This window comes from Billgrantia aerodenitrificans (assembly GCF_021404405.1).
In the GTDB taxonomy this organism is placed as follows: domain Bacteria; phylum Pseudomonadota; class Gammaproteobacteria; order Pseudomonadales; family Halomonadaceae; genus Halomonas; species Halomonas aerodenitrificans.
In genome coordinates, this window is sequence record NZ_JABFTV010000002.1 from 1 (window position 1) to 115,343 (window position 115,343).

The 115,343-nt window shown below is 60.0% G+C and carries 99 protein-coding genes and 4 pseudogenes (1 of these 103 running past the window's edge); 56 read left to right on the plus strand and 47 right to left on the minus strand.

Features of this window, described 5'->3' with window-relative positions; all coding sequences use genetic code 11:
* Positions 1-176 precede the first annotated feature (176 nt).
* Positions 177-536, plus strand: coding sequence for an XRE family transcriptional regulator (locus HOP59_RS03350; protein WP_234252798.1), 360 nt, complete (start codon positions 177-179; stop codon positions 534-536).
* A gap of 29 nt (positions 537-565) precedes the next feature.
* On the opposite strand, the gene HOP59_RS03355 is transcribed toward HOP59_RS03350, so the two are convergent.
* The 4 genes and pseudogenes from HOP59_RS03355 to HOP59_RS03370 form a co-directional block, all read right to left on the minus strand.
* Entirely contained in the window at positions 566-790 is a 225-nt protein-coding gene (locus HOP59_RS03355) for a hypothetical protein (RefSeq protein WP_234252799.1), read from the minus strand.
* 2,154 nt (positions 791-2,944) lie between these two features.
* Positions 2,945-3,250: a hypothetical protein gene (locus HOP59_RS03360; RefSeq protein WP_234252800.1), complete on the minus strand. Its 306-nt coding sequence runs from the start codon at positions 3,248-3,250 to the stop codon at positions 2,945-2,947.
* 280 nt (positions 3,251-3,530) lie between these two features.
* Positions 3,531-4,106 (minus strand): conjugative transfer protein MobI(A/C), encoded by a 576-nt coding sequence (gene mobI / locus HOP59_RS03365; protein ID WP_234252801.1) that lies wholly within the window; start codon positions 4,104-4,106, stop codon positions 3,531-3,533.
* Positions 4,107-4,840: 734 nt separating this feature from the next.
* Positions 4,841-5,138, minus strand: a pseudogene (locus tag HOP59_RS03370) (transposase); the annotation flags it as partial.
* Positions 5,139-5,158: 20 nt separating this feature from the next.
* Here HOP59_RS03370 and HOP59_RS23715 point away from each other — a divergent pair.
* Complete coding sequence (locus HOP59_RS23715; protein WP_479688657.1) at positions 5,159-6,142, plus strand: recombinase family protein; 984 nt, start codon at positions 5,159-5,161, stop codon at positions 6,140-6,142.
* Between the two features lie 450 nt (positions 6,143-6,592).
* Positions 6,593-6,853, plus strand: coding sequence for a hypothetical protein (locus HOP59_RS03380; RefSeq protein WP_234252802.1), 261 nt, complete (start codon positions 6,593-6,595; stop codon positions 6,851-6,853).
* Positions 6,854-7,067: 214 nt separating this feature from the next.
* Here the strand turns inward: HOP59_RS03380 and serA are convergent, their stop codons facing one another.
* Positions 7,068-8,303, minus strand: coding sequence for a phosphoglycerate dehydrogenase (gene serA / locus HOP59_RS03385; protein WP_234253192.1), 1,236 nt, complete (start codon positions 8,301-8,303; stop codon positions 7,068-7,070).
* A gap of 319 nt (positions 8,304-8,622) precedes the next feature.
* Between serA and acnA the strand changes: the two genes are divergently transcribed.
* From acnA to otnC, 11 genes are all read left to right on the plus strand, one after another.
* Positions 8,623-11,256 carry an aconitate hydratase AcnA gene (acnA, locus tag HOP59_RS03390; RefSeq protein WP_234252803.1) on the plus strand — a complete coding sequence of 878 codons (2,634 nt, stop codon included), beginning with the start codon at positions 8,623-8,625 and terminating at the stop codon, positions 11,254-11,256.
* A gap of 7 nt (positions 11,257-11,263) precedes the next feature.
* Positions 11,264-12,034, plus strand: a complete 771-nt coding sequence (locus HOP59_RS03395; RefSeq protein ID WP_234252804.1) for a transporter substrate-binding domain-containing protein — start codon at positions 11,264-11,266, stop codon at positions 12,032-12,034.
* 25 nt (positions 12,035-12,059) lie between these two features.
* A complete protein-coding gene (locus HOP59_RS03400) occupies positions 12,060-13,127 on the plus strand; it encodes an AbrB family transcriptional regulator (RefSeq protein ID WP_234252805.1) in 1,068 nt (355 codons plus the stop codon).
* A 279-nt stretch (positions 13,128-13,406) separates the two neighbouring features.
* Positions 13,407-14,060 carry an aspartate/glutamate racemase family protein gene (locus tag HOP59_RS03405; RefSeq protein ID WP_234252806.1) on the plus strand — a complete coding sequence of 218 codons (654 nt, stop codon included), beginning with the start codon at positions 13,407-13,409 and terminating at the stop codon, positions 14,058-14,060.
* Positions 14,061-14,122: 62 nt separating this feature from the next.
* The gene (locus HOP59_RS03410; protein ID WP_234252807.1) at positions 14,123-15,190 is read left to right on the plus strand and encodes an isocitrate/isopropylmalate dehydrogenase family protein; all 1,068 of its coding nucleotides are present in this window, start codon (positions 14,123-14,125) and stop codon (positions 15,188-15,190) included.
* Between the two features lie 56 nt (positions 15,191-15,246).
* Positions 15,247-16,221: a Bug family tripartite tricarboxylate transporter substrate binding protein gene (locus HOP59_RS03415; RefSeq protein WP_234252808.1), complete on the plus strand. Its 975-nt coding sequence runs from the start codon at positions 15,247-15,249 to the stop codon at positions 16,219-16,221.
* Between the two features lie 19 nt (positions 16,222-16,240).
* Positions 16,241-16,798 (plus strand): tripartite tricarboxylate transporter TctB family protein, encoded by a 558-nt coding sequence (locus tag HOP59_RS03420; RefSeq protein ID WP_234252809.1) that lies wholly within the window; start codon positions 16,241-16,243, stop codon positions 16,796-16,798.
* A gap of 37 nt (positions 16,799-16,835) precedes the next feature.
* Positions 16,836-18,359 carry a tripartite tricarboxylate transporter permease gene (locus tag HOP59_RS03425; RefSeq protein WP_234252810.1) on the plus strand — a complete coding sequence of 508 codons (1,524 nt, stop codon included), beginning with the start codon at positions 16,836-16,838 and terminating at the stop codon, positions 18,357-18,359.
* Between the two features lie 133 nt (positions 18,360-18,492).
* Positions 18,493-19,410, plus strand: a complete 918-nt coding sequence (locus tag HOP59_RS03430) for a GntR family transcriptional regulator (RefSeq protein ID WP_234252811.1) — start codon at positions 18,493-18,495, stop codon at positions 19,408-19,410.
* 206 nt (positions 19,411-19,616) lie between these two features.
* Complete coding sequence (gene otnK / locus HOP59_RS03435; RefSeq protein WP_234252812.1) at positions 19,617-20,933, plus strand: 3-oxo-tetronate kinase; 1,317 nt, start codon at positions 19,617-19,619, stop codon at positions 20,931-20,933.
* Entirely contained in the window at positions 20,930-21,589 is a 660-nt protein-coding gene (gene otnC, locus HOP59_RS03440) for a 3-oxo-tetronate 4-phosphate decarboxylase (RefSeq protein WP_234252813.1), read from the plus strand. The genes otnK and otnC overlap by 4 nt, the downstream gene beginning before the upstream one ends.
* Positions 21,590-21,776: 187 nt before the next feature.
* Here the strand turns inward: otnC and HOP59_RS03445 are convergent.
* Positions 21,777-22,060 (minus strand): annotated as a pseudogene (locus HOP59_RS03445) (adenine nucleotide alpha hydrolase family protein); the annotation flags it as partial.
* Between the two features lie 16 nt (positions 22,061-22,076).
* Positions 22,077-22,976: a LysR family transcriptional regulator gene (locus tag HOP59_RS03450; RefSeq protein WP_234252814.1), complete on the minus strand. Its 900-nt coding sequence runs from the start codon at positions 22,974-22,976 to the stop codon at positions 22,077-22,079.
* Positions 22,977-23,117: 141 nt separating this feature from the next.
* Between HOP59_RS03450 and HOP59_RS03455 the strand changes: the two genes are divergently transcribed.
* From HOP59_RS03455 to pyk, 6 genes are all read left to right on the plus strand, one after another.
* Positions 23,118-24,179: a tartrate dehydrogenase gene (locus HOP59_RS03455; protein WP_234252815.1), complete on the plus strand. Its 1,062-nt coding sequence runs from the start codon at positions 23,118-23,120 to the stop codon at positions 24,177-24,179.
* A 32-nt stretch (positions 24,180-24,211) separates the two neighbouring features.
* Positions 24,212-25,486: a glycerate kinase gene (locus tag HOP59_RS03460; protein WP_338073319.1), complete on the plus strand. Its 1,275-nt coding sequence runs from the start codon at positions 24,212-24,214 to the stop codon at positions 25,484-25,486.
* A 54-nt stretch (positions 25,487-25,540) separates the two neighbouring features.
* Positions 25,541-26,515, plus strand: coding sequence for a TAXI family TRAP transporter solute-binding subunit (locus HOP59_RS03465; RefSeq protein WP_234252816.1), 975 nt, complete (start codon positions 25,541-25,543; stop codon positions 26,513-26,515).
* Between the two features lie 85 nt (positions 26,516-26,600).
* Positions 26,601-28,763, plus strand: a complete 2,163-nt coding sequence (locus HOP59_RS03470; protein WP_234252817.1) for a TRAP transporter permease — start codon at positions 26,601-26,603, stop codon at positions 28,761-28,763.
* Positions 28,764-28,807: 44 nt separating this feature from the next.
* The gene (eno, locus tag HOP59_RS03475; protein ID WP_234252818.1) at positions 28,808-30,076 is read left to right on the plus strand and encodes a phosphopyruvate hydratase; all 1,269 of its coding nucleotides are present in this window, start codon (positions 28,808-28,810) and stop codon (positions 30,074-30,076) included.
* A gap of 38 nt (positions 30,077-30,114) precedes the next feature.
* On the plus strand, positions 30,115-31,575 hold the full coding sequence (pyk, locus tag HOP59_RS03480) for a pyruvate kinase (RefSeq protein ID WP_234252819.1): 1,461 nt from the start codon (positions 30,115-30,117) through the stop codon (positions 31,573-31,575).
* Positions 31,576-31,598: 23 nt separating this feature from the next.
* Here pyk and HOP59_RS23670 read toward each other — a convergent pair whose 3' ends face one another.
* From HOP59_RS23670 to ttdA, 4 genes are all read right to left on the minus strand, one after another.
* On the minus strand, positions 31,599-31,781 hold the full coding sequence (locus HOP59_RS23670) for an integrase core domain-containing protein (protein ID WP_422676027.1): 183 nt from the start codon (positions 31,779-31,781) through the stop codon (positions 31,599-31,601).
* A gap of 356 nt (positions 31,782-32,137) precedes the next feature.
* Positions 32,138-32,407: a DUF1153 domain-containing protein gene (locus tag HOP59_RS03485; protein ID WP_234252820.1), complete on the minus strand. Its 270-nt coding sequence runs from the start codon at positions 32,405-32,407 to the stop codon at positions 32,138-32,140.
* Positions 32,408-32,633: 226 nt separating this feature from the next.
* Positions 32,634-33,242: a L(+)-tartrate dehydratase subunit beta gene (ttdB, locus tag HOP59_RS03490; protein WP_234252821.1), complete on the minus strand. Its 609-nt coding sequence runs from the start codon at positions 33,240-33,242 to the stop codon at positions 32,634-32,636.
* Entirely contained in the window at positions 33,239-34,138 is a 900-nt protein-coding gene (gene ttdA, locus HOP59_RS03495; protein WP_234252822.1) for a L(+)-tartrate dehydratase subunit alpha, read from the minus strand. The genes ttdB and ttdA overlap by 4 nt, the downstream gene beginning before the upstream one ends.
* A 206-nt stretch (positions 34,139-34,344) precedes the next feature.
* Here ttdA and HOP59_RS23675 point away from each other — a divergent pair, with 206 nt between their 5' ends.
* Positions 34,345-34,545: a LysR family transcriptional regulator gene (locus HOP59_RS23675; protein ID WP_422675866.1), complete on the plus strand. Its 201-nt coding sequence runs from the start codon at positions 34,345-34,347 to the stop codon at positions 34,543-34,545.
* Positions 34,546-34,774: 229 nt separating this feature from the next.
* A pseudogene (gene eno, locus HOP59_RS03500) lies at positions 34,775-35,139 on the plus strand (phosphopyruvate hydratase); the annotation flags it as partial.
* 168 nt (positions 35,140-35,307) lie between these two features.
* On the opposite strand, the gene HOP59_RS03505 reads toward eno (HOP59_RS03500), so the two are convergent.
* From HOP59_RS03505 to HOP59_RS03530, 6 genes are all read right to left on the minus strand, one after another.
* On the minus strand, positions 35,308-36,606 hold the full coding sequence (locus tag HOP59_RS03505; protein WP_234252823.1) for a TRAP transporter large permease: 1,299 nt from the start codon (positions 36,604-36,606) through the stop codon (positions 35,308-35,310).
* Between the two features lie 54 nt (positions 36,607-36,660).
* Positions 36,661-37,167, minus strand: coding sequence for a TRAP transporter small permease (locus HOP59_RS03510; RefSeq protein WP_234252824.1), 507 nt, complete (start codon positions 37,165-37,167; stop codon positions 36,661-36,663).
* An 80-nt stretch (positions 37,168-37,247) separates the two neighbouring features.
* Positions 37,248-38,276 (minus strand): TRAP transporter substrate-binding protein DctP, encoded by a 1,029-nt coding sequence (dctP, locus tag HOP59_RS03515; RefSeq protein ID WP_234252825.1) that lies wholly within the window; start codon positions 38,274-38,276, stop codon positions 37,248-37,250.
* Positions 38,277-38,502: 226 nt separating this feature from the next.
* Positions 38,503-40,008, minus strand: coding sequence for an aldehyde dehydrogenase (locus HOP59_RS03520; RefSeq protein ID WP_234252826.1), 1,506 nt, complete (start codon positions 40,006-40,008; stop codon positions 38,503-38,505).
* A 25-nt stretch (positions 40,009-40,033) separates the two neighbouring features.
* On the minus strand, positions 40,034-41,362 hold the full coding sequence (locus tag HOP59_RS03525; protein ID WP_234252827.1) for an NAD(P)/FAD-dependent oxidoreductase: 1,329 nt from the start codon (positions 41,360-41,362) through the stop codon (positions 40,034-40,036).
* A gap of 24 nt (positions 41,363-41,386) precedes the next feature.
* The gene (locus tag HOP59_RS03530; protein WP_234252828.1) at positions 41,387-42,277 is read right to left on the minus strand and encodes a dihydrodipicolinate synthase family protein; all 891 of its coding nucleotides are present in this window, start codon (positions 42,275-42,277) and stop codon (positions 41,387-41,389) included.
* Positions 42,278-42,644: 367 nt separating this feature from the next.
* On the opposite strand from HOP59_RS03530, the gene HOP59_RS03535 reads away from it, so the two are divergent.
* Both HOP59_RS03535 and HOP59_RS03540 read left to right on the plus strand, forming a co-directional pair.
* Positions 42,645-43,619: a LysR substrate-binding domain-containing protein gene (locus HOP59_RS03535; RefSeq protein ID WP_234252829.1), complete on the plus strand. Its 975-nt coding sequence runs from the start codon at positions 42,645-42,647 to the stop codon at positions 43,617-43,619.
* A 4-nt stretch (positions 43,620-43,623) separates the two neighbouring features.
* Positions 43,624-43,767: a hypothetical protein gene (locus HOP59_RS03540; protein WP_234252830.1), complete on the plus strand. Its 144-nt coding sequence runs from the start codon at positions 43,624-43,626 to the stop codon at positions 43,765-43,767.
* A gap of 24 nt (positions 43,768-43,791) precedes the next feature.
* On the opposite strand, the gene HOP59_RS03545 is transcribed toward HOP59_RS03540, so the two are convergent.
* The 3 genes from HOP59_RS03545 to HOP59_RS03555 form a co-directional block, all read right to left on the minus strand.
* Positions 43,792-44,055 carry a cupin domain-containing protein gene (locus tag HOP59_RS03545; protein ID WP_234252831.1) on the minus strand — a complete coding sequence of 88 codons (264 nt, stop codon included), beginning with the start codon at positions 44,053-44,055 and terminating at the stop codon, positions 43,792-43,794.
* A gap of 264 nt (positions 44,056-44,319) precedes the next feature.
* The gene (locus tag HOP59_RS03550) at positions 44,320-45,489 is read right to left on the minus strand and encodes an isovaleryl-CoA dehydrogenase (RefSeq protein ID WP_234252832.1); all 1,170 of its coding nucleotides are present in this window, start codon (positions 45,487-45,489) and stop codon (positions 44,320-44,322) included.
* 108 nt (positions 45,490-45,597) lie between these two features.
* Complete coding sequence (locus HOP59_RS03555; RefSeq protein ID WP_234252833.1) at positions 45,598-49,131, minus strand: indolepyruvate ferredoxin oxidoreductase family protein; 3,534 nt, start codon at positions 49,129-49,131, stop codon at positions 45,598-45,600.
* A gap of 148 nt (positions 49,132-49,279) precedes the next feature.
* Between HOP59_RS03555 and HOP59_RS03560 the strand changes: the two genes are divergently transcribed.
* From HOP59_RS03560 to HOP59_RS03595, 8 genes and pseudogenes are all read left to right on the plus strand, one after another.
* A complete protein-coding gene (locus tag HOP59_RS03560) occupies positions 49,280-50,167 on the plus strand; it encodes a LysR family transcriptional regulator (protein ID WP_234252834.1) in 888 nt (295 codons plus the stop codon).
* Between the two features lie 40 nt (positions 50,168-50,207).
* Entirely contained in the window at positions 50,208-51,110 is a 903-nt protein-coding gene (locus HOP59_RS03565; protein WP_234252835.1) for a LysR family transcriptional regulator, read from the plus strand.
* Between the two features lie 196 nt (positions 51,111-51,306).
* On the plus strand, positions 51,307-53,274 hold the full coding sequence (locus tag HOP59_RS03570; RefSeq protein ID WP_234252836.1) for an aconitase family protein: 1,968 nt from the start codon (positions 51,307-51,309) through the stop codon (positions 53,272-53,274).
* A 54-nt stretch (positions 53,275-53,328) separates the two neighbouring features.
* Entirely contained in the window at positions 53,329-54,327 is a 999-nt protein-coding gene (locus HOP59_RS03575; RefSeq protein WP_234252837.1) for a TRAP transporter substrate-binding protein, read from the plus strand.
* Positions 54,328-54,390: 63 nt separating this feature from the next.
* Positions 54,391-54,894, plus strand: coding sequence for a TRAP transporter small permease (locus HOP59_RS03580; protein WP_234252838.1), 504 nt, complete (start codon positions 54,391-54,393; stop codon positions 54,892-54,894).
* Positions 54,891-56,198 (plus strand): TRAP transporter large permease, encoded by a 1,308-nt coding sequence (locus HOP59_RS03585; RefSeq protein WP_234252839.1) that lies wholly within the window; start codon positions 54,891-54,893, stop codon positions 56,196-56,198. Before HOP59_RS03580 ends, HOP59_RS03585 begins: the two co-directional genes overlap by 4 nt.
* Positions 56,199-56,223: 25 nt before the next feature.
* Positions 56,224-56,916 carry an RraA family protein gene (locus tag HOP59_RS03590; protein WP_234252840.1) on the plus strand — a complete coding sequence of 231 codons (693 nt, stop codon included), beginning with the start codon at positions 56,224-56,226 and terminating at the stop codon, positions 56,914-56,916.
* 324 nt (positions 56,917-57,240) lie between these two features.
* A pseudogene (locus HOP59_RS03595) lies at positions 57,241-57,459 on the plus strand (class II aldolase/adducin family protein); the annotation flags it as partial.
* A gap of 23 nt (positions 57,460-57,482) precedes the next feature.
* Here HOP59_RS03595 and HOP59_RS03600 read toward each other — a convergent pair.
* Genes HOP59_RS03600 through galB form a run of 4 tightly spaced genes read right to left on the minus strand, consistent with a single transcriptional unit; the run spans position 57,483 to position 60,916 of the window.
* Positions 57,483-58,385, minus strand: a complete 903-nt coding sequence (locus HOP59_RS03600; RefSeq protein ID WP_234252841.1) for a DUF1932 domain-containing protein — start codon at positions 58,383-58,385, stop codon at positions 57,483-57,485.
* Positions 58,382-59,464, minus strand: a complete 1,083-nt coding sequence (locus HOP59_RS03605) for a 4-oxalomesaconate tautomerase (RefSeq protein ID WP_234252842.1) — start codon at positions 59,462-59,464, stop codon at positions 58,382-58,384. The genes HOP59_RS03600 and HOP59_RS03605 overlap by 4 nt, the downstream gene beginning before the upstream one ends.
* 4 nt (positions 59,465-59,468) lie before the next feature.
* The gene (locus HOP59_RS03610; protein WP_234252843.1) at positions 59,469-60,182 is read right to left on the minus strand and encodes a 4-carboxy-4-hydroxy-2-oxoadipate aldolase/oxaloacetate decarboxylase; all 714 of its coding nucleotides are present in this window, start codon (positions 60,180-60,182) and stop codon (positions 59,469-59,471) included.
* Positions 60,179-60,916: a 4-oxalmesaconate hydratase gene (galB, locus tag HOP59_RS03615; RefSeq protein WP_234252844.1), complete on the minus strand. Its 738-nt coding sequence runs from the start codon at positions 60,914-60,916 to the stop codon at positions 60,179-60,181. The genes HOP59_RS03610 and galB overlap by 4 nt, the downstream gene beginning before the upstream one ends.
* Positions 60,917-61,066: 150 nt before the next feature.
* On the opposite strand from galB, the gene HOP59_RS03620 reads away from it, so the two are divergent.
* Positions 61,067-62,302, plus strand: a complete 1,236-nt coding sequence (locus HOP59_RS03620; RefSeq protein WP_234252845.1) for a LysR family transcriptional regulator — start codon at positions 61,067-61,069, stop codon at positions 62,300-62,302.
* On the opposite strand, the gene HOP59_RS03625 is transcribed toward HOP59_RS03620, so the two are convergent.
* The 11 genes from HOP59_RS03625 to HOP59_RS03675 all read right to left on the minus strand — a co-directional run bounded on the left by HOP59_RS03625 (position 62,297) and on the right by HOP59_RS03675 (position 75,810).
* Entirely contained in the window at positions 62,297-63,058 is a 762-nt protein-coding gene (locus tag HOP59_RS03625) for a sulfite exporter TauE/SafE family protein (protein WP_234252846.1), read from the minus strand. The genes HOP59_RS03620 and HOP59_RS03625 overlap by 6 nt on opposite strands.
* Positions 63,059-63,133: 75 nt before the next feature.
* A complete protein-coding gene (locus tag HOP59_RS03630; RefSeq protein WP_234252847.1) occupies positions 63,134-65,119 on the minus strand; it encodes a tripartite tricarboxylate transporter permease in 1,986 nt (661 codons plus the stop codon).
* Between the two features lie 63 nt (positions 65,120-65,182).
* Positions 65,183-66,268 (minus strand): Bug family tripartite tricarboxylate transporter substrate binding protein, encoded by a 1,086-nt coding sequence (locus tag HOP59_RS03635; RefSeq protein ID WP_234252848.1) that lies wholly within the window; start codon positions 66,266-66,268, stop codon positions 65,183-65,185.
* Positions 66,269-66,398: 130 nt separating this feature from the next.
* Positions 66,399-67,475: an ABC transporter substrate-binding protein gene (locus HOP59_RS03640; RefSeq protein WP_234252849.1), complete on the minus strand. Its 1,077-nt coding sequence runs from the start codon at positions 67,473-67,475 to the stop codon at positions 66,399-66,401.
* The gene (locus HOP59_RS03645; protein WP_234252850.1) at positions 67,472-68,881 is read right to left on the minus strand and encodes a sensor histidine kinase; all 1,410 of its coding nucleotides are present in this window, start codon (positions 68,879-68,881) and stop codon (positions 67,472-67,474) included. Before HOP59_RS03645 ends, HOP59_RS03640 begins: the two co-directional genes overlap by 4 nt.
* A 4-nt stretch (positions 68,882-68,885) precedes the next feature.
* Positions 68,886-69,557: a response regulator transcription factor gene (locus tag HOP59_RS03650; RefSeq protein WP_234252851.1), complete on the minus strand. Its 672-nt coding sequence runs from the start codon at positions 69,555-69,557 to the stop codon at positions 68,886-68,888.
* 241 nt (positions 69,558-69,798) lie between these two features.
* Complete coding sequence (locus tag HOP59_RS03655; protein WP_234252852.1) at positions 69,799-70,998, minus strand: DcaP family trimeric outer membrane transporter; 1,200 nt, start codon at positions 70,996-70,998, stop codon at positions 69,799-69,801.
* A gap of 269 nt (positions 70,999-71,267) precedes the next feature.
* Positions 71,268-72,155 carry an amidohydrolase family protein gene (locus HOP59_RS03660; RefSeq protein ID WP_234252853.1) on the minus strand — a complete coding sequence of 296 codons (888 nt, stop codon included), beginning with the start codon at positions 72,153-72,155 and terminating at the stop codon, positions 71,268-71,270.
* Between the two features lie 65 nt (positions 72,156-72,220).
* The gene (locus tag HOP59_RS03665) at positions 72,221-74,185 is read right to left on the minus strand and encodes a TRAP transporter permease (RefSeq protein WP_234252854.1); all 1,965 of its coding nucleotides are present in this window, start codon (positions 74,183-74,185) and stop codon (positions 72,221-72,223) included.
* An 18-nt stretch (positions 74,186-74,203) separates the two neighbouring features.
* A complete protein-coding gene (locus HOP59_RS03670) occupies positions 74,204-75,139 on the minus strand; it encodes a TAXI family TRAP transporter solute-binding subunit (RefSeq protein WP_234252855.1) in 936 nt (311 codons plus the stop codon).
* A 41-nt stretch (positions 75,140-75,180) separates the two neighbouring features.
* On the minus strand, positions 75,181-75,810 hold the full coding sequence (locus HOP59_RS03675; RefSeq protein ID WP_234252856.1) for a TetR/AcrR family transcriptional regulator: 630 nt from the start codon (positions 75,808-75,810) through the stop codon (positions 75,181-75,183).
* Between the two features lie 1,026 nt (positions 75,811-76,836).
* Here HOP59_RS03675 and HOP59_RS03680 point away from each other — a divergent pair.
* Entirely contained in the window at positions 76,837-77,079 is a 243-nt protein-coding gene (locus HOP59_RS03680; RefSeq protein WP_234252857.1) for a hypothetical protein, read from the plus strand.
* On the opposite strand, the gene HOP59_RS03685 is transcribed toward HOP59_RS03680, so the two are convergent.
* From HOP59_RS03685 to HOP59_RS03710, 6 genes are all read right to left on the minus strand, one after another.
* Positions 77,076-78,806 (minus strand): ExeM/NucH family extracellular endonuclease, encoded by a 1,731-nt coding sequence (locus HOP59_RS03685; protein WP_234252858.1) that lies wholly within the window; start codon positions 78,804-78,806, stop codon positions 77,076-77,078. The genes HOP59_RS03680 and HOP59_RS03685 overlap by 4 nt on opposite strands.
* Before the next feature lie 51 nt (positions 78,807-78,857).
* Positions 78,858-79,196, minus strand: coding sequence for an AzlD domain-containing protein (locus HOP59_RS03690; protein ID WP_010629535.1), 339 nt, complete (start codon positions 79,194-79,196; stop codon positions 78,858-78,860).
* Positions 79,189-79,935: an AzlC family ABC transporter permease gene (locus HOP59_RS03695; RefSeq protein ID WP_234252859.1), complete on the minus strand. Its 747-nt coding sequence runs from the start codon at positions 79,933-79,935 to the stop codon at positions 79,189-79,191. The genes HOP59_RS03690 and HOP59_RS03695 overlap by 8 nt, the downstream gene beginning before the upstream one ends.
* Positions 79,932-80,459: a helix-turn-helix domain-containing protein gene (locus tag HOP59_RS03700; protein ID WP_234253194.1), complete on the minus strand. Its 528-nt coding sequence runs from the start codon at positions 80,457-80,459 to the stop codon at positions 79,932-79,934. Before HOP59_RS03700 ends, HOP59_RS03695 begins: the two co-directional genes overlap by 4 nt.
* Positions 80,460-80,634: 175 nt before the next feature.
* Positions 80,635-82,323 carry a methyl-accepting chemotaxis protein gene (locus HOP59_RS03705; RefSeq protein WP_234252860.1) on the minus strand — a complete coding sequence of 563 codons (1,689 nt, stop codon included), beginning with the start codon at positions 82,321-82,323 and terminating at the stop codon, positions 80,635-80,637.
* An 85-nt stretch (positions 82,324-82,408) separates the two neighbouring features.
* Positions 82,409-83,851, minus strand: a complete 1,443-nt coding sequence (locus HOP59_RS03710; protein WP_234252861.1) for a uracil-xanthine permease family protein — start codon at positions 83,849-83,851, stop codon at positions 82,409-82,411.
* A 294-nt stretch (positions 83,852-84,145) separates the two neighbouring features.
* Here HOP59_RS03710 and HOP59_RS03715 point away from each other — a divergent pair, with 294 nt between their 5' ends.
* The 3 genes from HOP59_RS03715 to HOP59_RS03725 are packed head-to-tail and all read left to right on the plus strand — an operon-like array spanning position 84,146 to position 89,635.
* The gene (locus HOP59_RS03715; RefSeq protein WP_234252862.1) at positions 84,146-86,038 is read left to right on the plus strand and encodes a site-specific DNA-methyltransferase; all 1,893 of its coding nucleotides are present in this window, start codon (positions 84,146-84,148) and stop codon (positions 86,036-86,038) included.
* On the plus strand, positions 86,038-86,742 hold the full coding sequence (locus tag HOP59_RS03720) for a hypothetical protein (protein ID WP_234252863.1): 705 nt from the start codon (positions 86,038-86,040) through the stop codon (positions 86,740-86,742). Before HOP59_RS03715 ends, HOP59_RS03720 begins: the two co-directional genes overlap by 1 nt.
* On the plus strand, positions 86,726-89,635 hold the full coding sequence (locus tag HOP59_RS03725) for a type III restriction-modification system endonuclease (RefSeq protein ID WP_234252864.1): 2,910 nt from the start codon (positions 86,726-86,728) through the stop codon (positions 89,633-89,635). Before HOP59_RS03720 ends, HOP59_RS03725 begins: the two co-directional genes overlap by 17 nt.
* 78 nt (positions 89,636-89,713) lie before the next feature.
* On the opposite strand, the gene HOP59_RS03730 is transcribed toward HOP59_RS03725, so the two are convergent.
* Positions 89,714-90,205, minus strand: coding sequence for a YciE/YciF ferroxidase family protein (locus tag HOP59_RS03730; protein WP_234252865.1), 492 nt, complete (start codon positions 90,203-90,205; stop codon positions 89,714-89,716).
* 227 nt (positions 90,206-90,432) lie between these two features.
* Here HOP59_RS03730 and HOP59_RS03735 point away from each other — a divergent pair, with 227 nt between their 5' ends.
* A complete protein-coding gene (locus HOP59_RS03735; protein WP_234252866.1) occupies positions 90,433-91,923 on the plus strand; it encodes an FAD-dependent oxidoreductase in 1,491 nt (496 codons plus the stop codon).
* Between the two features lie 36 nt (positions 91,924-91,959).
* Here the strand turns inward: HOP59_RS03735 and HOP59_RS03740 are convergent, their stop codons facing one another.
* Positions 91,960-92,760, minus strand: a complete 801-nt coding sequence (locus HOP59_RS03740; protein ID WP_234252867.1) for a cytochrome c oxidase assembly protein — start codon at positions 92,758-92,760, stop codon at positions 91,960-91,962.
* 3 nt (positions 92,761-92,763) lie between these two features.
* On the minus strand, positions 92,764-93,231 hold the full coding sequence (locus tag HOP59_RS03745; protein WP_234252868.1) for a DUF2243 domain-containing protein: 468 nt from the start codon (positions 93,229-93,231) through the stop codon (positions 92,764-92,766).
* 196 nt (positions 93,232-93,427) lie between these two features.
* Here HOP59_RS03745 and HOP59_RS03750 point away from each other — a divergent pair, with 196 nt between their 5' ends.
* A complete protein-coding gene (locus HOP59_RS03750; RefSeq protein WP_234252869.1) occupies positions 93,428-93,994 on the plus strand; it encodes an NnrU family protein in 567 nt (188 codons plus the stop codon).
* Positions 93,995-94,017: 23 nt separating this feature from the next.
* On the opposite strand, the gene HOP59_RS03755 is transcribed toward HOP59_RS03750, so the two are convergent.
* Positions 94,018-94,461, minus strand: coding sequence for a YybH family protein (locus tag HOP59_RS03755; protein ID WP_010629524.1), 444 nt, complete (start codon positions 94,459-94,461; stop codon positions 94,018-94,020).
* A 218-nt stretch (positions 94,462-94,679) separates the two neighbouring features.
* On the opposite strand from HOP59_RS03755, the gene HOP59_RS03760 reads away from it, so the two are divergent.
* From HOP59_RS03760 to uxuA, 17 genes are all read left to right on the plus strand, one after another.
* On the plus strand, positions 94,680-95,759 hold the full coding sequence (locus tag HOP59_RS03760; RefSeq protein WP_010629523.1) for an NAD(P)-dependent alcohol dehydrogenase: 1,080 nt from the start codon (positions 94,680-94,682) through the stop codon (positions 95,757-95,759).
* A 168-nt stretch (positions 95,760-95,927) separates the two neighbouring features.
* Positions 95,928-97,043, plus strand: coding sequence for a substrate-binding domain-containing protein (locus HOP59_RS03765; RefSeq protein ID WP_234252870.1), 1,116 nt, complete (start codon positions 95,928-95,930; stop codon positions 97,041-97,043).
* Positions 97,044-97,271: 228 nt separating this feature from the next.
* Positions 97,272-98,438 carry an ABC transporter ATP-binding protein gene (locus HOP59_RS03770; RefSeq protein ID WP_234252871.1) on the plus strand — a complete coding sequence of 389 codons (1,167 nt, stop codon included), beginning with the start codon at positions 97,272-97,274 and terminating at the stop codon, positions 98,436-98,438.
* Positions 98,431-99,318 (plus strand): ABC transporter permease, encoded by an 888-nt coding sequence (locus HOP59_RS03775; RefSeq protein WP_010629520.1) that lies wholly within the window; start codon positions 98,431-98,433, stop codon positions 99,316-99,318. Before HOP59_RS03770 ends, HOP59_RS03775 begins: the two co-directional genes overlap by 8 nt.
* Positions 99,315-100,121, plus strand: a complete 807-nt coding sequence (locus tag HOP59_RS03780; protein WP_234252872.1) for an ABC transporter permease — start codon at positions 99,315-99,317, stop codon at positions 100,119-100,121. Before HOP59_RS03775 ends, HOP59_RS03780 begins: the two co-directional genes overlap by 4 nt.
* Positions 100,122-100,329: 208 nt before the next feature.
* Entirely contained in the window at positions 100,330-101,064 is a 735-nt protein-coding gene (locus tag HOP59_RS03785) for a GntR family transcriptional regulator (RefSeq protein WP_234252873.1), read from the plus strand.
* A 109-nt stretch (positions 101,065-101,173) separates the two neighbouring features.
* Positions 101,174-102,133: a C4-dicarboxylate TRAP transporter substrate-binding protein gene (locus HOP59_RS03790; protein ID WP_234252874.1), complete on the plus strand. Its 960-nt coding sequence runs from the start codon at positions 101,174-101,176 to the stop codon at positions 102,131-102,133.
* A gap of 98 nt (positions 102,134-102,231) precedes the next feature.
* Entirely contained in the window at positions 102,232-102,723 is a 492-nt protein-coding gene (locus tag HOP59_RS03795; protein WP_181515530.1) for a TRAP transporter small permease, read from the plus strand.
* Positions 102,720-104,009, plus strand: coding sequence for a TRAP transporter large permease (locus HOP59_RS03800; RefSeq protein WP_234252875.1), 1,290 nt, complete (start codon positions 102,720-102,722; stop codon positions 104,007-104,009). The genes HOP59_RS03795 and HOP59_RS03800 overlap by 4 nt, the downstream gene beginning before the upstream one ends.
* A 31-nt stretch (positions 104,010-104,040) precedes the next feature.
* Positions 104,041-105,462 (plus strand): glucuronate isomerase, encoded by a 1,422-nt coding sequence (uxaC, locus tag HOP59_RS03805; protein ID WP_234252876.1) that lies wholly within the window; start codon positions 104,041-104,043, stop codon positions 105,460-105,462.
* A gap of 65 nt (positions 105,463-105,527) precedes the next feature.
* Positions 105,528-106,739 carry a D-mannonate dehydratase ManD gene (gene manD / locus HOP59_RS03810; protein ID WP_234252877.1) on the plus strand — a complete coding sequence of 404 codons (1,212 nt, stop codon included), beginning with the start codon at positions 105,528-105,530 and terminating at the stop codon, positions 106,737-106,739.
* A gap of 13 nt (positions 106,740-106,752) precedes the next feature.
* Entirely contained in the window at positions 106,753-107,784 is a 1,032-nt protein-coding gene (locus tag HOP59_RS03815; protein WP_234252878.1) for a zinc-binding alcohol dehydrogenase family protein, read from the plus strand.
* 97 nt (positions 107,785-107,881) lie between these two features.
* On the plus strand, positions 107,882-108,850 hold the full coding sequence (locus HOP59_RS03820; RefSeq protein ID WP_234238473.1) for a TRAP transporter substrate-binding protein: 969 nt from the start codon (positions 107,882-107,884) through the stop codon (positions 108,848-108,850).
* Between the two features lie 65 nt (positions 108,851-108,915).
* Positions 108,916-109,530, plus strand: a complete 615-nt coding sequence (locus tag HOP59_RS03825) for a TRAP transporter small permease (RefSeq protein WP_234252879.1) — start codon at positions 108,916-108,918, stop codon at positions 109,528-109,530.
* Positions 109,521-110,804 carry a TRAP transporter large permease gene (locus HOP59_RS03830; protein WP_010629509.1) on the plus strand — a complete coding sequence of 428 codons (1,284 nt, stop codon included), beginning with the start codon at positions 109,521-109,523 and terminating at the stop codon, positions 110,802-110,804. Before HOP59_RS03825 ends, HOP59_RS03830 begins: the two co-directional genes overlap by 10 nt.
* The gene (locus tag HOP59_RS03835) at positions 110,801-112,276 is read left to right on the plus strand and encodes a mannitol dehydrogenase family protein (protein ID WP_234252880.1); all 1,476 of its coding nucleotides are present in this window, start codon (positions 110,801-110,803) and stop codon (positions 112,274-112,276) included. The genes HOP59_RS03830 and HOP59_RS03835 overlap by 4 nt, the downstream gene beginning before the upstream one ends.
* A 16-nt stretch (positions 112,277-112,292) precedes the next feature.
* Positions 112,293-113,471, plus strand: coding sequence for a mannonate dehydratase (gene uxuA, locus HOP59_RS03840; protein WP_234252881.1), 1,179 nt, complete (start codon positions 112,293-112,295; stop codon positions 113,469-113,471).
* A gap of 33 nt (positions 113,472-113,504) precedes the next feature.
* On the opposite strand, the gene HOP59_RS03845 is transcribed toward uxuA, so the two are convergent.
* Both HOP59_RS03845 and HOP59_RS03850 read right to left on the minus strand, forming a co-directional pair.
* On the minus strand, positions 113,505-114,518 hold the full coding sequence (locus HOP59_RS03845; protein WP_234252882.1) for a sugar kinase: 1,014 nt from the start codon (positions 114,516-114,518) through the stop codon (positions 113,505-113,507).
* Between the two features lie 82 nt (positions 114,519-114,600).
* On the minus strand, positions 114,601-115,343 hold the 3' portion of the coding sequence (locus tag HOP59_RS03850) for a LacI family DNA-binding transcriptional regulator (RefSeq protein WP_234252883.1). Its footprint extends 283 nt past the window's final position; only the last 743 of its 1,026 coding nucleotides appear in the window; its start codon lies beyond the right edge, outside the window; it ends in the stop codon at positions 114,601-114,603.

The window sequence follows — 115,343 nt, forward strand, 5'->3', positions numbered from 1 at the left end:
CCAGAGGGTAGAATCGGTCATGGCGTATCCACTCGTGTTGATTGAGATCTTGGTCGTGATCAATCAACAGGATACGCCACCCTTCCTACCTCCTCCCATACACCAGAAGTCACCATAGCTCTTAACGAAAACGCACCATGTATATTGTTTTACACAAATGGCAAATCAGGTGACTCATGAGCGTCGAGCTGCAGGATCTGATCGAGCCAGATGGCTATATCGTGCCAGATGCACTTGTCAACGAGCTCCACATCACCAAGAAGGAGTTCGCACTCGCAATCGGACTCCGACAGGACGCGATCATCCGTAAGGGTCGCCGGCAATCGGTGGCAACGCAGCAACGGTTGCGACAGGCGGTGGAGATCCTCACACGAATCGAGCCGTGGGCCGGTACCCTCAGCGTGGCCTGGTCCTGGTACCGCTCCTATCCGATCGCCCCGCTGGGCGGCCTGACAGCGGAAGAGCTGGTCTCCCATGGCCGGGCCAATGAGGTGAGCGATTACCTGTCCCATATCGCCGAAGTTGGGTATGCGTGAGCCCAAACTTTCATTACCTTGGCCTGGTTTTAGGCACGCATGCTCAGATCCTGGTGCGACCACAGGCAGTTCAGCGGTGCCTGGGTGGACAAGACCTGGTGATCAGCTGCTGGACCAGCTGAGTCTCGTGGCGGCTTTCCGGCCAGGTGAGCCTCCTGCAGCATCCCAACGTCGGCCTGCGGGTTGTAGCCCTGCATCAGCTGCACCCGCTCATGCGTGATCGCAGGTTCAAGCCAGCAGGCATAGTGGCTCATGCAGTCCCACTGCAACGTGAGTACCCGATATTCGCCGAACGCGGCCAGCGCTTAGGTATCCAAACGGATAGCCTTATCGTTGATCCTCACGCCCCGGCGCTCTCCGGCAAAGACCGGCTTTGCACTCTCTGGCCAAGTTACCGTCCGCACCCCAAACCGGACAACCTTCACTGACGCTGACAACGGATCAACTGCTACGGCTATTGCTTTGAGAGCCCGTGGTCGCAAGTTCCTACCCGTCGCTCGTAGTCGTGCCAGACGTCAGTAGTGCAGCAACTTAGATCTCCGTCAGCTAGAGACGGTATGTTCATGTGACAAGGAAGGTGGTCTACTCGGTATACAACAACCGCCTTCACCTTGGTGATGGAGGCACCACAAGAGGAGGCCCGCAAAGGTGTCCGAGCCGGTTGAGGCAATCCGTCACCAAGGATTCATGCGCTCCTTGGTGACGGAGAGGGGTCAGTACCTGCTGAGGCGGCTAGTCACATTGATAATCTCCAACCCAGGCGCTAGCTCGCAGTCATAGTTGGTCGCTTTACGCTGAGGCCCGCTAAAGCTGTCGCTCGTCGAAATAACTGTGAATCTCGAGTTCAGACTTGGGGCGTAGCGGCTACCATTCGACATCTCCAGGCTTCGCCTGAACGTCGCCACACGCTCTGCAAAGGGGGTTGCACCTGTCATTGCCATCACTTGGTATACGTCGGCACTGTACTCGTCGACCAAGAACGAGGCGAAAGGCCCGGTGTTGGATTCGCGCATCAACGCGTCGACCTGCCCCTTGCACGTATGGAGCAAGGCAATTAGCTCTGCATCACTTGCCGCACCCAGCGATCGCGCCACCTCCCAAGCATACGCCTCCCGTTCTTCCATTTCGCGTCGGACTTCCTCAGCGATCGCATCCTTTTCCGCCTGTGTGAGTTCAGGAGGAGCGGGTCGTGCCGGGGGGGAACCTCGGCACATCCTGCGAGCTGTGTGATCAGTAGTGCTGTTGCTACGCCCATCATTAGACGCATTGGTGATGCCCTCGAAAAGGTCGATCCTAATCTTCATGTCTCGGCATATTGCCTCTCGCACTAGTTATTGCTCCAGCGCGAGCCACGCATTCTCACACATCACTGACCTGATGCCACGATTGGTGCGTTGCATCGACTTCAGTCCAAAGTCCAGCGCCCCGAGACGCCCAGATGACTAATGTCTCAACGACCCAGCGCGAATCGTTGGGCCGGGTCATCAGTACGCCACAAAGGGGGACTGGATCGGTGCGGACCTACCTAATAGATCCAGTGTCGACAGTACGCCGCGACTGACCTGCGATCCGGCTAGTCAGCTGTTGAGGGTCGAGCGGCAGCCCAACCCCAACCTCTTTCCCCGGCCAGGTAATGATCGGCCCACACTCACCAGGCGAGCCATTACACGAGCCCCTCGGCCTACACCTGGTCGACGTCGGGTCGACAGCATGAGTGCGTCACCCTAAGCCTGACTTGCTCTCTGACTCGGTCGGAACGGGACGATGGCAGCGCACCCCTGACGGGAACAGACACCGATAAGGACCCTGACCGGCGCATCAACCCCGCAGACTCAGCAGGCCAGCGCCGATCACAGCGAGGCTATCAGTTTCCACCTGGAAACTGCCGCCAGGGATCCGTAACAGCAGGAGCAGGCGCAAGACCGGCAACCCGCGAGTGTTACAACAGCGACCCCTGGGCCTCCGTCGGCTCACAACAAGGGGGCAGGGCGGGACCGAGCTTACGTCGGCAATCGACAGGTATCACGGGGCGACAAGGCCAGAACCAGGCAGCAGCTGCACGTCTCCAAGCGGTACCCGCTACACCAACCCCCGTCAGGAGGCCGTAGCGTGGCCTAAGCGGCGATTTTGGCCCCGAATGACTTCAGGGGCGAAGAATGGGTGAAGTCAAGCCTGGGGCCGGAAATATTGCCACTGATGGTGGTGACAGGCAGGGATCAGCGATGTCGAGAGTTTGATGTGGACAGCCGTTGCCACCGACAGGTCAGCGCCCTCTGGCGCTTCGCGCCCCCGAATCTGCCCGAATGAAACACCAGCGGGTACCGGCAGGTTGAGCAGGGTTGACTAGGCAGGTTTGGGTGAGACGGGTGGAGCAAGGCGAGGATCTGGCAGACCCCGCCTTACTCACGTTACCGGTGCTTGCGCTTCAGGATGGTGATGACAGCTGCAACAGCCAGGCTGGTCAGAGCGAGTCCGCCTGTCACGACAGTTGCAAGCTTGGCCGTGGCTGAGGCAGCGAACAGCAGATGACCCAGAAGGAAGCTGACGCACCCAAACATGGCAGACAGCATCATCCAGAACTTGGCGTAGCGGGCGCCCGAATTTTGGAGCTCCGTCTCATCGACCACCAGGCCACCTGACGTTTCGCTCCACCGAAGAGGTGTGAACATTTCGATCATCGCCTCGATCGGCGAGTAGGCATCTTGGTTCATCATTCATCCTCCTTGTCTTCATGGCCGCCTGCTGCCGGGCTGCCGGTATTCCGATGCTGACGACTCATGGATCGGAGGTGGTGACTCGGGTCGCAGTGGAACTCATCTCAGGTGGAACTCATCTCTCGCAATGCCCGACTCTTCAAACCCCAGCGTCTTATAAGCCTTCGCGAAGAGTCGTGACATCGGGACGCTGTTTCTGGTGACTTGCGATCTGGCATCCAAGGTCTCTCGATGTCGTGGCATATGCCTAGAGTAACCCATGCGCATGAAGATCAAAGTGCTACCCATCCTGATCTGTTGCTGCGTCCTCTGTCCTCAACTCGCGCTCCCTTTGTGAGAGCATGTGGTCGTATCCCAGGAAGGGAGCTGTCATGGATTTGAGATGTTCGCTACACCTCCTGATCTTCTCGAACTCGTCCTCCGCTTTGGCGATGGCTTCAAACTCCCACTCCTTTGCTTTCGAGAACCTTGAGGCTGGCATCCGGTACGACTTACCTTCTGGCGCCTTGAGGCCTACGTGTTTCGGGCTGAGGTTCTTGCCACGCCCCACGCTGAAGTACCACTGGATGGTAATGGTCCAGTTCTGCTCAATGATCCTGACGCCGTAGCCACCAAACTCCTTGGGGACCCCCTCGCCGTTGCGGTACCTGTGGTGGACCTCCCAGTATGCGCTTGCCACAGACAGGGCCCTTGCGTGGAGATCCCGTTTGGCCTGCTTCCGCCCCAGATGCATGAGTGTTCGGGCATCAACGTCTCCAAGAGCCGAGGTGTCTCGGATGATATCCCATAAGAACTGGTCCGAGAGACGCTCATCCTCAAATTTCTCCCTTCGCTTGCTTAGTCCTGCTGCTGCCATATGTACCCCTCCGGTTCGCATAACTATCTACACGAACAGACCCCCGTTGGTTCGTATAGAGCTGCCTGACGTAGGCACCCGGGGGTCTGTTCGTGTAGTAGACGAATCATCCCCCCTAATTTCTGTGTTATACCTAGCCTAACCCCCTGAAAATCGGAATTAGCGAACTGCAGAGGGGGTCTGTTCGAGTAGTAGACGAACAGACCAGGTATCGCCGTTCATTACACGAACAGACCCGGCGGAATACGGATGAGTCGACGAAAAAAGAGCAGGATTCGGAACAGCCCCCATGGTAGCGGTGCTAACGAACAGCCAGGGGGGTCTGTTCATGTAGTAGACGAACAGACCCTGGGTCGCAGTTCGATATACGAATTGGCTGGGGGGTGAAGTCATCAGCACAGACCCGAGATCACTGAGGCAGGGCAGGGTTGGAATCAAGCACGCGTAGCCGGGATTTTTCGCACCCAAGGGTCGAGAGAGGGAAAAGTACGGAAAAGTACACTCAGTGTACTTTTTCCGTAGCATGTGGATGCTCTCAGAGCGAATCCTCGTTTTGTGTTACAGGAAAGAAACGATAAAGGTGCATTGCAAGTCCCCGCAAGTGCGTTAAAAGTACACTGAGCGTACTTTTCGAGCTCAGTTGTTAAGTTTAATGGTCTTGGGCGAGCTCCTAGGTGCTGTTCATCCCAGGCAGCGCCAAGCGCTCCACCAGTCGGCGGCCGATGCCCCAGGAGATCGGCTACTTGCTCGCCGTCCAGGAACTTGACGTTACTGACGACCAGCTCCAGCTTCTGGAAGTACTTGATCCTCCTCCGTCGCTTCTGGGCGCTCCGGAGCAGCTTGAAGACCATCGCCAGGGTCGTCGCCCGGGAAGCCGCAGTTCCGGCTGCGCTTGGTCCGTAATCGGACCGTGACGATGGTCGACTCGATCGGGTTGGTGGTGCGGATATTCATTCGATGCTCTGCTGGATAGTCGTAGAACGCCAGCAGCTCGTCCCGATCCTTTGCCAGGCACGCCATCGCCTTGGGGTACCATTGACAGGGCACGGGGTGTGGGATTCCGGTCGCTGACCGAGAATATCGATACCACCACGCCGGGCGGGCGGCTGATCTTCCACGTGTTCGGTGCCTTGGGGCAGTTCGAGCGCGACCTGATTCGGGATCGCACCAAGGCGGGGCTGGCCGCTGCCGCCGCCCGTGGGCGCAAGGGGGGGCGCAAGCCCGTGGTCACCGACGATAAGCTGAAGAGGGCAAGGGATCACCTGGACAATGGGCTGAACGTCCGCGAGGCCGCCGCACGGATCAAGGTCAGCAAGACAGCCCTCTACGCCGCCTTGAAGGCCAACATTACCCGCTTCCCCAACTCACTGAAAAAAGGCGAGCCGATGTTCATAAACCTCCCCCCAAGCAATGACGAATTGTCTGTAAAAATCCTCGCATATGAAGTCGCTAGAATCTTCCATTATTCAAGCTACCCAAGAAGGGCTTATGACGTTTTATTTACTGAGGGCAATGAGAACGAAGTGGTCGGCGAGCTTCAAATAAGGATTCCGACGCTTTCGCCAGGGAAATTAAGGGATGATGCTATCCATCAACACAATAAACTTATTGCAGGCCCATCATACGAAGGGGCGCCCCGCACTTCTTATCATCTCGTAACACCAGCCATCGCAAGCCTAGAACTTCCAAAAAGACTTCAAAGAAAGGGGTTTTTAGGGATGCTAGTATATTGCCTGGCAAAAATGCACACCACGCGATATATTGTGGTAACAGGCGTTGGAGATGAAAGTTTTGAGGAGTATTTAATAAAAAGCAATTTATGGCAAGAGGACGATGAGGACCATAATTCATACCTCCTTCCATTGTTTTATGTCTCATCGAAAAAATATATTTCAAAGCAAGAGCATAAGTACGAAGAATCTTGGCGCATGATTGACGAAATTATCTCCAATGCCGCCGACCCCGATTACATACTTATCAAAACTGAAAGCGGCGATGGGGCACGAAAAACAACCACTTTGCCTGTAAGAAAATAAAAAGCGATCCTCTGTCACTTCATCTCAAAATGTTCGTGAGGACGGTGGAGTCTATCAGCATAGATGACACATGAAAGGGGCCTGCTTTTTAAAGTCCTGCTGCCCGTGGCACCGGGGCCCGCTGCCGTGTGCTGACCGCCCCATCAACTTACTATTAGCACAAGGCCCGAACCAGCCTGACCGCACGCCACCCCGAGTCCAGCGCGATCGGCTGGCAGTCTGCTGAAATCCAGCGCGTCTGGAGTCGCCATTCATTGCAAGGGTAGTATCCAGCGCGGGGTCTGATGACGGCAGAAGCGCAGAGGTGGACGTGAGGGGTTTTCTTCTGCGGGACTGAAGCCTGCAGGTGAATTTCTAAGCATTACTGAATAGTCTCTGTCCGACTGGTAATGCCTGCCATGTGCCATCATTCTGTAAAGATCATAGAGTTGTCTGCTGAGGAGAGGCGTCATGGCGAAGCAAGACGAGCAGGACGTGTCGATTGACGGCAAAGACGTAAGTGGCGACCCTCTCGTTAGCCATGATCAGCCTCTCGAGAAGCTGCGTGGCTCGGTATACGAATACGATCAGCCGTATGATCCGGTGGGCACCGAGGATTGGGCAGTTCTTGAGGTATCGCATGAACCATGGACGCTTGCGGTCTGGAGGGCGGCAGGAGAATTGTTTCAGGGTATTGAGCAGCAACAAATCGCTGGATGCACAAGGAAGTAAAAGGACTGGGCTGGAGGCGCCCTGTCGATGTCATGCAAGAAAACCCTCAGCAAGTATTGGATAGGCCGAATAGAGCATGGAATAAGTTCATAACCCGTAAGCCCATGGTTACAGGTTAAACCGGCCTTCATCATCGATGATCGCTTAAACTAGTGTCCACCAATGCTGGGTAAGATCAGGCAACAAGGCTGGCCCCTTGCATTAAAAGGTGGATTTAGCAGGGAAACAGCTCTCGCGCCCGCAGCGTATGTCGGATCTGGCCAAGAGCCTGCTTCGCCTCAGTGCTATAGCGCTTGTCTGAGTCGATCACCACGTAGCCTACCTTGTCATTGGTCTGCAGATACTGACCGGCGATGTTGATCTCGTACTCGGCGAGTACCCGGTTAATTTCGGAGAGAACCCCGGGCACGTTGCCGTGGATGTGCAACAGGCGGTGCTTGCCGGGATGGGGCGGCAGCTGCACCTCGGGAAAGTTGACCGCCATCAGGGTGGAGCCGTTGTCCGAGTAGGTGATCAGCCGTTCGGAGACTTCAATACCGATGTTCTCCTGGGCCTCCAACGTGGAGGCCCCGATATGCGGGGTAAGGATGACGTTGGAAAGGCCGCGCAGAGGGCTCTCGAAGACTTCGTCGTTGCCCTTGGGCTCCACTGGGAAGACGTCTATGGCCGCTCCATTCAGCTTGCCAGCCTTGATGGCCTCAGCCAGGGCCTCGATCACCACCACCTTGCCGCGGGACGCATTGATCAGGATGCTCCCATCCTTCATCAAGTCGATCTGGCGGGCACCAATCATCCACTGGGTGGAAGGCAGCTCCGGCACGTGCAGGCTGACTACGTCGGCGCGGGCCAGAAGCTCCTCAAGGCTGGCCACCTGGCGGGCATTGCCCATGCCCAGTTTGGCCACCACGTCATAGAAGATGACGTTGAAGCCTAGCGATTCGGCCAGCACCGAGAGCTGAGAGCCGATGTTGCCGTAGCCGACGATACCCAGTGTCTTGCCACGAGCCTCATGGGAACGCTTGGCGCTCTTCAGCCAGCCGCCCTCGTGAGCACGAGCGTTCTTCTCCGGAATGCCGCGCAGCAGCATGATGGCCTCGCCCAGTACCAACTCTGCCACTGAGCGGGTGTTAGAGTAGGGGGCGTTGAACACTGGGATGCCGTGCGCCAGCGCCGCGTCGAGGTCGACCTGATTGGTACCGATGCAGAAACAGCCCACGGCGTTGAGCTTCTCGGCGGCGGCGAACACGCGCTCGGTGAGCTGGGTCCGCGAGCGGATGCCAAGGAAGTGAACATCGCGGAGTTTGTCGATCAGCGCCGCCTCGTCCAGGGAACCGGGCAGCGTCTCGATGTTGGTGTAGCCGGCGTTGCGCAGGTTATCCAGGGCGCTCTGGTGGACCCCCTCCAGCAGCATGATCTTGATGGCGCTCTTGCTCAGTGATGTTTCTTGCATGGCATGCATTGGAAGGGTCTCTTCGATAACCAGGGATGCGAATGTCGCGGAGGGAAGCGAGCCCTTATTTTGTTCTTGTGTGATTAAAAATACAATACTGGAAATGAGAGACAGACTTAGTTTGGATTGACTGCGGGTGCTTGTCTGGCGCAGGCGGTAGGTGGAGGGTGCTGGAGTCGTCGGATTAGACTAAAGGCGAAGTGTACGTATTTTTGAGATCAATTGCATTTTTGATCATTAAAATGCAATGATGGTTCGTCACCCAGCAGCCAGAGATAGGGAATCCTCTTGGCAGACCTCATCATTGCGCGGTGTTTTCATGAAAATTTCCAGCATCTTGAACCAACAACTGCCGGGCCGGCTGAGCTTCCATGGGCAGGACTACGCCTTCGTCGATCTTCCTGGCCTTTTCGGAGCTCGGCTGCGGGAGCTGCCGATGGTGCTGCGCCTGCTGCTCGAAAATGTCGTACGTCATGGTCAGGGCGAGGAGCGTGAGCGGTCGGTTGAGGCGATTTTCGACTGGCTGGGCAGTGGCACCAGCCAGGACGAGATCGCCTTCCAGCCGGGACGGGTGCTGATGCACGACACCACCAGCACCCCGGCCCTGGTGGATATTGCCGCCATGCGCGATGCGGTGGCCGAGGCGGGTGGCGACCCCGCGGCCCTGACGCCCTGCCTGCCGGTGGATGTCTCGGTGGATCACTCCCTGGCAGTGGAGGTCTTCGCCACCGGCTCCGCCGCGGAAGAAAATTTGCAGCATGAGATGCGCCGCAACCGCGAGAGATATCGCTTCCTGCGCTGGGCGTCCGGCGCCCTCGAAGGCGTGCGGATCCATCCACCGGGCACAGGTATCATGCATACCGTCAATCTTGAGCAGCTGGCCACGGTGGTAATCACCGAGACTCGTGAGGGTGAGGCGTGGCTGGTGCCGGATGTCATGCTTGGCACCGACAGTCATACCCCGATGATCAACGGCATCGGTGTGCTGGGCTGGGGCGTGGGTGGGCTCGAGGCCGAGACGGTGATGTTCGGCATGCCGACCATGCTGCGTATTCCCGAGGTGATCGGGGTGCGTCTGGTGGGGGCGCTGGCCCCAGAGGCTCAGGCGACCGATCTGGCGCTGGTAGTGACCAAGCGCCTGCGTGAGTTGGATGTCACCGGCAAGTTCGTCGAATTCTTCGGCCCCGGGGTAAGCTCGCTCACCGCTGGTGACCGAGCCGTCGTCGCCAATATGGCGCCTGAGTACGGGGCTACCACCGGCTTCTTCGCCGTCGACGATCAGACACTGCGCTACTTGCGTGAGACAGGGCGTTCGTCCGAGGCGGTGGCACAGGTCGAGACCTACTGCCGAGCGGCCGGCCTATGGTTCGACCCTCAGGCGAGGCCCACCTACACCGCATCGATAGAGATCGACCTTAGCGCCATCGGAGTTCAGGTCGCCGGCCCCACTCGGCCACAAGATCTGCACGCCTATGGGGAAGTGCCGCGGGTATTGGATGAGTTGGACTTCACCCCGGCGCAAGCCTCGGACCTGCCGCGCCATCCGGTGGCCATTGCGGCCATCACTAGTTGTACCAACACCAGTGATCCACGGCTAATCATCACGGCCGGTTTGCTGGCGCGTAACGCCAGGCGCCATGGTCTGGCGCCGCCAGCATGGGTAAAAACATCGCTGGCCCCGGGATCCCCGGCGGCAGCCACCTACCTGAAACGGGCCGGGCTGCTGGAAGACTTGGCAGCGGTGGGCTTCGATATCGTCGGCTATGGCTGCACCACCTGCATTGGCAACCCTGGGCCGCTCACCCGCGAGATAGCCGAGGCCCAGGCGGCGGGCACCTGCAGAGCCGTGGCGATTCTCTCGGGCAATCGCAACTTCCCCGGCCGAGTGCACCCGGAGTTGGATCTAGGCTTCATCATGTCGCCGGCCTTGGTGGTGGCCTTCGGCTTGGTTGGCAATGCCGAGCATGATCTGCAACGCCAGCCGTTGGGACGAGGCAACGATGGCGCCAACGTTTATCTACGTGATCTCTGGCCTTCGCGGGAGGAAGTCGATGCCGCCGTTGCTGGGGCCCTGGACGCCGCTGACTTTGCAGCTGACTTCCAACGGGCGAGCCGCAACATGGTCTGGGAGGCCCTGGATGCGCCGCAGACCGCCCGCTTTCCATGGGACGAAAACTCCACGGCGCTGCGCCGGCCGCCCTTCGCTTCTGTCGCGGAAGGCAGTCAGCTTGGCCACTACACCGCTTATCCGCTGCTGGTGCTCGGTGACGATGTGACCACCGACCATATCTCGCCTGCCAGCGCCATTCCCCCCGACAGCCTGGTGGCCGATTTCCTGGTGGCACGCGGCGAACGCCGAGATGACTTGAACGTCTTCGCCTCGCGGCGTGGCAACTGGGAGGTCATGGTCCGCGCCGCCTTCCATAACAAGAGCCTGAACAATCGGCTGGCGCCCGGCGCCCCTGTTGCCCACACGCAGCATGTGCCCAGCGGCGAGGTGATCCCGATCTTGGATGCCGCCGAGCGCTACCGGGCGGCGGGGGAATCCGTGGTAGTGGTGGCCGGTGAGCGTTATGGAATGGGCTCTTCGCGGGATTGGGCGGCCAAGGGGCAGCGCCTCCTGGGGGTTCGCGCCGTGCTGGCGGTGAGCTTCGAGCGCATCCATCGCTCGAACCTGATCGGCATGGGCATTCTGCCGCTGGCGATGCCTCAGGGGATGAGCGCAGCGAGCCTGGCGATCGGCACGGGCGATCGGCTCGAGATCGAAGCCGAGGCGGGCCGGCTCGTGCCGAGAGCGGAAATACCCGTGACGGTGTGGCGCGCCTCCGGAGAGTCGGAGCGGTTTCTCGCCACGGTGCAGGTCGAGACCCAGGCCGAGATAGCGCTGCTCGAGGCGGGGGGCGTAATTCCCTCGATTCTCCGGCAGACCCTAAACGGGACGACAGAGGAATAAGTACCGCATGAAAGCAACGGATGAAGTGCGTCGGGCCATGGCCCCGCAAGGGGTGCTGAGAACGACCATCAACCTGGGGAACCCGATTCTGGCCGGTCGGCACCCGGAGGCCACCCGACCCCCGGAGGCCACCCGACCCCCGGAGGCCACCCGACCCCATGGCATCTCTGTGGACCTGGCTGCGTTGATTGCCGAACGGCTCGGCGTCGAACTCGAAATGCAGGTCTTCGAATCGGCGGGCCAGGCGGTGGCCGCGGTCGACGCGGGCCGGGCGGACATGGGCTTCTTCGCCCGGGATCCCGAGCGTGGGCGGGGCATCGACTTCACATCCCCCTATGTGCTGATCGAGGGCTGCTATCTGGTGCGCGAGGCCTCGCCCATCATTGACATGGCGGAGGTCGACCGGTCGGATAACCGAATCGTGGTAGGCAAGGGAAGTGCCTATGACCTGTTCCTCAGTCGTGCCATTCAGCAGGCCGAACTTGTGCGATCGCCAACCTCACCGGCAGTTGTGGCCTACTTCCTTGAGCACGAACTGGAAGTTGCAGCCGGCGTCAAGCAACAGCTCGAAGCTGGCATTGAAGAGTACGGGGGTATGAGGCTTCTGCCGGGGCGTTTCATGACGATCGAGCAGGCCATGGGGGTACCGAAGGGGCGCGACCCGGTGGCGAGGGAATTCCTCGCGGCTTTCATAGAGGAGGTGAAGGCCGAGGGCATAGTGGCAGAGCTGATGTCGCGCCACGGCATTGAGGGCGCCACTGTGGCTCCGAAGGCGTGAGGTCTATTCTGCTCGGGTGCTCGCCATGTCGATGACTCGTGAGCACCGCCTCGGGTTGCTGAGGTCGCTGATGGCGGGCGCTGCAGGCGGGGGCTTGCTGGATCTTATCGGGATGCCGCTGGCCTGGCTGGTGGGCCCCATCCTCGGCAACCTGTTACTGCTCGCCGGCGGTCATGCGGTCTGGATACCCGGCCCCTTGCGCGCCTTTAGCCTCGGAGTGATCGGGCTGGTGATGGGTGGCATGGTGACGCCCGACCTGATGGATCGTCTGATGCAGTGGCATCTTTCGGTCTTGATCCTGGTCGCAGGCGTTACTGTCTCGACGCTACTAGTGGCTCGCTGGTATCGCCGCTGCGGGTTCGATGCGCCCAGCGCCTGGCTCTCCGCTATGCCGGGGGGCATGGCGGCTATGGTGGCGATCGCCGATAGTGCCGGTGGAAACCTGCAACGGGTCTCGATCTCCCAGTCGCTGCGTGTGCTGACCGTCATCTGCGTGCTGCCGCCACTATTCGTCCTCTTCGGTCGTGGGGGAGAAGGCACGGTGGTAACGGTGATAGAGGGTGGTGGGTTCAGCAATGCCTGGATGTTGTTGATGATCCCGCTGCTGGTGCCGTTGGGCATCCGCCTGGGGATCAGTGCGGCGCCCTTACTGATGCCGCTGATGTTCTCGGCTGCCTTGAGCGCCACGGACCTGGCGCGATTCGAGGTGCCGGCCTGGACCATGAATCTGGCGCTACTGTGCCTGGGGTGCTCGATCGGCGCGAAATTCGGTGTCTTCTCGCTGAAGACGCTCGTTGCCAATGCTCGTATCACCCTGGTGGCTACCCTCATGGCGATCGGCATCCTGGCCGTGTTCGCCGAGATGATCCATCAGACAACGGGGGTAGGACGAGAGGTGGCGCTGTTAGCCCTGGCCCCCGGTGGGATGGCGGAAATGTCGGCTCTGGCGGTCGTACTGGGCCTGGACCCCCTGTTCGTTGCCTTCCATCAGTTGCTGAGGGTCATCGGGCTGATGGTGTTGGCACCCTACATTTCGCGACGCATGACGATGGCCAAGCCCGCTTCCAAGGAAAAAAGGGGTCGTGAGCGGTGAAGGAGAGCATTTGTTTGGCTTATTGACTCGACTAAAGGATAAGCGAATTTCTCTCCCAGACTCGTTTCAGGCGCTTGACGGTGCGGATGACGAAGCCTAGATTGTACATATGCTTTAAAAAGAACAACTGCTCATGGCCTAAGGTCCAAGCGGCCTCTGTCGACCCAACGCTGAGCAGCTTGTCACCAACATTGTGTTGGGAAGGTATTTTTTTGCCTGTCATTGTACTTTTGATTTTTTAAATACAATTGCGCTCCATTAGCCGAAACAGGTAACGAGATGAAAGTGTACTTGATTCATGCCGTCATGGCGGCGATCGACCCGGTACTGGCTTCCCTGCGCGAAGAGTGGCCGGAAGCAGAAGCCTACAACTTGCTCGATGACTCGCTGGAGGCGGATAAGGCAAATTTGCAGGCTGATATGTCGCCGCGGCTACTGGAGTTGGCCCGCTACGCGAGGAGCAACGACGCAGCGGGAATACTGTTTACCTGTTCGGCCTTTGGCGAGGCCATCGAGAAGACCGCGAAAGCACTCGATATCCCGGTGCTGAAGCCCAATGAAGCCATGTTTTATCAGGCGATTGAGCAGGGCGGACGTGTCGCCATGTTGGCGACCTTCGAGCCTGCCATAGAGAGCATGGAGCGGGAGTTCCACAGCATCAAGAACGCACTGAGCAGTGAGGTCACGCTGAAGAGCTTCTGTGTTCCCGGCGCAAGGGAGGCTCTTAAGGCCGGCGACAACGTCAGGCATGACGATCTGGTAGCCGAGATGGCGGCGGGCCTGTCGGGCTTCGATACGGTGATGCTGGCGCATTTTTCTACAGCGAGTGCAGCAAGAAAAGTGGCAAAGGTCACTGCTGCACGAATACTCACCAGCCCAAGCACTGCCGTCGCATCACTCAGACAGCGAGTCACTATGCAGAGCGGATTTTGACTCTGCAGACCTTAATTATTAAAGCAGTGTTTTTGTTAGTTATTAATGTAAGGAGTGGATAAATGAAGTTTCTTGTACTGCCTTGTGATGGTATCGGGCCAGAGATCGTCGACGCCTCCGTAAAGGTGCTTCAGGCAGCCAACGAAAAATACGGTCTGGGTATCGAGCTGGATTACGAAGATGTCGGATTTGTCAGCCTGGAGAAATATGGCACTACGTTGAGAGATGACGTCTTGGAGAAGGCCAAACGCTACGACGGCGTCATTCTCGGTACGCAGTCTCATGCTGATTATCCGTCACCCGAGAAAGGCGGGCGAAACGTATCGGCCGGATTCAGGATCGGTCTCGATCTCTATGCCAATGTCAGGCCAGCGCGCACTCGACCCTTCCTCGATTCCAATATGAAACCTGGAAAGAGCATGGATCTGGTCATCATGCGAGAAGCGACGGAGGGATTCTATCCGGACAGGAACATGACCAAGGGCTGGGCGGAGGTTATGCCCGACAGGGACATGGCGCTGTCTATCCGCAAGATTACTCGTCGCTGCAGCGAGCGAATTGCGAGGCAGGCTTTTATCCTGGCAATGAAGCGTAAAAAGAAAGTAACAGCGATTCATAAATCCAATAGCTTTCATATGACCGATGGGCTGTTTCTTGAGGCTGTTTATGCTGTCGCAAAAGAGTATCCCGAGGTAGAGGTGGATGATCTGCTTGTCGATGCGTCTACGGCACATTTGGTCAGAAATCCTGAGCAGTTCGACGTATTGGTCGCCACCAATTTTTATGGGGACATCATCAGCGACCTGGCCAGTGAATTATCAGGTAGCCTTGGCCTTGCTGGCTCGATAATGGCCAGTGATGAGCACTGTTGCGCCCAGGCTCAGCATGGCTCGGCACCGGATATTGCAGGGAAAGATCTGGCCAACCCCTCATCAATGATTCTGTCGGTGGCGATGTTGTTGCATTGGATCGGCGAGAACAAGTCTTTGGACAGCTATCTCCAGGCAGCAGCGGCAATGTCCGAAGCCGTTGACACCGTTCTCATGGAACCTGAGAAACGCACGAGGGATCTCGGCGGCAGTTATGGATGCAAGGACTTTAGTCAGGCTGTCTGTGACGCCCTGAGCTAGAGGAAGTGCCCTAGGCACGTAACAATCTGAAATTTTTATAAGAGAAGAGAGACGCCATGATTTCCAACAAGTCTAAACTCATCGCTTCCGCCGCTTTGGCTTCCGTTGCGACGTTCTCACATTTATCTGTGGCGCAGGACAACAGCTACCCCAGTGAAAGGCTGAACTACATCATCGCCTTTGGCCCGGGTGGTGGCAATGATCTGATGTCCCGAACCGTTGTAGACATCCTGAATGATTATGACCTCTATGGTGGGCAGAATATTGTCGTAGCCAACCGCGCGGGAGGAAGTGGGGCCATTGGTTACAGCTATGTAAAAAGGCAGCAGGGTAACCCCTACGTTGCCACATCGACCAGTGGCAATTTCATTACCACGCCGCTGATTGCCGATACGGATTGGAACTACAGCGATTTCACGCCGATTGCCCTGCTGGCTAGCGATGCCATGTTCCTCGTGGTCCGCGAGGATTCTGAGTATCGTAGTGTCGATGAATTTGTTGAAGCAGCCCAATCTTCCCGAATCATTGTAGGTGGTACCGGATCGGCTGGACCTAGCCGCGTCGTCGCTAGCCTATTTTCCGATGAAGCGGAAATTCGGCTTGAGTACGTTCCCGCTGGAACCGGGGGGGAGATGGTGACCGCCCTGACGTCCGGCAGCGTCGAGGCCATTGTCGCGAATCCCTCTGAGGTGGCAGGGCAGATTGCCGCTGGCAATTTCCGGGCGCTGGCATTCTCGGATGCTCAACGCAGCGACATTTATCCTGATGTTCCGACATTCCAGGAACTGGGCTATGACTTTACCTTTGCTCTCCCCAGGGGGGTCGTATTGCCAGGAGGCGTGGATGCTGACGTTCAGGAGTGGTGGATCTCGGCACTCAAAGAAGTAGTCGAGACTGAGGAGTGGAATAAGTATTTGGAAACCAACAGTTTGTCCGGTACCTACCTGTGGGGTGAAGAATTTGGTGACTACCTGCAGGAGACCTCCGAGGTTTATGAGAGCACGCTTCGTAGTATTGGTGCCATTGAATAAGTCATGAGGATGGCGTGGTATGGGTTCGCACCATGCCACGCCGCAAACTAGAGTGGTGCGCCAGATGAGACTGTGGTTTTCTTTATTCCTTTTTCTCATGTCGACAGCATATTTTGTGTATGGCTTGAATACGCTTAGCTTTGTAACAAATATTGGGCGTCCTGGACCTGGCTATTTCCCCGCCATGGTGGGTGGATTGTTGATCCTATTTACTTCCGTGAATTTATTTAAAGACATAATTGCTATTAGGAGAAGTGAACTTCATCCCTTTCAGTTTGCAGCGATTCTTGCATCATGGCAGGTACATCGAGGCGGTAATGACGAATATGAGGGAGAAGCGGATCGTCCTATAGATGTTGCTCTCGTTGTGTTTTGCTTGGCCTTGTTGATCGGAAGTATCACCTTCTTGGGTGGTCTCTTGTCAATGACCCTCTTCATGGTTGCCTTGCTTTCGATTTTCAATCGGAAGAAGGTGGTGATGAATGTGGTCTACAGTATTACCTTGCCTGTCCTCCTGTACTTGCTCTTCGATGTATTGCTCAATGCGTCGTTGCCTCGTGGTGTGTTCGGCATCTAGCAGGGTGGTATAAAAACTTATGTTGGGAGGTTTGCAAATGATTGAAGAGTTGATAACTAACCTAGGGTTTGGTCTATCCGTTGCAATAACACCAACCAATTTGTTTTTCTTGTTCGTCGGGGCTTTCGTTGGAATGGTGGTCGGTTTGTTTCCTGGATTTGGCCCTGCGGCAGGTATAGCGGTGCTGGTTCCGATGACCTTTGGACTTGACCCGACCACGGCCATCATCATGCTAGCCGGAATCTACTATGGATCCATGTATGGCGGTACCATCACGTCTATTTTGATCAACACCCCTGGTGAATCTGCTACGGTGGCGTCAACGCTGGACGGCTATCCTCTAGCCCAGCAGGGGAGGGCCGGTCCGGCCCTGGTGATGCAGTCTATTGCATCTTTCATAGGCGGTACCATCGGTGTTATCTTGATTTGCTCTTTGGCACCAACATTAGCTAGCTTTGCGGCTTCGTTCGGTCCCTCAGAATATTTTCTGATTATCCTTTTTGGTCTGCTTCTGCTAACGACCATGATGGGCGATAACAAATTCAATGGTGTAGTGTCAGCGTTGATCGGCTTTGTCATCTCGATGGTAGGTGTCGATGTAATGAGCGGTGCTCAACGCTTCACTTTTGGCTCGCCGGAGTTGATTGGTGGAATCTACTTCGTCCCTATCGCGATTGGCTTGTTCGGTATTGGTGAGTTATTGCACTGCATTTACAAAGGGCAGCACAAAAAAAAGGTGGAAAGGGCAAGGGTGACGTTTCGATCAAAAGATTTTTGGCCGTCAAGGAAAGACTATTCGGAGTCAAAGTTTACGTTTCTTAGAGGTTCCATCATCGGTTTTGTTGCTGGTATCCTCCCTGGTTCGGGGGCGACCATCGGATCGATTCTTGGCTACTCGATAGAGAAAAAAATTGCCAAGGATCCCGAGAAGTTTGGAAAGGGCGAAATGCGGGGGCTGGTCGCTCCCGAGGCGGCCAATAATGCTGCTTCGTCAGGTGCCATGGTCCCTCTGTTGTCGCTTGGCATTCCTGGGTCCGGGGCCACAGCGGTGCTGCTGGGCGCTTTCATGATGTGGGGCCTGCAACCGGGTCCCATGCTGATCGAGAATGATCCTGGCTTCGTGTGGGGGCTTATCGCCAGCATGTACTTGGGCAATATGGTACTGATATTTCTAAGTATTGCGGCCATTCCGTTGTTCGTCAGGTTCCTGGATATCCCCTATGTCTATGTCATTCCGGTCGTCGTCCTGCTCTGTGTGATCGGGACATACACGCTACACTTCAGCATGGTGGAGACATGGATGCTTTTGGTGGCCGGGTTGCTGGGGTTCTTCATGAAGCTTTATGGCTACTCCCCAGCAGCTACCGTATTGGCGCTGGTGCTGGGCTCCATGGCGGAAGAGAACCTTCTTCAATCTCTCATCATTTCGGACGGGAGTCTCAGTATCTTTGTCGACCGCCCCATTTCATTCGTTTTGAGCATGATTGTTTTGATGGTGATTGCTATGCCAATGATATTCAGATTGCTGAGAAACAATATCTACGTAAGGAAGATGTCCTGAGGTGAATGTGTATCCAGAGTGGTTGTTCCGCACAGCCGTAGGAACAACCCTCTGAGCATATACAGTGTTGGTTTGGCATGGTATCATCGGCTTGTCAAGCTGTCGCCAAGCTTTAAACATGAGTGAGCCAGATATGCAGACTGCTCAGAGAAAGAAGACCAATCCTGAAGTTGTCGCCAAGAGAATGCTGGCTCTGGTGCATGAAAAGAATATTCCGGTTGGCAGCCACCTGCCCGAAACCTTCTTTGCAGATAACCTTAAGGTGTCAAGAACCCCGATACGTTCAGCACTCGCTTTTCTTGAAAGCCAAGGTGTTGTCAAGAAAGAGCCTAACCGTGGTTATTTTTTGGTTACTCCAAAAATTTCTGAAAGCGATGAAGTGGAAGACCTTGTCGTCGATAGCAGTTCGCCAATTTCCCCTCTTGCGTTCAACATCGCTGTTGACTACCTGAAGGGCAAGCTGGGGAGAACGATAACAGAAACTGAGCTTGCAAACGTTTACAATACCAATAGGTTTTCCATTCAGCAGGCCCTTGTGTCTATGGAGACAGAGGGCTGGGTGTCCAAGCTTATGGGCTATGGATGGGAATTCAATGAGTTCCTTACATCCAAAGAAACTTACGATCAATGTTATCGCTATCGGATATTAATCGAACCGGCGGCGCTACGAGAGCCTGGTTACACGGTTGATCGACGGCTGTTTCGCCAATTAAGGCGGCTTCAAGCTGATACGTTGAACATGGATGATCGGGATATCACCGAGCGCCATATGTTCCTCGTGGGAACATTTTTTCACGAGTCAATTGTGGCCTGTGCCAAAAATGTTTTTCTGCTCGAAGGCCTTCAGAGGGCGAATCGGTTAAGAAAATTGATGGAATATAACGTCTTCATGAAAAGGGACTCGCCGAAGCCTGAGTCGAAAGAGCATTTGATAATTCTCGACCTTCTTGAAGAAGGGAAAAATGAAGAGGCGGCTGAATTTCTCGGAAGGCATTTGGAGCGGGCGAGAAGGGAAAAGATGAAGATAGCGTCCCATCTTTTTGATGGCTAAGAATTAATTCTCGTAAAATCTTCAATCGCTAGATTGGTTGATGTTGATTTTTACTCATGCTTGGCCTGCACAGTCCTTGGCAGGGCTCGGTCTGTGCTTGATAAAAAGTTAATTGGCTGAATTGTTCGCGTTGTATCGATTTAGAGAGATTCGGACTCGCCCTTTTGTTTATTCCTGCTTTTTAGGCACGAAAAATGGAGAGCAATATGAGTGTTGTTCTAGGTGCGATTGCAGATGATTTTACAGGTGCAACTGACCTTGCCAATAATTTAGTTCGCGCTGGCATGCGCTGCGTCCAGCTAATTGGCGTTCCAGCCGGTGATATTGATATTGGAGAGGCCGATGCGGTGGTGGTGGCGCTGAAGTCGCGCTCCTGCCCAGTCGAAGAGGCAGTCGGTGATGCTATCGCATCAGCAGACTGGCTGATCGATCGAGGTGCTTGCCAGATATTCTTCAAGTATTGCTCCACATTCGATTCAACGGACGCCGGTAATATCGGCCCGGTTGCGGATGCCTTGTTGGAGCGACTCGGAGCTGAGCAGACGGTGATGGTACCGGCATTTCCGGCAAACGGGCGCACCGTCTATCAGGGGCATCTTTTCGTCGGAGATCGTCTGCTCAACGATAGTGGTATGCAGCATCACCCGCTGACGCCGATGACTGATGCTGATCTGGTAAGGGTACTGGGTCGTCAGACACCAAACGCAGTTGGTTTGGCATCACATGAGGTTCTGGCTCGGGGTAGTGCAGCAGTTTGTGATCAATTCGAGGCGCTGGCCACGCACGGCGTGCGTCATGTGATTTGCGATACCTTGAACGAAGGTGACCTTGAGGTATTGGCAGAGGCGGTCGTGGAGTTTCCGCTCGTCACGGGCGGTTCAGGTCTCGGACAGGCGTTACCTGAACAGTACCGTCGTCGTGGTTGGTTGGCTGAGGTAGCCGAGCCGGGACGACTCGTTCCTGCCGAAGGTAGTGCCATCGTCTTATCGGGGAGCTGTTCCCGGGCCACGCTGGGCCAGGTGGCACACTTTCTCGAACATCATCCCCGCGGGCAGCAGGCGGGCTTCGCCCTGGATCCTTTGCAACTGGCTGAGGGCGAGACGCACTTTGAGATGGCTCTGGACTTTGCCCGTGAGGGACTTGCCGAGGGTGGACCGGTGCTGGTCTACGCCTCGGCGGATCCCGCGCGCGTCAAAGCTGCTCAGGAGGCCCTGGGGATGGCTCGAGCAGGGGAGTTGGTGGAGCAGGCATTAGGCCAACTAGCAAACACCTTGGTCGCCGAGGGCGTGGGGCGCCTGCTCGTTGCCGGAGGTGAAAGCTCTGGCGCGGTAGTGTCGGCGCTGGGCATTCGCCAGCTGCGCATCGGCGGGCAGATCGATCCCGGCGTGCCCTGGACCCAAGCGCCGCGGGTGGGCGGAGCACCGCTGTCGTTGGCGCTGAAGTCAGGCAACTTCGGCGGCCAGGATTTCTTCACACGCGCCTTTGCGGTGCTCGACGAACTGACAGTGGAGGGCCGCGCATGAGTATCGACTCACACCTTGGCCAGGAAAGTCGGCTACGCGAGCAGATCGCCACTTTAGGCAAGTCGCTATTCGATCGCGGCCTGACCATGGGCTCCAGCGGAAATATCAGCGTACGTCTCGATGATGGCGGCTGGCTGATGACGCCTACCAACGCTTGCCTGGGAAGGCTGGACCCGGCGCGCATCTCACGCTTGGATGCACAGGGGCGCTGGCACGATGGCGACAAGCCTACCAAAGAACATTTTTTGCATATGGCCATGTATTCAGAGCGGCCAAAGTCCGGCGCCATCGTGCATCTGCACTCCACCCACTCGGTAGCGGTCTCCTGTCTGCCGGGTGTCGACCCCTGCGACTGCATTCCGCCGCTGACCGCCTACTATGTCATGCGGGTGGGCAAGCTACCGCTTGTTCCTTACCATGTGCCGGGCGATCCTGCCTTGGGTGATGCGGTGCGCGGGCTAGCCGGTAAGCACAGCGCTGTACTGCTCGCCAACCACGGCCCGGTGGTGGCTGGCAAGAATCTCGAGGCAGCGGTTTATGCCACTGAAGAGCTCGAGGAAACCGCCAAGCTGTTCCTGCTGTTGCGCGGCGAGAACCCGCGGGGCCTGACGTCGAAGCAGGTCGCCGAGCTGGAGGCGCGTTTTCCGATGGAGTAAAGTTCTGCCGGCCAAGCGACTTGAGACGAGATGGCCCAAGTGAGGCGATCGAAGGAAAACGTGGCTGAGGGTCGCCTGGCCTGAGGTAGCTTTGCTGCGTAAGCACCGAGCTGGCGAAGGGCCGGGAATCGGTTCACCCGAGAAGCTTCGATAATGCATATTACAGCTTGCTCTCCAACCACGGCAGGAAGCCGGTGCTACGCACGGTGATCACCTTAAGGCTGTCGGCGCTCTGCACCGTAGCGATGGCTTGCCTGCGTAGATCGGACGCTTGAAGGTGTCGGCGTCGATCACCTCAACGATCACGGAGATCTGGCTGGCGTCCTTCAGCGCGGCAATCCGCGGCAGCATGTTCTTGCCAGTGGTGGTGGCAGCGCCCAGCAGGTGACTGTAGCCATCGGCCAGCTCGGCCCGCAGCGCGCGCATGGGCTCGGCCAACTGGTGGGAGTCGACCACATTGTCGGTCGCGCGCCTTGGCCTTTTGTTCTCATTTCCTAAACGGTACTATGTTCATTCTTTCAGATAGGTAGTCGATGAGCAGTCGTATCCGAGCCGGGAGATGCTGACTGTAAGGGTACACTGCATAGATGTCGGCATTAGGTAGCTGGTATTCATTTAATACTCTTTTCAGGTGGCCTTCTTTTATGTGGTGGTAGACATCCCACTCAGCGCGTATCGCGATGCCGTGCCCCGCCAACGTCCAGCTCAGCACACTTTCTCCATCATTTGAACTCAAATTTCCTCTGACACGGATGGGATAGATCTGATCGCCTTTATTGAATTTCCAGTTTCCATACGTGTCCTCATTCTGTCTGAGCACTATGCAGTTGTGGTCAGAGAGGTCTCGGGGATGTTCAGGTTCCCCGTGTTTTTCCAAATAAGAGGGTGATGCGCAAACGAATCGCTGGTGAGAAGCAATTTTCTTGGCATGTAATCCAGAGTCAGGGAGTGACCCAAAGCGAATTCCGAGATCGAATGAATTGGCTATCAAGTTTAGTGGGTGGTCTGATAGATGGAGTTGACAATCTACCTTTGGGTTTTCATTTATAAAGTCGGCAATGAATCTGGATACATATTTCCTTCCAAACCCAAAGGGCGCATTGATACGAATTAGTCCCTCGGGCTCATCGGTCTTTTGGCGTAGGGCGCTGTTCATCTCCTCTATCGTTGATGTGACTTTTCGAGCATAGTCTAAATAAATCGTGCCGTTCGATGTCAGACTCATGGAGCGAGTTGATCTCGATAAAAGTTGAGAGCCGACATTCTTCTCAATGTTGGAAAGTCTTTTGCTCGCAGCTGCAGGCGTTATGTCTAACTCCCTGGCCGCTTTTGAAAAACTGCCTGCTTGACAAAGAAAAATAAAGAACTCAAAGTCGGTGCTCGACATGAGTTTTAACCTCCGGGTTGGTAGTGTTTTAACTCACAGTATATTGCATGCTCTCCGATTTGTCATCTAGTGTTGATGTGACAATTCTGGTGGTTCTCCATGAAGTGAGATGTCGCTAAACAATCTGCAGGAGTGTTGAGTATGCGCAGTCACCGTGTTGCGGTTATTCCCGGGGATGGAATTGGTCTCGAAGTGATTGAGGCCGGCAAGAAAGTTTTGGCAGCCCTGGCGAATAAGAGTGGAGACTTTCAGTTTGAGTTCGAGGATTTCGACTGGAGTTCTCAGCGTTATATCGAAAAAGGTGAGTATATTCCAAAAGGTGGTCTGGAAAAGCTGTCAAAGTTTGATGCTATCTACTTTGGGGCCGTGGGTAGCCAAGACGTTCCTGATCACGTCTCCCTCTGGGAGCTCAGACTCGCCATCTGTCAGGGCTTCGATCAATACGCCAATGTTCGCCCGGCCCGAGTGCTGCCGGGTGTCAATAGCCGCTTGAAAGGGGCCGATGAAATCGATTGGGTCATCGTTAGGGAAAATAGCGAGGGCGAGTACTCAGGTAACGGCGGTCGGGTGCATCAAGGGCTTCCCGATGAGGTGGGCACGGAGGTGTCCGTATTCACCAGGAAAGGTATAGAGCGTATTCATCGTTTTGCCTTCGAACTCGCCCAAAGCCGGCCTCGCAAGAAGCTGACCCTGGTGACCAAGTCTAATGCCCAGCGCCATGGCATGGTGCTCTGGGATGAGGTCTTCTTCGAAGTTGCCAAGGATTTCCCAGACGTCGATATAGATCGTGAGCTGGTCGATGCCGTCACCACCCGCATGGTGCTGAAGCCTGAGACGATTGACGTCATCGTGGCGACTAACCTTCATGCCGACATTCTGTCCGATCTCGCGGCAGCACTTTCAGGCAGCTTGGGTATTGCTCCAACCGCAAACTTGAATCCCGAAGGCGACTTCCCATCCATGTTCGAACCCATCCACGGCTCAGCATTTGATATTGCTGGTAAAGGGATTGCAAACCCGGTGGGCTCCTTCTGGACTGCGGCCATGTTGCTTGAGCATCTTGGCGAGAATGTTGCAGCCGAACGCTTGATGGCCGCCATTGAAAGACTGACTGCTTCTGGCCTCCAAACAAGAGACCTCGGCGGAACCGCAACGACTGAGGATGTGACTCAAGCCATCTGTTCTGATATCGAAGCACAATAGTTCGAGTTCGATTTCCTAAGGGGCTAGCGCCGTTGGCTGGCTATCCCCTTTGGAAAACGATTGAAAATTGCGTCACCCAAATAAAAACCTCGCTGTATTTCACCATGGGGGCTTCAACAGTGAAGATAGTCATTGCTCCTGATAGCTACAAAGGGTCCCTTTCCGCTGAGTCTGCAGCGGACGCAATGGCGAAAGGAGTCGCTCGTGCATTGCCAAGTGCAGTGCTGTTGCAGTGCCCAATGGGAGATGGTGGCGAAGGGACGCTAGCTGCCCTGGTTGCTTCTACCGGTGCTGAAGTACGCCACACGGATGTGACGGATGCCCATGGTGGTACCAGGCGTGCCGCCTGGGGGTGGCATAGTGAGAGTGCCACTGCCTATGTGGAGTTGGCTGAAGTCTGTGGCTTGCAGTATACGGATATCCATCAGCGCTCCATCCTGGATGGTAGCACCTATGGTGTTGGCCAACTTATAAGTGAGTCCCTGAAAGTAGGGGCAACATCCTTAGTCCTAACGTTGGGAGGCAGTGCTACCAATGATGCAGGAGCTGGGCTTTTAGTCGCACTAGGTGGACGGCTGGTGGATAAGCATGGTCATGAATTGCCCCCATGCCCAAGGAATTTTTCCCAAATTGACAGGATCGACATATCACAGCTTGATGGTCGATTAAAGAACCTTGAAGTTGTTGCGGCAGTCGATGTCGATAATCCATTGATCGGGAAGAATGGTGCTAGTGCTATCTATGGCCCGCAAAAGGGGGCTTCTCTAGGCGATGTTAATCAACTCGAATCGGCATTAAGGCTGTTTGCTGACAAGCTTTATGATGCTGTTGGGCATGATGTCAGCGAATACCCCGGGGCTGGTGCAGCGGGTGGCGTTGGGTATATGGCCAAGGCAATCCTCAATGCAGAACTCAAACCTGGCATTGATGTGGTAATGGGCCAAGTCGGATTCTTGAACCTTATTGATGATGCGGACTTGGTTATCACAGGTGAAGGCCGCCTGGATGGACAAAGCCTAGCTGGAAAGACGCCGATTGGAATTTCTCGGTGTGCAAGCAAGCTGAACGTGCCGGTCATCGTAATAGCGGGACAGCTCGGATATGACTGGCGCGCCTCATATGAGCATGGCGTTACCGCTGCGTTCTCGCTGATGGATGGCCCGATGCGGCTAGAGGAAGCATTGGGCAAAACCCGTCAGTTGTTAATTGACCGATGCGAGTCGGTGGCAAGGCTATTTCATGAGGCATCAATGTGTCACATGAGGTCCATTCCGAAACTTGGGGAGGGATTTGTAATCGTCACATAGAGTGAATGAGCTGTATTTTTGAAAAGATAAGTACAACTTAACTGGAGCACGCACATGAAACTATCTAATCTTGCTGTCGTCGCACTCTGCAGTGGCGTCGCCGTCAGTGCCTTTGCTGAAGCGGATCGTGATAACTGGCCGCGAAGCCTGACCATCGGTACGGGTAGCCAAGGAGCAACCTATTATATCTATGGATCCGGTTGGGGAAATCTGGCCAGTGAAGCAACAGGGTCATCCTTTGGTGCTGAGGTTACCGGTGGTCCTGTCCAGAATGTGACACTTGTACAAATGGGCGAGCATGAGTTCGGCATGGTTACCATGGGGCCCGCCTACGAGGCGTGGCAGGGTAACAGTGAGCTGGCGCCCGGCATCGAGCACACCGATATCCGTGCCGTATTCCCCATGTACCAAACGGCCCTGCAAGTAATCTCACTGTCGGGTTCAGGTATTTCATCGATTTCTGATCTCGATGGGAAGACCGTGGGCGTGGGACCTGCCGGCGGAACGGGGGACATGTATTACCCCCAGCTTTTCGAGAAACTCGGCCTTGAGGTGCGCACTCGCAATGGTGGCGCCGCCGACCAGGCTAGTCAGGTTCAGGATGGCTTGCTAGATGCCTTCGCCTTTGCCGCTGGCATACCGGTTTCTGCGTTTAGTCAGCTTGAGGCGCAAGTCGATGTCAATATTTTCTCTTTCTCCGAGCAGGAGATGGCGCAATTTCTGGATGACTTTCCTGAACTGAGTCCGGCAACCATACCCGCTAGTGCCTACAGCAGCCTGGATGAAGATGAATCCGCCGTTTCACTGTGGAATTTTGCTATCACCCACAAGGACATGCCGGAGTCCTTGGTCTACGAAGTAACTAAGACCGTAATGGAGAACTATGAGCGCATGATCCAGGTACATGGCTCTGCGCGCGAAACTATGCCGGAGAACTTCGTGCACAACACCTTCATCCCCTGGCACCCCGGGGCGGTTCGCTGGTTTGAAGAAAACGGTTACGAGATCCCCGCTGATCTTCGGGATTAATCCACCCTGCCTGCGCGCCGACAAGCTTGTCGGCGCGCAGGCAGGTGACCCAACCGGGCAACCGCAATCTGCAAGGTAATCTGGCATGACCCAAGATACCCAACTCCACGAGGCAACACCGAAGCTCGGCACCGAAGGGGTCGCCGATATTCCCATTGCCCACAACGAGCGTGTGCTCTCCGGCCTGCTCGGCCAGACGGTATTCGCCGCCTGCGTGCTGTTCACCGCCATGCACCTGTATGCGCTCAACGTATCGCCCATCGAGACCTGGGCCTTCCGGATCATTCACGTCGCCGGCGGCTTGGCCGTCGGTTTTGCCATCACCGCCGCCATGACCCTGGATCGCAGTCCCGGCGAGATCCGACTCGGTCGCGTCGAGCGGCTGGTCATGATTCTCGCCTTGGCCGCCATCGCCTATGCCGCTTTCTGTATCCTCTACGCCTGGTTTCTGCGCGATGCTCGGGGCACGGCCCCCGCGGACTGGGTGATGGTGCACCTGAGCTGGTCACTGGCGATGGCCACGGCCATCGCCCTTATCGGCAGCTGGGTATCGCGCAGTTCCAGCCGCTCCGTCCACTGGGCCGACGTGGTACTGATCGTCGCCTCAATCGTCGTCGCAGCGTACTTGCTATTTGTTCTCAATCGTTGGCGCATGTCGGCAGGGATGCCCATGGCCAGCCAAACGGACTTGATCGTAGCTGCGGTAGGCGTGGTGCTGATCATGGAGCTGACGCGACGCGTGGCCGGTCTGGCACTGATCATCATTACCGGGGTGTTCCTGGTCTACGCCTTTGCCGGCCCGTATCTGCCGGGTCTGCTCGAGCACCGTGGCTACTCTGCCTCCCGTTTCTTCACCTATCTCTACACCGATAACGGCATTCTCGGCCCGACCACTGCCGTGTCGTCCACCTACATCATTCTGTTCATCACCTTCGCCGCCTTCCTGCAGGCCTCCCGCGTGGGTGACTATTTCGTCAACTTCGCCTTCGCCGCCGCCGGTCGCGCGCGTGGCGGCCCGGCCAAGGTGGCGGTATTCGCTTCCGGCCTGATGGGCATGATCAACGGTACTTCTGCCGGCAACGTGGTGGCGACCGGCTCGCTGACCATTCCGCTGATGAAGAAGGTTGGCTACCACCCGCGTAGCGCCGGCGGCATCGAGGCCGCAGCATCCACCGGTGGCCAGATCGTACCGCCGATCATGGGCGCTGGCGCCTTCATCATGGCCGAGATCACCGGCATCCCCTATACCGAAATCGCCATTGCCGCACTGATTCCGGCCGCCCTGTACTTCCTCTCCATCTACCTGATGGTGGACCTGGAAGCCCGCCGCGGCGGCATGCAGGGTCTGCCCAAGGATCAACTGCCGGTATTCCGCAAGATGGTCAAGCAGGTCTATCTGTTCCTGCCCATCATCATCCTGATCGGCACCCTGTTCATGGGCTACTCGGTGATTCGTGCCGGTACCCTGGCAATGGTCAGCGCCGCCGTGGTGTCCTGGTTCACGCCTCACTGGATGGGCCCCAAGGCGCTGCTCAATGCCCTCTCGCTGGGCGCACGCATGGCCATTCCGCTGATCGCGGTGTGTGCCTGTGCCGGTATCATCGTCGGCGTCATCGCACTGACCGGCGTCGGTGCCCGCTTCGCCTCCATGCTGCTGGGCATCGCCGATGCCAGCCATCTGCTGGCGCTGTTCTTCGCCATGTGTATCTCGATCCTGCTCGGCATGGGCATGCCCACCACGGCGGCCTACGCGGTAGCCGCCTCGGTGGTGGCACCGGGCCTGCAGCAGATCGGCATTCCGCCGCTGGTGGCGCACTTCTTCGTGTTCTACTACGCGGTGCTCTCGGCCATCACCCCGCCGGTGGCACTGGCCGGCTATGCCGCCGCCGCCATCTCGGGAACCGATCCGCTGAAGACGGCCGTGACCTCCTTCAAGTTCGGCCTGGCCGCATTCATCGTGCCCTTCATGTTCTTCTACAGCCCGGCGCTGCTGATGGACGGCACCTGGATGCAGATCCTGCGCGTGGCCCTCACCGCGGGTGTCGGGATCTACCTGCTGGCTGCCTCGGTGCAGGGCTGGTTCCTCAATGGCGGCGTCAACCTCGTGCAGCGCGTGATGCTGCTGGCCGCCGCACTGTCAATGATCGCGGGCGGCTGGATGACCGACCTGCTCGGCGTCGGCATCGGCGGGCTGGTGTTCATCTGGCAGGCTGTCGCGCTGAAGGCGAAGCCCACGGCCTTGATTTGATCGCCGTTTGCCAACCGTCTGTCGATACGACAGGGGAGACTCCAATGACTAAGATCGTCGACATTTGCGCCCTCGAGGTGCTCGACTCCCGCGGCAACCCCACCGTGCAGGCCGAGGTGCGTCTGGAGAGCGGTGCTGTGGGCGTGGCCTGCGCGCCGAGCGGTGCCTCCACTGGCTCCCGCGAGGCCCTGGAGCTGCGCGACGGCGACAAGTCGCGCTACCTGGGCAAGGGCGTGCTGAAGGCGGTGGAAGCCGTCAACGGCGCCATCCGCGAGCGGCTCGTCGGGATGGATGCCCGCGACCAGCGCGGTCTCGACAATGCCATGCTCGAGCTCGACGGCACCGACAACAAGGCCAAGCTGGGCGCCAATGCCATCCTCGCCGTGTCGCTGGCGGCGGCCAAGGCGGCAGCCAACGCCAAGGGCATGCCGCTGTATGCCCACATTGCCGAACTCTACGGCCAGCCGGGCCAGTACAGCATGCCGGTGCCGATGATGAACATCCTCAATGGCGGCGAGCATGCCGACAACAACGTCGACATCCAGGAGTTCATGGTGCAGCCCGTGGGTGCCGCGAACTTCCGCGAGGCCCTGCGGGTCGGCGCCGAGATCTTCCATGCGCTGAAAAAAGTGCTGTCGGCCAAGGGTCTTTCCACCGCGGTGGGCGACGAAGGCGGCTTCGCACCCAACCTGGAGTCCAACGCCGAGGCGCTCGCCGTGATCAAGCAGGCCGTCGCCGATGCCGGCTATGAGCTCGGCCGCGACGTAACCCTGGCGCTGGACTGCGCCTCCTCCGAGTTCTACAAGGACGGCCAGTACAATCTCTCCGGCGAGGGTAAGGCCTTCGATGCCAATGGCTTCGTCGACTACCTGGCCGAGCTGTGTGACCAGTACCCCATCGTCTCCATCGAAGACGGCATGGACGAGTCCGACTGGGACGGCTGGAAGGCGCTGACCGACAAGCTCGGCGACAAGGTACAGCTGGTCGGCGACGACCTGTTCGTCACCAACATCAAGATCCTCAAGCGCGGTATCGATGAGAAGATCGGCAACTCCATCCTGATCAAGTTCAACCAGATCGGCTCCCTCTCCGAGACGCTCGATGCCATCAAGATGGCCCAGGACGCCGGCCTCACCGCAGTAATCTCCCATCGCAGCGGTGAGACCGAGGACACCACCATTGCCGATCTGGCGGTGGGCGCCTCGGCGGGTCAAATCAAGACCGGTTCGCTGTGCCGCTCCGACCGCGTGGCCAAGTACAACCGTCTGCTGGTGATCGAGCATGAGCTAGAGCTAAAAGGCTTTATTTCTTGAAATTAGGAATTAGAGCATTATCTATTTAGGAATCTGTTATGGAAATTTCTGCACGATTGCCCGTGCGTCGTACCAAGATCGTCGCCACCCTGGGCCCGGCCAGTGACCGCGAGGGTGTGCTGGAGGCCATGATCGCGGCCGGCGTCGATGTCGTGCGCCTAAACTTCTCCCACGGTGCGCCGGACGACCACCGCCGCCGCCTCGAGGCGGTGCGCGAAGCGGCCTCCCGCCTGGGCCGCAGCGTCGCCGCCCTCGGCGACCTCCAGGGCCCCAAGATCCGCATCGCCCGCTTCCGTGAGGGGGCGGTGACGCTGGCCGAGGGCGCACCCTTTATCCTCGATATGGCGCTCGATGGCGAGGCGGGCGATCAGGCGCGCGTCGGCTGCGACTACCAGGCCCTGATCGACGACGTGGCCGCCGGCGACCGGTTGCTGCTCGACGACGGCAGGGTGGTGCTCGACGTCACCGCGGTCCAGGGCCGCGAGATCCACACCCGCGTGGTGGTGGGCGGCAAGCTCTCCAACAACAAGGGCATCAACAAGCAGGGCGGCGGCCTCTCGGCCCCGGCGCTCACCGACAAGGACCGCGCCGACCTGAAGACCGCCATCGCCATCGGCGTCGACTATCTCGCCGTCTCCTTCCCGCGTTCGGCCGAGGACATGCACGAGGCGCGGGCGCTGTTGGGCGAGGCCGGTCGCGAGATCGGCCTGGTGGCCAAGCTGGAGCGCGCCGAGGCCGTGGCCGACGCCGCCACCCTGGACGGCATCATCGAGGCCTCGGAGGCGGTGATGGTGGCGCGCGGCGATCTCGGCGTGGAGATCGGCGACGCCCAGTTGATTGGCATCCAGAAGCGCATCATCAAGCGCGCCCGCCAGCTCAACCGGGCGGTGATCACCGCGACCCAGATGATGGAGTCGATGATCGAATCGCCGCTGCCGACCCGCGCCGAGGTGTTCGACGTGGCCAACGCCGTACTCGACGGCACCGACGCGGTGATGCTGTCGGCCGAGACCGCCGCCGGGCGCTTCCCGGTGGAGACCATCGAGGCCATGGACCGGGTCTGCCTGGGCGCCGAGAGGGAGAAGGTCGCCCAGTCCTCCGGCCACCGCATCCACGAGGGTTTCTCGCGCATCGACGAGACCATCGCGCTCTCCGCCATGTACGCCGCTAACCACCTCTCGGGCGTGGCCGCCATCGCCTGCATGACCGCTACCGGCTACACGCCGTTGATCGCCTCGCGGATCCGCTCGGGGCTGCCCATCGTCGGGCTGGCCCACAGCCCGGTGGCGCAGCGGCGCATGGCGCTCTACCGTGGGGTGGTGTCGCTGCCCTTCGATACCCGCGACATGGCACCCACCGAGCTCAACGAGCGTGCCCTAGAGATACTGCTGGAGAACAGAATCGTGGAATCTGGAGATCATGTAATTCTAACGCGGGGAGAACTTATGAACGCTCATGGAGGGACTAACTTAATGATGGTTATAAAGTGTAGTGAGTAATGACCCTCTGGTTTCTGCTCACCCTATGCCGTTAATGCCGGGTGTGCTCCAGGTGCCACATAGCCTAAGGACTGATGTGGCTGCTCTTCGTTGTAGTGCCGGATCCAGCGGCTGATCACCGCTCGTGCTTGACCCAGCGATTCGAACCGATGCTGCCAGATGCATTCTTCCTTAAAGAGCCGGAAGGAGCACTCTACCAGCCCGATCTGCTCCGGCGCTCAGGGCAGTGCGGCAGGCTCCGGGCGCGAGGTCGAAACCCAGGGGCCGCTTGCGTACCTGCCAGCGTTTAAGCTGCAGGATGCGCTGGATCGATTTATGGTTGCACGCCAGGTGGCGATAGCCGTGGGTGGGTAACCGCTCCAGAGGAGCCAACTCCACCCGAGTGACCAGATCGCTATTGATCACACGGCCTCGCGGCTTGAGACGGTAGTGAACCGTCCAGCGGGAGAGCCCCTGCCATGGCACAGCTTGGCGAGTGATACCGCATGGCCTAGCTGGGCAAGCTCCGACGGCAACGCCTTTAGGAGTTCTCGTCCTCGTCGAGCAGGCGGCGCCACGTATTTTAATGCGTCGTTCTGCTTGTAGGCCTCGCCCAGCTCCTCCTTGGTTTACCCAAGCTCTGACTCATACTTCTCGCGGATGCCTTGGGGCGGGCCCGAAACCCGCTCTCCATGCTGCGCTGGGCCTCCTCGATCCCGCCCTCGAACTCTGAGACGGTGAGGTCATACTGGCGAGCTGCTTCAGCCGCCGTGGTCTTGGCCTTGAAGATCTCCAAGACCACGGCGGCTGTTCGCTTCGCGGTCCAGCGTTTGAGGGTGGGGTCGTTGCTCATCGCGCTCCCCTGATGGCTGCACTATACCCTGTGCAGCTCTGCAGGGGGGCACTTCACTTCGACCATGCGGATTTGTCTTCTGCAAACAGTGAAGTTGAGGCGGCTACGAGAACCACAGAAAGACCAAGATTTTATTATTTTTATGCGAAATTCCATCATTGATTTTGTTTTTTAATATGGCTCGTCAGGAAGTTAAAATTGACATATAAGAAAATTTAAAATCACCTTATTTTATGAATTTAACTTGTTCACTGATTCTTTCTAGTACCGCGGACTTTCGCTGGTTGTAAGTTCTTTTGTTTGTTTCGAATAGATTGTTTCCATGGGTGTCAATGGAGATGATTAGAGGGCCAAAGTCTTTTACCCGGTTTATCCACAGTGTCTCTGGCATACCCAGATCTTTCCATTCAGCACCTTCTATCGCTTCTACCTTAGTTGCGGCAACAACTGCACAGCCTCCAGGAAAGACCGCATGAACAGCCTTGCTCTCCAGACAACCCGCCGCTGTCTCCGATCCCATTCCACCTTTGCCAATTATCAGTCTCACCCCTGTCCTTTTTATGAATTCGCGCTCAAATTTTTCCATTCGCATACTGGTGGTTGGTCCAATTGAGACCATTTCGTAGCTTCCATCATCTTTTTCCCGAACGATTGGACCTGCATGAAAGATTGCGCCGCCGGTAAGATCAACTGGGAGTTCCTGCCCATATTCAATTAAGCGCCGGTGAGCCATATCCCTGCAGGTGACAAGCGTTCCATCTAGGTAAACAATGTCGCCCGCCTTGAGATCTTCCAGGTCTTCAACGGAAATAGGGGTTTTTAATACCTTTTTCATAGCTTTACGTCCTGATGAGAGATGATTTCATAGGAAAGGTCTGCGTTGATCTTGATTTGGCCTCGCCGGTGAGCCCAGCAACCAGTTGAAACGGCAACACCAATGGTTGAGGGGTGACGAGCGGACCATTCAATGTTCACTCCCATCACGGTGTTGTCGCCAGTGAGACCTTGCGGGCCAATGCCCAAGTCATTAATGCCTTCTGCCAGCAGCTCTTCGAGTAGCGCTGCCTGTTCATTCGTATTGCGCGCAGTAACTGGTTTGAGAATCGCCTTCTTGGACAAGCGAGCTGCCGTCTCAGCGGATGTCGACACACCAACGCCAACAAGCAGAGGGGGGCAAGCGTTCAAACCTCGAGAAGTCATTACATCAAGAACAAACTCGGCCACACCTTCATAACCTTGACCTGGCATTAACACCGTCGATGCTCCGGGTAGCGTGCATCCGCCACCGGCCATGTAAACATCAAGAATCACATAGTCTTTTCCTGGAAGAATTTCCCAGTCGAGCCAGGGGATCTTCGAACCTGTATTTGTGCCCGTGTTTTTCTCAACAAACGCTTCGACCGCATTGTGCCGGAGAGGACCGATTTCAGTTGCTCCTCTAGTCGCACCTTCCAGAATTGATTCGAGTTCACCAAGCAGAGGAAATGACGATCCAGCTTGAATGAAATACTGGATCACCCCCGTGTCTTGGCAGCTTGGCCGATCAAGTTTGTCTGCGGCATCCTGATTTTCGGCCATCACGTCGAAAATCTCAATCGCCATGGGATTTGTTTCTTTGGCGCGCAATTCGGCCTGTTTATTTTTCACGTCTGTTGGGAGACGTTTTCCAATGTAGGCCGTGAATTTTGCAAGAGTATCAGTTAGAGACTGAATTTCAGCTTCTTTCTCCATGCTTATATCCTCTTCTTACAGTGTTCCGGTCTCGCCTCATGAAGTAACCGGATGGGGTTTCAGGTGATCTTAGCATGTGGAAGCTGACTAAATGTTCACCAAAAGTAAAAACACTTAGTCGACAAGGTTAATAATGGCGAATTACGATTCGGTGCGGTTTATTGTAAGTCTTGCGCTGGAAAGCTCCATGTCCGGGGGCTCAGGAGTTGGATCTATCTCTTTCTGCAGCTATCAAACACTTGGCTAAAATAGAAGACAAGATGGGAGTGAAGCTGGTTAATCGGACGACCAGGCCCGTTTCATTTACGCAAGGAGGTGAGATTTATCTTGAATATGCCCGGTGTGTCAATGGCCATCAGAGCTGCCCCGACAGCGGTGGCGGTCTCATAACCAAGTGCATCACCTGACCCATCCGGTATGGTGTTGCCTTGACCCGCTGCTATCGCCACTCTCTGTTGAAGACCAAGCGGCCATCATGCTGATGTGGGCTCACTTGTACTGGCTGCGCGGCCAGATCCCCTGCGCTACATTCTCGGTGCTGTGCAGCTTCCCCTGGTATGACCAATGGCGCCATAGGGGCGCTTAACCTGGGCCAGGCCCTGCTTGACGAAGCTGGACTGGCTATTGTCGGCCACGATGGCGCTGACCAACAAGCTCGGCGACAAGGTGCAGCTGATCGGCGAGAACTTTCTCATTACCAACCCCAAGATCCTCAAGCGCAGCATCGACGAGCAGATCTGCAACTCCATACTGATCAAGTTCAACCAGATCGGCCCCTTTCTGACACGCTGGACTTCATCAAGATGGGCCAGGACGCCGGCTTCACCGCGGTGATCTCCCACCGCAGCGGCGAGACCGAGGACACCACCATTTCCGATCTGGTGGTGGTTACCTCGCCTGGCCAGATCAAGACCGGCTCGCTGTGCCGCTCCGATCGTGTGTCCAAGCACAACCGTTTTCTGTTTATCGAAAATGAGCTGGAAGATCCCACCGTGCTTTAGATTAATTCACCACACCCAGCTCACGTGTCTCAGAAATCAGGGGCGCTATTGCTTGGCTGAAGCCTAATTGAGCAATACATCCTTATCTTAATGGGGATTAGCACACGTTATATGAATGGCAAGGCCAAACTAAAGCTTCTCCTGGACGGTCGAGTTGATTGGGCCAGATCAATTAACGTATCCTAGCAGCCTCGGCAAAAAGAGCGACAGCGACGGCCAGTAGGTAGTGATCAGCATCACAGGCAGCGCGGCCCACAGCATGAAGCTAAAGGCGGGGCGTAGGACCTGGGACATCCCCACTTGGCCGATACGACAGCTCATGAAGAGAATGGGTGCCATGGGTGGGCTGTTGCAGCCGATGACCACGCTGGTGCCAACAATGGCGGCAAAGTGCACCGGGTGGATGCCAATGCTTTCCATGACCGGCAGCAACAGCGGGCTCAGGATGGCAACGACGCTGACGTCATCCATGATCATCCCCATCAGAATCAGGAAGACATTGACCATCAGCAGGATCAGCAGCTCGTTGCCAACCGTGTCGAGCAACAGCGCCGTCAGTTCCTGGGGCACGCGCTCCATGGTGAAGATGCGGCTGGCCACGAAGGAGAACAGCAGGATGATCATGATCACGCCGGTGGTGGTGGCAGCCTTGATGAAGCACTGTACTACTGACTTAAAATCAAGCTCTCGATAGACGAAAAGGCCAACGGGAATCGCATAAACAACGGCAACGGCGGCTGCCTCGGTGGGTGTGAAGATACCCCCATAAATACCACCCAAAATGATCACCGGTAGCATCAAGGCGGGCAGGGCCTTCCACCCGGTACTGCCGATATGCCGGAAGCGCTCGGTGATGGGAAACACCTCCCCCCTTTGGTCTGGGTTATTACGCATCTTGATAGCGTTGATGGCGCAGAGAAAAATCATCAGCAGGATGCCGGGGCCAATGGTCGCCAGAAAGACCGCCGCCACGGACTGGCGAGTGACGACAGCATAGAGAATCATGGTGATGCTGGGGGGAATCAGCAGGCCGAGCAGTGAGGAGATTCCGACCAGGGCCGTGGAGTAAGGACGAGCGTAGCCGTGTTTTTCCATTGGCCCAATCATGATGGTACCGATAGCCGCTACGGCAGCCGACGCAGTACCGGAAATGGCCCCAAACACGCCGCAAGAGACCACCATGGAGGTACCCATCCCGCTGCGTGACTTTCCAACGATGGCCTCGGCAAAGTGTATCAGTCTGGCAGCAATACCTCCGGACTGCATCAAATACCCGGTCATGATGAACAGAGGTAGCGCCAGCAATATGACAGAATTGATAGACCAAAAACCGGTAGTCATCAATGAAGATAGGTTGACATCGTATGCCAACGACAACACTAGCGTCATGGCAGCGAAGGAGAACACCACTGGCACACCCATCATCATCAGTATGACGACGGCGGCTATTGCTAACAAGGCCCCCATTCTAGCCTCCCTTTATCATTGTTGAGCTGTGAGGAAAAGAGCGTGACACTTCGCTCATTTTTTGATGAATAAGTGCGCAGCATCATTGGCAAAATCCCGCAGTGCATAGATGAGAAGCAGAATGCTCGCAACGAAGAGACTGGCTTGAGAGATGTATTGTGGAAGGCCGAACACTGGCGTGCGCTGTCCTCTTTCGATACCCCAGGAGAACAGGCTGTAGCTCCACACGACGAATAGTACTGCCAACAAGAGGGAGAGGGTGGTGGCAGTGAAACTTGAAACAGTTTTGATGGTCTCGTTTTTGCAGAAAGCCTGGATGAAGTCGGCGCTAAGGTGAGAGCGCTCCCGGGATGCCAGTGCTGCACCCAGCATGTACAGCCACATGGCCGCCATCAGCACCAATTCCTCGAGTCCAAAAATCGGCATGCCCAGAAGTGAGCGGGAGACGATGCCAGTCACGATGGCGAAGGATACGAATACTCCCATCACCGTAACGATGATCTTCATAAACAAAGCGATCATGTTGTCGATGGAAGCGAATAAGTCAACGAGAGCTTTCATGACATTGCCTCAAAAAATGAATATCGTGGGGCGGCCCCTCTACCCCGGACCACCCCACTCCTCACTACGGGTAGTTCTAGTTACTGCGGCTCGGCGGCATTGGCACGAACCGCATCCATCACATCCGCTCCAAGGGACTTTTCAGCCTCCTGCCAAACCTGATCACGAACCCGCTCGATCCAGTCGGCCATCTCTTGGTCGGAGGGTACGATATATTTCATACCATCCTCTTGGGCTTTCTGAATCCACTTATCATCTTCATCTCTGGCGCTTTCAAACTGCTCGTTGACTATGACTTCTACGGCCTCTGAGATGATCGCACGATCCTGATCGTCGAGAGCCTTCCAGGCATCTTGATTCATCAGGAAGGCATAGAAGGAGAAGTTGTGCTGGGAGTGTACGTAATAATCAAGAAGATCATTAAAATAGGTGTAGGGCCAGAAGATTACGTTGCTTGAATCACCATCGACGACACCGGTCTGAATGGAGGTGTAGACTTCAGACCAATCGATTGGAACTGCCTGAAACCCCATGGCTCGAACAGTTTGCGGTAGAGGAAAAATTGGCTGAGAGCGAACCCGGATACCCCGGGCATCCTCGTAGTTGGTAGCATAGGTATTTCGAGTGGCGATACCACCAAAGCCTTCCGGGAAGGGACCGAGGTACTCAAGACCAATATCCGAGAAAATGGGGCCAATGATTTCCGATAACCAACCATCTCGGCCATAGGTCTCCAGTGCTTCATCCCACCCCAGGCTCAAATAGGGAAGATGCAATACCCCAAGTCGTTCATCGTAAGAGGTATGAGGCCAAGTCAGCATCAGGTCGATATTTCCCCTGACCAGCTGATCGAAGAGTTCCTGGGGGCCACCAATCTCATCTTGATAAAAGACGTTGATCGAGATTCGTCCATCTGACTTTTCTTCGACGAGCTCTGAGATTCTACTGATGGCTTGACCCTGCGTTGAGTCTCTATCGCCTGACTCTGTTGCCATGGTGAGCCGAAGACTATCGGCACTTGCCACGCTAGCCACAGAAAAAGTTAATGCAACAACAATCGATGAAATGGCTGACTTATCAAACATGCCCTGTGTGGTTTTAATTTTCATAACATTCTCTCTGTGTAGAGTATTGTAGTTGGGATTCCCCATTTCCAAATCGGCATGGGAGTGTTTTCAAGCTACCACCACGAAGGAATTAACAAAAATGAGTTTTCCATGGTGATAACCAATACTTCTTGTAATGGATTCGTGTACTAACTCAGTGCTCTGGCCTTTAGGCGTGGCTCAATTGACCTGGGCGGTCGATCGGTCAGACCGCCCACCGCAGGTGAATTCAGCCCAGCTGAATCCAGGTGGTCTTGAGTTCGCAGTACTGGTCGTGAGCATATACAGACTTGTCGCGGCCACCGAAACCGGACTGCTTGAAGCCGCCGAAGGGTGTGGTGATATCACCTTCACCGAAGCAGTTGACGGTGACGGTGCCAGCACGAATCGCTGCTGACATGCGGTGGACGGTATTGAGGTCATTGCTCCATAGCGATGCCGCCAGGCCATAGCAGGTGTCGTTGGCGAGGGCGATGGCCTCTTCTTCGGTGTCGAACGTCATCACCGCCAGTACCGGACCGAAGATCTCCTCTCGGACGATGGTCGATTCAGGCATGGCATCATCGAAGATCGTCGGCGGCACGAAGTAGCCACCGCTCTCTTCGCGCACCCGCTCGCCGCCGATGAGCAGTGTGAGCCCTTCGTTCTTGGCCGTTTCGATATACGAAAGCACCTTCTTCATATGGGATTCTTCGATCAGCGCACCGAGATTGACTTGGGGGTCCAGCGGATCACCCAGCTTCCAGTCGCTTGCCAACTGGGCCAGGACTTCTTCGAGTAGGGCGTCCTTGATCGAACGATGCACGATGAGCCGTGATCCTGCCGAGCAATTCTCGCCCATGTTCCAGAAGGCGGCGGCCAAAACGTTGCTGGCCACGGTCTTGAGGTCGCTGACGTCGGGCATCACCACCTGAGGATTCTTGCCTCCGCACTCCAGCAATACCTCCTTGAGGTTACTGGCCGCCGAGTACTCGAGGAACATTCGTCCCACTTCGGTGGAGCCGGTAAAGCCCACCAGATCGATATCGGGGTGCATGCCGATGGCCTTGCCTGCCGTTGAGCCCATGCCTGGCAGCACGTTGAGCACCCCGGCAGGTACGCCCGCCTTGAAGGCCAGCTCGGCAAGGCGTGTGGTGCTCAGCGAGGTCAGCTTGGCGGGTTTGAGGATCACGCTGTTACCGGTGGCCAGCGCGGGGCCCAGTTTCCAGCCGACCATCATGGCGGGGAAGTTCCACGGCAGCACCGCACCAACCACGCCGATCGGCTCGCGGGTGACGAGGGAGAGCACGCCGCTGTCGGTAGGGGTCACGGCATCGTTGAGCTTGTCGATAGCCTCCGCGTGCCAGCGGATGGTATTGGCGGTATCGGGGATATCGACGTTAAAGCACTCGCTGATCGGTTTGCCGGCCTCCATGGCTTCGAGGATTGCCAGTTCCAGGCAGTTTTCCTCGATGAGGTCGGCGAAGCGCTGCATGATTGCCTTGCGCTCGGCGGGCGCCATCCTCGACCAGACACCTGCTTCAAAGGCACGGCGCGCGGCCTTGACGGCGATATCCACGTCCTCGGCGTCGCACGCGGCCAACTGGGTGATAACTTTACCGGTGGCAGGGTTGAGGGTATCGAAGGTCTTGCCCGACCGAGCCGGCACGAACTGGCCGTCAATGAAGGCCAGATTACGATACTCGAGGTGCTCGATCTGTTGCGCGATGCTATCCGGAGTAAGGGCCCTAGACATTGTTGTTCTCCTCCTGTTCAAAGAATCATCGTTCGATGCCGGCCTGCCACTCTTTCCAGGCGAGGGTGGAGCGCACCCCGATGCCGAGCAGCGGCTCAGGCGGGTTGCCGACCGGCTTGGGTTGATTGAGCATGATGTCGAGCAGTTCGCTCTCGACGCCGAGGGCATACTCGGCAATCAGTTTTCCGGCGATGGTGCCCCGGGTCAGGCCCAAGCCGTTCTGACAGACGGCACTGAACACACCGGGTGCGAGCTCACCAAAGGGGGTGCCACCGTTGCGGGAGAGGCACAGGGCACCACCCCAGGTGTACTCCAGCGATACCCCAGTCAGCATCGGGAAACGGCGCACAAACGAGCGCCAATGGGCGGCGCGCACGCGTGCCAGCTGGTTCGCACTAGCTTTGACATTAGGGTTGTAGGTAAAGGAGTTGCGGATGCAGATGCGCCCATTGCTCAAGCGGCGCACCGTGGTCCCCATGGGGTCGGCCGGAATCAGCCCCCAGCTCTCCTCTCCGCCCAGCGCCGCGATCTCCGGGCGGCTCAACTCACGGGTCAGGCTGCCGTAGGTGTAGACGGGCAGAATGCGCCCCTTGAGCCCAAGGGCACCGAAGTGAGCCGCGTAGGCATTGTTGGCGAGGATCAGGCCGGGTGCCGTGAGCTGCCCCTGATCGGTGACGAGAACATGAGGCTTGCCGACCCGGATCTCGCGAACCGCCGTGTCCTCGTAGAGTTGTACGTTCTCGGGCAGTGTTTCCCCCAGGCCCCGGGACAGGGCGGCAGGCTGGACCATCACACAACCAGGAGCATGCAAGCCCGCTCGATAGAAGCCGGTGCCCGTCACTGCCTGCATCTCCCGGGCGTCGAGCAGGCGGTAGGGCTCTCCGAGAGTCGTCAAGCCCCTGGCGAAGGCCTCCAAGGCACGCTCACCGCGGGCCTCCGCCGCGCCGTGCAACTTGCCCTGCTCGCGCCAGTCACAGTCGATGGCGTAACGCTTCACAATCCCACGCATGTAGTCGATCGCCCCACGGTTGAGACGAATCTGCTGAAGATCCTTGTGGCGATCCCCGGTGTAATCGTGAGAGCTCAGATCGTGCGGCAGGTCGATCATGAATCCCGAGTTGCGCCCCGCAGCGCCAAAGCCGACGCGCCGAGCATCCACCAGGGCGATGGCGGCATCCGGCTGTAGCTCGGCCAGGCGTCGGGCCGCGGCGAGCCCGGCCAGCCCCGCTCCCAGCACAACCCAGTCGGCCTTGGCCCTTCCCCTCAAGGGAGAGGCGGGCGGCGGCGTCGGTAGCATCTCGTACCAGCCGCAGCGGCCGTCGTTCTGGGGCAGGAAATTGCATGTCAGCTGCATGGCTTGGCCTCCGCCGCCTTAGAGTCAACTGCGGTGAGCGATCAGGGCCTCATAGGTACGCTGGAAGGCAGCCTTCTCTGCCTCGTCCAACGGCAGCAGTGGGCGATGGGCCGGCCCGACTGACAGCCCGGCCACTTCGCAGCCGTACTTGATGTACTGGCAGAACTTACCGCCCTGCTCCAGCAGGTTGAGCATGGGCAGCAGGCGGGCGGCCAGCTCACGGCCGGCGACGAAGTCCTTCTCGATCACACAGGCACGGTGCAGGGCCACGTGCTCCGGCGCCAGGAAGTTGGAGGCGCCGCAGACCCAGCTGCGAGCCCCCCAGACGAAGTACTCCAGCACCTGGTCGTCCATGCCGCAGCTGAGCTGAAGCTGACCGCTGAACTCAGTGGCCAGCGCATGCAGGCGTTCCACCGAACCGGTGCTCTCCTTGATCGCCTGGATATTGGGCCGGTCCCGCAGCGCCTGGATCAGCTCCAGAGACATGGGTACGCCGGTGCGATCAGGGAAGTTATAGAGCATGATTGGCAGGTCGAGGGCATCGTCAACAGCGCGAATGTGGGCCAGCAGCTCCTCCTGGGTCGGCTGGCAGTAGTAGGGGGCTGCCACCAGCAGGGCATCGAAACCGGAGGCCTTGGCATACTGGCCCAACTCCAGGCTTTCCTCCGTGGTGGTGGCGTTGATGCCGGCCATCAGCGGGATACGCCCCTTGGCATGATCGGCGACGTAGTCAAAGACGCGCTTACGATCGTCCTTGCTAAGCGCATAGTACTCGCCGGTGGTTCCACCAATGATCAAACCGTGAACACCCTGATCGATCAGAGTGTCAATCACTTTGCCGAGCACATCAAACTGAATGGAATTGTCGCCAGCAAAAGGAGTGACAACGGGAGTCCAGATGCCATCGAAGTTCATGCTTTCACCTTTTTGTAAAGAAGATTTATATATGGCGTGGTGATGAAGCCGAAATTGGCCTTAATTCAGAGTAAGCAGTCCGGCGCTGCTGCCAAAGAAACTTATTCTGCCGGCAATTAATGACTGGATGTTATGGTTGAAAAGTGCCTTCTCCTCGTCCGGTTGGCCCTGTGTGGGCGGTACCTGACCGCTCCGCAGAGACTCTGCAGCGTTCATCGACCACTAACCGGGGTGGGGTGGCTGTTGCGCGCGGGGACTTTGGGGTAGCCTAGATGGCAGAAATGCCTTGTTGCACGCTTACACGAAAGTAGGCCGGTCTGTTTCACGGCGGAATCGACTTTATTCAGAATGTTGATGAGCTCACGTTATGACAAAACACACCGACCCCGACCAGACGCTGCTCAAGATGCCTTCCCTGCGGGCGGTGAAGTCCTTCGTGGCGGCGGCGCGCTACCAGAATTTTACCCGTGCCGCCGAGGCCCTGTGCGTCACCCAGGCAGCGATCAGCCGACAGGTTCGTGAGCTGGAGGGTTATCTGGGCACGCCCTTGTTCAAGCGGGTGGGGCGTTCGGTAGAGCTGACCACGGCTGGCTCCATCTTCTTTGATGCGGCGCAGCTTTCCTTTATCAACATTGCTCAGGCCGCCGATCGCATCCGCAAGGACCACGGGACGAGTGCTAGGCGCCCCCTGACGCTGTGCTGCTCTCCCGCATTCTCTGCGCTGTGGATGTCGCGCCGATTACCGAGTTTTTTCAGTGACAACCCTGATATTGACCTTAATCTGGTCACCACCCAGAATTTCCTCGCCCTGGAGCCAGGGGTCTACCCGGACATCTTCATCACCAAGATGTCGCGGGTGCGGGACGGCTATATCAGCCTGCCGCTGTTTCATGACGTCATCTATCCAGTCTGTACACCGGATTATCTTGAGGCCCATCCCGAGATTCAGACGCTTGAGGGTCTGCGAGACGGTGTGCTTCTGAACCTGAGTCCCTACGGTCGCTCCCAGGTCGCCGAGCACGTGGATTGGGGGGTGTGGCTGGCGATCCACCATCTTGATATCGAGGATCGCACGCACGATAGCCACCATTATTTCAATGCCAACGATTACAATATGCTGATCCAGATGGTGCTGAACAGCCAGGGTGTGGCCTTGGGCTGGGACCATCTGGTGGGGCCGATCGTCGAGCAGGGAAAGTTGGTCAGGCCGGTCGATAAACAAGTGGTGCTTGAAGAGACGCGCCATTACCTGGCCTATCGGGAGGACAAGGCCGATGACGAGACGCTATGCCGGTTCCGCGAGTGGTTCACCGCCCAGTGCTGCATCCGGGTCTCCCCGTGACGGCGTGCCCCACCCGCGCCCTGCCGAGGTGCCGCCCCTCTCCGTGGGCTTCGTCCTGCTGCACCGCTTCACGCTGCTGCCCTTTGCCGCCCTCGTCGACTGTCTGGCAGTTGTGAAGCGCAATTCAGGTACCTTACGCCATGCCTAACGTACCAATAATAGATCCCCGGCATCACGCGGCCCTACATGTTGGTGCTGAAAATCTTGACCATCCCTTGAGCATATAGACGAGATGAAAATCGGCTTCATGAAGATGCCACCCTGTCCCTATGTCAGGTGCGTTCTTGGCTCTTACCACCTGTGCCAGTACAGCACCGCCAGTGGCGGTTGAGATGCCGAGATCACGGTATTGAAAGAAGCTCCTAAGGCCCTCATCGACAAATTCACTGTTCTGGGGAGTGACATGGGAAAACCCGGTTTTGAGTTCGTCTTGCATGGTGACTCTCCTGGCTAGTAATACTTCAACGAGTTGAAAGGGAAAAACTGACCCTGTGGCGTCGCTCCGGCGCTGCGTCACTCTTCTGCAGCGAACTCCAGCAGCACGTCTCCCTGGCCCACCGTATCGCCGGCGTTGAAGTGGAAGCCGTCGCTGCGCGGATTGACTTGGGTGTTCAGGATGGCCATCTATCGGCTCCCTTGCTCAATGTGTGTTCACGAACTCAATGTGTGTTCACGAAGGTGCGAGCTAGCGCAGCCATTTTCATTTTGATTCATTGAACAACTCACGGCCGATCAGCATACGACGGATCTCGCTGGTCCCGGCGCCGATCTCGTAGAGCTTGGCGTCGCGCAGCAGGCGCCCGGTGGGGTACTCGTTGATGTAGCCGTTGCCGCCGAGCAGCTGGATGGCGTCCAGCGCCACCTGGGTGGCCTTTTCCGCACAGTAGAGGATCACGCCGGCGGCGTCCTTGCGGGAAGTCTGGCCGCGATCGCAGGCTGCCGCCACCGCGTAGAGGTAGGCGCGGCAGGCATTCAGCGTGGTGTACATGTCGGCGATCTTGCCCTGTACCAGTTGGAACTCGCCGATGGACTGGTTGAACTGCTTGCGCTCGTGAACGTAGGGCACGACGACGTCCATGGCCGCCTGCATGATGCCGATGGGGCCGGCGGCGAGCACGGTGCGCTCGTAGTCCAGGCCGCTCATCAGTACGCGCACGCCCTTGCCCTCATCGCCCAGCACGTTCTCGACCGGCACCTCGCAGTCCTGGAACACCAGCTCGCAGGTGTTGGAGCCGCGCATGCCCAGCTTGTCGAGCTTCTGTGCGGTGGAGAAGCCGGGCATGCCTTTCTCGATGATGAAGGCGGTGATGCCCTTGGAGCCGGCTTCCGGGTCGGTCTTGGCGTAGACCACCAGCACGTCGGCGTCGGGGCCGTTGGTGATCCACATCTTGTTGCCGTTGAGTACGTAGTGATCGCCCTCGCGACGCGCGCGCAGCTTCATGGAGACCACGTCGGAACCGGCGCCCGGCTCTGACATGGCCAGCGCGCCGATGTGCTCGCCGCTGATCAGCTTGGGCAGGTACTTGGCCTTCTGCTCGGCATTGGCGTTGATCTTGAGCTGGTTCACGCACAGGTTGGAATGCGCGCCGTAGGAGAGGCCCACCGAGGCGCTGGCCCGGGAAATCTCTTCCATGGCGATGCAGTGCGCCAGGTAGCCCATGCCGGTGCCGCCGTCCTCTTCCGGCACGGTGATGCCGAGCAGGCCCATGTCGCCGAACTTCTGCCACAGGTCGTTGGGGAACTCGTTCTTCTCGTCGATCTCGGCGGCGCGCGGGGCGATCTCGTCGCGGGCGAAGGCGTTCACCTGATCGCGCAACATGTTGAGTTCGTCGTCGAGGCCGAAGTCGAGGGGCTTGTAGGAAAGAAGCATGTAACCTCCTGAATAACTACTGTTATTGTTTCTGTGCTAATAAGTCGAGTGGCTAAAATAGGAAAAAAATGCCATCGGGAGAGAGAGTGTCCCGATGGCAAACGGCACTCAGCTGACTTCATAGCAATCGATTTTTTGCACCGAGGACTTCGGGTTCCGAAACTCCTGGAGGAGTTGCTGTTGCATCTCTTGGGCGCTCTGGGCGTACCGTTCCTTCACCGGTCCAAAACCGCGAATCCGATCGGGCAGGGAAGCAAGCTTGATTGCCGTGGAGTGGTTTTGGTCGGTCAATTCGGCTTCCAGGGTATCCAGCAACCGTTCATAGTCCTTGAGCAACGTTTTCTCAAACTTCCGGTCCTGCGTATGTCCGAAGGGATCGAACGGGGTCTGGCGCAGGAACTTCAGGCGTGCCAGCAGCTTGAAGGCCGCCATCATCCAAGGGCCATAGCTTCGCTTCTTGGGAGCTTTACCTGCCTTGCCATGTGCCCACAGCGGTGGCGCGAGGTGGAAGTTGAGCTTGAAGTCGCCCTCGAAGGTAGCGTGGATCTGCTCCATAAACTTGGGATCGGTGTATAGACGCGCCACTTCATACTCATCCTTGTAGGCAAGCAACTTGAAATAGTGGCGAGCGACGGCCTCCGTCAGACCCATGGCATGGGGCTGAAGGCTCATCTCCAGTTTCCGGATCCGTTGCACCCTGTTGGTGTATCGCTTGGCATAGGCGGCATTCTGATAGGCGACCAGTTGTTCCTGCCGGCGCTCGATCACTTCGTCCAGGGTTCGGGAGATCCCTGGTTGAGTGTCGCTGCTGCTCTTTGGCCGGGTGAGACGCTGGACCTCCTCGAGGTCATGGGCGGCCCGACGCCCCCATTGGAAGCTATTCTTGTTGAAGTCCACCGCCGTACCAAGTGTTTCGATCGCGTGCAGCAGAGAGGACTCGGTGAAGGGTAACAGCCCTTTCTGATAGGCCACCCCGAGCAGGAAAGTATTAGTGGCGATGGAGTCGCCCATCAGTCGGGTCGCCAGGGTACTGGCATCTAGCGAATACAGGTTTGCCCGACCGACTCGCTCCATCAGGCGCTGATACATTCGATCGCTCTCGAAGCGAGGGTCCGGGTTGGCTTCCAGATCGCCGCTGGTGGCCTGCTGAGCATAGCGGCGGATGAAAGTGCTGGTAATACTTTCGGCCAGGTTGAGTACGACCGACGTCCGTTCGGATTGCAGTTTCGACAAGGTCTCGTCATCGGCACTCACGACCAGGTCGCCACCGATCAGCAGGTCGGTTTCGCCTGGGCCGATGCGGGGGGCATGCAGCACCTCTTGAGTCATGGCCAGGCGCACATGGGACCAGACCGCCCCGCCTTTCTGGGCCATGCCGGTCATGTCCAGGGACACGACTCCCAGGCCTTGCTGATGTGCCGCCAGACCAAGCAACGTCCCGATGGTCACGACCCCGGTGCCGCCGATGCCGGTGATCAGGATGTTGTAAGGCGTATCCAGCGGCGCTAGCGTCGGCGTCGGGAGCGCAACAGCAGCCGGGTTATCATAGGACGGGCTACCCTTGCGCAGCTGGCCGCCCTCCACCGTGACGAAACTGGGGCAGAAGCCATCGAGGCAGCTGAAATCCTTGTTGCATGAGGACTGATCGATCGTACGCTTGGCGCCGAATTCGGTCTCGACCGAGACCACCGACATGCAGTTCGACTGACGGCTGCAGTCCCCGCACCCTTCGCAGACTGCGTCGTTGATCATCACCCGGCGTGGCGGATCGGGATACTGCTTCCGCTTGCGTCGGCGGCGCTTCTCGGCGGCACAGGTCTGGTCATAGATGATCGCCGAGACCCCTGGATACTCGCGCAGTTCGCGCTGGATCGCCGCCATCTCGCTGCGATGGCGTACCGGCACGCCATCGGCCAGCCCGCTGATCTTGGCGTACTTGTCCGTGTCATCGCTGACCACGACGATGCGCTTGACCCCTTCGGCGGCCAGTTGCCGGGAGATCTGCGGCACCGTCAGGGTGCCATCCACTGGCTGGCCACCGGTCATGGCGACGGCATCGTTGTAGAGAATCTTGTAGGTGATCGGCGCCTTGGCTGCGACGGCGGCACGGATCGCCAGAAGACCAGAATGGAAGTAGGTGCCATCACCCAGGTTAGCGAAGACATGGCGAGTCTCGGTAAAGGGGGCTTGGCCGATCCAGGCCGCTCCTTCGCCCCCCATCTGGGAGAAGGTTTGAGTCTCCGGATAGATCCAGGCGGCCATGAAGTGGCAGCCGATCCCAGCGAGAGCGCGGCTGCCCTCGGGGACCTTGGTGGAGGTGTTGTGGGGACAGCCCGAGCAGTAGTGGGGTACCCGTTGCATCCCCGAGGCAGCAAGCTGGTCTGGCTCATAGCGACGTGCCAGCAGCGTGTCAAGACGGGCTTGCAACTCTGAGTCTTCGCGATGCTCGAGAAGCCGAGCCACCAAGACGCTGGCGATGTCTAGGTAGGAGAGCTCGCCGCACTCAGGCAGCAGCCAGTGATCGGCAACCACCTGGCTTCCATCCGACTTACCGACGACACGCGGGCGTACGCTCTCCTCAAGAGAGAAGAGCACCTCCTTGAGCTGTTGTTCGAGAAAGGCGCGCTTCTCCTCTACGACGATGATCTCATCGAGCCCAGTAGCGAACTGGCGAATCCCCTCGGGCTCCAGAGGCCAGACCATACCTACCTTGTAGAGTCGCAGGCCGAGTCGCTGGGCTCCCTCCGTGTCGATTCCCAGACTGTCGAGTGCCTGGCAGACATCCAGATAGGACTTGCCCGAGGTGACGATGCCGATCCGCGCCCCGGGGGCGTCGAGCGTGACTCGATCAAGCCGATTGGCGCGTGCATAGGCCTGGGCGGCGCGCAGCTTGTATTGCGCCAGGCGAGCTTCCTGGTCCAGGGGGGGATCGGGCCAGCGAATTCCGAGTCCGTGCTCGGGTAGGACGAAGTCGTCGGGTAAATGGGTATCGACCCGCCAGGGATCGACATCGACGACGGCACCGCTTTCGACGGTGTCAGCCACGGCCTTGAGCGCGACCCAGCAGCCGGAGTAGCGCGACATTGCCCAGCCGTGGATCCCATAATCAAGATATTCCTGAACATCTGCCGGAGCGAGAGTCGGCATCATGACAGCCTGGAAGACCTGCTCGGTCTGGTGCGCCAGGGAGGAGGAGCGAGAAGCGTGATCGTCGCCTGCGATAGCTAGCACACCGCCATGCTGCGAGGTCCCTGCAGAGTTAGCATGGCGGAAGACGTCCCCGCTGCGATCGACGCCTGGACCCTTGCCGTACCACATGCCAAAGACACCATCGTACTTGGCACCCTCGAACAGGTTGACCTGTTGACTCCCCCAGATGGCGGTGGCGGCCAGTTCTTCGTTGATGCCAGGCTGGAAGTGAATGTGGTTCGTCTTGAGCTCTGCTTTGTTCTTCCAGAGGGCCTGGTCTAGACCGCCCAGCGGTGAACCCCGGTAGCCTGAGATGAATCCAGCTGTGTTGAGCCCTGAAGCAGCGTCACGCTGGCGCTGAATGGCAGGTAGTCGGGCCAAGGCCTGGACACCATTGATAAGGCACAATGACTTGTTTTTATTTGGTTTGCTTGCTGAAGCAGGGAGGCTCATAAGCTAACTCCGCCAGACGCTAGTCGGATTGTTCGTGAATGATGCGTTTGATGGAGCTTGAGACTAGGAAGCGGCAGGGGTATTGTAAAACGATAAAAATATCTATCAGGTATCTGTTTTTTTTATGTCTAAGCTTCATGATGTGTCGATGCGGCAACTGCGCTACTTCGTGGCGGCCAGCGAGGCTCGCCAGTTCTCGATGGCCGCGGCCAAGGTTAATGTGTCGCAGTCAGCGGTCACCGCAGCAGTCCATCAGCTTGAAGACCGCATGGGGGTGCGGCTCTTCGAGCGCAAGCCCAATGGCGTCGAACTCACGGCGGAGGGGCACCAGTTCTATCGGCACGCCAGGCATATTCTCGATACCCTGCAGGATGCCTTGAGCGAGCCTCGGTTCCAACGCCATAGCGTCAGCGGCACGGTTCGCGTTGGCGCTTCCTACACCGTGCTTGGATATTTCCTCCCCAACCTGCTAGCGCGTTTCAAGCGCAGCTTTCCTGAGGTCGAAGTCGAGCTGATCGACATGGAGCGAGAGGGTATCGAAAGGCGCGTACTGGATGGGGACCTCGAGCTTGGGTTGGTCATTCTGTCTAATTCCACCCGCCGAGAAAGCTTTGCGCATCATGTGCTGATTCGCTCGAGACGCCAGCTCTGGCTGGCTGCCGATCATCCCTTGATGCACCGGTCGAACGTCACCCTGGAGGATGTGGCGGAGCAGGCGTACATCATGGCAACCGTCGATGAGGGTGAAATCTCGGCAACTCGCTATTGGCAGTCTCACGGGCTGGAGCCACGAGTGGCCTTTCGTACCTCGTCAATGGAGGCGCTGCGGGGGCTGGTAGCGCATGGGTTCGGTGTGACGATTCTCTCTGACATGCTCTATCGCCCTTGGTCCCTGGAGGGCAGGAAGATTGGCTGTCGCCCTCTGGATGATCAGGTCCCACCCATGGAATTGGGCCTGGTCTGGCAACATGATGCAGATTTCGACGAAGCAACGCAGGCGCTGCAGAGCTTTCTGATTCAGGCCAGCGGTGCATGAGTAACCGGGGATGAGCCCCGTGTAACAAGGATAATAAGTGATGGAGAACATCGTCAAAAAGCTGGATTTGACATCGCTACGGCTTTTTGTCGCAGTGTGTCAAGAAAAAAACATTGCTAGAGCAGCCGCTCGTGAGTTTATAACGCCGTCAGCCGTCAGTCGGCGCATTGCCGAGATTGAGTCGACCGTAGGTTTACCAATGCTGATACGACATCACCGCGGAATATCGGTAACGCCCGCGGGGGAGGTGGTCCTCAGGCATGCTGAGGATGTGCTGGCAAGCCTGGAATCGCTGGGTGCCGAGCTGTCGAGCTTTTTCTCTGGCATTCGGGGTACGGTTAAGATTTCCGCCAACCTTTCATCTATCGTCCAGTTTCTCCCTGAAGATATAGCATCGTTCAAACGTATGTTTCCCGATGTCCGTGTCGAGCTGGAAGAGCAGAACACCATTGAGGTCATCGATATGGTGGCGCGGGGGGAAGTCGATTTCGGTATTTGTAACGATATCCCCGAAACTGATAACTTCACCAAGCTGAATTACCGTGCCGATCGACTATCAGTAATCATGTCCCGAAGCCATGCCCAGGCCGGGGTGGCGCAGACCAGCTTTTCGTCCCTACTCGAAGATTCCTTCGTGGCGCTTCGAGGCGACAGTGCATTGACAGCGCTATTGAATACTAAGGCAAAGGCTTTGTCGCAATCCTTGAATGTGACCATTGGCGTTACCAGTCTGGATGCGCTATGTCGCATGGTAGATGCGGGCCTGGGTATTGCAGTGGTACCCCACCTGGTCGGTGAAATGTATGTCAATACCCTTGATGTTGCGGTGGTACCACTCAAGGATGATTGGGCGCTTCGGCAGCAAGTGATAGTCCATAATGCCGGTGCAGCACTCTCCGCATCGGCGAGCAAACTGGTCGAATTCCTTGCGGAAGGTGCCTAAAAGTGTTCTCGACCTTCTTGATACCGAGGAAGCTATATCAGTATTTGTTAATCAGCCGAGCTGTATGCACTAAAGTCTTAGAGCCTAAAGTATAAGATATCAGGGGCTGATAAATCGTGATGCCTGCGCTTCGGAAATGGCACGCCTCCTGCGGTGACGTTGCTGCTAGCCTTGAGTTCAGCTTCAGGAGGACGCCATGCAACGTACAGTACCGATCACTGGCCGAGTACTCTATCTCTCGGAAGATCCCGAAAAGATTGATCACCAATTGGCTGGTCATCCCATCGACCTTGATACCGCGGGGCCGCTGCGCGACAACGTTTCGACAGATGAGATCACGCCGACGACGATCATGCTGGTCTATGATGAGCGCCTCGGTCGCTACCCCTATGTCGGCTTCAAGGCGGGAGAGCGGCTACCCATTCCCGAGCAGGCGATACGTGAGGGTGGCTTCGCCGTCACGGTGGCGGGCAAACGGTATGGCAAGGGGTCGTCGCGCGAGTCCAGCCCGTTGGCAGAACTTTCAGCAGGCATCCGCTTGATCATTGCCGAGAGCTTCGAGCGAATCTATCTGCAGAACTGTGACAATATCGGCATCCTAACCTCAACCGACTTCTCTTTGTTGGACAAGCTTGCTTCAGGTGAAGCGATTCCCATCGAGGCGTTCCTTGAGGGTCGCGATGCAGTGACCCAAGAGATCATTCGGCATGGTGGTCTGCTGGCCTACAGCAAGTCCAAGCAGTGGCCTCGGGTCGAGAGCGTGCAGGGACATGAGAGAGCTGAGCAACCCCTGACGCTGATCGAGAAGATCATCCAGCGCCACTTGCATCCAGAGTTTTCCGACAGCCAGCGTGGCGAAGGCATCTTCGTTGCCGCCGATTGGCGCTTCAGCCACGACTACTTCACTGGCATGTGCGCTCACCTAATACACAATGCTTTCGGGGATGAGGTGAGCCTCGAACGACCGGAAAGAATCATCGCATTTCAGGACCACTTGGTCCTGGCTTCTGAAAGTCACCCACACGTGACGAAGGGACTTTTGCCCGGGGTTGCCAACCTGGCCAGTGGGCATGATCAGTTCGTCCAGCGCTACAAGGTGAAGGCCCATGGTGTTCTGAAAGAGGCGAACGGTTCTGAGGGGATCTGCCACGCGCTGATGGCGGAACGCTATGCACTCCCTGGTGAGGTGGTAGTCGGTACGGATTCCCATACACCTCACTCGGGGGCGCTGGGATGTTTTGCTTTTGGGGCCGGAGCCACCGACATTGCCAACAGTTGGGTGACTGGCTACATCCGCTGCAAGAAACCAGAAACGCTGCGCATTGAGCTTATGGGTGAGCTAAAGCCTGGTGTTACGGCTAAGGACATCGTGCTTCACCTACTAACGCAGGAGCCCATCAAAAGCGGTGGGGCTATTGGACTGGTGTTCGAGTATGGCGGTTCTGCCGTGCGGAAGATGTCTATCGATGAGAGAGCCACCCTGACCAATATGGTGGCCGAAATGGGGGGATTGACCGGGATCGTCGAACCCGATGAGGTCACGCAAGCATTCCTGCATGAGCGGCGTGGCATCGACTTCGAGATCGAAGGCTGGATGCGCAGTGATCCGGGGGCTGACTATAAGGAGACCCTGAGCCTTAATGTTAATGAGCTTGGGCCGATGTTAGCAAGTCCTGGGGATCCGGGTAATGGACTACATGCCGATGAGCTCAAGAAACTGATTCCAATTGATATTGCTTACGGAGGTTCTTGTACGGCCGGGAAGCGAGATGACTTTGATTGTTATCATGAGGTCTTGGCTTGGGGCCTGGAAAACGGATTAAGGATACCTGAGCATACTAAATTTTACTTGCAGTTCGGTACGCTAGATGTAAAGAAATACTGCGAGGAGAAAGGCTATCTCAACACCTTTGAACAGATGGGAGTCACTCTTATCATGCCAGGTTGCGGGGCCTGCGCAAATTGTGGCCCCGGCTCTTCAACTCGTTCAGATCAAGTCACAATTAGTGCTATCAACAGAAATTTTCCAGGCCGTTCCGGACCGGGTGGAGTCTGGCTGGCAAGTCCCTACACAGTAGCGGCCAGCGCATTGTTAGGGCGCATTGGAACATTTTTAGAAGTAATGAAAATTAAAGTTCAGGAAAAGGAAGGCAGAAAGGGCTGAGTTGCATTATAGATTCAATTGGGCAGAAAACACCACAACTATAAAGGTGAGATTATGTATAGCGCTAGCGAAAGAAAAAAACATCTAAAATCAGCGGTTGTATTTGGATTGGTTGCGAGCTTTTTTGGTGCATCAGCCAGTGCACTGGCTGTTGAAAGAGCAACACTCCAATTGGCCACGATAGCCTCTCCGGACAATCTTTGGTACGAGGCTGCGCAGCGATTTTCTGACGGTGTTGCTGAACGAACAGATGGCAACGTAAAGATTGAAATTGCCCATTCAGGTACCACCGGATCCGTTCGCGAAAGTGTTGAGGCACTACAGATCGGGGCCAATGATATAGTTCAAACAGTAATTGCTTCATTGGAGCCGTATGATGATATTGCGGCAATTGAATCATACCCCTATCTGTTCAGAGACGCTGACCATTTTCTAGAAGTGTTTTCTGGCTCACTAGGGGATGAGATTTATCAAGAAATATCTAATAAAACAGGGTTTACGCTGATTGGTGCCGGCTACCGTGGTGCTAGGGAAATGGCATCCAAGCGCCCCGTTGAATCAGTGGACGACTTGTCTGGTTTGCGGATTCGTGTTCCTGAAATTCGTATTTTCAGAAAAACCTGGGAAATTCTTGGTGCTAGCCCAATCCCTATGGGGTCAGGTGAGGTATATACTGGTCTGCAACAGGGAATTATAGATGCAGTTGAAAATCCTCTTGAGGCCCACCTTCGGTCCCGTTATCACGAGGCAGCGGATTATGTGGTAATGACGGGGCATGTCCATAGTGCTTATACATTTTTGTTTGATAATGCACGCTTTGAATCATTCTCTCCGGAGCTTCAGGAAATTCTTCGTGAAGAAGGCAGAAACGCCATGGAATGGGGGTCGCAAGAAAGTCTCAAGCAGATTGCGGAGCTTGAGGCAGAGCTCGAGAGATTGGGTGTAACAATCATTCGTCCTAATCTTGATGAGTTTCGCGAAAAAATCCAGCCTATGGTCGATGAGTTTCCGCATTTGGCGCCTTGGGTAGAGCGTATTTCCGCGGACACCTAGGGATAATGGAAGCTTTCCAAGCCCTCCTCCTTGGGGAGGGCTGCTGCCGATAAGAGGGTGCCAATGAATTTACTGACACGACTGGCTACCAGACTTGCCGATGCTATTGATTATCTCTGTATGGCAATTTTATTGGTTATGCTAGCATCCATCAGCTACCAAGTCTTTGCTCGCTATATATTGAATAGCCCAACATTCTGGTCTGAGGAGCTTGCCAGGTTCCTGATTGTCTGGTTGACCATGCTGGGGTCAGCTTCTTTGATTAAAGAACATGATGGTCACATATCAGTGGAATACCTTTTTGATAAACTATCAGGAAAGCTCAAGCTAGCTGTTGGGTTTGTTCGCGATCTGTTGACTATCGGAATGTGTGGTTTGCTGGGTTATTACGGTATTAAGCTGGCTGAGTTTGGGGGGCGAACCTCTTCTTCAGGCTTGGGGGTCCCCATGTCCTACCCTTATTATGCAATTCCTGTTGGCGCCTTTCTGATTGCCTTAGTGCTTCTCCTATCCAGGTTGGGTAGCTTAAATTTTCAGTGCTGTAAGCATCCTAAGGAGACCGCATGATGAGCATCGAAATGGTTGGGCTGGTGCTTGCCGGTGCTATGGTGCTATTGATTGCTATTGGTTTGCCAGTGGCTTTTGCCATAATACTGGCTTCCTTTACGGTCATTTTTTTACAAGGACACATAAATCCGGTAATTGCAGCCCAGAGAATCTATTCTGGCATGGACAGCTTCTCCCTGATGGCCATCCCTTTTTTCCTTTTGGCTGGTTCTATCATGGTGGCAGGTGGTTTAAGTCGTAGGCTTATTGATTTTGCAAACGCACTGGTAGGTCGTTTCACTGGTGGTCTGGCTATTAGTAATGTCATGTCTTCACTAATGTTTGGTGGAGTATCTGGCTCTGCCGTGGCGGATACCAGTGCCATGGGGCGCACTTATATTCCGGCCATGGTTCAGGCAGGGTATGACAAGAAATTTTCGATTGGGTTGACAGCAGCTTCTTCTCCTATTTCTCCACTCATTCCACCTTCCATTGCTTGGATTGTCTATGCATTTATTACCGATCAGTCTGTGATGAGAATGTTCGTTGCAGGCATCGTGCCTGGCCTGTTCTGGGCCTCAGCCTTGATGATAACAGCTTACTATATTGCAAAAAAGAGAGGTTATCCCACTTCGAATCCGGCCTCAATTAGTGAGATTGCGCTAACTTTTTGGAAAGCGCTCCCTGCCATCATGATGCCTGTTATTATTCTTTTTGGTATTCGAATGGGGGTTTTCACGGTAACTGAAGCTTCTGTGTTGGCAGTGATTTATGCTCTCATTGTTAGCGTATTTATATATCGCGACCTTAGTGTCAAGGCTTTGATTGATGCAGTGAGATCTAGTGTCAGAATGACTGCTTCAGTTATGATCATTCTCGCGGCTGCGGCATTGTTTGCCTGGATTCTCTCTTCTCATCATATTCCGAATACTTTGGCTGGCTGGATGCAGGATACTATCCGCTCTCCTCTGCTCTTCCTCTTGCTACTTAATATTCTGCTTTTGTTTGTTGGTACTTTTATGGAGGTGAATGCTGCAAAGGTCATGCTGCTTCCGGTTCTTTTCCCCATCGCAGTCGGGTTGGGTATAGATCCAATACATTTTGGTGTGATAATTACTGTCAATCTTTGCCTAGGACTGATCACGCCGCCAATAGGTATAGTGTTGGCGTTGGCTTCAAAGATCGGTGGTGTTTCGATAGAAGAAGGCACACGAGGGGTGACGGTATTTTTTGTAGTCGGATTGTTAGTGCTGGCTGTCCTGACACTTGTTCCGGTATTATCTACCGGACTGCCTGATCTGGTTCTGGGTGTCCAGGGTCGATAATAATTTTGACTGTGGAGGTCGAGTGATGCCGTATGTGACAGATGCTGGATTGTCGGAAGCTTTTAAATATGTTGGAAGTGCTGTGTTAAGTGATGTACTTGATGAAACTGGCTTTCCAAGCCAGGTCATTAAATCTGGGCTACTTGCTTTGGGTTCCAGCGAGGCCTTCTGCGGTCCAGCCGTTTGCGTTCAGGGGGGGGCGCGCCCCTTCCTTCAAACTCAAGTTCCTGCTGGCTTTTTTCAGGGCCCTTATGAACTCACAAATATCGATACTTGCGACAGTGTGCTGGTATTGTCAGCTCAGGGATTTACATCGGGAGCTCTTCTAGGTGACCGCATTGCGGGTAGGCTAAAGCAGAATGGCTGCTTGGGATTTATCACGGATGGCTATGCTAGGGATAGTCAGGCACTAGCTGAGATAGGCTTGCCGGTCCGGGCGGCTGGACTAACTCCGGTAAATGGCGGAAAACGTTGGGCAATCTTTGAAAAAAGTATTACAGTCACCCTTCCGGCTCAGGCAGGGGGCGTTGTAAAAATAAGGCCGGGTGATTTTGTTTTAGCAGATCAGGACGGCGTAGTGATAGTGCCAAAAGAACATGCTCAAGATTTAATTTCTATGGCAGAAGAATACAAGCTGAAAGAAGAAAGGCTGAAAGAAAATGATGGTGCCGTGAATCTTTCTGACTTAACCTCTCATTTGCGCTGGTTAAGGACGTAGTTAGGTGAAATCTTTGCCTAGTCTGCTAAGAGGCGGTCTTAAATTTGTGCAGTGAAAGGTATTCGCCCGACAAGGCCTCCATTGGCTGTCTATAGTTAAGAAGTTTGTGCAGTGATGGTATTCGCCTGGCACATCCCCCGTGGGCTCTCTAAAGTTAAGCAGTATTTTCTACCGTTTTCCTGGGCTCCTTCTTCGTCGCTTTGAGGAGCCCTTTCTTGAACACGGCATAGGGCGTCGCCCCCTTCATGTTGCGGCCCTGATGCGGCTGTTTCGTGTTGTAGGTGACCAAATAGTCGTCCAGGTCCTGCTGCTTCTCCTTCAGGGCCGGGTGATGCGGTACGCGGGCTAGCCGGTAAGCACAGCGCTGTACTGCTCGCCAACCACGGCCCGGTGGTGGCTGGCAAGAATCTCAAGGCAGTGGTTTATGCGACTGAGGAGCTCGAGGAAACCGCCAAGCTGTTTCTGCTGTTGCGCGGCGAGAACCCGCGGGGCCTGACGTCGGAGCAGGTCGCCAAGCTGGAGGCACAATTCCCCCGAGAATGACACGCCACTCCTAAGTTTACTTTTTATTTGCGGTTTCGCGTTGCGGTCAAGCGGTCCACCAATGGGTGCCAATCGAAGGGCTCTAATTTGTTGTAGTTCAAACCCTGGACGGCCATAGCCTCGGCCAGTCCGCGTTGGACCTGAGCAATGGCCTGGCTCATGTGCGGTTCGCCTCCGGCCGCCCGGACGGTTTCGGCCACCTCTTCCATCTCCTCGGCTCGACGCCATCCATGCTCGGCGACTCGGCTGAAGAGATAGTGGGGCAGGGCGGCGTCCCACCCCATTCCGGGAAAGCTGGCCTGCAGTGAGGCCAGTACCTCTTCTTCGGCACCGTAGTGGCGAGCCGTGAATAGGCATTCGGTGGTGAGCGCTTCCAGCCCTTTGATCATTACGCTGCGACACATTTTGATCGCCGAGGCCACGCCGACCTCGCCGGAAACCACCCGCGTGGAAAAACCCAGGGCATTCAGGCCAGCGGAAATCGTGTCCGCGTCATGGCCCCCCAGCAGGATTGGCGTCTGCAGCCGTTTGGGCGGTACTGGGGCCATCACGGCAGCGTCCACGTAGGTGGCGCCACTGTACTGCACGGTGGCGCACGCGGTTTGTTTGGTGGCCGGTGCTACCGAGTTGATGTCCAGGTACCACTGCCCAGGTTGAAGTGCCGGGGCCAACCCGCTCGCCACGTCGAGGGCGGCCCCTGCGGTGACGGCGGAGATTACCAATTGCGCCCCTTGCGTTGCCTGCTGGGCGCTGTTGCACAGCGTGACGCCGCAGCGCGCAGCCTTCTCCTGCAGGCGCAAGCGCGTAGCAGGTTCGTCGAGCAGCGTGTCGTAGGCGCGAACGCGCACCCCCTGGGCGGCAAGATCGCCGGCCAGAATGCCGCCGGCCTCACCGAAGCCGATCATGGCGATATCGCTGAAGGTCATGCGGACTCCTCCCATACCGCAGCAGGAATGCAGACCTGGCCATCGAACAGCAGACGCGCGGTACGTACCAGGCCGCAACCGGCCAGCTCACCGTTCTTCAGGTGCAGCTCGACGCTGAATTCCCCAGTGGGATGCTCCACGGAAAGGCGCCGCAGCTCACCCTCTCCCGCAAGGGCGAGATCGGCCACCACCGAGCCTTCGACGAGTGCAGCACTAGCGGCACTAACCGCGCCGAACACGCCGATCGACGTGTGGCAGCGATGCGGAATGAAGGTGCGTGTGCTCATGGCACCACCGGTACGCGGTGGCGAGACAAGGCACATCTTAGGGACGGTACGCTGGCTGACGTCGCCGAGGTTCATGCGTGGGCCGGCCTGAAGGCGAATGGCTTCCAGACGGGCCTTGAGTCTCCCGTCGGCATCCAGCTCGTCGGGTGTTTCGTCACCCACCAGGCCGAGGTCCGCGGCGCGCAGCATGACGACGGGCATACCGTTGTCGATGCAGGTGACCTCGACACCGTCGAAGCTGTCGCGGGGGCTGCCTGTAGGCAACAGGGCGCCGCAGCTGGAGCCGGCCACGTCCTCGAACTCGATCACCAGCGGCGCGGCTCGGCCAGGTACACCGTCGATGCGCGTATCGCCATCATAGCGCACCTGGCCGTTGGGGGTCGGCACCTTGGCCACGGCGATCTGGCCGGTGTTTTCCATGTAGATACGCACCGGCGTTTCGTCGTCGGTCACCGACACCAGTCCACGCTCGATGGCGAAAGGTCCCACGCCGGCGAGAATATTGCCGCAGTTCTGTCCGATGTCGACGCGAGGCTCGTCCACCACCACCTGGGCAAAGAGATAATCCACATCGACGCCTGGCCGGCTGGAGGGACGAACAATGGCGACCTTGCTGGTGAGCGAATCGGCGCCACCGATGCCGTCGATCTGGCGAGGGTCCGGTGAACCCATGGCTGTCAGCAAAACGCGGTCGCGCGTAGCCGGGTCGGCGGGCAGGTCGTCAGCGAGAAAGTAGGCCCCCTTGGAGGTACCGCCGCGGATCAGCAGGCAGGGAATACGTCGCTGGCTCATCGTATTACCCCTGCTCGTCGGTGCTGTCGAGATACACCAATCCCTTCTCGGCCAGGCGTGGGCGCATGTCGTAGATGTCGAGGCCCAGCTCACCGTGGGCCAGCCGCTTGCGCTTGGCCTCCTCGGCGTTGAGACGTTTGCGTGCCGCAGCCAGCACCGTGTCGGCATTGGCATGACGCACGACGCAGACGCCGTCGTCGTCGGCCACGATCACATCGCCGGCCTCGATCACCTGTCCGGCGCAGACGATAGGCACGTTTACCGAACCTAGAGTTTCCTTGACCGCGCCCTGGGCGCTGATCGCCTTGGACCAGACGGGAAAGCCCATCTCGGTCAGGTCGCCAACGTCGCGAACACCGGCATCGATCACCAGACCGCGGCAGCCACGCGCCATGGCCGAAGTGGCGAGCAGATCGCCGAAGTAGCCGTTGTCGCAGGGCGAGGTTGGCGATAGTACCAGAATATCGCCTTCCTGCAGCTGTTCGATGGCAACGTGCAGCATCCAGTTGTCGCCCGGCGCCGCACTGATGGTGACCGCCGAGCCGGCAATACGGGCGCCGCTATAAATTGGACGCATATAGGAGGCCAGGCAGCCGATGCGACCCTGAGCTTCATGTACGGTGGCGACACCGGCCATGCCAAGGCCCTGGATCGTTTGCGCACTGGCACGTGGGATGTTACGTACGACATAGCCGCTCTTGCCGGTCAGGTGGCTCATCCCAGATTCTCCGTGACGCGGGGGAAGAGACTCTGATATCCCTCGCCGTAGACGATGTTGCGTTTCGAGGTGATGCCCACGTTGCGCTTGGCCTGGACGCCGCGCTGTAGTGCCACCCGGGTGTAGTACTCCCAGAGGTGCTCTTGGCCGGCCATGCACTGGATGGCAGCATATTTCTTGTCCCACACGTCGGTGATGTCGAGCAGTACGTCGGGGCGCCATTCGCATTGTTCAGGCTGATGGGGCTCGAAGCAGTAGACCGGCGGCGCGCCGACGACAGTTTCACCCGGCTTGTAGCCTTCCGCCTGGGCGATGATGCGCGCCTCCTGAGTCAAGTGGGTGGCGAGGGGGTGATCGTAGTTGTAGGGGTCTTTGAGCGAATGGCTGAGCACGAATTCCGGCTGTACGCGGCGAAACACGTCGGCCAGACGGAACAGTGTCTCTTTGTCGGTGCGCATCGGGTAGTCGCCGATATCGAAGAACTCGACGGCAGCTGCGCCCAGTGCACCGGCAGCCGCTTCCGCTTCCTCGCGCCGCGCCGCCTTGACCTTCGCTTCGGTCATGTTGCCCAGCCGCCACAGCTTGGCCGATTCGCCACGTTCGCCAAACGAAAGGCAGACGATGTGAACGTCGTAGCCCTGCTGAGCGTGCAGGGCGATGGCGCCACCGGCGCGCCAGACGAAATCGGCGGAGTGGGCACTGACGACGAGGGCGGTCTTGGTATTCTCTTTCATGATGCAGGGCTCCTGTTGCAGATGATCCAAAGCTTGTCATTCGCCTTGCATCCCGGGAAATGCATTCAACTGTTCTGGGTATACGTTTTATTTATTGCTACACTGAGCTTGCTATTGTCATAGTGGCTCTACCATTCCTGTGAGCTCGCTATGACACCTGACCGCGAACTGCCCAATCTGATGCAAGTGCGTGCCTTCGTTCGCGTGGCCGAGCTGGGCAGCGTGTCGAAGGCCTCCGCTGCGCTTTATCGCGCCCAGTCGGTTGTCACGCGGGCCATTGCCGATCTAGAGATGCACCTGGACGCTGTGCTGTTCGAGCGGCATGCCAACGGGATGCGGCTGACCGATTCTGGCGAACAGATCCTGCCTCGGGCGCGCCGCGTGTTGGCGGAACTGGCAAGCGTGCCTGGCCTGCTGGGTATCGCGCGAGACACAGCGGCCGAACCGCTCTACCTGTTCCAGACCCGACGCCTGCAACTATTCGTCAAACTCTGCGAAACGCATCACATGCAAACGGTGGCTAGCCTGTTCGAGCTGAGTCAGCCAGCCGTCAGTGCAGCGCTCAAGGTGCTTGAACAAGGAGCCGGGGTACGCCTTTTCGAGCGCACCCCAAAGGGGTTGCAGCCCACCCGGGCCAGTCAGGAGCTGCAATATCCCATTCGCCGCGCGCTCAATGAGTTGCGTCATCTCCTGGCCGAGCTTGCGGCGATGCAGGGCAGTTTGAAAGGGGTCGTGCATGTCGGCGCGCTGCCGCTTGGTCGCACGTGCCTGTTGCCGGAAGCCATCGCTCAAATGATGGCGAAGCATCCCGACATACAAGTAGTGACCAACGAGAGCCCCTTCGACCTTCTCGCCAGTGAGCTGCGTGCGGGAGACATCGATTTCATCTTTGGGGCCCTGCGTGCGGCCACCTACGCCAGTGATCTGCATGGCGAAGCGTTATTGCAGGAACGGATGGTCATCCTGGCGCGGCGCGACCACCCGCTGCTGGCGAAGCGCGTCGACACCACTGCCCTGGCCGCGGCACGCTGGATTCTGCCGCGTGCCGGCTCCCCCGCGCGTGAATTGCTCGATGCCTGTTTCGGTGAGTCAGGCATGGCCTCGCCCCGGCCTGCGGTAGAGAGCGGTGACTTGGCAGTGATCCGTGGCTTGCTGCTGCGTTCCAACATGCTTGCCGCGGTCTCCGCCCATCAGCTGGAGCGGGAGATCGTATCCGGCGAGCTCTGTATTCTGCCATGGACCTTGAAGCAGACCACCCGGGCCATCGGGTTGACCTATCGTAGTGCCAGCTTGCACGCACCTGCAGCCAAGGCTCTGATGGAAGCGTTACGTAAGGTCAGCGCGAATCGCACAGCAGGGGATTGTGTTGACGCCAAGGGGTCATGAGCCTCCGTATGGATCGATGGCCTGCCAAATAAGACGTAGCGCGAGCAGGGTCAGTATCCAACTGAAAATTTTGCTGAAGTGCTTATCCTGCAAGCGCTTGAGCAGGCGCAGGCCAATCCAGCTGCCAATAGCGCCGCTGGCGATCATTGCCGCAACCAGGGGCAGCCAAGGGCGCAATTCGAAGCCGGCTTGCTGAAACACCAGAATCTTGCATATGTGCTGCAGGCTCATCAGCGAGGCGAAGGTGGCCACAGTGCGGAAGCGATCTTGATACATCTGCTTGAGGAACGCGCCAATCAAAGGGCCTGTGGCCCCCACGAACAACGTCAGGAACGTGGTGATGGTGCCGACCAAGGGCGGTCCCCAGCGACCGAGGACCAGGCGTGGCAGTGGGGGACCCCAGCAAAGATAAAGAATAAAACCGGCGATGGTCAGGTACATGACAGGTGGGGAGAGTGCAACCAGCACGAAACTGCCCACGAGAGCCCCCAAAAGGGCACCAGGCAGAAAGGCGAGTATCAGCTTCCAATCGATGTGACGCGGCAGCATGGCAGCGCGTCCAGCATTGGAACCCAATTGGATCACGCCATGCAGCGGGATGATCATCTGCGGTGGTACTACCTGGGCCAGTACCCCTAGCAGCATGATACCGCCACCGGCGCCCAGGCTGGCAGTCAATAGCGAGGTCAAGCAGGCCATGCCGATCAGCAAAAAGAACACTAAAGGAGAGAGTCCATTCAGCAACGCTTCGGGCATCGTTCATCTCGTCGGGCTTCGGCCGGGCAGTGCCCGGCCTGGGTTTGTTGGAGGACACGTCGGACCAATACCTACTCAGCCCAGGGGCCAGGGCAGATCAACGACCTGTTGCAGCAAGCCGCTGGGGAGGTTCAGTACCATCAGATGAGCGAGTAGAGTCAAGAAACCCATACCGCAAGCGGTTAGCGTGAGGGTGCTGGACAGCGAGGCGTGAGCCCTGATCAGCAGGAAGGCGACGAAGAACAGCGTCATGGCGATAACGTAACCCACCAGATAGCAACCGAGAACGAGTCCCGTGAGCCACAGCAGGTAGTGGTAGAAACCTACTGGCAGCGCGACGTTTTCGTCTTGCTCCATGTCCTGAAGGATGGGGTCACTTACCTTTCCGCGTAGTTGACGAACCAGCATCACGCCAACCAGCACCAGCATGGTCAGGCTGATGCCTGCCGGGAAGACTCGCGCCAACGGCATCACCTGGAAGGCGTCGAAGAGGCCGTAACTGAAAAAAGCCCCAATGCCGAGAGTGAAGGCGACCTGAGGCAACCTTCCCTTCAGGCTGACTTGTCCACCTTTGACGGCCGCATCTGCGTCGGACTGATGGGATAGTCGCGCTACCTGACGCACCGCAATGACAACCGATACCAGCAGCAACACGGCGATGATCAGCACACCCGGCTTGGTAATAAACGACCAACCGTTGAATTGCAGCGCCTGATAAAGATAGTTCTCCATGCCTGAAGCGAGTACGAAGCCGATCAGGAATGCAGGCCGTGGCCAGCCGAATCGCTTGAGAAAGATGCCGAGCACCCCTACGGCCAGCAAAGCCACCAGATCGCCCAGGCTGCGAGTTGCCTGGAAGGCGGCAAAACAGATCACCATGATCATGAAAGGCGCCATCAAGGCATAGGGAATCGTAGTCAGCCGCGAAACCCAGCCCGACAGCAGCAGGCAGGCCCCAGCCCCCAATACGTTGGCCAATGCCAGCGACCAGATGATCGTATAGGTCACGTCGAGATTGCTGCTGACCATGTTCGGGCCGGGCTCAAGGCCGATTAGGATCATGCCGCCGAGGAAGATGGCCATGCTGCCCGAGCCAGGAATGCCGAACAGCAACGTCGGGATCATGGCGCCGCCCTCCTTGGCGTTGTTGGACGCCTCGGGGGCGATCACGCCGCGAATCTCACCCTTGCCGAAGCCCCCCTTCGACTTGGTTGTCTGCACGGCGTGCCCGTAGGCGATCCAATCCACTACGCTGCCGCCGAGCCCCGGCAAAGCACCGACGATGCAGCCGAGGGCAGCACAGCGCAGTGCCAGCCACTTATGGCGGATCATGTCACGCACACCGGTAATCCAGCCACCACCCAGCGGAGTGGCCTCTGAGATGGACGTATTGCGGCGCAGCAGGTCGACGATCTCGGGCAGCGCAAAAATTCCTAGCCCCATCACGACCAGCGGGATGCCATCCATCAAGTAATCGACATCGAATGACAGGCGAAACTCACCGGTAGCCGGGGCCCCGCCCATGGTACCGAACAGCAGCCCGAGGCCGCAGGCGCACAGACCCTTGATAAGGCTTTTGCCTGCCAGGCCTGCGACCATGCTCAGTCCGAGCAGGGTAAGCATGAACAGCTCCGCCGAGCCGAAGGCGAGGATGATCGGGCGAGCGATCAGCACGAACAGCGTCAGTACCAGTGCACCGAACAGACCCCCAAACAACGATGCTGTAAAGGCTGCTGAGAGCGCACGTGCCGCCTGGCCCTTCTTGGCAAGAGGAAATCCATCGAGCACCGTAGCCTGGGAGCCGCTCGATCCAGGAATGCCCATCAGTACCGACGTAAAGGTATCGGAGGTGGGAATCACCGCGACCAAGCCGATCAGCATCGCCAAGGCGGAAATGGTGTCCATACCGTAGAGCAACGGTAGCAGCAGCGAAAGACCGGCAATGCCGCCAAGTCCCGGAAATATGCCGATGCACAGTCCCATCAGCACGCCAAGACCGAGATAGAGCAGATGCGGCCCTGAGAATAGCGAACCCAGGGCGGCGAAAATCACGTCGAACATCGTAGGCACCTCAGTAGTCGACAACGGCGCCGTGAAAGCCGACACCGTTGTCGTCTAAACGTCTCAGAATTTGACGTCGTAGTTTTCAGCCAGCCAGTTCTGGATCCACTGGGTATCGTCTTCGGAGAGGCTGAAGATCATCTCGAATGCCGTGTCCACGTTGTCGCCGAGAATCTGGTCGTAGTCGCCGATGGCTACGCTGGCCTGCTCCTGGAAGTCAGGCTGAGCAGAGATATCGATGGCGGCCTTTCGGTAGGTGTCGACGATTTCCTGAGGTGTGCCCTCCTGCAGGAACAGCATCTTCTGGGCAGCGAAGCCGGCGATGAAGAAGGTCTTCCAGACCTCGAAGGCTTGGCCTTGTGGGGCTTCGCCATGGATCATCTCGTACACTTCGGCGAAGTGCGGCAGGTCGGGAAAAGAGGGGTCGCGCTGCAGCGAGCCGTCCTCGCCGAGTACCCCCCAGGACATGATGGGTACGGCCGAGCCCTCCTCGACCAGCGGTGTCACGTTCTTGAGATAAGGCGCGGAGGTCTGGTAATCCACATTCACCTCACCGCGCTCGAATGCCAAGCGCCCGGCGGAGCGATCCATGCCGAATACCGGCCTGACGTTGAGGTGGAGCATCTCCATTGCCAGCAGAGGGACCAGATCGAGAGAGGTCGGCCCCAGGCTGGGAAAGATGAGCTCTTGCTTGCCCAGTTCGGCTAGCTCGGCCGCGGAATCGATACCCAGGTCCGAGGAGAGATAGAGCACGCCGCCGGTGGGCGTAGCAAACACTGGGACCCAATCCTGCGGCTGATAGCTAGCACGGCGGTCGCCCAGCATCGCGTAGAAGAGGGTCGACGCCGTAGAGCCGAATATTTCCTGACCGTTGTTCTTGCCGCGGGTATCGAATTGATTGGCGCCGTTGATCGAGCCGCCGCCGGGCACGTTCCTGATGATCAGTGTCGGTTGGCCGGGCAGCGCCTCGGAAAGCCGAGGCGCAAAGAAGCGCGCCCAGGTATCGGTGCCGCCCCCTTCACGGAACGGCACCAGCCACTCGATGCGCTCGCCACTGAAGTCGACATCACTTGACAGTGCCTGAGGTGCGGGGCCAAACCCTGCTACCAGCAGCAGTGAGGTGGAGAAGGCGTAAATTGTTCTTTTCATCGGAGACTCCTCGTCGTTTCCGGTACGAAGCCAAAGAGCCCTAGGGCTCGACGCGACTGTACGAGGCGAACCTTTCCTGCACCTGTCATGAGACGGGAGGGCATCTGCGACTTTGGTCGCGACTTGGTAGTCAATCGGCGAACGAAGATTCGATGGAGTGCGACCACTCTTCCAACATCAGATGACGCTTGGCGTCGTCGGTCTGCAGCAGCAGTTCCAGCCCGAAAGGGATAGGGCGCAGTGGACTTTGAGTCGAGCGGCGGAGATTACTGATCGAGTTTGGGCCTGTGACCCTTTCGTCGATCGGATTGAGGCTGGATGCATTGGCCAGCACTTGCTGCCCTCGCGTCGAAAGCAGGAAGTCCAGGAACAGTTGAGCTTCAGCCAGACGGCTTGCAGCTTTGGGAATGAAGGCGCTGCGCATGATCACGGAGGTATAGTCCGTCGGCAGAATGACGGCGAGGTCATCGTTGCGCTGGGCCCAGTCCCGGGCATAGGAGCCGAGTACGTTGTAGGCCACCATGACTTCGCCTCTGTCCACTGCCTCCAGCAGCGTGGAGCTATTGGGATACAGCCGCGCCTGCAGAGAGCCGAACACCTCGATCAGCCGGCCGTATGTGCGGGACTGCTGGCTGTCGTGCGTCCAGGTCAGGTAGCCCAGGCCGACCGTCTCGATATCGAGCAGTCCGATTCTGCCATGGAAGCGGTGACGCAAAGTGCGGATCAGATTGATCAGCTGGGTGCGGCTCTGGGGTAGGGGCTCGCCTTGAAGTACCTGGGTATTTAGAGCAATCACGATGGGCTCGTAGGTGAAGCCGAAGACCTCGTTTCGCCACTTGGCCCAGTCCGGCAGCGCTTCGGTATGGACCGATTGGTAGGGCAGGGCATAACCGTCGTTGACCAGCTTGATCTGCAGATCCATCGCTGGACTCATGACCAGGTCGGGCGTCGCGGGGTGGTGATCGATGAAGTGATGGTAGAGATCGAGCGTGCTGAATTCGGTATAAAGAATCTCGAACGCGGGGTGGCTCTCAAGGAAAGCCTCAAAAAGCGGGGCCACGGCGGGGTGATCGGCGGCTCCGTGAATAACCAGCGTACGGGGCGCTTCAGTCGTGGCATGCTGTCGGCCTGCATGCCGGTAAAGTTCACCAGCATGAACCATAGAGGCCATGATCAGCCAGGCGAGGAGCAGAATGCAGCTTTTCATACCGCTTGCACCGTGGGGGGATAGAAGCTCACCTCTACGATCAACCCCTTTGGCACGTTGTCTCTGAGCCGCAGCCGCGCGTAATGATGCTCGGCCACTTCTCTGGCAATCGCCAGACCGATGCCGGATCCAGGGTGTGCATTGTCCTGGGCTCTATAGAACCGTTCGAATACCCGTTCTTTTTCTGCGTCGGGAATCCCGGGGCCCTGGTCGCGTATCAACAGCACAGCGGAGCCCGGCGAAGCACCTTTACCGGCCTCAATAGCCACCTCGACGATATCGCCGGCCGAACTGTACTTGACGGCGTTTTCGATTAGGTTTCGCAGCATTTGGCGCAAAGCGAAGTCATCACCTTTCAGCCGAAACTCGCCTTCGCTCAGATAAGCGATTTCCACTTGCTGGCCCAAGGCCCACACCACCAGCTCACGGCAGCACGACTCTACCACCTCGTTGAGCGATACCCAGATACGCGGTTCGCTCTGGAAACGATGGGCCAGCGTAGCCTGATTCAGCAGCTGGTTGACGGTATTGGCTAGCAGATTGGCGCTAGTTACGACCTGTAGGAGCTGCTGATGACGTATTGTAGCCTCGCTCTCCTCCAACGCATTTTCGGCTTGAGACTTCAGACCGGCGAGCGGTGTGCGAATCTGATGGGCGGCCTCGGCGGTGAATCTTTCCAGCCGCTTGAGGGTACTGTCGAGCTGAGCCATGTAGTGATTGATGGTATCAAGCAGAGGTTCGATCTCGCGCGGTACCGGTATCCTCAACGGCTGGATATCCACCGGCGAGCGTTCAGCAATGGCTAGCTTGAGCTGGCGTAAGGGGGCCAGGATCTTGCGGATGCCGAACACCAGCAGAAGCAAACCGACACAGGTGAAGGCAATGACGAACTGGAGCACCAGCAGACTGATTTCGTCGGCCAGCGCCTGCCGTGCGCGTAGGGTCTGGCCCACCGTGATGGCGACTTCGGTGGCGCGGTCGTCCTCGATGAGGGGTTTGCGGATGGTCAGGAAGCGTACTCGCTCGCCTCGGTAGTTGTCGTAATAGTAGAGCTGCACCGGCATGTCCGGGTTGGCGGAGATGCGGGTCGCATCCGAGGGAGGCATTGGGAGGTCGTCATAGCCGGTCAAGCGCTGGTTGTCAGGGCCAAAGATGCCATAGAAGGCACGGTCATCTTGCGCCATGGCCAGGATGCCGAAGGCGGAACTCGGCAGGTCGATGACGACCTCGCCATCGAGCAGGCTTATGCTCTCTGCCATCTGCAGTATCGAACCGAGCATCAGTCGGTCGAAGGAGATGCGTGCGGCTCGGTCGCCATAAGCCTTGGCGCCCAGGTAAGCAGCTAGGGTACTGGTGACGAGAAGCAGCAGCGAGAGATACACCAGCTGGCGTCGAATCGAAGTCACGCCCCTAGCCATTACGCTTCTCGAGCAGATAGCCGAGGCCGCGCAGGGTGCGTATCGACAGGTCGCTGTCAACGAGAGCCTTGCGCAGCCGTGCTACATAAATCTCGATCACATTGGGATTGCGGCTTTCATCGAAGTTGTAAAGATGATCTAGCAATGCCTCCTTGCTCAGCACCTGGCCGCTATACGCCAGAAACACCTCCAGTAGACGATACTCCCGCTGTTTGAGCTCAACTGCTTCGCCACCCACCCTCACGCGGCAGGTGCGGCGATCAAGCTCCAGGTTCCCATGCCGAACCACGTCCTGCGCCTGCCCCTGGCTACGCCTGAGGAGTGCACGACAGCGCGCCTCCAGCTCACCGCCATCGAAAGGCTTGCTCAAGTAGTCGTCTGCGCCGAGATCGAGCAGTTGAATGCGATCCTGCACCTGGTCGCGAGCTGTCAAGACCAGCACTGGTGTGGTCTTCTGACGCTGCCGTAAGCGCCACAGCAACTGTTCACCAGAGATACCGGGCAGGTTGAGATCGAGGATGATCAGGTCATAGGGCTGCGCCTCGAGCATTTCCCAGCCCACCAACCCTGTCATGGCGGCGTCGACACCGTGACCGGCCTTGCGCATTCGTTGGCTGATGGCATCGGCCAATATGCGGTTGTCCTCAACAACGAGGATGCGCATGGCTAACTGGTTCGGTACGAGGAACTGAGCTCATGGTACCTCCGTAGGGCGTGACCGCCTGGCCCCGTCGTGGAGGCAGTCAAAGCCGTGCGGAATCGCGACCGGCTACGACAGAATACGGCCGGTCAATGGAGCGTGGCGCCTGGGAAATGCTTAAACGGATATCGCATTTTTTTATCGGTTGCTGTCTGAACTGTTTATAACGACGCCGGAGAACCGGCGTCGTGTCACGCACGTCACCTCAGAAGGCGTAGATGACGCTACCCTGTATACGTGTTGCGTCTCCCTCGCGATCGTCTACTGCAGTTCTTGCAGCATGAGCAACCTCGATGCCGTAGGTGACGTTTTTCGTTGGCTGCCACATGTAGTTGAGGTGGATCAGGTCGCGCTTGTGGTCGTAGGCGTTGCCGCTGCCCTCGTTTACCAGCGCAATGCCATCCGCGAGGGCGTCGTCCCAATCTGCCTCGACATAGGAGTAGGCCAGGTTGAGCGAGCCGGGTCCGATGTCGTGGCTGATACCCAGGGTGCCTCCCCAAGAAAAGATTGTCTCCAGTTCGTCACCCACCCGATAGGCGGCTGGCGCAGGATTCAGCTTCATGTATGCGCCCAGCCCGTCCCCACCTGTGATCTGCCCACGCAGTGTCGTGCCTGGTGTGAGTTCGATGCTGCCGGCGAGGAACAGGCCCCAGGCGGTCACCGAGTCGCTCGCTGCGCCATCATCGAAGGCGATGTCGCGCAGAAGGGCGGCAGCAGAATACTTGAGATCTCCCATGCTGGATTCATAACGCAGCGTCAGGTCCGGCAGGCTGTCCTTGCGATCGACATCGGTACCGGCAATGGAGCGACCGCCCGATTCGCCGCTATAGCCGCCGTCATACGAGCTTCCCGACATGGCGCCGCTGGGATCTTCCAGCGCGATGTGGAAGTTCCCGTAGGAATAGCGCAACTGTGCCTGGCGGAAAAAGGCGTCTCGTCCGGCGGGTCCGGTGAAGTCGAGAGTTGGGGTCGTGCTGACGAAGGTGTGGAAGTTGCTCCAAGTCTGGCCGGCCGTAATCCCGTTCCATGACCCGTAGGCCTGACGCAGGCGAAGGTTGCCGGTCCAGAAATCCCCCTCGATGTTGACCAGCAAATCACCCTGTTCGGTAGGAGTGCGGGTCCTGACGCCCAGTCGAGACTCGTCGGCGTGCAGGTCGGAGTGTCCGCTGGTCGTGGTTTGACCCTCTAGGCCGATGTTTTCGAAGCCGATGGATTTACCCATGCCACGTGTACCGGCGCGGATATCCCCAACATCATAGAGGATGTCGAGCTTGGCAAAGCCGTACAGATTGACGCTGGTGTCACCTGCCTGGAGTTCCACACCCCAGGCTTGGCTTGTGAGCAGGGCAGTCGCCAGCAAGCTGAGGCCTGTTGTTTTGCTGGTTTTATTGATTGTATTAGACACGCTTTGTGCTCCCTCGGAGTTGCTATGGGATTAAACGAAGATTGTTTTATATGGTTTATGTTTTCAGCTGGGTTTGGGGTTCTCTTGTGTGCGCCTCCTTTTGGTTATTGTTATGCATTAGGGTGACGGATGCCGAGCTTGCAAGAACGCAGGGTATCCAGGCCGAGATTATTACCTGTTTTTTAGGTTTGTTTAGAAAAAAATAGATTCCTGCATCGTGAAATTTCACGATGCAAATAATCAGCCTCGTAATTGAGTGTGGTGCGGTGTTACTTTTCCTGTGGCAATTGCTCCCAATAAAGTCGTGTCGGATTGTCGACGAGAAGCTTTCGCTGAAGTGTCTCGGTAACGGCGATATGTGGGATTACGTCTACGAGTTCCCCGTCATCAGGCATATGGGATTTCATGTTGGGGTGCGGCCAGTCGGTGCCCCACAGTACCCGCTCGGGAAAACGTTCGACCAAGGCACGCGCGAAGGGAACAACATCTTCATAAGCTGGCCCTTTCAAGGTAAGCCGCTCAGGGCAACTGACCTTCGTCCAAATGTTCTCATTCTCCTCAAGCAAGTTGATGAAGTTAAGGAAGTCGGTATGCTCCACACCCTTTGCGACATCCGGCCGCCCCATGTGGTCGATCACGATGGTGGTGTCTATCCTGGCCAGCAGCGGGCGAAGCTCATCCAGGTCAGAAGCCTCGAAGTAAATCACCACATGCCAGCCCAGTGGCTTGATCTTATCCACGATAGCCAGGCAGTCGTCCCAGGAAAGGCTATCGACAAGGCGCTTGACGAAGTTCAGGCGCACGGCGCGTACCCCCGCAGCATGCATCTCGTGCAGGGCACTTGCATCGACATCGCCATCGACCACGGCAACACCTCGGGCGCGGTCACCAGCATGCTTCAATGCGTCCAGCAGGGCACGGTTGTCACTACCGTGGCAAGACGCCTGAACGATGACGTTGCGCGAAAACCCGAGGTGATCGCGTAGGGCAAAAAGCGTTTTCTTGCCGGCATCGCAAGGCGTGTATTTGCGCTGAGGCGAGTAGGGGAATTCCTCTCCTGGACCGAATACGTGGCAGTGCGCATCCACGGCGCCTTGCGGCACCTGAAATCTGGGTTTACGCGGGCTCGGATGAAAAGGAAGGTAATCAGGGCTCATGAAGGCTCCATGCACACTAAGGCAGCTACATCTATTGAGAGAAAATTCGTTTAACAGCTTATTGCTTAGGGCGACTCTGCCTTGGCTTTGCCAACCTTAGGTACGTTGCAGGGATCGGCAACGGGCCGCAGGAAGATCCGCAGCAGGATGGCAGCCATGGCCAGAGCGCCTGCGACGCGGATAACGATGATACCTACTTCAAAGCTGGCAGCCGGGGCGGGCCAGGCAACTAACAGCGAGGCCAGGATCAGAACGGCTCGTTCAACTGCTGGCAGGGGCCGGACTAGCCAGCCGGCAAAACCGACCGTGATACCCAGCGCTGCCGGGAAGGCCAGCGTGATCGCCATGAGGACATCGATCGCATCGCCGATCAGCAGCAAGCCCGGCATGTAGACAAACAGGAAGGGCACCAGCAGCTTGACGAAGCCGAGTCGCATCGACTCGATGGCAGTGGCATTGGCCGGGGCGCCCGCGATACTTGCTGCAGCATAGGCGGCCAGGGCGACGGGTGGGGTGATCGCCGACACCAGACCGAAATAGAAAATGAACATATGCGCGGAAATGGGCGGCATGCCGAGGCGAGTCAGCGCCGGCGCCACCAGTACGGCAAGCAGCAGGTAGGCCGCCGACGTGGGCAGTCCCATCCCGAGGATGAAGGAAGCCAGTGCCGTAAGCAGCAACACAGCCCACAGGCTTTGGCCGCCCACCTCGACGATCAGGCTAGACACCATCAGCCCCATACCCGTGAGGTTGAGTACACCGATCACAGTGCCGGCTGCCGCCACGGCGGCAACGATGGGCAGGGTGGCTTTCAGCGTATCTTTGCAAACCTCGATCAGATCAATGGGACCTACCCGTGTAAGCTTGTGCCATGGGCTGATTAGCAGCCCGAAAATGATAGCCACGACGGCTGCTTGGGTAGGTGACCTTCCTTGCATCATCAGGACGATGAGGGTGATCAAGGGCAGCAGCAGGTAGCCACGTTGCATGAGCGTTTGTGCCAGGAACTTGAGACCACCGCTCGTATCTCGTTCCAATCCCAATCGCCCGGCTTCGAGATAGACGGCAAGCATCAGCGCAAAGACGTAAAGCAGTGCGGGGATGAGGGCGGCCAATGCGATCTGGGCATAAGGTACGCCTATCATCTCTGCCATGAGAAAGGCAGCCGCGCCCATCACCGGCGGCATGATTTGCCCTGCGGAAGAGGCTGCAGCTTCGATGGCCCCTGCCAGCTTGGGACTGTAGCCGACACGCCGCATCAGCGGAATGGTAAAGGTGCCGGTCGTGACCACGTTGGCTACGGCGCTACCGTTCAACGAGCCGATCAACGTGCTGGAGAGCGCGGCGGAAAGGCCTGGACCCCCACGCACCCGGCCGGTAATGCCGCGGGCGATATCGACGAACACTTCACCTGTGCCGATCTTAGTCAACAGAGCGCCGAACAAGGCGAACAAGAATATGTATTCCGCGGCCACCCCCATAGGTACGCCATAGAAACCTTCCGTCGAGAGCAACAGCGTCGAAGTCAGGCGGTCCAAGCCGTAGCCGCTATGGCCATACTTTCCAGGAATGATGTCGCCGAACCAGGCGTAGGCCAGGGATGCGGCAATCAGGATCACCAGTGCCCACCCGACATAGGCGCGTACCAACACGACAACCGCGATCAGCAATCCAATGAAGATGTACTCATCCAGCACGGTAGACATAGCCCCGCGCATGATGATGTCCATATAGGAGTGCCACAAGTAAGGCCCTGGCACGAGGGACACGAGTGCCAGGGTATAGAGAGCCAGCTTGACTGGAAGCGCCTGGGTGCGAAGCCCGGCATAGAACAACCCGGCACCTGCCACGAACGAGAGGAACAGGGAGCGAAAAATCAGCGCGGTAATGCCACCGAAATAGGCGCCGTAGACCACCAGTGCCGTGACCCCTACCGCCATAAGAGAGAACAGTAAGGATACCACCAGCGTCTCTCGCGGGCCGGCATCGGCATCGCTCAGCATGAGTTTCGCAATGGCTTGCTTGAACATAGCGCTTCTCACTCAAGATTACTCGCTGGCTTCAGCGAAGTAGCGTGCGGCGCCCGGATGCAGCTCGATGGGCGTGTCGGGGGCGTTCTCCAGCGATATCGCCTTGGCTTGGGGATGTACTTCACCGAGCTCGTCGAGATGGCTGAACAGCGTTTCGGTAATGGCGTAGATCGTCTCTTCGGGGGCATCCGCCGAGGTGAACAGGATGGCGGGATCATTGATGACCATCACGCCTTCGGTTTGATCCGAGTAGGTGCCTGGGGGGATCTCGAAAAGCTGATAGAACGGATACGCTTCCAGCATGTCTCCCAATTGCTCTTCGGAAACTGGGAGTAGGCGCATGTCACGCTGCGCATCCAAGTCGATGAGAGCAGCGGTAGGTGCCCCTGCCAGCACAACGGTTGCGTCGAGCTGGTTGTTCATGAGAGCGCCGACGCCCTCGTTATAGGAAAGGAACTGGGGCTGAATCGCATCGAATACTCCATACGCCTCCAGTACCCGCTGGGCCAGTACTGCGGCGTTGCTTCCGGGCGGGCCGAGGCTAACGCGCTTACCGGCTAGATCGCCGATGTTCTCTACCTCCGTATCCTCGATCGTGGCGATCTGCAGTACCGCGGGGTAAAGATAGGCGATAGCGCTCACAGCCTGCGGCCTTCCACCGAACGGGCCATCGCCATTCAAAGCCTCGTACAGTGTGGAAGAAGATGAGAGTCCCATCGTCATTTGACCGGCCGCAACACGGCGGTTGTTCTCTACGGAAGCACCCGTGACCTCAGCACGTGCCGTGGCGCCTTCCATATGGTTGTTGAGTGTTTCGGCGATGCCAGCACCGATGACATAAAAAAGCCCTCCGGTGCCTCCAGTGCCAATAGTGATTCGTTCATTGGCAGTGGCCAGACCGGCCGAGAAAATCGAGCAGAAGGCGATGGTCGTAACGGATTTCTTGAAGGACATGACGTGCTCCGATGTTGTTGGTTGTGGTGTTTCCGTTGGGTTTAGGCGTTCTTCCTGGGCGCGAGGCTTCGAAAGCTAGCAAAACTGGCTTGGACGAGATGCTCGATTGCCGCTTCGCGATCACTGCCATCCACCTCTTCGTCGGAGAGCCGCGTGACGCGTTCGGGGTTGATCAGGGCGTAATAGAGTGAGCCGAGCAGGAACTGGCTTCTCCATATCAACCCTTCACGGCTGGCATCAGGAATACAGTCCGAAATGGCTTGCAGAAAGGTTCGGCTGGTTTCGTCGAAGGTGTCGGCGATGATGGCGCTGGCGTCCTGGTTGCCTTCAGCGGTCAAGATGGCGCGAAGGCGAGTAAATTCGGCACCACCTCCGATGCCGTTTTCGGACATGGAAAAAGCAGGAATGACGTACGCTCGAAGGATGGCGACCAAACGAGAGTCGGAATCCTCTATACGCAGTGCCTCACCCAGGAGCTCCTTACGTCGCTGGTTCATGGGCCCGGTGTGTTGCTGGTAGATCTCACGCAGCAGGTTGGCTTTAGAGCCGAAGTGATACGTCAGGCTCCCGACGTTGGCACCGGCTTCCTGGGCAATGGCGCGCATGGATACGGCGTTGTAGCCATTGCTGGAAAAAAGCTTCAGGGCTGATTCCAGTAGCTTTTCCTTCACGTTTGACGCTCTCACGACAAGGCCTCGATTTGGTCGTTCGTACTAATAATTTGTACATTTGTACAAATGGTGGGACGTCTTTGCAAATCCAATGACTATAGCCATTGGTCTTATTCTGGAATAAAATCAATAAAAATAATTAGTTAGAGATGGTGTGAGCGCCGGGCCAGCGAAAAGGAGGTCGGTATCATGGACCTGTTGCGTCCGTGGTTCTTCTTATAGAGTCTCGACCCGCTGCGGCTCGCTATGTCGAGACCTAGAAATTGGAGTAAAATCTTCGATCAGCCGTTCAGCCTGCAGAGCAGGGGCTAGGGGATGGGGGCATGTCTGGGGGCATGTTCGATCTTCAAATTGGCAATTGTTTTTTATTTTCAGTGGCCTAGCATGGGTTGTTCGAGTGAAGCTGGGCCCACTATTCTTTGTTACCTTCCTTTATCCTCTGCTATCGAGCTCACGGTTCCTGCCCAGTCAGCATCCGCAACGTGGTATCGCTGGAGATCGCCTGCCCGGGTTTTTCTCCCCATGGCATGGGTACGGCGTAGCAGCCTGACATTTTCGGCCCTAGGCGTTGGTGAGTCGACGGTGGCCACGTCCAGATGCTCGCGGCCCGTTTGGCCGGCATTCAGCACCGTCCAATTGCTGGTTAGGTAAGCGTCCAACTGCGGGTTCACCCAGCGTCCAGTTGCGGGTTGTCGGCTCGCCAAAGCTGCTTCGCCCACCTCGCAGCTCGCCACCGGATGCGGTCAGCTGTCGTCATTTTGATACTCAAGTGCCTGAAATTCTCAAAGAGTGTGGATCGTTATCCGATCCATGAACCGCCTTCCACCCGGGGCTGTATAAGGGATACAGCGCATCGGCAACCAGTGGCTCCCATGACATGCGATTTGATGCTGCGCTGCGCGGTTTCGACGACTTTCGCTTCGGCCAAGGCGTCGAGTGGATACCGAAGCCGGGGCGATTGCTAGGTTGCCAAAGAAATCAAACTGGATGATTGGTCGTAATTGACCCTGTTGGGAGGGAAATGCCATGAGAATACTATCTATCGGACTGTTGAGCGGTGTACTGGCCCTGGGGCTTGCTGGCTGTGGTACCACCACTGGCGAGCGAGCGCTGAGTGGCGCCGGCCTGGGGGCAGCCGCCGGTGCCGGCACTGCCGCCATGACAGGCGGCAACGTGACCAGAGGGGCGGTGATCGGTGGTGGCCTGGGCGCTGCCGCCGGGGCGGCCACCACCCGTGATGACATCGACCTGGGACGTCGGCGTCGCTAACGCCACTCCAGGTCCACCGCAATCGGATCATGGTCCGAGGAGCGGAAGGGGTCGGAGCGGAAGTGAGGCGCTGCGTTGTCCGGCCCATCGTAGCGGAGGTAGGGAGGTTCATCGGCATTGATGGGCCACGGCCGCACCTCTGCCACTGCCGCGGCCAGTTCGGGGCTTGCCAGGGCATGGTCCAGGTAGCCCGACTCGCCGCGGAACACATAGCTGTAGCGGCGCTCCGGCGGTAGCTCGCGGGCCATCAGGTCCACGAGTCCTTCGCGGGTGAGGGTGAGGATCGGGTCCTCGGCGCCGTAGGCGTTGAGGTCGCCGGTCAGCAACAGGCGCTGGTGCCCCTCGGCGGCCGCCAGGCGCTCGAGAAAGGCGTTCATGGCCTGCGACTGCTCCACCCGGCGCTGGTTCCAGCAGCCCTGGCCGCGGTCGATATCTCCCCGGGACGGACAGCCGGTCTTGGACTTGTAGTGGGCGGTAACGACGCCGAAGTCCGGGCCGCCGTCCACGCTGCGGAAGAAGGCCGCCAGCGGCGGGCGATGATGGGTGGAGGCGTTGTCGGCGTAGAGCTCGCTTACGGCCTCTACCCGGTCCGGCCGGTAGATCAGAGCGAGTTTGATGGCATCGCTGCCGCGATCGGCATTCCCGCCCACCGCACGATAGCGGATACCGGTTCGCTCGCTGAGCTGTTCGACCAGGTCGGCCAGGGCGCGCGGGTCGTTCTCCACTTCCACCAGGGCCAGGATGTCGGCCTGCAGCCCCTCGACGGCAGCGGCGAGCTTGGCCCGCTGGCGCTCCAGCTCCTCGGCGTTGGCGGCGCCTCGCTGGCCCAGGCTGATGAAATAGTTCTCGACGTTGAAGGTTGCCACCCGTAGCCGCTCACCTGGTGCCGGCAGCGGTTCCGGGCGCGGGTTGGTGTCCTCGAAGCGTGGCTCGATGATCGGGTGTAGGCGGTAGGCGTCGAAGGCGTGGGTCAGGATGCCGGTCAGGCCTTGAACGGTGCTGCCGACACGACGAGTGCCATTCGCATCCAGGTAGGGAATGGGGTTTGGGAAGGCGCGGTAGCTGCCGTCGTCCAGCTCGAGGATGTCTCGCTGCTGGGCCTCGCCGGGCGAGTTCGAGGGGCGGAACAGGCGGTTGGCGGCCAGTCTCAAGGAGCCGTAGCGGGCGAGCTCGTAGTTGCCGGTGACGGTCAGCGTCTGCGGAAACGTCAGCAGCAGCCCTTCCTTGCGTGACAGCTGCTCCTCGCTGAGCGGCCAGTCGACCGCAAGCGGCTCGGGCAGTCGATCACGGGCACAGGTCTCGATCCGCTCGACCCGCTGCAGCTGGATCTGGCCCCGGTACTCTCCGGTACGGGCGTGGAGTTGCAGATGTGTGCCGGGTGCAATGAGCGCCCCATCGCTCGGCGTGGCGCCAGGCATGTAGACGAACAGGCCGACGGGGCCATGCTCCGAGTCCTGCTGCAAGTAGAAGCCATTCAGTCGTTCGCGGCCGAGAAACTCGCCGGTCACCACGCCGTCGACGATCACCTCACGGTCGGCGGGCAGGGCCGCGCGTTCACCCATCCCCTTGATGGCGGCAAGGTCGGCGCTGGATGTCTCGGGGCAGCTGGCTGCCGCCGGTAGGGCCACCAGCAGCAGGGCCAGCAACAGGCTGCTGGAGCCTGCACGGCGGGTCACGACAGGGTGTCGGCGCGTGCCGGTAGTACGCGGCTGGGCGGTGAGGGTCATGCGTTCTCCAAGGTAAAGGCTGTCTTGGCTAAATGAGAAGAGTAACAGCGCTCACCCGAGCAGCATCATCACCGCTCCATAAGCCGCCACGCCCGCGGCCACCGGCCAGCCCAGGGTACGCTTGTACCACCACACGGCCAGGGTCGCCAGAACGCCGATGGCGGTGGCCAGCCAGGAGATGGCATCGGGGGTCACCGGCATCAACGACACGCCGAACAGGGCGGCGATCATCAGCGGGCCGAGTAGGCTCAGCCATTGGGGCATGGCCTCGAGGCTGTCGTCGCTGGCTTGCCGCGCGAGGCGGCGCTGCATCCACAGCAGCGGCAGCAGGCGTATCAGCAGGGTGCCCGCCGCCGAGGCGAGCACGGCGATCCACAGGGCGTTACTCATGGCGCTCTCCTTGCGTGTCTTTTCTCTCCGCAGTGTGACCGAACTTGACGAGCTGGAAGCACAGCGCGCCGCAAACGGCGGCGAGGGGAATCGCCACGTTGGTCAGGCCCAGCAGCGTCAGCAGCAGGGCGCTGAAAATGGTCAGGCCCAGGGCCAGGCTCCAGCGGCGGGAGGTGAAGCGCGGCGCCACCAGCACCAGGAAGAGCGCGGGCAGGGCGAAGGGCAGGATCTCACCCATCAGGGCCCAGCGCGCGACCAGCTCGCCGCCGATCAGGGCGCCCAGCGCCGTGCCGCCGATCCAGCTCAACCAGGCCAGCAGGGCGGCGCCGGTGTACCAGCCGAGGCGCTGGGAGGCGGGCAGTTGCGGCAGGCGGGCGTGGGCCAGGGCGAAGATCTGGTCGGTGAGGCCGTGCATCAGCCAGGGCCACAGGCGGCTGGGTGTCAGCCAGGGGGCCAGGTTGGGGGCGTAGACCACATGGCGCAGGTTGATCAGCAGCGTCATGGCCACCACCAGCCATAGCGGCGCGCCGGCGGCCACCATGCCGACGAACAGGAACTGCGAGGCGCCGGCATAGATCAGCGTCGAGATCGCCACGGCTTCCCAGGCGCTGAAGCCGGCCTGGGTGGCGATCAGCCCGAAGGAGATGGCCACCGGCACATAGCCGCCGAGCAGCGGGACGGCCTCGCTCATGCCGGTCAACCAGGCACGGGTGGGCGAGGAGGTGGCTTGCAGGTTCATGAGCTCTGTTCCTCGTGATAGACGACGCTGAGCAGCAGCGTGGCCCAGCTGTCCCCGGTGCGGTAAAGGTGGGGGCCATCCGCAGCGAAGGTAAGGGACTCACCGGCCGAGAGCGTGCGGGTGTCGCCTTCCGGCCCGGTCTCCAGCGTACCGCTGATCAAGGTGAGCGTTTCACGGGCGCCGGGGGTATGGGGCTCGGCGCGTCGCAGGGTATGCGGCGCGCAGCGCATCCAGTAGGCGTCGACCTGAGGGTGGTCCTTGCCCTGGTCGAGCAGGCGAACCTCAACGCCGTCCTCGCCTAGTGGCACGGCGATAGGCGCCACCAGCGTGCCGAAGGGCACCTTCAGCTGCACCGCCAGACGCCAGATGGTGTCCAGGGTAGGATTGCCGTTGCCCTGCTCGAGACGAGACAGGTTCGACTTGGCGATGCCGGCGGCGGCGGCCAGCTGCGACAGTGACAAACCCTGCGCCTGACGCAGGGTCTGCAGATGTTGGCCTAGGGTGCCGAGGGAGAGCTTGTCCAAGCGGATGGCCTCAGATTGTTCCATTTAACGAACGTTCTATAAAAGGAACAGATGTCTGTCAACCTCATCGCGCAGCCAAGCCACAAAAAGTTGGCGCGGCTCATCCGAGCCGCGCCAAGTGTCACGTACTTCTCTTCGTACCTCTATTCGAACTTCTCGTACCTCTATTAGAACTTCAGGCCGTTGCCCATCCGGTCTGGTCCGTCAGCCTCGGCGCATCGCTCGCATCGCTCGCATGGCCGGCTGGCAGGGCCGCTGCGGTATCCTCCAGCTCATAAGCCCTGTCAGCCAGCTTGAACCTGGCGACGGCTTCGTCGAGACGTTGCGCTTCGGCCTGCAGCTGGCTGGCGGCCAGGCTGGCCTGCTGGACCAGGGCGGCGTTCTGCTGGGTGGTGTGATCCATGTCGCCGACCGCGGTGTTGACCTCGCCGATGCCGGTGCGCTGCTCGTTGGAGGCCACGGCGATCTCGTTCATCAGTTCGTTCACGCGCTGCACCGAGGCCATGATCGAGGCCATGCTGCTGCTGGCGCTGTCGGCCTGCTGGGTGCCGGCTTCGACCTGGCGCACGGAGGTCTCGATCAGCTGACGAATCTCGGTGGCGGCGTCGGCACTGCGGGTGGCGAGCTGGCGTACTTCGCTGGCCACCACGGCAAAGCCGCGGCCGTGCTCGCCGGCCCGGGCCGCTTCCACTGAGGCGTTGAGGGCCAGGATGTTGGTCTGGAAGGCGATGGAGTCAATCAGGCCGATGATCTCCGTGACCTGCTGGGAGCTGTCGCGGATCTCCTGCATCCGTGTGACCACGTTGGCCACTACCTCGCCCCCCTGTTGAGCCCGCTCGGCCGCTTCTCGGGCCATGTCGCTGGCCAGCGAGGCGTTTTCGCTGTTGCGCTCCATGGTCGAGGTCATCTCCTCCATGCTCGATGCGGTTTCGGTCAGCGAGGCGGACTGGCGCTCGGTGCGTGCCGCCAGGTCGCGGTTGCCGCTGGCGATCTCGCGTGAATTGGCGAGGATCTCCGCGCTGCTGTCGCGTACCGTGGCGACGGTGGACGAGAGGCCCTGCTGCATGGTGGCAAGCGCCGTGAAGAGCTTGCCGATCTCGTTCTTGCCGTGGGATTCGACCGGCGAAGAGAGATCGCCGCTGGCCATGCGCTGGAAGTGCTGGACGATTCGCTCCAGTGGACGGATCAGGTTGGCGCTCACCCCGCGGTAGACGATGCCGATCACCACCAGGGCGACGAGTAAGACGAAGACGATCACCCGCTGGGCGATCGTGACCACCGAGCCGAAGTTCTCCGCCCGCGCAGCCCCTTCGGCCTCCACACGATGGAAGAAGCCGACGGCGGCCTGATAGAAGCTGGCGTTCTCCGCGGCGGCCCGCTCGCGCAGCGCCTGGTAAGTGGCCAGATCGCCCCCGGCGAGCGCTTCGGCTTGCGGCCTCAGGCTGTTCTCCAGCAGGGCGTTGAAGCTGGCTTCGATGGGGCCCATCAGCTCCGCATGCTCGGCTCGTACCGGCAGTTCGAGAAAGAGCTCGAAGATGTCGGCCATCTCGTCGAGCTGTGCGTTGAGATGCTGGGCTTGGGCCTGGATATCGGCGTCATGGGCGGTATCGAAAGCGCCGCTGGAGCGCTCGAGCAGCCCTTCGTAAACCTCAGCCATGTCGATGCGGGTGCTCAGCAGCACCGAGTTGGCCCGGTTGAGCGCGGCCTGCTGGGTGACGTTCACCGCGCTGAAGGTATCGAAGCTGCGCTGGCTGTGGTTGACCGCATAGAGTCCCATGGCACTCAAGGCGATCAGCAGGGAGAGAAAGGCGAGCAGGACCAGCGTCCAGCTCATTTTGACGGAAAGGTGGCTCAGGCTTTTCACTTGTGGCTCCTGGCGGCCCCGGGGCAGGGCTCGAATTGCATCGCGATGAAACGAGACGCTCGGCCCGGGGCGGGCCGAGCCGGCCTCAGCTGCTGCTGGCGTTGCCAGCCGAGCCTTCCTGGCGATGGGAGCGAAGTGGGGCCTCCCGGTCCTGAGGGGTGCTGCAGTCGGTGTCCTCATCGGCGCGGGCCATGCGTTCGCGCTCGCGCTCCTCGTCGGCCAGGGTGACCCTGGGTAGCACGAGGTTGAGGGTGAAGGCGGTAATGGCCGCGACCACGATGGGGGCGCCGCCGATGGCGTTCTGTATCCAGTCGGGGAGCAGTGCGATCGCTTCGGGCACCTGGGCGATACCCAGGCTCAGGGCGAGCGCCAGGCCGACGATGGTCATGTTGCGGGCGGAGAGCTCGTCCTTGATCAGCAGCTTGATGCCGGTCATGGTGATCATGCCGAACACGATCACGGTGGCGCCGCCGAGTACCGGATAGGGAATGGTCGTCACCAGGGCGCCGAACTTGGGGCTGAACCCGGCCAGCAGCATGAAGCCGCCGGCAAGCGCCAGCACGAAGCGGCTGATCACGCGGGTCATCGCCACGATGCCGACGTTCTGGCTGAAGGTGGCGGTGGGCAGGGCGCCGAAGAAGGCGCTCAGGGTGGTGGTCAGGCCGTTGCCCAGCAGTCCGCCGGTGAGCTCGCGGGTTCTCAGCTCGCGGTTCATGCCGCCCACCGTGGTGGCCGAGAGGTCGCCGATGGTCTGCACGGAGTTGATCACGCAGATGATCACCATGGCGATGATCGCCGAGGTGTGGAACTCCAGCTCGAAGGGCATGAACTGCGGCACGGCCACCCAGCCGGCCTCGGCCACCGCCTCGAAGCTGACCATGCCCAGCAACAACGCCAGCGCGTAGCCCACCAGCATGCCGACGATGATGGCCGAGAGTTTCACCACGCCCCTGCCGAACTGCGAGGCGACCAGCACCGTGGTCAGGGTAACGAGCGCCACGAACCAGTTGAGCGGCTCGCCGAAGCCGGGGGCTTCCACGTTGCCGCTGCCGGCCATGTAGCGCACCGCAATGTCGTAGAGCGACAGCCCGATCACCAGCACCACGGTACCTGCCACCACCGGCGGGAACAGATGGCGGATGTACTGAATGAAGTAGCCCACCACCATCATGCTGATGCCGCCGATGAGCTGCGCGCCGAGAATGCCGGCGATGCCGAACTGGCCGCCCACGGCGACCAGTGTAGGCACGTAGGCGAAGCCGACGCCGAAGATGGCGGGCAGGCGGGCGCCGAACTTCCATACGCCGTAGAGCTGGAACAGCGTGCTGACGCCCGATGCCAGCACCGCAATCTGGATCAGCAGCAGGCGCTCTTCCACGCTGGCGCCCACCACCCCCGCCACGATGATGGGTGGGGTGATCACGCCGGCGATCATCGCCAGCACATGCTGAAGCGAGAGGGGCAGGGCCTTGCCTACGCTCGGCCTGCCATGAAAGTCAAAGATGGATGCGTTGACTTGCTTGGGCATGAGGACTTCCGATCGGTTCTTGGATTTGTATTACTTCATCTTCCTTGAGTGTCTACAGTAGCTCATTAAATTGTATACAGGAAATATTTTCCAGGTCTGGATAGGCCTCTTTCCCCTGCGACTCGATCCTGCCCTCGACCGGCAACGCTGGTAGTATGTTGGCGGCGTGCCGATGAGGGCCGCCGCTTCTCTAAGGTCGCTGAGACTGAGCCGCAAGGTCGCTGACGATTGCGCATCGCCGGGCCGAGGAGGTGGCGGGACAGGGGCTGATGGCGTATCTGGATTGGGCATGAAATGAGCATCGAAAAACTCAAGACGAAGACCGACGACCTGTCGCTCGAGCTGGCGCGCGCGATCGCGGAACTGGTGCCGGACGTGCTCACGGAGACCCGGGATGGGGATGGCCGCCTTCAGCAGACGATCGACTTTTCCCTGCTGCGTCAGGCGCTGGGCGAGCGTCTCGTCGAAGAGTCGCAGGAGCGCTATCAGCTCGACTGGCCGGGCAAGCGGGCCGCGCTGCGCGAAGCGAACGCCCCGATCCGCATGGCGCTGCGCCCTGCTGAGCGCGAAAGCGTCGACTTCGCCCACACCCGCAATCTGTTCATCGAGGGCGACAACCTCGACGCCCTGAAGCTGATCCGCGAGAGCTATCTGGGCAAGGTCGACGTCATCTACATCGACCCGCCCTACAACACCGGCAGCGACCTGATCTACAACGACCGCTTCATCACGGCCAAGGACGAGTACCTGGTGAGAAGCGGTCAGGTGGACGAGGCGGGCGGCAAGCTGGTCGCTAACCTGCAGAGCAACGGTCGCTTTCACTCCGACTGGCTGTCGATGATGTACCCGCGGCTGCGCCTGGCGCGCCAGCTGCTCGCCGAGAGCGGCATCCTCTTCATCTCCATTGACGACAACGAGCGGGCCAACCTCGAGAAGCTGTGCGAGGAGATCTTCGGCGGCGGCAACTTCCTCGGCTGCTTCGTCTGGAAGCGCCGCAGCGGTGCCATGGACGCCGTCACCAATCTGAGTGAAGACCACGAGTACGTGCTGGTGTACGCCAAGGCGAAGGCGACACTGAAGGGCGTGGAGCGCACCTTCGAGAAGTACGCCAACCCCGACGACGACCCGCGGGGGCCGTGGATCTCGGACAACCTGAGCGCCGGCAAGCCGGGCGGCGACACCCATTACGCCATTCGTGACCCCGCCACCGGCAATGAGTTCTGGCCGCCCAAGGGGCGCTACTGGCCCTACAGCCGCACGACCATGGCCCAGAAGATCGCCGAAGGCCGCGTGATCTTCCCCAAGCAGGCCACCGGCACCCCCATGCTGAAGCGGTTCGCCGCGGAGGCGATGAAGCCGACCATTCCGGTCTCCTCGTGGATCGAGCGGCCCGGTGCCGGCAACGGCCAGAGCACTCTGGTCTCGCCGATGAACAGCGCCGCCACCCGGGCGCTCAAGGAGCTGCTGGGCGAGAAGCTGTTCTCGTTCCCAAAGCCGGTGGATCTGATCAAGGCCCTGATCGAGCAGGGTGGTTCCCGCGATGCTCTGGTGCTGGACTTCTTCGCCGGCTCCGCCACCACCGCCCAGGCGGTGATGGAGTGCAACGCCAGCGACGGCGGCAACCGCCGTTACATCCTGGTGCAGCTGCCGGAGGCGCTCGACGAGCGCTCCGAGGCGGCCAAGCGCGGCTTTCACACCATCGCCGAGCTGTCCCGGGAGCGCATACGGCGAGCGGCGGCCAAGGTGCTGGAAGGGCAGTGCCATGACGAGTGGCGCCGCGACGTGGGCTTTCGCGTGCTGAAGGTGGACAGCACCAACATGAAGGAGCTGCGGCAACGCCCGGAGGCGCTCGCCCAGGGCGACCTGCTCGATGCCGTGGACAGCGTCAAACCCGGCCGCAGCGCCGAAGACCTGCTGTTCCAGGTACTGGTGGACTGGGGGCTGGACCTGACGCTGCCCATCGCCAGAGCGCAGGTGCAGGGCAAGACGGTGTACCGCGTCGCGGACGATGCGCTGCTGGCCTGCTTCGATCTGGAGATAACGGAAGCCCTGATCGAGGAGCTGGCGGGTTACAAGCCGCGCCGGCTGGTACTGCGCGACAGCGCCTTCGACTCCGACGCCACGCGCATCAACGTGGAGCAGCAGCTGCGCCAGCTCTCGCCCGTCACGGAGCTGAGGGTGCTCTGATGCCCGTCGTGACCGACATCCGCTACGACGCCGAGGTCGAGCGATACCGCATCTTCGTCGACGGTGCCTACTGCACCAGCGTCAGGCAGCGCACCTTTCCCGCGCTGGGTATCGAGCTGGGTCAGCGGATCGATTGCGACGAAATCAAGCGTCGGGAGGCGTTTCACTGGAAGCACGCCTACGGCGAAGCGGCCTGGAAGAAGGAGAAGGTGCGCATCGCGCGGGTGAAGGCGATCATCGAGGCGCGCTTCTCGGGCCTCGAGGTGCTGGTGGAAGGCTTCGGCGCCGACTCCAACGACTTCATTCCCGAGCACCCGAAGGAGCCGGGCAAACCCGATCTGAGCATTCGCGGCAGGCAGTCGGGGCAGATCTACTGCGCCCTGGAAGTGTCGGGCACCGAGGTGAGAAGAGGGACGGACTACTGGGTCAGGCCCGACAAGCTGAGCTATGCCCAGAACCACCCCGAACAGCACGTCTGGATCTGCCTGCACTACACCCGCCCCAGCGAAAAGCTGGTGTTCATCCGGCCCGATCCGAGTCAGTGCTACCAGCCCGTGCCGGTGCAAGTGGGCAAGGCCATCGAACATTACGTGCTGTTCGACGACGACTCCCGCGAGACCGGAAGCCTGGAAGATTTCTACGCTTTCCTTCTCTCACAGCGACCCGAGCACCTCCTGGCGAGCCGACATGAAGATCCGATTTAAAGTTCAGCCCTATCAGACCAGCGCCGTCGAGTCCGTGGTCGACTGCTTCGCCGGGCAGCCCAGGGCCGATGAGCGGTCGCCCGGCTTCGAGCTGGGGCGCGAAGCTCGGTCACCGGCCTTCGACGAGGTCGTCGCCAATGCCGACTTCGCCATCGACGAGGCGCGCATTCTGACGAACGTGCAAGCGGTGGCGCAGCGCCAGAACCTGCCCGCGCCGTCGTCGCTCACCGATTTCACCACCCTGGATGCCAAGGGCGAGCTCGTCCCCGTCAAGCCGGCCTACCGGCGCGATGCCCTGGCAGCCACCGGCGTACACCTCGATGTCGAGATGGAAACCGGCACCGGCAAGACCTACTGCTACATCAAGACCATATTCGAGCTGAACAAGCACTACGGCTGGTCCAAGTTCATCGTCATGGTCCCCACCATCGCCATCCGTGAAGGGGTGGCCAAGTCGCTGGAAATGACAGCCGAGCACTTTGCCGAAAGCTACGGCAAGAAGGCGCGCTGCTTCGTCTACAACTCGAAGCTGCTGCACGAGCTGGAGAGCTTCTCGTCGGATGCCGGCATCAACGTCATGGTCATGAACATTCAGGCGTTCAATGCGCGGGGCAAGGACAACCGCCGCATCTACGACGAGCTGGACGACTTCCAGTCGCGCAAGCCCATCGACGTGATCGCCGCCAACCGGCCAATCCTGATTCTCGACGAGCCGCAGAAGATGGAAGGGGCGGCTACCCTGGAGGCGCTGCCGCAGTTCAAGCCGCTGATGATTTTGCGCTATTCGGCCACTCACCGAACCCGCCACAACCGGGTTTTCCGTCTCGATGCGCTCGATGCCTACCAGCAGAAGCTGGTCAAGAAGATCGCCGTGCGCGGCATTCAGACCCGTGGCTTGGCGGGCACCCACGCCTATCTCTATCTCGAGGGCATCGAGATCTCCAAATCGGCCCCGGTGGCACGTATCGAGCTGGAGGTGCTCCAGGAATCGGGCGCCATCGTGCGCAAGCTACGGCGACTGGCGCTGGGTGACGATCTGTTCACGGCCTCTGGGCAGCTCGAACAGTATCGCGACGGCTTCACCATCAGCGAGATCGACTGTTATCGCGACACGGTCGAGTTCACCAACGGCCTGGTGGTGAAGGCCGGTGAGGCGCGGGGAGACGTCGCCGAGAGCGACATCCGCCGCATCCAGATTCGCGAGACCATCAAGGCGCACCTGGACAAGGAGAAGCAGCTCTTCGCCCAGGGCATCAAGGTTCTCTCGCTGTTCTTCATCGACGAGGTGGTGAAGTACCGCGACTACGCCCGGGCCGACGAAAAGGGCGAGTACGCACGCATCTTCGAAGAGGAGTATGCGCAGCTAAAGGACGAATATCTCGCCGAGCTGGCCTTGGACGACACGGCCTATCGCAACACGGCCTATCGCCACTACCTGGCAGGCGTCGAGGTCGCCGCCACTCATAGCGGCTACTTCGCCATCGACAGGAAAACCCGCCGCCTGAAAGACCCCACCGTCGGGGCGCGCAGCGTCGAATCCGACGACGTGGAGGCCTACGACCTGATCCTCAAGGACAAGGAGCGCCTGCTGTCGCTGGCCGAGCCCACGCGGTTCATCTTCTCTCATTCGGCGCTGCGGGAGGGGTGGGACAACCCCAACGTCTTCGTCATGTGCATGCTCAAGCACAGCGACAACAGCATCTCACGCCGTCAGGAAGTCGGCCGCGGGCTGCGCCTCTGCGTCGACCAGCAGGGCGAGCGGATCGACGCGCCGTCGGTTGTGCACGATATCAATGTGCTTACAGTGGTCGCCAGCGAGAGCTACCAGGATTTCGTCGCGGGGCTGCAGCAGGAGATCGTCGATACCCTCACGGGGCGTCCCGGTGAGTTCGTCGAGGCGCAGCTGCCCAGGGTGGAGGATGGGCGCAAGCCGAAGACCAATCCGCTCAACGCCAACTTCGACACGGCGGAATTCCAGGCGCTGTGGCAACGCATCGGTCGCCAGGCGGTCTATCGCGTCGAGTTCGATTCCGACGCCCTGGTTCGACAGTGCGCCGAGGCCCTCGACCGCCAGCTGCGGGTCACTCCCTTGCAGTACGGCGTGCGGCGAGGCGTCCAGCGGGACGACGTGACCGACGAAGCACTGCGCCAAGGGGAGGGCTTCTCGCTGGAGGAGAATGCGATGGAGAGTACGATGGAGAGTGCGACGGAGTGGGCGCAGGTCGCACCCTCTCAAGTCAGCTACGACCTGCTCGGCAGGCTGGCCGAGCGTGCTCGGCTCACCCGCCGAACCGTGGCCACCATCCTGCAGCGGATTGCACCTGCCGTCTTCGAGCAGTACCGCCTCAATCCCGAGCACTTCATCGCCGAGGCGGCGCGCCTGATTCACGAGCGGAAGGCGGCGATGGCGGTGCGGCACCTCACCTACACCGCTGTGAGTGAGCGCTATGACACAGGGCTCTTCGCCGCCGCCCAGAGCGGGCAGGATTTCTCCCGTGCCACGCCCCGGCTGACCAAGCACGTCTTCGACTACGCCATCGTCGATTCCGAGGTGGAGCGGCAGTTCGTCCAGGCGCTGGAGGCCAGTGCGGAGGTGGCAGTCTACGTCAAGCTTCCGCGGGGCTACCGCATTCCCACCCCGGTGGGTGACTACAGCCCCGACTGGGCGATCTGTTTCCGGGAAGGCAGCGGTACCCATCGCCATGTCGTGGTCGAAACCAAGGGCAGCCCGTCGCTGACGGCGCTGCGTGAAATCGAGCGGGCAAAGGTCGAGTGCGCACGGAAGTTCTTCGACGCCATCGGCAGCGACAGCGGCGATGGCGAGCTCAGCTATCTGGTGGTGTCGGACTTCGATGAATTGACGGATGCGTTGAAGCAGCTTGAGCGGGCGTAAAGCCGTCTCCTGAAGGAACTGTCGAAAAAAACCGGCCGGCATGGCAGCCGACCGGTTTCCTGACGTCTAGCGGCGCGCTCAACCAGCCTTTCTGTTGACGTTCTGCTTGGCCAGCTTGCTCAGCTTTTCGTCGGTCGATTTCTCTTCCTTGAGCGTCTCGGCCAGGATCTCCTTGGCTTTGGTATGGCCCAGTTGCTCGGCCAGTTCGCACAGGGTGCCATAGGCGGCAATCTCGAAGTGCTCCACCTTCTGCGCCGCGGCGATCAGGCCTGCATCGCGCACGGGCCCCTTCTCCGTGGAGTCGATCAGCTCCTCCCCTTCCTGGATCAGGCTCTCCATGGCATGGCTCTTGAGGCGCTTGATGCGGATATCGGGGATGGAGTCGGCGGCCTGTTCGAGGCGCTCCAACTGACCCTGCGTCTCCTCTAGATGGTGCTGAAAGGCCTCGACCAGCTTCTGGTCGTCGGCGGCGCGGGCCATTTTCGGCAGCGCGCGGGTCATCTGCTTCTCGGCGCTGTTGGTTTCCGAAAGCAGGCGCGTGAACAGTTCCTGTGCATCCTTGATCATCATGAGGCTCCTCCTCTGGATCGTTTCCGTGGCCGTCTTCCTTCACGGCCTTTCTAACGTAGCAGGTACGCAGACAAGGCTTTATGTCCATTCGGCGACATTATGTGAAGGTATGCAAAGCGGTGAGACCAAGGATCGAATTGACCTGCCGTGAGTAGAACCGTTAGCGCTGCTACCTCAAGGCTTCTATAACTGAGTGCAGAGTTCGCGTGCCTACGAAAGGAGTCGTTATGGATGCCATATGGACGCTGGGAAGCCGCAGCGTGGCCGAACACCCGCCGCTTACTGGCGACGTCGAGGTGGATGTCGTCATCGTCGGGGCCGGCATCACCGGGCTGACAACGGCCCAGGCGCTGATCGAAGCTGGCCTGCGTGTCATGGTGCTGGAGGCGGGCAGAGTGGGCTCCGGCGTGACCGGCGGTTCCACCGGTAACCTCTACGCCACGCTGGCTTCCGGACAGGCCGCGCTGCGGCGCAAGTGGGGCGATCAGGTCTCGGCCGACGTGGTGCAGGCCCGCGCGGAGGCGCTCGATCACATCGAGTCGCTGGTTAAGCGCTACGCCATCGACTGCCAGTTCCAACGCCAGCCGGCCTACCGGCTGCTGACCGAGGATCGCCAACATGCCCAGCACAACCTGAACGATGAACTCGATGCACTGGTGAGCGCCGGGCTGGATGCCGAAATGAGCGACGGCCCCGGGCTGCCTTTCGACAGCTGGGGGCTGCGCATCGCCAACCAGGCCCAGCTCAATCCGCTGCACTATCTTCAGGGGCTGGCCAATCACCTGATCGGCGAAGGCGCGTTGATTCATCAGCATAGCCCAGTGCGGGAGATCGATGCCGGCAAGGGCACGGTCAAGACCGATACCGCCACCATCACCGCCAAGGACATCGTCCAGGCCACCCACACCCCCAAGGGTATCAGCCTGGTTCAGGCCGGCATGCTGGTATCCCGCGAATATGCGGTATGCGCCAAGCTGAGAAGCGGTGACTATCCCGAAGGCATCGTCTGGGTGCTCGACCCGTTTCACTCGCTGCGCAGCTATCGCCATGGCGACGACCACTACCTCGTGGTGATCGGCGAGAAGCACAAGACCGGCGAGCATCATGGCGATCACTACCAGCTGCTGCGCGAATATCTCGAAAGCCGGTTCGATATCGAGGCCTTCACCCACCAGTGGTCGGCCCAGCAGTACGGCTCGCCCGATGGGTTGCCCTACATCGGCCGCATGCACGGCAGCGACAATCTCTACATGGCCACCGGCTTCGGCGCCGACGGCCTGATCTGGGGCACGCTGGCGGGCAGGATCATCGCCGATCGGATCCAGGGCAACGACAACCCCTGGCAGGCCCGCTTCGGCGCGCGTCGCATCACGCCGGGCAAATCGGTGCTGCAGTACGCCAAGGAGAACGTCACCGTCACCAAGCACATGCTCAAGGATTACCTGGGCACCGAGAAGCTGGCCGATTTCAGCGAGGTCAAGGCGGGAGAAGGGCGGGTAGCGACCGTCGATGGAGAGAAGCTCGCCATCCACCGCAGTACGACCGGCGAGCTCAAGGTGCTCTCGGCGATCTGTCCGCACATGAAGTGCATCGTGCATTGGAATGCCGCCGAGGCCACCTGGGATTGCCCCTGTCACGGCAGCCGCTTCGATACCGACGGTGAAGTGATCGAAGGGCCGGCCTTCAGGCCGCTGGAGACAGTACAAGAGCGGCGCTGAGCTTTCGACAAGTCTCCGCCCAATGCAGCGTCCCGCTCATCGCAGTGGAGCAGGCAGCAGGGCTTCACGTCGCTCGACCGGGGTGCGCAGCCACATGGTCAGCAGGGCCACGGCCAGCAGCACCTCGGCCAGGTCGCCGCCGTAATACATCATCTGGGCGGCGGCCTGGATCTCGGCCACGCTGTGGTCGGTGCCACGTGGCCAGTGATAGCCGTACATCAGCTTGCCGAGCAGCGCATGGGTGGCCATGGAGAGAAACAGCACCCCCAGGCGAAAGCGCAGGCTCAGTCGGTGGGGCGAGGCGTCGGGCCCCGCCAGGATGGCCCAGCAGAACAGGTAACCCGCCACCAGGAAGTGCAGATGAACCCAATGATGCAGCAGCTCGCTGTGCAGCGAGAGGGCATACAGCGGGGTCAGGTAGAGCAGGTACATGCCGCCGATGTTGAGCAGCAGGGCGCTCAGCGGATGCGATACGACGCGTACCGGGAAGCTCCTGAGCAACGCAGCGACACGGCGCGACGCCGCCTGAGGCAGTGAGCGCAGCAGCAGTGTCACGGGAGCAGCCAGGACCCAGGCCAGCGGTGCCAGCATGCCCATCACCAGATGTAGTGCCATGTGACCGTTCAGGTCGTGGTGCGCCCAGGCCATCACGGGCGGCGCCATCGCCTGGGCGAGCAGTACGCTGCCCATCAGGAAGAAGGCGCTGCGCCAGCGGCTCCAGTCGTTGCCTCGACGGCGCTGCCGCCTGGCGGCCAGCAGGTAGGCCAGGGTGATCAGGCCAACCAGGGCGAGAGGCAGCCATGCCAGCAGCGAGATCTCGTCGGTGTGCGCATGCATGGCTCAGCGGTCCAGCCGTCTGGCGCGTCGATAGAGCCACACGCCCACCAGCAGCAGCGCCAGGGCGGAGAGATTCCAGATCAGGTCGTAATAGAACAGATCGACCCCGTAGCGGATCTGATGGATGCGCAGCAGCTTGTGGCTGACGATACCGTCAAAGAGCTGAAAGCCGCCCATGCCGAGGAAAAAGCCGGTCCAGGCCCAGTGCGTCGCCAGTCTGCGCCGCTGTGCCAGGTCGATCAGCAGAAACGCCCCAATCACGATGGCGAGCAGTTCCGCTGCATGCAGCAGGCCATCGGAGACGATGCCGATAGTCGGCGTGGCGTGGTCTAAGAAGTGGTGCCACTGCAGCAACTGGTGAAAGACGATTTCGTCGATGCCGGCCATGACGCCGGCGCCGACCAGTACGGCGGACCAGAGCGAGCGGCGAGCGCCCCTCTCCTTGGGCGAGTGGAAAGACGGAGTCGTCATGGGCATCCTTGCGCGTGATGGCTCCTCTCAAGGTAGGCCAGCCCGGTCGTGGTGCAAGCCGGCAGTAGTGTTCACGGCAGACTTCGCTGCCTGGGAAAGTTGGTGTAACTCATCAGTATGGTTAAGCTGCATCATGTTTCATTGTCGGCAGCCGTGAGGCTCGCCGCCCCAATACGCTTTGCACAGGAAGCCACCCATGCTCGTGATGATTCTTGGCCTCGTGATATTTCTCGGTGCCCACTCCGTTCGTATCTTCGCCGAGGACTGGCGCAGCGAGCAGATACGCCGCCTGGGGGAGATGCGCTGGAAAGCGCTGTTTTCGGTGGTCTCCATTGCTGGTCTGGCACTGGCGATCTGGGGCTTCGGGCGCATGCGTATCGACCCCATCTGGGTATGGTTCCCGCCGGTGGGCCTACGTCATGCCGTAGCGCTGCTGATGATCCCCGCCTTTATTCTGCTGGTGGCGGCCTATGTACCCAACAACCACATCAAGGCCAAGCTGGGGCACCCCATGGTGTTGGCGGTGAAGGTGTGGGCCTTGTCTCACCTGCTGGCGAACGGTCGTCTGGGCGACATCATCTTCTTCGGCGCCTTCCTGCTGTGGGCGGTGCTCGACTTCCGTGCCGCCAGGCGCCGTCAGCCGGCGCCCGTGGTGACGCCGCGCCCGGTCGGCACGGCCATTACCGTCGTCGGTGGGTTGATCGCGTATTACCTGTTCGCCTTCCACCTGCACGTTTGGGTGACCGGCGTGCCGGTGATGTAGCGAATCGCCCACTGGGGCCGACCTCAGGGAGCGAGGTCGAGCAATGCCTTGTCGCCTTCCATGTCGAAAGGGGCGGAAAAATGTTCGTGCACCACCTTCCACTCGCCCTCGATGCGCCGGTAGCCGCTGGTCAAGCGTAGCCATCCCGCCTGGGTTTCGCCCTTGGCATCGGTGCCGCCGCAGCGTTGCAGAGCGTGGCAGAAGGCCACCTGGTGATCGGCATGGATCGTCACCTCGTGCAGTTCGAGAACCATCGGCCCCGGGAACATCTCCACGCACGTTTGCCAGTGGTCGCGGTAGGCCGCCACCCCCTTGAATTGCAGCTTCATCGCCGCATCGAAGGCGACGATGTCCGGGGCATAGTGAGCGACGATGGCGTCGACATCCTGGGCGCGCACTGCGGCCGCCCAGCTTTCCAGCTGTTCCAGTACCGCCGCCTCGGCGGATAGGCTGGCATGAGTCGTCATGGGGTCTCTCCTCGGTTCGCCTGGATCAATTCTCAGTCTGGCACTTTCCTGTCGTTCGGATGGCGCTGAAATCGACTCACGGCTGACGGGAGGCGATCCTGCTCCAGGCGATCTTGGCTATCTTGATCTGTGTCAAGGGGTGTAGGCCCCTCGTGACGGATAGTTCCAGTAAGGAATCTCTCTTCGTCAACGACCAGATGACATGAGGACGCCACGCCATGCCTGCCATGATGAAAGCCGCCATTTTCGTCGAGCCCGGCCGCATCGAGATCGACGACAAGCCGATACCCGACATCGGCCCCAACGACGCCCTGATCCGCGTCACCACCACCACGATCTGCGGTACCGACGTGCACATCCTCAAGGGCGAGTACCCGGTCGAGCGCGGGCTCACCATCGGGCATGAGCCGGTCGGCGTGATCGAGAAGCTGGGCGCCAACGTACGCGGTTACCAGGAGGGGCAGCGGGTCATCGCCGGTGCCATCTGCCCCAGCTTCACCTCCTATGCCTGCCAGGACGGCTGCTGCGCCCAAGACGGCGGCCACCATGCTCACGGCTACAAGCCGATGGGCGGCTGGCGCTTCGGTAACACCATCGACGGCGCCCAGGCGGAGTACCTGCTGGTGCCGGATGCCCAGGCCAACCTCGCCCCGGTGCCCGATGGACTGACCGACGAGCAAGTGCTGATGTGTCCCGACATCATGTCGACCGGCTTTGCCGGTGCCGAATCCGCGGGCATCAAGATCGGCGACAGCGTGGCGGTGTTCGCCCAGGGGCCCATCGGTCTGTGCGCCACGGCCGGTGCCAGGCTGCGCGGTGCCGGGCTGATCATCGTCGTGGATGGGGTCGATGAGCGCTTGGCCATGGCGCGGCAGATGGGCGCGGACGTGACCCTGGACTTCCGTAAGGTCGACGTGGTCGAGGAGATTCTGCGCATCACCGGCGGACGTGGCGTGGACGCTTCCATCGAGGCGCTGGGGCTGCAATCCACCTTCGAAGCTGCGCTCCGGGTCGTCAAGCCGGGCGGTACCCTATCGAGCCTGGGCGTCTATTCGAGCGATCTCACCATTCCGTTGGGCGCCTTCTGTGCCGGCCTGGGAGACCACAAGATCGTCACCTCGCTCTGCCCCGGCGGCAAGGAGCGCATGCGGCGGCTGATGCAGGTGATCGAAACCGGGCGTATCGACCTCGGCCCCATGGTCACGCACCGCTATGCGCTGGAGGATATCGTCGAGGCCTACGACCTCTTCTCGCATCAGCGCGATGGCGTCTTGAAGGTGGCGATACAAGCAAGCTGAATAGCGTTGAAACGGCATACGCTCTTTTCTGCACAGGCTGCTACTCTTCGTTACATGGGATTGAACGGTCATTCAATGTTCATCCTCTCGTCATGAAGTCACGCGATAAGGGGCGGGGGCAGAACCCCGCCTTTGTCACCTGTGCAAGTTCCTCATGGAGAGCTCGTCATGTCGTTCACTCGCCGCCGTTTCCTCAAAGGCACCCTGGCTGCCGGCGCGGTCGCCACCGTTCCTTCGTTCTACATCAACAAGGTGCTGGCCCAGGAGCAGACCCTGCGCATCTATGCCTGGGCGGGCTACTTCACCGACGAGATGCTGGCCGACTTCACCGAGAAGACCGGCACCCGCGCCACCTTCACCCCTTACGGCACCAACGACGAGCTGATGAACTCGCTGCGCGCCTCCGACGGCTCGGGCTTCGACGTGATCATGCCCACCGTGGACCGTGTGCCGGGCTACCTGGATTACGACCTGATTCAGCCGCTGGATGAATCGCGCATCAATTGGTCCGGGGCACTCGACAGCGCCATCGAGGGCTCCGAGGTTGGTGGCGTGGTCAACGGTCAGCGTTTCTTTGCCCCCAGCGACTGGGGCACCGAGGCCATCACCTGGCATCGCCGCTTCGTCGATATCGACCGCGCCAACCTCAGCTATGCCGACCTGTGGAACCCCGAGCACGGCCAGGGGGTGACGGTGCGTGGCCACTCGGCGCTAGTGGGTATCGGCCTGTGGCTGGAGCGCGAGGGCAGGCTGCCTTACCCGCTGCTCGACTCCTACAAGAGCGAGGAGGCCATGCGCGCCAACTTCGACGTGATCCTCGAGGAGGCGGTCAAGCACAAGCAGATGCTGGTGCAGTTCTGGAATACCGAGAACGAGGCCCAGGCCGCTTTCCGCACCAACGGTGCCGTCATCGGCCAGACCTGGGACTCCACCGCCTTCCGCCTGCGCCAGGAGGGCGAGGACATCGCCTACGGTGCGCCGAAGGAAGGCGCGATGGCGTGGATGGAGGGCTTCGTGATTCCCAAGAATGCCCAGAATCCCGACGCCGTGTACGAGCTGATCAACTGGTACTACACCCCCGAGGCGGGCGCCATGTTCGCCGAAGCCACCGGCTACAACTCCACCTCCAAGGGCGCCACCGAGCTACTGCCCGAGGAGACGCGCCAGTTCTTCACCGACTCCTACACCGATGAGGACCTGGCCAACCTGTGGTGGTGGCCGATCCAGGAGCCGTGGTACGTGGCACTGCGCAACGAGTACCAGGATCGCTATCTCAGCGCTTAGGGATGAAAGTGGCTGCGCTCGGCCATACGTCGTTAAAAATCAGCTCAAGATGCTCATTTACTACAGTAAACTCCGCTCTTTCGCTGATTTTTGCCTAGTCTGGCCATCGCTCGCCGACTTTCCGCAAGTAGCTCTAAAAGGCGGCTTCGATGAGATATCGAAGCCGCTTTACCCCCTGACGCTACGGTGTCAAAAGAATCAGCAATACAGAACATAGGCAGTCATTGAATGGACGGTAGCGTCAGACTGGACGAGGTGGTGATGCGCTTCGGCGATTTCACCGCCATCGAGAAGACCTCGCTTGCGATAGGCTCAGGCGAATTTTTCAGCTTTCTCGGCCCCTCGGGCTGCGGCAAGACCACCCTGCTCAACATCGTCAGCGGGTTTCTCGTACCCAGCGAAGGGCAGGTCTACATCGGTGACGAACCCATGGCCGGGGTGCCGGTGAATCGCCGGCCCACGGCGATGATCTTCCAGAACCTGGCGCTCTTCCCCCTGATGACCGTATTCGAGAACATCGAGTTCGGTCTCGAGGTGCGCGGGGTCGACAAGCGCAAGCGGCGTGAGGTGTCCGAGCGTCTGCTGGCGCTGGTGGCGCTGGAGGGCAGCGGCCCGAAGATGGTGACCGAGCTCTCCGGCGGGCAGAAGCAGCGCGTGGCCATCGCCCGTGCCCTGGCGGTGGAGCCCCGGGTGCTGCTGCTCGACGAGCCGCTCTCGGCGCTCGACCTCAAGCTGCGCCAGCACATGCGCACCGAGCTCAAGGCGATCCAGCGCAAGACCGGCATCACCTTCATCTACATCACTCACGACCAGGGCGAGGCGCTGAACATGTCCGACCGGGTGGCGGTGATGTCGGCCGGGCGCATTCAGCAGGTCGCCGACCCCATGACGCTCTATCGCCAGCCGGCCACCGGCTTCGTCGCCGCCTTCGTCGGGGAGAACAACCGTCTCCAGGCGCGCGTGATCGACTGTGAAGGCGAGCGGGTGCGCCTCGACGGTGGTGCCCTGGGCGAGCTGGCGGGGCGGGTGAGCGGTACCGCACGTCTGAGCAACGGCGAGGCGGCGGTGCTGTTCGTGCGGCCCGAGCATCTGCGTCCGGTGGAGCCTCAGGCCTCGGGCCCGAAGCTCGAAGCCGAGATCGAGGCGGTGCACTTCGAGGGCGCCTGGGTGATGCTCGAGACGCGCCTGATCGCCTCGGGCGAGAAGCTGCGCGTTCAACTCGGCCATGAGCTTTCGCGCAGTCAGGCCGGCGCTTTCAGCGTGGGTCAGCGGCTCGCCTTCGGCTTCGATCCGGCCGACGCCGTGGTGCTGCCCGACGACGGCAGTCCGGTGGTGGACGAGACCGGCGAGGTCGTGGAAGGGCGCCCGGCGTCGGCAGGGGGTACCCATGTTTAGGCAACTGCGGGCCCGCTTCGGCGGGCCACTGGCGATGGCCATCGTCACCCTGCTGGGTATCTGGCTGATCGTGATGGTGACCCTGCCGCAACTGCAGATGATCGAGTACTCGCTGCGGCCCAACCTGCTGCCGGCGCAGATCGGCGGGCCCGACGATCGGCTCACGCTGGCCAACTACGCCACCCTGTTCAACAACGACATCCACCGCACCATCTTCTTCAAGACCATCTGGTCGAGCGTGCTGGTCACGCTGCTGACGCTGGCGGTGAGCTATCCGCTGGCCTGGTACCTGGCCAAGGTGGCCACCCCGCGGCAGGCGGCGCTGTGCATCCTGCTGCTGATCATCCCGTTCTGGATCAACGAGATCCTGCGCACCTACTCCTGGTTCATCATCCTGGCCTTTCGCGGCCCGCTCAACGAGGTGCTGATGATGCTGGGGCTGATCGACCGGCCCATCCGCTTCCTTAGCGGCAACGGCGGGGTGATGGTGGGCATGGTCTACGCCTACATCCTGTTCATGGTGTTTCCGGTCTACAACGCCATCGAGAGCCTCGACGACAACCAGGTGCGCGCCGCCCGGGATCTCGGTGCCGGCACCGTGCGCACCCATCGACGTATCGTCATTCCCCACGCCAAGCCGGGCATCGCCACCGGCTGCATCATGACCTTCATGCTGGCGGCGGGCAGCTACGCCGTGCCGGCGCTGCTCGGCTCGCCGGGCAGCCGCTGGTTCACTCAGATCATCTACAACTGGTTCTTCGAAGGCGGCAACTGGAACCAGGGCGCGGCCTACGCCTTCCTGCTGCTGGTGCTGTGCATCGGCTTCATGTCTCTCATCATGAAGATTTTCAAGGTGGGGCTGGGGGATATCGGAAAATGAGTTCGCAACGCTTCCTCGCCTTCGGCCTGCGCTTCTACGTGGTGATCTTCTTCATCTATCTGTTCCTGCCGCTGATCATCATGGCGGCGGCCACCTTCAACGACAGCCGCTTCCCCACCGTGACGCCCTGGGACGGCACCACGCTGCGCTGGTTCGGCGAGCTGGCCGCCGACCGCGGCATGTGGCAGGCGCTCGCCAACAGCCTGATCGTGGCCACCGGGGTGCTGGTGGTGGCGGTGCCCATCGGCATCGCCACGGCGCTGTTTCTCAATACCGTGACCAGTCGCGCCAAGCCGTTCCTGTACGCCCTGATTCTCTCGCCGCTGCTCACCCCCGGGGTGATCATCGGCATCTCCACGCTGATCTTCTGGCGTCAGTTCGGCGTCAGTGGTGGCATCTTCCTCACCGTGCTGGGTCAGGCCACCTTCATCGCCGCCTACGTGATGTTGATGGTCACCGCGCGTCTGCAGCGATTCGACCGCACCATGGAACGCGCCGCGCTGGACCTCGGCGCCAGCCAGTGGCAGATGTTTCGGCGCATCCTGCTGCCGTACCTCAAGCCGGCGCTCTACTCGGCGGCGGTGATCGCCTTCCTGCAATCCTTCGAGAACTACAACACCACCCTGTTCGTGGTGGGCTACGACACTACTCTGACGGTCTACATCGCCTCCAAGGTGCGCACCGGTTTGACGCCGGCGGTGAACGCCCTGGGGCTGATCCTGATCCTGGTGACGGTGCTGTTTGCCGCCATCTACGAGCTCAAGCGGCGGCGCGAGGCCGCACGTGCAGTGCAAGGGGTGTAACTGGTGTAGCTGCTGTAACTAACGGACAGGGGCGGCCGCGAGGCCGCCCCTGTCCTCGTGTAACGCTTCCTCGTTTTCTCATCGAACGTCGAACTCCGGACTCGACCAAAGTCTAGTCGAGCGAGCCTTTCTGTTTTCTAGTCTAACTACCATACTAGTTGTGTCAGTTGGCGGCAGCGCCTTTTCGCACGCGATTCGGGATAGATCCATGAACAAGACCCTACAAACGCTATGGCAGGAGACCCGCGAGAGCGACTCGGTGCGCCAGCGGCTCTACCAGGTATTGCGCCAGTCGATCATCCGCATGGTGCTGGAGCCCGGCCAGGCGCTGTCCGAGAAGGAGCTCGCCGATGCCTTTGCCGTCAGCCGCCAGCCGGTGCGGGAAGCCTTCATTCGGCTCTCCGAGGCGGGGCTGGTGGAAGTGCGCCCCCAGAGAGGTACCTACGTGGTGCGGATCTCGCGTCAGGCCGTGCTGGAAGCACGCTTCCTTCGCGAGGCGGTGGAGGTGGCGATCGCCCGGGAGGCCGCCGAGAAGGGCCTGGCTCCTGCGGTGCTGAGGGAGCTGAACGAGCTGATCGAGCGCCAGCGCGGCTGCATCGATCCCGTCGATCACGACCGTTTCTACCTGCTCGATGAAGCTTTTCACCGTACTTTGGCGCTCGAGGTGGGCAACACCATGGCGTGGCGCGTGATCGAGGACGTCAAGGCGCAGCTGGACCGGGTCCGCTACTTGAGCGTCCCGGATTCGACGCCGATCGCCAAGCTCACCGACCAGCACCAGGCCGTGGTAACGGCCATTGCCGCACGCCAACCGGAGCAGGCCGCCCAGGCCATGGCTGCGCATCAGCGCGAAATCCTGCTCTCCCTGCCGGAGCTGGAGCGGCGTTTCCCGACGATGTTCGAGACGACGACCGCCGCCGCGGCCCCCTTGGCAGAACTATGAACTGGCAGAAGCAGGAATGAACAGGCAGCGCCCTGGCCGGCGCTGCGACAGGCAAATAAGGCCAATGAAGCGACCAGACCACAGTAATAACAAGACACAGGAGCCCGTCATGAATGTCCAGACCCTCGTTCCCGCACTGGCACTGCTGCTGGCCGGTAACGCCGCCCAGGCCGCCTACCAGCTCAATCTCTCGTCCGCCCTCAGCTCCCAGGACCCAATCGTGCAAGCGATGGAGAGTGCCAGTGAGGCGATTGCGCAGCGCTCGGAAGGTGAGCTGACCGTGCGCGTCTTTCCCAACAGCCAGCTCGGCTCCGACGAGGACGTGGTCGAGCAGATCCGCAGTGGCGCCAACATCGCCATTCTGATCGATGCCGGGCGGCTCTCCGAGTACCAGCCGGAGTTGGGCATTCTCAGCGCGCCTTACCTGGTCGAGGATCACACCGACTACGACCGGATCACCTCGTCCGAGCTCTATCAGGAGTGGGTCGAGGGGCTGGCCGACAGCAGTGGCCTGCGCCTGCTCAACTACAACTGGTTCCAGGGCTCGCGTCACATGCTGACCAAGAAGCTGGTCGAGGCGCCCGAGGACCTGCGCGGCGTGCGTGTGCGCACCATCAACTCGCCGGTGTGGCTGCGTACCATTGAGTCGATGGGTGCCACGCCCACGCCGCTGCCCTGGTCGGAGGTCTACTCCGCGCTGCAGCTCGGGGCGATCGATGGCGCCGAGGCGCAGCTCACCGCCGCCGAGGGCCAGAACCTGCACGAGGTGATCACCCACATTGCGCTGACCGGCCATATCCACCTGATGACCGGCATCGCCACCTCCGAGCAGTGGTATCAGTCGCTGCCCGAGGAGCTGCGCACGATTCTCGACGAGGAGCTGCAGAGCGCCGGTGAAGAGGCCAGCCAAGCCACCGCCGATGCCCAGAATGCCGTGCGCGAGCGCATGGAAGCGGAAGGGGTAACCTTCACTGAGGTGGACGTCGAGCTGTTCCGCGAGCGCGTCGGCGGCGTCTACGACGAACTCGGCTACGGCCAGTATCGCGACCAGCTGACTGCCGGAGAGTGAGCCTGACGCCCCTTGTCGCCTCGGCGGCAAGGGGCGGTCGACTTGCACGCCGTTCCATGGAATCGGCCGGAGGCACTCCGGCTCCGAGGACCTTCGACATGTGGTACTGGTACGACCGACTCGAGGCCTGGCTCGCCGTTGTGCTGCTGGGCGCGACGTCCCTCACGTTGCTGGCGAGTTCCACGGCTCGCGCCATCGGCCAACCCTTCGCCGGGGGAGCCGAACTGGCCCAATTGCTGTTCATCTGGACCGCCGTGTTGGGGGCCGACATCACCCTGCGCCACGGCGGCCAGGTACGCATCGACGCCCTGGCCATCAGGCTGCCGCTGCCCTTGCAGCGCCTGGTCACCGGGCTGTGCCTGGTGCTGATGCTGGGCTTTCTCGCCTTGCTGGTGCGCTACGGCTTTCCCCTGGCGTTATCCAACTGGCAGCGCCCGATGGGCGTGGCCGGGCTGAGCTACGGCTACATCACCCTGGCGCTGCCGGTGGGGGCCAGCCTGATGATCGTCTCGCTGCTGCGCCGCGTAGCAGCCAAGGGCATCGTGATGAGCCTGGCGCCGGACAGCGAGATCGTGGAGAAGCACTCATGACGGCCGCGTTGCTGCTGGGCCTGGGGCTGCTGCTGATGGCCATCGGCATGCCCGTGGCCTTCGCTATCGGCATTGCCGGCTTCACCTACTTCTTCCTGCCCGAGACCTTCCTGCCGACCAACATCGGGGTGCAGCGCATTGTCTCGGCAACTCAGTCGTTCCCGCTGCTGGCGGTGCCGCTGTTCATCTTCATCGGCCACCTGATGAACGCCAGCGGCATCACGCCGCGGCTGATTCGGCTCTCCACGCTGCTGGCCGGCTGGATGAGCGGTGGTCTGGCCCAGGCCAGCATCGTGCTCAGCACCCTGATGGGCGGCGTGTCCGGTTCGGCGGTGGCCGATGCCGCGATGCAATCGCGGGTGCTGGGCAAGGGCATGATCCAGGAGGGCTACACCCCGGGTTTCTCCGGCGCGGTGCTGGCCATCGGCGGGCTGATCACCGCCACCATTCCGCCGAGCATCGGCCTGATCCTCTACGGTTACCTGGGCGAGGTCTCCATCGGCCGGCTGTTCATCGCCGGCGTGGTGCCCGGCTTCCTGCTGATGGTGGCGCTGATGGTGACGACCTTTTTCGTCGCCAAGCGGCGCGGCTACGCACCGGTACGCGAAAAGCTGCCGAGCGGGCGCGAGGTGCTCGCCGCCGCGCGCAGCAGTATCTGGGCACTGCTGTTCCCGGTATGGCTGCTGGTGGGTATCCGCTATGGCCTGTTCACGCCCACCGAAGCGGGGGCCTTCGCCGTGGCCTATGCACTGCTGGTGGGCTGCGTGATCCACCGCGAGATGGGCCTGCGCGACGTTCTCACGGCGATGCACGCCAGCGTGCGCGACATCGGCATGATCATGCTGATCATCATGTTCTCGGGGATCATCGGCTACGTGGTCTCCTTCGAGCGGGTGCCGCAGACCATCGCCGAGCTGACCCTGGGCGTCTTCGCCAGTCCCACCGCGCTGCTGCTGACCCTGGCCGTGCTGCTGGTACTGCTCGGCATGCTGCTCGAGGCCACCGTGGTAGTGATGCTGCTCACGCCGATCCTGGTGCCGGTGATCAAGGCCGCCGGCATCGATCCGGTGCACTTCGGCCTGCTGATGATGACACTGGTGACCTTCGGCGGCATGACGCCGCCAGTGGGCATCTCGATGTACACCGTGTGCGGCATCCTGCGCTGCTCCTTCTTCGACTACAGCCGCGAGCTGCTGCCCTTCGCCCTGGCGGTGTTCGTGGTGGTGCTCGGCATCATCTTCTTCCCCGACATCGTGCTGTTCCTGCCCAACTGGCTGATGGGCTGAGCATGAGCGAGCGATAACTATGGAGGGTTCAATGGCCTTCACCGACAAGATCGCCTTCATGGGGCCGGATTTCCTGCTCGAGAACGAGCCGGCACGCCGGCTCTACCACGAGCATGCCGCGGCCATGCCGATCTGCGACTACCACTCGCACCTGAGCCCGCAAGAGATCGCCGGCAACGTGCAGTTCGACAACCTCACCGAACTGTGGCTCAAGGGCGACCATTACAAGTGGCGGGCGATGCGCATCGCCGGCATCGACGAGCAGCGCATCACAGGCGAGGCGAGCGACCGCGAGCGCTTCCAGGCCTGGGCCGAAACGGTGCCCCACTGCCTCGGCAACCCGCTCTACCACTGGACCCACCTGGAGCTGCGCCATCCGCTGGGCATCGAGAACACGCTGCTCTCGCCGGCCACCGCCGAGGAGATCTGGGCAACCGCACGCGATCGGCTGGCCACCCCACAGCTTAGCGCCCAGGGCATCCTCGAGCGCTTCGACGTGCGCACCGTCTGCACCACCGACGACCCGGTGGACGATCTCGCGCTGCACCGGCGCCATGCCGAGAGCGGGGCGGTCCTCGCCATGTTGCCGACCTTCCGTGCCGACACCGTGCTCAAGATCGAGCAGGCCGGCTTCGTCGACTATCTCGGCGAGCTGGAGCGTGCCAGCGGGGTGGCCATCCGCGGCTACGACGACCTGCTGGCGGCGCTCTACCAGCGCCTCGAGCACTTCGCCGCCCACGGCTGCTGCCTCTCCGACCACAGCCTGGAGAAGCCGGTGTTCGTTGCACCGCCGAGCACGGCCGAACTCGACCGGCTGATCGAGCGTCGCCGCCAGGGCAGAGCGCTGAGTAGCGACGAGAGCGCTTCCTTCACCACCGCAGTGCTGCTGTGGCTGGGGCGCGAGTATGCCCGCCGCGGCTGGGTGATGCAGCTCCATCTCGGTGCGCTGCGCAGCCTGAGTCGGCGCGGCCTGGCTGAGGTCGGCGCCAACAGCGGCTTCGATGCCATCGGCGACGTGACCTACGCCGAGCCGCTGGCGGCGATTCTCGATGCGCTGGACCGCGAGCGGGCGCTGCCGCGCACCGTGGTCTACAACCTCAACCCCCGCGACAACGAGATGCTGGCGAGCCTGGTCGGCTCGTTCGCCAGCGACGGCATTCCCGGCAAGCTGCAGTTCGGTGCAGCCTGGTGGTTCAACGACCAGCGCGACGGCATCGAGCGCCAGCTCGTCACCCAGATGAACTTCGGCCTGCTGCGTCATTTCGTCGGCATGCTCACCGATTCGCGCAGCCTGCTGTCGTTCTCCCGTCACGACTACTTTCGCCGCATCTTCTGCCAGATGCTCGGCGCGCAGATCCAGCGCGGCGAACTGCCGAACGATCTCGACCGTATCGGCGAGCTGGTGCGGGCGGTGTGCTACGACAACGTGCAGCGTTATCTCTTCGAGCGATGAGCCGAGCCCCGGATGCCAAGCCCCTGATGCGAAGCCCTCATCCCCATGACTGCGACGGAACAACCATGAAAATCAGCGACGCCTATGTGATCGTCACCTCGCCAGGGCGCAACTTCGTCACCCTCAAGATCGTCACCGAGTCGGGCACCTACGGCATCGGCGATGCCACCCTGAACGGCCGTGAGATGGCGGTGGTGGCCTATCTCGAGGAGCACGTGATTCCCGCCCTGATCGGGCGCGACGCCAGTCGCATCGAGGACATCTGGCACTACCTCTACCGCGGCGCCTACTGGCGTCGGGGGCCGGTGACCATGGCGGCGGTGTCGGCGGTGGACCTGGCGCTGTGGGACATCAAGGCCAAGGCGGCGGGTATGCCGCTCTATCAGTTGCTCGGCGGCAGGAGCCGCGAGCGGGTGATGACCTACGCCCACTGCACCGGCAAGGACATCGAAGGCTGCCTGGCCGAGGTGGAGAAGCACGTCAAGCTCGGCTATCGCGCCGTACGGGTGCAGGCCGGCGTGCCCGGCATCCCGACGATCTACGGCGTGGCCAAGCGTGAGGGCGAGCGCTACGAACCGGCGGACTCCGAGCTGCCCGCCGAGCATGTGTGGAGCACCGCGAAGTACCTCAACCACGTGCCCAAGCTGTTCGCCGCGGTACGCGAGCGCTTCGGCGAGGAGCTGCACGTGCTGCACGACGTACATCATCGGCTCACGCCCATCGAGGCGGCGCGCCTGGGCAAGGCGGTAGAGCCTTATCATCTGTTCTGGCTCGAGGACTGCGTGCCGGCCGAGAACCAGGAGAGCTTCCGCCTGATCCGCCAGCACACCACCACGCCGCTGGCGGTGGGGGAGGTGTTCAACTCGATCCACGACTACCGCGAGCTGCTCGAGAACCAGTGGATCGACTACATCCGCACGCCGCTCTCCCACGGCGGAGGCATCACCCACGTGCGGCGCATCGCCGACCTGGCCTCGCTCTACCACGTGCGTACCGGCTTCCACGGTCCGACGGACCTGTCGCCGGTGTGCCTGGGCGCGGCGGTCCACTTCGACACCTGGGTGCCCAACTTCGGCATTCAGGAGCACATGCCCCACACCGCGGAAACCGACGCCGTCTTCCCCCACGACTACCGCTTCGAGGATGGCCACTTCCTGGTCGGCGAGGCGCCTGGGCACGGCGTCGACATCGACGAGGCCTTGGCCAAGCAGTACCCCTACAAGCGCGCCAGCCTGCCGGTCAACCGGCTGGAAGACGGCACGCTTTGGCACTGGTGAGGAGAGCGCACCGATGAAAGCCTTTCAGGTCAACGCACCGCTGGACTATGCCGTCGTCGAGACAAAGGCGCCCCGTGCCGCTGCCGGCGAGGTGTTGGTGAAGGTGGCCTTCGCCGGGATCTGCGGTTCCGACATGCACATCATCCATGGCGACAACGCCTTCGTACGCTTCCCGCGCATTACCGGACACGAGTTCGCCGGCACGGTCGAGGCGCTGGGCGAGGGCGTCGAGGGCATCGAGATCGGCGCCCGGGTGTGCATCGACCCGGTGGTCAGCTGCGGGCGCTGCTACCCGTGCCGCATCGGCCGCCCCAACGTGTGCAGCGCGCTGCAGGTGATCGGCGTGCACCGCGACGGAGGTTTCGAGGAGTGGGTCAACGTGCCGGCAGCCAACATCCACCTGCTGCCCGAGGGCCTGGGGCTGGAAGCCGGCGCGCTGGTGGAGCCCTATTCCATCGCCGCCAACGTGCTGGAGCGGATGCAGCCGCTGCGCGGCGACCGCCTGCTGATCTACGGTGCTGGGGTGATCGGCCTGACCATCTTGCAGATGGCTCGCGCCCTGGGCATCGAGGACATCACCGTCATCGACCTGATCGAGGAGCGCCTGGCCACGGCCCGGGAGCTCGGCGCCACGCGCATCTGGCACGGCAAGGAGAATGTCGAGGTCGAGGTGAGCGAGCTGACCGGCGGCGAGGGCATTCCGCTGATTGCCGATGCCGCCTGCGTGCCGGCGCTGCTGCCGCAGATGCTGCGCATCGCCTCGCCGGCGGGGCGTATCGGCCTGCTCGGTTTCAATCCCACTCCCAGCGACCTGGTGCAACTGGAGGTGATCAAGAAGGAGCTGACCCTGGTCGGCTCGCGGCTCAACAACCGCAAGTTTCCGGAGGTGCTCGAGCGCATGGCCTCGGGGCGTCTCGATCCGCTGGCGCTGGTCAGCCATCGCCTGCCCTTCGACGACATGCCCGGTGCCATCCACATGCTCGATCACCATCCCGAAAGGGCTCGCAAGGTGCTGATCGGTATCGGTGCCGATACCGGTACCTGAGCCAGCTCGAGGCGACAGCGGCATCGCAAGCTCGCGATGCCCCATAACAGCAACAACAACACAGCAATAACAACCAGTACGAAGAAGGAGTAACGCCATGTTCAAACGACTCGTCACCGGCGCCGTCCTCGGGGCGGCTCTCATCGGCAGCCAATCCCTGCTGGCTGCCGAGGTCACGCTGCGCTTCGGCCACCTGGCCAATGAGCAGAACATCTGGCATCAGGCCGCCGAACGCTTCAAGGAGCTGGTCGAGGAGAACTCCGACGGCCGTATCGAGGTGCTGCTCTATCCCAACGAGCAGCTCGGCAACGAGATGGATCTCATCAACAGCATCCAGCTCGGCACCGCCGACATGACCATCACCGGCGAGAGCCTGCAGAACTGGGCGCCCAAGGCGGCCATGATGGCGGTGCCCTATGCCTTCCGCGACGCCGAGCATCTGCGCCAGGCGGTGGAAAGCGAGATCGGCGAACAGATCGAGGCGCAGATCGCCGAGCGCGCCAACCTGGTGCCGCTGGCCTGGTTCGAGCGCGGCCCGCGGGAGCTGACCTCCAACCGGCCGATCCGTCACCCCGACGACCTCGACGGCATTCGCCTGCGGGTGCCCAACGTGCCGCTGTTCGTCAGCACCTGGGAGGCATTGGGTGCACGTCCCACGCCGATGGCCTTCAGCGAGGTGTTCACCGCCCTGCAGCAGAACACCATCCAGGCCCAGGAGAACCCGCTCAGCCTGATCGAGAGCGCCAGCTTCAACGAGGTGCAGGACTACGTGAACCTGACCGGCCACGTGCGCAGTTGGATCTACGTGGTGATCGGCCGCAACCGGCTCGAGAGCATGCCGGAGGAGCTGCAGCAGATCGTGCGCGAGGCAGCCCAGGAGATGCAGGTCTATCAGGCCGAGCTGTTCGAGGAGGATCAGCAGCGCCTGGAGCAGGCCCTGCAGGAGCGCGGCATGGAGTTCGTCGAGGTCGACACCGAAGCCTTCGCCGAGAAGGCGCGACCGGCGGTGGAAGCGGCCCTCAATGACGAGCAGCGTGAGCTGTTCGACGCCATCCAGAACCTGTGAACCGACCGGGCGGGCCAGGCCCGCCCATTCCTTCCGATTTGGCGAACCCCCAGCGAGGAGCGCCTATGGATATTTCCCCACAGCGTGCCGAGGACGACGCTGCGCGTGACGGCCAGGAGGTCGTGGCCAGTCTCGAGGCGCTGTCCGCCGTGCCCGGTTTTCAGGGGCTTTTGGGTCGTGTCATCGGCTGGATGGACCGTCTGTTCATGCTGCTCGCCAATCTGGCGCTGATCGGGATTGCCGCGACCGTGCTGTTGCAGATCTCGGGCCGGCTGTTTCTGCCGTTCGCCCTGTCCTGGACCGAGGAGCTATCGCGCTATCTCTTCATCTACATGGTGGCGCTGGCGGCCGGGGTGGCGATACGCCGTCACCGGCACGTCAACGTCGAGCTCTTCCATCACCTGCTGGGGCTGCGCGCGCGAGCCGCCTATCAGGCACTGATCTGCCTGTTGATCGGCGGCTTCGCCCTGATGGTGCTGCCTGCGGCGTGGCAGTTCGCTCAGAACGGCGCCTGGCAGACCTCGCCCACCCTGAGGGTGCCCATGCTCTATATTTTCTTCTCCACCGTGGTGCTGTTCGCCCTGGTGCTGTTCTACAGCGTCATCGGCTTCTGCGAAGGCCTGCTGGCGGCGTGGCGGCCATCCACCGAGGGTGACCGGGAGGGCGCGTCATGGAAGTGATGGTGCTGTTCGGCGTGTTCCTGGTGCTGCTGGTGCTAGGCCTGCCCATCGCCTTCGCGCTGGGCATCTCGTCGCTTGCCTACCTGCTGCTGGAAGGCATCTCGCTGACCATCGTGCCGCAGCGCATGTACTCGGGTATCGATACCTTCGTGCTGCTGTGCATTCCCGGCTTCGTGCTGGCCGGCAACCTAATGAACGTGGGCAACATCACCGAGCACATCGTACGCTTCTCCAACGCTGTGGTCGGCCACATCCGCGGTGGCCTCGGCCTGGCCAACGTGGGCGGCTCGATGATCTTCGGCGGCATCTCGGGCACCGCGGTGGCCGATGCCGCCAGCATCGGCTCGGTGATGATCCCCGGTATGGCACGCTCCGGTTACGACAAGCCCTTTGCTGCCGCCGTTACCGCCGCCTCGTCGACCATCGGCCCGATCATCCCGCCCAGCGTGCCGATGATCATCGTCGGCTCGCTGGCGGGCATCTCGGTGGGGCGCATGTTCCTGGCCGGGGCCGTGCCCGGCCTGCTGCTGGGCATGGCGATGATGATCACCGTCTATCTGCTGGCGGTGAAGCGCGGCTACCCCAAGGGGCGCCGTGCCACCCTGCGCGAGCTGCTGCGTGAGGGGCGTACCGCCTTCTGGGCGCTGCTGATGACGGTGATCATCCTCTACGGCATCATCGGTGGCTTCTTCACTCCCACCGAGGCTTCCATCGTCGCCAGCCTCTATGCGCTGGTGGTGGGCATGTACGTCTACAAAGGGCTGACCTGGCGCAAGCTGCCGGCGATTCTCACCGACACCGTGCTGACCTCGTCGGCGCTGCTGCTGCTGGTGGGCCTGGCCAACCTGTTCGGCTGGATCCTCACCAGCCAGCAGATCCCGCAGACCATCGCCGCCCTGATCATGGCGATCAGCGACAACCCCATCGTGGTGATCCTGATCCTCAACCTGATCCTGCTGTTCGTCGGCGCCTTCATGGAGACCATCGCTGCGCTGATCATCCTGTTCCCGGCGCTGCTGGGTGTGGCCACCGGAATCGGCATGGACCCGGTGCACTTCGCGGTGATGGCGGTGCTCAACCTGATGATCGGCCTGACCACGCCGCCGGTGGGGGTGTGCCTGTTCGTGGTCTCGGGCATCGGCAAGCTGCAGATGCTCACCGTGGCTCGCGCCATCCTGCCGTTCCTGGTCTGCAATATTCTGGTACTGCTATTGGTGGCCTACGTGCCGGCCATCTCGCTGTGGCTTCCCGACCTGTTGATGGGGACAAGATGAACGACGTTGAACGTATCGCCGCCGCCGCGCCTGCCGGGCGCATCGGCATCGTCCACCTGGGGCTGGGGGCTTTCCACCGTGCCCACCAGGCGGTCTACCTGGAGCGCTATCGGCAGCGCAGCGGCGACGATGCCTGGGGTGTTTGCAGCGCCAACCTGCGCGGCGGCGTGGCGCTGGTGGATGCCCTGTGCGACGCCGGCTGCCGCTACCACGTGGCCGAATATGCCGACCGCGATACCGTTACCCTGCGCGAGATCGGCGTGGTCGAGCAGGCTCTGTTCACCGGCCGGGACCTGGCGGGGGAGTGGGGGCGCGATCTCGCGTCGCTGCTGGCGCGCATGGCCTCGCCCGAGACGCGTATCGTCACTCTCACGGTGACCGAGAAGGGCTACTTCCTGAGCCCCGCCGAGGGCAGCCTGCTGCGTGATGATCCGCTGATCGCTCACGATATCGATCAACCCCAGGCACCGCGCACCGCGCCGGGCATTCTGGTCGAGGCCCTGGCCCGGCGGCGCAGCGCGGGCGTCCCGCCGTTCACGGTGCTGTGCTGCGACAATATGCCGAACAACGGCAAGCGCACACGGGCGGCGGTGGTGCAGCTCGCCGCCTGTCGCGACGCTGAGCTTGCCGCCTGGATCGGGCGCGAGGTGGCGTTTCCCTGCAGCATGGTCGACCGCATCGTGCCGGCCATGACCGCGGCCGATTTCGTTCGCCTGGCCGAGCTGGGCGTCGAGGACCCCAACGCCGTGGTGGGCGAGGCGTTCACTCAATGGGTGGTGGAGGATGACTTCCCCCTCGGCCGACCGGCCTGGGAGGCCGAGGGCGTGGAGATGGTCGCCGATGTGGCGCCGTTCGAGACCATGAAGCTGCGTATGCTCAACGGCAGCCACTCGCTGCTTGCCTACCTGGGCGCGCTGGATGACATCGAGACAGTGTTCGATGCGGTGAGCCGCGACGACCTGGTGGCGTTGCTGCGTCGCTACATGCTGTGCGAGGCGGAGCCGACCCTGGCGATGCCCGAGGGCACCGACCTGGTGGGCTACGCGGACTCCCTGCTGGCGCGCTTCGCCAACGACAGTCTGCGTCATCGCCTGCAGCAGATCGCCATGGACGGCTCGCAAAAGCTGCCCCAGCGCTGGCTGCACGGCGCCCTGGCGCGGCTCGAAATGGGGGATGAGGTACCGTGCACCGCGCTCGGTTTGGCGGCGTGGATCCGCTATACCGCCGGAAGCGACCTGCACGGTAATGCCCATGCCGTCGACGACCCCATGGCGGGCACCTTCAGGCTGCTGCACGAAGCCCACGACGAGGATGTCGAAGCGTTGGTGCTGGCCTTTCTCGAGCTCGACGCCGTGGTGCCACCGGCGCTGGCCGAACACGCCGGCTTTACGGGGGCGGTGGTAGCGGCCTACCGCTGCCTGACGACGTATGGCCTCGACGCCGCGCTTGCAAGGCTCGACGCCCCCACCTGATAGGGAGAGATTGGTCATGGAACACACCTGGCGCTGGTTCGGCCCCAGCGATCCGATCACCCTCGACGAGATTCGCCAGACTGGTGCCACCGGCATCGTTACGGCGCTTCACGAGATACCCAACGGTACGGCCTGGCCGATCGAAGCCATCGCCGAGCGCAAGGCAGAGATCGAAGCCGCGGGGCTGACCTGGTCGGTGGTTGAGAGCGTGCCGGTGCACGAGGCGATCAAGCAGGGCGCGCCCGAGCGTGAGCGCTATATTGCCGCCTACCGGGAGACCCTGCGCAACCTGGCGGCCTGCGGTATCGACCTCGTCTGCTACAACTTCATGCCGGTGCTCGACTGGACCCGCACCGACCTGGCCTGGCGCCTGCCGGACGGCGGCCTGGCGCTGCGCTTCGATCAGACGGCCTTCGCCGCCTTTGATCTCTATCTGCTCAAGCGCCCAGGCGTCGAGGCCGAGTACAGCGAGGCCGAACGGGCCGAGGCCAGGCGTTACCTCGACGGCCTCGACGCCGCCGGGCGCGAGGCGCTGATCGATACCGTCATTGCCGGCCTGCCGGGGGCCGAGGAGCATTACACCCTGGCGCGTTTCCAAGAGGCGCTGGACGGCTATGCCGACATCGACGCCGAGCGCCTGCGCGAGAATCTCGGCCACTTCCTGCACGCCATCGTGCCGGTGGCTGAGGAGGCTGGTTTGCGACTCGCCATTCATCCCGACGACCCGCCGCGTCCGCTGTTCGGTCTGCCGCGGGTGGTTTCCACCCCCGAGGATGCCCAGTGGCTGCTCGATGCCGCACCGAGCGAGGCCAATGGCCTGACCCTGTGCACCGGCTCCTACGGGGTGCGCGAGGACATCGATCTGGCCGACATGGCGCGCCGCTTCGGTCCGCGCATCTACTTCGCCCATCTGCGCTCGACCCGGCGCGAGGCCACCGATCCGCGCACCTTCCACGAGGCGCATCATCTCGGTGGCGACGTCGATATGGTGGCGGTGATCGCCGCGCTGGTGGCGGAGGAGCGGCGCCGCGAGCGCGAGGGCGGCCCGCGGCTGCCGCTGCGGCCGGATCACGGCCACCATATTCTCGACGACCAGCGCCGCGACACCCGCCCCGGCTATCCGCTCTACGGTCGCATGAAGGGGCTCGCCGAGCTGCGCGGCGTGGAGCTGGCGGTACGCCGCTTGCTGAGCTGAGCGTAGCCGGGCTGCCTGCCTCTCAGGGCGCCATCAGGCGCCCTGGTCCAGCCTGGCCTCGAGCTCGGTCAGCTGTTCGCGACTCGGCAAGCCTTCCATGTCGCCTATCACCTGCACCGCCAGCGAGCCGATCAGATTGCCGCGGCGCACCGCCTCCCGTGGGGGGCGGCGGTCGAGCAGGGCGCTGACCACTCCCACGGCGAAGCCGTCGCCGGCGCCCACCGTATCTACCACTTCGTCCACCGCAAAGCCGGGCACGCTGAAGGACTCCAGCTCGCCGCCAAGACTGCCGCGGTAGAAGCTGCCTTGGGGGCCGAGCTTGATGATCACCGCCGAGGCGCCGCGTTCGAGATAGAAGTCGGCGATGGCCTCGGGCGTGTCCTGACCGGTCAGCAGACGCCCCTCGGCGAGCCCCGGCAGCACCCAGTTGGAGAGGCTGGCGAGGTCATTGAGGGTATCGCGCATCTCGGCCTCGCTCTTCCATAGGCTGGGACGCAGGTTGGGATCGAACGAGATGCTGGCGCCGACCTGGCGAGCCTGAGTCAGCATGTGCCGGGAGAGTTCGCGGGCGCTGGGCGACAGCGCCGGGGGGATGCCGGTGGCGTGCAGATGGCGCAGGGCGGTGAAGTCCACCTCGGCGGCATCGGTGAGCGAGAGGTGGCTGGCAGCGCTGCCACGGCGGAAGTACTCCACTCGCGGGTCGGCGCCACCCAGGGCACGCTCCTTGAACATCAGACCGGTAGGGTGGGTGGGGTCGCTGCCGAGATAACGACAGTCCAGCCCTTCGGCTTCCAGGGTGTGGCGAATGAAGTCGCCGAAGCTGTCGGCTCCCACGCGGCTCAGCCAGCCGACATGGAAACCCAGCCGGGCGAGGCCGATGGCCACGTTGGTGTCGGCGCCGGCAATCCGGCGCTGGAAGTGCTCCACCTCGGCCAGGTGGCCAGGGGCGTCGGCGACGAACAGGGTCATCGCCTCGCCAAAGGTGAGAATCTCGGGGCTAGGCTCTTTACTTGAAACCGGGCTTGAAACTGGGCTTGAGTGGCTCATGGGTATCTCGCTTGTTCTTGGGAACGTTACCATTCGAGTGGGCAAGGATTGTCAGTCAGTCTGGAACAGTTGGGTTGGGAGTTCAGCCGGTGAGACGCGTGGAGCCTCGTGCTATCAGCTTGGGTTCGAATCGATGCTGCCTGGCCTTGGCATCGGCCTGGCTGTTGGGCTTGGCCAGAAGGCTGGCGACGGCCTGCTGGCCAATCGCTTCGGTGGGCTGCGCCAGGGTGGTGATGCCCGGATCGATCAGCGCGCACCAGTCGAGCTCGTCGATGCCCATCAGCCCGGTCTTGCCGAGTCGTGCGCCGAGCCTTTGCATGGCGCGGGTGGCGGCCAGGGTGACCGCACCGTTGGCACACAGCAGGGCACGCGGCACGTCACCCGAGCCCTTGTGAGCTGAACGCGTGAGAAAGGCCTCGATGGCACGCTGCATCTCCTCGTCGCTCCCGCTCATGGTGTAAGCCTCGCCTGCCAGACGGCGAGCCGCCAGGCCCTCTTGAAAGCGCGTCAGGCGCTTTCGGCGTGGGCTGGCCCGCTCGGGCGGCTCGCTGAGATAGAGCAGCTCGCCGTAACCCTGCTCGGCGAGGTGGTCGAGGGCCAGATCGATGGCCCTTGCGTTGTCGAGCCCCACCAGATCGGCCTGCACGGTGCCTAGTTCGCGGTCGAGTAGTACCAGCGGCATGCCTTGATCGGTCAACGCTTGCAGCTCTGCGTCGGGGCTGCCGGACGCGTTGATGATCAGTCCTTCCACCTGGTAGGCGGCCATCAGCCCCAGGTGCGTGCGCTCCAGCTCGGGGTCGTTGTCGGTATTACATACCAGCAGTG

Coding starts and splice junctions, on each gene's coding strand:
- HOP59_RS03350 (WP_234252798.1), top strand. CDS start 177: ATGAGCGTCGAGCTGCAGGATCTGATCGAGCCAGATGGCTATATCGTG.
- HOP59_RS03355 (WP_234252799.1), bottom strand. CDS start 790: ATGAGCCACTATGCCTGCTGGCTTGAACCTGCGATCACGCATGAGCGG.
- HOP59_RS03360 (WP_234252800.1), bottom strand. CDS start 3,250: ATGATGAACCAAGATGCCTACTCGCCGATCGAGGCGATGATCGAAATG.
- mobI (WP_234252801.1), bottom strand. CDS start 4,106: ATGGCAGCAGCAGGACTAAGCAAGCGAAGGGAGAAATTTGAGGATGAG.
- HOP59_RS03380 (WP_234252802.1), top strand. CDS start 6,593: ATGGCGAAGCAAGACGAGCAGGACGTGTCGATTGACGGCAAAGACGTA.
- serA (WP_234253192.1), bottom strand. CDS start 8,303: ATGCAAGAAACATCACTGAGCAAGAGCGCCATCAAGATCATGCTGCTG.
- acnA (WP_234252803.1), top strand. CDS start 8,623: ATGAAAATTTCCAGCATCTTGAACCAACAACTGCCGGGCCGGCTGAGC.
- HOP59_RS03395 (WP_234252804.1), top strand. CDS start 11,264: ATGAAAGCAACGGATGAAGTGCGTCGGGCCATGGCCCCGCAAGGGGTG.
- HOP59_RS03400 (WP_234252805.1), top strand. CDS start 12,060: ATGTCGATGACTCGTGAGCACCGCCTCGGGTTGCTGAGGTCGCTGATG.
- HOP59_RS03405 (WP_234252806.1), top strand. CDS start 13,407: ATGAAAGTGTACTTGATTCATGCCGTCATGGCGGCGATCGACCCGGTA.
- HOP59_RS03410 (WP_234252807.1), top strand. CDS start 14,123: ATGAAGTTTCTTGTACTGCCTTGTGATGGTATCGGGCCAGAGATCGTC.
- HOP59_RS03415 (WP_234252808.1), top strand. CDS start 15,247: ATGATTTCCAACAAGTCTAAACTCATCGCTTCCGCCGCTTTGGCTTCC.
- HOP59_RS03420 (WP_234252809.1), top strand. CDS start 16,241: ATGGGTTCGCACCATGCCACGCCGCAAACTAGAGTGGTGCGCCAGATG.
- HOP59_RS03425 (WP_234252810.1), top strand. CDS start 16,836: ATGATTGAAGAGTTGATAACTAACCTAGGGTTTGGTCTATCCGTTGCA.
- HOP59_RS03430 (WP_234252811.1), top strand. CDS start 18,493: ATGCAGACTGCTCAGAGAAAGAAGACCAATCCTGAAGTTGTCGCCAAG.
- otnK (WP_234252812.1), top strand. CDS start 19,617: ATGAGTGTTGTTCTAGGTGCGATTGCAGATGATTTTACAGGTGCAACT.
- otnC (WP_234252813.1), top strand. CDS start 20,930: ATGAGTATCGACTCACACCTTGGCCAGGAAAGTCGGCTACGCGAGCAG.
- HOP59_RS03450 (WP_234252814.1), bottom strand. CDS start 22,976: ATGTCGAGCACCGACTTTGAGTTCTTTATTTTTCTTTGTCAAGCAGGC.
- HOP59_RS03455 (WP_234252815.1), top strand. CDS start 23,118: ATGCGCAGTCACCGTGTTGCGGTTATTCCCGGGGATGGAATTGGTCTC.
- HOP59_RS03465 (WP_234252816.1), top strand. CDS start 25,541: ATGAAACTATCTAATCTTGCTGTCGTCGCACTCTGCAGTGGCGTCGCC.
- HOP59_RS03470 (WP_234252817.1), top strand. CDS start 26,601: ATGACCCAAGATACCCAACTCCACGAGGCAACACCGAAGCTCGGCACC.
- eno (WP_234252818.1), top strand. CDS start 28,808: ATGACTAAGATCGTCGACATTTGCGCCCTCGAGGTGCTCGACTCCCGC.
- pyk (WP_234252819.1), top strand. CDS start 30,115: ATGGAAATTTCTGCACGATTGCCCGTGCGTCGTACCAAGATCGTCGCC.
- HOP59_RS03485 (WP_234252820.1), bottom strand. CDS start 32,407: ATGAGCAACGACCCCACCCTCAAACGCTGGACCGCGAAGCGAACAGCC.
- ttdB (WP_234252821.1), bottom strand. CDS start 33,242: ATGAAAAAGGTATTAAAAACCCCTATTTCCGTTGAAGACCTGGAAGAT.
- ttdA (WP_234252822.1), bottom strand. CDS start 34,138: ATGGAGAAAGAAGCTGAAATTCAGTCTCTAACTGATACTCTTGCAAAA.
- HOP59_RS03505 (WP_234252823.1), bottom strand. CDS start 36,606: ATGGGGGCCTTGTTAGCAATAGCCGCCGTCGTCATACTGATGATGATG.
- HOP59_RS03510 (WP_234252824.1), bottom strand. CDS start 37,167: ATGAAAGCTCTCGTTGACTTATTCGCTTCCATCGACAACATGATCGCT.
- dctP (WP_234252825.1), bottom strand. CDS start 38,276: ATGAAAATTAAAACCACACAGGGCATGTTTGATAAGTCAGCCATTTCA.
- HOP59_RS03520 (WP_234252826.1), bottom strand. CDS start 40,008: ATGTCTAGGGCCCTTACTCCGGATAGCATCGCGCAACAGATCGAGCAC.
- HOP59_RS03525 (WP_234252827.1), bottom strand. CDS start 41,362: ATGCAGCTGACATGCAATTTCCTGCCCCAGAACGACGGCCGCTGCGGC.
- HOP59_RS03530 (WP_234252828.1), bottom strand. CDS start 42,277: ATGAACTTCGATGGCATCTGGACTCCCGTTGTCACTCCTTTTGCTGGC.
- HOP59_RS03535 (WP_234252829.1), top strand. CDS start 42,645: ATGACAAAACACACCGACCCCGACCAGACGCTGCTCAAGATGCCTTCC.
- HOP59_RS03545 (WP_234252831.1), bottom strand. CDS start 44,055: ATGCAAGACGAACTCAAAACCGGGTTTTCCCATGTCACTCCCCAGAAC.
- HOP59_RS03550 (WP_234252832.1), bottom strand. CDS start 45,489: ATGCTTCTTTCCTACAAGCCCCTCGACTTCGGCCTCGACGACGAACTC.
- HOP59_RS03555 (WP_234252833.1), bottom strand. CDS start 49,131: ATGAGCCTCCCTGCTTCAGCAAGCAAACCAAATAAAAACAAGTCATTG.
- HOP59_RS03560 (WP_234252834.1), top strand. CDS start 49,280: ATGCGGCAACTGCGCTACTTCGTGGCGGCCAGCGAGGCTCGCCAGTTC.
- HOP59_RS03565 (WP_234252835.1), top strand. CDS start 50,208: ATGGAGAACATCGTCAAAAAGCTGGATTTGACATCGCTACGGCTTTTT.
- HOP59_RS03570 (WP_234252836.1), top strand. CDS start 51,307: ATGCAACGTACAGTACCGATCACTGGCCGAGTACTCTATCTCTCGGAA.
- HOP59_RS03575 (WP_234252837.1), top strand. CDS start 53,329: ATGTATAGCGCTAGCGAAAGAAAAAAACATCTAAAATCAGCGGTTGTA.
- HOP59_RS03580 (WP_234252838.1), top strand. CDS start 54,391: ATGAATTTACTGACACGACTGGCTACCAGACTTGCCGATGCTATTGAT.
- HOP59_RS03585 (WP_234252839.1), top strand. CDS start 54,891: ATGATGAGCATCGAAATGGTTGGGCTGGTGCTTGCCGGTGCTATGGTG.
- HOP59_RS03590 (WP_234252840.1), top strand. CDS start 56,224: ATGCCGTATGTGACAGATGCTGGATTGTCGGAAGCTTTTAAATATGTT.
- HOP59_RS03600 (WP_234252841.1), bottom strand. CDS start 58,385: ATGACCTTCAGCGATATCGCCATGATCGGCTTCGGTGAGGCCGGCGGC.
- HOP59_RS03605 (WP_234252842.1), bottom strand. CDS start 59,464: ATGAGCCAGCGACGTATTCCCTGCCTGCTGATCCGCGGCGGTACCTCC.
- HOP59_RS03610 (WP_234252843.1), bottom strand. CDS start 60,182: ATGAGCCACCTGACCGGCAAGAGCGGCTATGTCGTACGTAACATCCCA.
- galB (WP_234252844.1), bottom strand. CDS start 60,916: ATGAAAGAGAATACCAAGACCGCCCTCGTCGTCAGTGCCCACTCCGCC.
- HOP59_RS03620 (WP_234252845.1), top strand. CDS start 61,067: ATGACACCTGACCGCGAACTGCCCAATCTGATGCAAGTGCGTGCCTTC.
- HOP59_RS03625 (WP_234252846.1), bottom strand. CDS start 63,058: ATGCCCGAAGCGTTGCTGAATGGACTCTCTCCTTTAGTGTTCTTTTTG.
- HOP59_RS03630 (WP_234252847.1), bottom strand. CDS start 65,119: ATGTTCGACGTGATTTTCGCCGCCCTGGGTTCGCTATTCTCAGGGCCG.
- HOP59_RS03635 (WP_234252848.1), bottom strand. CDS start 66,268: ATGAAAAGAACAATTTACGCCTTCTCCACCTCACTGCTGCTGGTAGCA.
- HOP59_RS03640 (WP_234252849.1), bottom strand. CDS start 67,475: ATGAAAAGCTGCATTCTGCTCCTCGCCTGGCTGATCATGGCCTCTATG.
- HOP59_RS03650 (WP_234252851.1), bottom strand. CDS start 69,557: ATGCGCATCCTCGTTGTTGAGGACAACCGCATATTGGCCGATGCCATC.
- HOP59_RS03660 (WP_234252853.1), bottom strand. CDS start 72,155: ATGAGCCCTGATTACCTTCCTTTTCATCCGAGCCCGCGTAAACCCAGA.
- HOP59_RS03665 (WP_234252854.1), bottom strand. CDS start 74,185: ATGTTCAAGCAAGCCATTGCGAAACTCATGCTGAGCGATGCCGATGCC.
- HOP59_RS03670 (WP_234252855.1), bottom strand. CDS start 75,139: ATGTCCTTCAAGAAATCCGTTACGACCATCGCCTTCTGCTCGATTTTC.
- HOP59_RS03680 (WP_234252857.1), top strand. CDS start 76,837: ATGAGAATACTATCTATCGGACTGTTGAGCGGTGTACTGGCCCTGGGG.
- HOP59_RS03685 (WP_234252858.1), bottom strand. CDS start 78,806: ATGACCCTCACCGCCCAGCCGCGTACTACCGGCACGCGCCGACACCCT.
- HOP59_RS03690 (WP_010629535.1), bottom strand. CDS start 79,196: ATGAGTAACGCCCTGTGGATCGCCGTGCTCGCCTCGGCGGCGGGCACC.
- HOP59_RS03695 (WP_234252859.1), bottom strand. CDS start 79,935: ATGAACCTGCAAGCCACCTCCTCGCCCACCCGTGCCTGGTTGACCGGC.
- HOP59_RS03710 (WP_234252861.1), bottom strand. CDS start 83,851: ATGCCCAAGCAAGTCAACGCATCCATCTTTGACTTTCATGGCAGGCCG.
- HOP59_RS03715 (WP_234252862.1), top strand. CDS start 84,146: ATGAGCATCGAAAAACTCAAGACGAAGACCGACGACCTGTCGCTCGAG.
- HOP59_RS03720 (WP_234252863.1), top strand. CDS start 86,038: ATGCCCGTCGTGACCGACATCCGCTACGACGCCGAGGTCGAGCGATAC.
- HOP59_RS03725 (WP_234252864.1), top strand. CDS start 86,726: ATGAAGATCCGATTTAAAGTTCAGCCCTATCAGACCAGCGCCGTCGAG.
- HOP59_RS03730 (WP_234252865.1), bottom strand. CDS start 90,205: ATGATGATCAAGGATGCACAGGAACTGTTCACGCGCCTGCTTTCGGAA.
- HOP59_RS03735 (WP_234252866.1), top strand. CDS start 90,433: ATGGATGCCATATGGACGCTGGGAAGCCGCAGCGTGGCCGAACACCCG.
- HOP59_RS03740 (WP_234252867.1), bottom strand. CDS start 92,760: ATGCATGCGCACACCGACGAGATCTCGCTGCTGGCATGGCTGCCTCTC.
- HOP59_RS03745 (WP_234252868.1), bottom strand. CDS start 93,231: ATGACGACTCCGTCTTTCCACTCGCCCAAGGAGAGGGGCGCTCGCCGC.
- HOP59_RS03750 (WP_234252869.1), top strand. CDS start 93,428: ATGCTCGTGATGATTCTTGGCCTCGTGATATTTCTCGGTGCCCACTCC.
- HOP59_RS03755 (WP_010629524.1), bottom strand. CDS start 94,461: ATGACGACTCATGCCAGCCTATCCGCCGAGGCGGCGGTACTGGAACAG.
- HOP59_RS03760 (WP_010629523.1), top strand. CDS start 94,680: ATGCCTGCCATGATGAAAGCCGCCATTTTCGTCGAGCCCGGCCGCATC.
- HOP59_RS03765 (WP_234252870.1), top strand. CDS start 95,928: ATGTCGTTCACTCGCCGCCGTTTCCTCAAAGGCACCCTGGCTGCCGGC.
- HOP59_RS03770 (WP_234252871.1), top strand. CDS start 97,272: ATGGACGGTAGCGTCAGACTGGACGAGGTGGTGATGCGCTTCGGCGAT.
- HOP59_RS03775 (WP_010629520.1), top strand. CDS start 98,431: ATGTTTAGGCAACTGCGGGCCCGCTTCGGCGGGCCACTGGCGATGGCC.
- HOP59_RS03780 (WP_234252872.1), top strand. CDS start 99,315: ATGAGTTCGCAACGCTTCCTCGCCTTCGGCCTGCGCTTCTACGTGGTG.
- HOP59_RS03785 (WP_234252873.1), top strand. CDS start 100,330: ATGAACAAGACCCTACAAACGCTATGGCAGGAGACCCGCGAGAGCGAC.
- HOP59_RS03790 (WP_234252874.1), top strand. CDS start 101,174: ATGAATGTCCAGACCCTCGTTCCCGCACTGGCACTGCTGCTGGCCGGT.
- HOP59_RS03795 (WP_181515530.1), top strand. CDS start 102,232: ATGTGGTACTGGTACGACCGACTCGAGGCCTGGCTCGCCGTTGTGCTG.
- HOP59_RS03800 (WP_234252875.1), top strand. CDS start 102,720: ATGACGGCCGCGTTGCTGCTGGGCCTGGGGCTGCTGCTGATGGCCATC.
- uxaC (WP_234252876.1), top strand. CDS start 104,041: ATGGCCTTCACCGACAAGATCGCCTTCATGGGGCCGGATTTCCTGCTC.
- manD (WP_234252877.1), top strand. CDS start 105,528: ATGAAAATCAGCGACGCCTATGTGATCGTCACCTCGCCAGGGCGCAAC.
- HOP59_RS03815 (WP_234252878.1), top strand. CDS start 106,753: ATGAAAGCCTTTCAGGTCAACGCACCGCTGGACTATGCCGTCGTCGAG.
- HOP59_RS03820 (WP_234238473.1), top strand. CDS start 107,882: ATGTTCAAACGACTCGTCACCGGCGCCGTCCTCGGGGCGGCTCTCATC.
- HOP59_RS03825 (WP_234252879.1), top strand. CDS start 108,916: ATGGATATTTCCCCACAGCGTGCCGAGGACGACGCTGCGCGTGACGGC.
- HOP59_RS03830 (WP_010629509.1), top strand. CDS start 109,521: ATGGAAGTGATGGTGCTGTTCGGCGTGTTCCTGGTGCTGCTGGTGCTA.
- HOP59_RS03835 (WP_234252880.1), top strand. CDS start 110,801: ATGAACGACGTTGAACGTATCGCCGCCGCCGCGCCTGCCGGGCGCATC.
- uxuA (WP_234252881.1), top strand. CDS start 112,293: ATGGAACACACCTGGCGCTGGTTCGGCCCCAGCGATCCGATCACCCTC.
- HOP59_RS03845 (WP_234252882.1), bottom strand. CDS start 114,518: ATGAGCCACTCAAGCCCAGTTTCAAGCCCGGTTTCAAGTAAAGAGCCT.